This window comes from Methylobacterium sp. TK31, assembly GCF_055361545.1.
This window is the reverse complement of sequence record NZ_CM143964.1, coordinates 2,998,755-3,109,824: the sequence shown is the minus strand read 5'-3', so window position 1 is coordinate 3,109,824 and position 111,070 is coordinate 2,998,755. Positions and strand designations below refer to the sequence as shown.

The 111,070-nt window shown below is 68.7% G+C and carries 107 protein-coding genes (1 of these 107 running past the window's edge); 67 read left to right on the top strand and 40 right to left on the bottom strand.

Features of this window, described 5'->3' with window-relative positions:
- Window positions 1-524 carry the 3' portion of a type I methionyl aminopeptidase gene (gene map, locus ACXJY8_RS14420; protein ID WP_463769996.1) on the top strand. Its footprint begins 226 nt before the window's first position, so 524 of the gene's 750 nt are visible here — the last part of the coding sequence; the start codon falls outside the window, past its left edge; the stop codon is at window positions 522-524.
- Window positions 525-560: 36 nt separating this feature from the next.
- Here the strand turns inward: map and ACXJY8_RS14415 are convergent, their stop codons facing one another.
- The gene (locus ACXJY8_RS14415; protein ID WP_463769994.1) at window positions 561-1,442 is read right to left on the bottom strand and encodes a heparin lyase I family protein; all 882 of its coding nucleotides are present in this window, start codon (window positions 1,440-1,442) and stop codon (window positions 561-563) included.
- 353 nt (window positions 1,443-1,795) lie between these two features.
- On the opposite strand from ACXJY8_RS14415, the gene ACXJY8_RS14410 reads away from it, so the two are divergent.
- Entirely contained in the window at window positions 1,796-1,972 is a 177-nt protein-coding gene (locus ACXJY8_RS14410) for a hypothetical protein (RefSeq protein ID WP_463769992.1), read from the top strand.
- A 198-nt stretch (window positions 1,973-2,170) separates the two neighbouring features.
- Here ACXJY8_RS14410 and ACXJY8_RS14405 read toward each other — a convergent pair whose 3' ends face one another.
- From ACXJY8_RS14405 to ACXJY8_RS14370, 8 genes are all read right to left on the bottom strand, one after another.
- Window positions 2,171-3,736, bottom strand: a complete 1,566-nt coding sequence (locus ACXJY8_RS14405) for a c-type cytochrome (protein WP_463769990.1) — start codon at window positions 3,734-3,736, stop codon at window positions 2,171-2,173.
- 55 nt (window positions 3,737-3,791) lie between these two features.
- Window positions 3,792-4,112, bottom strand: coding sequence for a hypothetical protein (locus ACXJY8_RS14400; protein ID WP_463769988.1), 321 nt, complete (start codon window positions 4,110-4,112; stop codon window positions 3,792-3,794).
- A gap of 3 nt (window positions 4,113-4,115) precedes the next feature.
- Window positions 4,116-4,613, bottom strand: coding sequence for a TspO/MBR family protein (locus ACXJY8_RS14395; protein ID WP_463769986.1), 498 nt, complete (start codon window positions 4,611-4,613; stop codon window positions 4,116-4,118).
- 8 nt (window positions 4,614-4,621) lie between these two features.
- Entirely contained in the window at window positions 4,622-5,818 is a 1,197-nt protein-coding gene (locus tag ACXJY8_RS14390) for a geranylgeranyl diphosphate reductase (protein ID WP_463769984.1), read from the bottom strand.
- 4 nt (window positions 5,819-5,822) lie between these two features.
- A complete protein-coding gene (locus ACXJY8_RS14385; protein ID WP_463769982.1) occupies window positions 5,823-7,166 on the bottom strand; it encodes a BCD family MFS transporter in 1,344 nt (447 codons plus the stop codon).
- Complete coding sequence (gene chlG / locus ACXJY8_RS14380) at window positions 7,166-8,050, bottom strand: chlorophyll synthase ChlG (RefSeq protein ID WP_463769980.1); 885 nt, start codon at window positions 8,048-8,050, stop codon at window positions 7,166-7,168. Before chlG ends, ACXJY8_RS14385 begins: the two co-directional genes overlap by 1 nt.
- Before the next feature lie 129 nt (window positions 8,051-8,179).
- Complete coding sequence (ppsR, locus tag ACXJY8_RS14375) at window positions 8,180-9,625, bottom strand: transcriptional regulator PpsR (RefSeq protein WP_463769978.1); 1,446 nt, start codon at window positions 9,623-9,625, stop codon at window positions 8,180-8,182.
- A gap of 85 nt (window positions 9,626-9,710) precedes the next feature.
- The gene (locus ACXJY8_RS14370) at window positions 9,711-10,595 is read right to left on the bottom strand and encodes a cobalamin B12-binding domain-containing protein (protein WP_463769976.1); all 885 of its coding nucleotides are present in this window, start codon (window positions 10,593-10,595) and stop codon (window positions 9,711-9,713) included.
- A 310-nt stretch (window positions 10,596-10,905) separates the two neighbouring features.
- Between ACXJY8_RS14370 and bchF the strand changes: the two genes are divergently transcribed.
- From bchF to ACXJY8_RS14280, 18 genes are all read left to right on the top strand, one after another.
- Window positions 10,906-11,409, top strand: a complete 504-nt coding sequence (bchF, locus tag ACXJY8_RS14365) for a 2-vinyl bacteriochlorophyllide hydratase (protein ID WP_463769974.1) — start codon at window positions 10,906-10,908, stop codon at window positions 11,407-11,409.
- Window positions 11,406-12,683, top strand: coding sequence for a ferredoxin:protochlorophyllide reductase (ATP-dependent) subunit N (locus tag ACXJY8_RS14360; RefSeq protein WP_463769972.1), 1,278 nt, complete (start codon window positions 11,406-11,408; stop codon window positions 12,681-12,683). The genes bchF and ACXJY8_RS14360 overlap by 4 nt, the downstream gene beginning before the upstream one ends.
- Before the next feature lie 4 nt (window positions 12,684-12,687).
- Entirely contained in the window at window positions 12,688-14,352 is a 1,665-nt protein-coding gene (bchB, locus tag ACXJY8_RS14355; RefSeq protein WP_463769970.1) for a ferredoxin:protochlorophyllide reductase (ATP-dependent) subunit B, read from the top strand.
- On the top strand, window positions 14,327-18,037 hold the full coding sequence (locus ACXJY8_RS14350; RefSeq protein WP_463769968.1) for a magnesium chelatase subunit H: 3,711 nt from the start codon (window positions 14,327-14,329) through the stop codon (window positions 18,035-18,037). The genes bchB and ACXJY8_RS14350 overlap by 26 nt, the downstream gene beginning before the upstream one ends.
- A complete protein-coding gene (gene bchL / locus ACXJY8_RS14345; RefSeq protein WP_463769966.1) occupies window positions 18,034-18,927 on the top strand; it encodes a ferredoxin:protochlorophyllide reductase (ATP-dependent) iron-sulfur ATP-binding protein in 894 nt (297 codons plus the stop codon). The genes ACXJY8_RS14350 and bchL overlap by 4 nt, the downstream gene beginning before the upstream one ends.
- A 13-nt stretch (window positions 18,928-18,940) precedes the next feature.
- Window positions 18,941-19,837, top strand: coding sequence for a magnesium protoporphyrin IX methyltransferase (gene bchM, locus ACXJY8_RS14340; RefSeq protein WP_463769964.1), 897 nt, complete (start codon window positions 18,941-18,943; stop codon window positions 19,835-19,837).
- Window positions 19,834-21,258, top strand: a complete 1,425-nt coding sequence (locus tag ACXJY8_RS14335; RefSeq protein ID WP_463769962.1) for an MFS transporter — start codon at window positions 19,834-19,836, stop codon at window positions 21,256-21,258. The genes bchM and ACXJY8_RS14335 overlap by 4 nt, the downstream gene beginning before the upstream one ends.
- 12 nt (window positions 21,259-21,270) lie before the next feature.
- Window positions 21,271-22,047 (top strand): photosynthetic reaction center subunit H, encoded by a 777-nt coding sequence (gene puhA / locus ACXJY8_RS14330; RefSeq protein WP_463769960.1) that lies wholly within the window; start codon window positions 21,271-21,273, stop codon window positions 22,045-22,047.
- Window positions 22,048-22,130: 83 nt separating this feature from the next.
- Entirely contained in the window at window positions 22,131-22,784 is a 654-nt protein-coding gene (gene puhB / locus ACXJY8_RS14325) for a photosynthetic complex putative assembly protein PuhB (protein WP_463780643.1), read from the top strand.
- Window positions 22,785-22,795: 11 nt separating this feature from the next.
- Entirely contained in the window at window positions 22,796-23,263 is a 468-nt protein-coding gene (gene puhC, locus ACXJY8_RS14320) for a photosynthetic complex assembly protein PuhC (RefSeq protein ID WP_463769958.1), read from the top strand.
- Window positions 23,260-23,562 (top strand): O2-dependent cyclase accessory protein, encoded by a 303-nt coding sequence (locus tag ACXJY8_RS14315; RefSeq protein ID WP_463769956.1) that lies wholly within the window; start codon window positions 23,260-23,262, stop codon window positions 23,560-23,562. The genes puhC and ACXJY8_RS14315 overlap by 4 nt, the downstream gene beginning before the upstream one ends.
- Window positions 23,563-23,582: 20 nt before the next feature.
- On the top strand, window positions 23,583-24,635 hold the full coding sequence (acsF, locus tag ACXJY8_RS14310) for a magnesium-protoporphyrin IX monomethyl ester (oxidative) cyclase (protein ID WP_463780641.1): 1,053 nt from the start codon (window positions 23,583-23,585) through the stop codon (window positions 24,633-24,635).
- 1 nt (window position 24,636) lies between these two features.
- Window positions 24,637-25,488, top strand: a complete 852-nt coding sequence (gene puhE, locus ACXJY8_RS14305) for a putative photosynthetic complex assembly protein PuhE (RefSeq protein WP_463769955.1) — start codon at window positions 24,637-24,639, stop codon at window positions 25,486-25,488.
- A gap of 121 nt (window positions 25,489-25,609) precedes the next feature.
- Window positions 25,610-26,827, top strand: coding sequence for a 5-aminolevulinate synthase (hemA, locus tag ACXJY8_RS14300; protein WP_463769953.1), 1,218 nt, complete (start codon window positions 25,610-25,612; stop codon window positions 26,825-26,827).
- Between the two features lie 106 nt (window positions 26,828-26,933).
- A complete protein-coding gene (gene bchI, locus ACXJY8_RS14295) occupies window positions 26,934-28,046 on the top strand; it encodes a magnesium chelatase ATPase subunit I (protein WP_463780638.1) in 1,113 nt (370 codons plus the stop codon).
- Window positions 28,043-29,740, top strand: coding sequence for a magnesium chelatase subunit D (locus ACXJY8_RS14290; protein ID WP_463769951.1), 1,698 nt, complete (start codon window positions 28,043-28,045; stop codon window positions 29,738-29,740). Before bchI ends, ACXJY8_RS14290 begins: the two co-directional genes overlap by 4 nt.
- 10 nt (window positions 29,741-29,750) lie before the next feature.
- The gene (bchO, locus tag ACXJY8_RS14285; RefSeq protein WP_463769949.1) at window positions 29,751-30,674 is read left to right on the top strand and encodes an alpha/beta fold hydrolase BchO; all 924 of its coding nucleotides are present in this window, start codon (window positions 29,751-29,753) and stop codon (window positions 30,672-30,674) included.
- Between the two features lie 73 nt (window positions 30,675-30,747).
- Entirely contained in the window at window positions 30,748-31,338 is a 591-nt protein-coding gene (locus tag ACXJY8_RS14280) for a GNAT family N-acetyltransferase (RefSeq protein ID WP_463769948.1), read from the top strand.
- 46 nt (window positions 31,339-31,384) lie between these two features.
- Here ACXJY8_RS14280 and ACXJY8_RS14275 read toward each other — a convergent pair whose 3' ends face one another.
- Window positions 31,385-31,507 carry a hypothetical protein gene (locus tag ACXJY8_RS14275; protein ID WP_463769946.1) on the bottom strand — a complete coding sequence of 41 codons (123 nt, stop codon included), beginning with the start codon at window positions 31,505-31,507 and terminating at the stop codon, window positions 31,385-31,387.
- 212 nt (window positions 31,508-31,719) lie between these two features.
- Here ACXJY8_RS14275 and ACXJY8_RS14270 point away from each other — a divergent pair, with 212 nt between their 5' ends.
- Window positions 31,720-32,352: a LysE family translocator gene (locus ACXJY8_RS14270; RefSeq protein ID WP_463769944.1), complete on the top strand. Its 633-nt coding sequence runs from the start codon at window positions 31,720-31,722 to the stop codon at window positions 32,350-32,352.
- Window positions 32,353-32,425: 73 nt separating this feature from the next.
- Here the strand turns inward: ACXJY8_RS14270 and ACXJY8_RS14265 are convergent, their stop codons facing one another.
- Window positions 32,426-32,707 (bottom strand): hypothetical protein, encoded by a 282-nt coding sequence (locus tag ACXJY8_RS14265; protein WP_463769942.1) that lies wholly within the window; start codon window positions 32,705-32,707, stop codon window positions 32,426-32,428.
- 351 nt (window positions 32,708-33,058) lie between these two features.
- The gene (locus ACXJY8_RS14260) at window positions 33,059-33,793 is read right to left on the bottom strand and encodes a hypothetical protein (protein ID WP_463769940.1); all 735 of its coding nucleotides are present in this window, start codon (window positions 33,791-33,793) and stop codon (window positions 33,059-33,061) included.
- A 277-nt stretch (window positions 33,794-34,070) separates the two neighbouring features.
- On the opposite strand from ACXJY8_RS14260, the gene ACXJY8_RS14255 reads away from it, so the two are divergent.
- The 3 genes from ACXJY8_RS14255 to ACXJY8_RS14245 all read left to right on the top strand — a co-directional run bounded on the left by ACXJY8_RS14255 (window position 34,071) and on the right by ACXJY8_RS14245 (window position 36,917).
- Window positions 34,071-35,597, top strand: a complete 1,527-nt coding sequence (locus ACXJY8_RS14255; RefSeq protein WP_463769938.1) for a phytoene desaturase — start codon at window positions 34,071-34,073, stop codon at window positions 35,595-35,597.
- A gap of 70 nt (window positions 35,598-35,667) precedes the next feature.
- Window positions 35,668-36,759, top strand: a complete 1,092-nt coding sequence (locus tag ACXJY8_RS14250; RefSeq protein WP_463780635.1) for a phytoene/squalene synthase family protein — start codon at window positions 35,668-35,670, stop codon at window positions 36,757-36,759.
- A complete protein-coding gene (locus ACXJY8_RS14245) occupies window positions 36,756-36,917 on the top strand; it encodes a hypothetical protein (RefSeq protein WP_463769936.1) in 162 nt (53 codons plus the stop codon). The genes ACXJY8_RS14250 and ACXJY8_RS14245 overlap by 4 nt, the downstream gene beginning before the upstream one ends.
- Window positions 36,918-36,923: 6 nt before the next feature.
- On the opposite strand, the gene ACXJY8_RS14240 is transcribed toward ACXJY8_RS14245, so the two are convergent.
- Together ACXJY8_RS14240 and crtD are read right to left on the bottom strand one after the other, a co-directional pair.
- Complete coding sequence (locus ACXJY8_RS14240) at window positions 36,924-37,823, bottom strand: carotenoid 1,2-hydratase family protein (protein ID WP_463769934.1); 900 nt, start codon at window positions 37,821-37,823, stop codon at window positions 36,924-36,926.
- On the bottom strand, window positions 37,781-39,367 hold the full coding sequence (crtD, locus tag ACXJY8_RS14235) for a 1-hydroxycarotenoid 3,4-desaturase CrtD (protein ID WP_463769932.1): 1,587 nt from the start codon (window positions 39,365-39,367) through the stop codon (window positions 37,781-37,783). Before crtD ends, ACXJY8_RS14240 begins: the two co-directional genes overlap by 43 nt.
- Window positions 39,368-39,396: 29 nt before the next feature.
- Here crtD and ACXJY8_RS14230 point away from each other — a divergent pair, with 29 nt between their 5' ends.
- The 12 genes from ACXJY8_RS14230 to pufC all read left to right on the top strand — a co-directional run bounded on the left by ACXJY8_RS14230 (window position 39,397) and on the right by pufC (window position 50,516).
- On the top strand, window positions 39,397-40,266 hold the full coding sequence (locus tag ACXJY8_RS14230) for a polyprenyl synthetase family protein (RefSeq protein WP_463769930.1): 870 nt from the start codon (window positions 39,397-39,399) through the stop codon (window positions 40,264-40,266).
- 1 nt (window position 40,267) lies between these two features.
- Complete coding sequence (locus tag ACXJY8_RS14225) at window positions 40,268-41,419, top strand: methyltransferase (RefSeq protein WP_463769928.1); 1,152 nt, start codon at window positions 40,268-40,270, stop codon at window positions 41,417-41,419.
- Between the two features lie 111 nt (window positions 41,420-41,530).
- Window positions 41,531-42,466 (top strand): chlorophyll synthesis pathway protein BchC, encoded by a 936-nt coding sequence (bchC, locus tag ACXJY8_RS14220; RefSeq protein WP_463769926.1) that lies wholly within the window; start codon window positions 41,531-41,533, stop codon window positions 42,464-42,466.
- A complete protein-coding gene (locus tag ACXJY8_RS14215; protein ID WP_463769924.1) occupies window positions 42,463-43,479 on the top strand; it encodes a chlorophyllide a reductase iron protein subunit X in 1,017 nt (338 codons plus the stop codon). The genes bchC and ACXJY8_RS14215 overlap by 4 nt, the downstream gene beginning before the upstream one ends.
- 6 nt (window positions 43,480-43,485) lie before the next feature.
- On the top strand, window positions 43,486-45,066 hold the full coding sequence (gene bchY, locus ACXJY8_RS14210; RefSeq protein ID WP_463769922.1) for a chlorophyllide a reductase subunit Y: 1,581 nt from the start codon (window positions 43,486-43,488) through the stop codon (window positions 45,064-45,066).
- A complete protein-coding gene (gene bchZ / locus ACXJY8_RS14205) occupies window positions 45,066-46,532 on the top strand; it encodes a chlorophyllide a reductase subunit Z (RefSeq protein WP_463769920.1) in 1,467 nt (488 codons plus the stop codon). Before bchY ends, bchZ begins: the two co-directional genes overlap by 1 nt.
- Before the next feature lie 134 nt (window positions 46,533-46,666).
- Entirely contained in the window at window positions 46,667-46,882 is a 216-nt protein-coding gene (locus ACXJY8_RS14200; RefSeq protein ID WP_463769918.1) for a hypothetical protein, read from the top strand.
- Window positions 46,883-47,034: 152 nt separating this feature from the next.
- The gene (gene pufB / locus ACXJY8_RS14195; RefSeq protein WP_055956020.1) at window positions 47,035-47,256 is read left to right on the top strand and encodes a light-harvesting antenna LH1, beta subunit; all 222 of its coding nucleotides are present in this window, start codon (window positions 47,035-47,037) and stop codon (window positions 47,254-47,256) included.
- Between the two features lie 14 nt (window positions 47,257-47,270).
- Window positions 47,271-47,459 (top strand): light-harvesting antenna LH1, alpha subunit, encoded by a 189-nt coding sequence (gene pufA, locus ACXJY8_RS14190; protein ID WP_238278141.1) that lies wholly within the window; start codon window positions 47,271-47,273, stop codon window positions 47,457-47,459.
- 112 nt (window positions 47,460-47,571) lie between these two features.
- Window positions 47,572-48,396 carry a photosynthetic reaction center subunit L gene (gene pufL / locus ACXJY8_RS14185; RefSeq protein ID WP_463769915.1) on the top strand — a complete coding sequence of 275 codons (825 nt, stop codon included), beginning with the start codon at window positions 47,572-47,574 and terminating at the stop codon, window positions 48,394-48,396.
- Window positions 48,397-48,423: 27 nt separating this feature from the next.
- Complete coding sequence (pufM, locus tag ACXJY8_RS14180) at window positions 48,424-49,416, top strand: photosynthetic reaction center subunit M (RefSeq protein WP_463769913.1); 993 nt, start codon at window positions 48,424-48,426, stop codon at window positions 49,414-49,416.
- Window positions 49,413-50,516, top strand: a complete 1,104-nt coding sequence (gene pufC, locus ACXJY8_RS14175) for a photosynthetic reaction center cytochrome PufC (protein WP_463769911.1) — start codon at window positions 49,413-49,415, stop codon at window positions 50,514-50,516. The genes pufM and pufC overlap by 4 nt, the downstream gene beginning before the upstream one ends.
- A gap of 100 nt (window positions 50,517-50,616) precedes the next feature.
- On the opposite strand, the gene ACXJY8_RS14170 is transcribed toward pufC, so the two are convergent.
- Window positions 50,617-50,979: a c-type cytochrome gene (locus ACXJY8_RS14170; RefSeq protein WP_463769909.1), complete on the bottom strand. Its 363-nt coding sequence runs from the start codon at window positions 50,977-50,979 to the stop codon at window positions 50,617-50,619.
- A gap of 195 nt (window positions 50,980-51,174) precedes the next feature.
- Here ACXJY8_RS14170 and ACXJY8_RS14165 point away from each other — a divergent pair, with 195 nt between their 5' ends.
- From ACXJY8_RS14165 to ACXJY8_RS14140, 6 genes are all read left to right on the top strand, one after another.
- Entirely contained in the window at window positions 51,175-51,426 is a 252-nt protein-coding gene (locus ACXJY8_RS14165) for a helix-turn-helix domain-containing protein (protein WP_463769907.1), read from the top strand.
- A gap of 182 nt (window positions 51,427-51,608) precedes the next feature.
- Window positions 51,609-52,931, top strand: a complete 1,323-nt coding sequence (locus tag ACXJY8_RS14160) for an MFS transporter (protein ID WP_463769905.1) — start codon at window positions 51,609-51,611, stop codon at window positions 52,929-52,931.
- 76 nt (window positions 52,932-53,007) lie between these two features.
- A complete protein-coding gene (locus tag ACXJY8_RS14155; RefSeq protein WP_463769903.1) occupies window positions 53,008-53,892 on the top strand; it encodes a LysR family transcriptional regulator in 885 nt (294 codons plus the stop codon).
- A 136-nt stretch (window positions 53,893-54,028) separates the two neighbouring features.
- Window positions 54,029-55,390, top strand: a complete 1,362-nt coding sequence (gene gudD, locus ACXJY8_RS14150) for a glucarate dehydratase (protein WP_463769901.1) — start codon at window positions 54,029-54,031, stop codon at window positions 55,388-55,390.
- 43 nt (window positions 55,391-55,433) lie between these two features.
- Entirely contained in the window at window positions 55,434-56,198 is a 765-nt protein-coding gene (locus ACXJY8_RS14145; protein WP_463769899.1) for an HpcH/HpaI aldolase family protein, read from the top strand.
- Window positions 56,199-56,220: 22 nt separating this feature from the next.
- On the top strand, window positions 56,221-57,105 hold the full coding sequence (locus ACXJY8_RS14140) for a 2-hydroxy-3-oxopropionate reductase (RefSeq protein ID WP_463769897.1): 885 nt from the start codon (window positions 56,221-56,223) through the stop codon (window positions 57,103-57,105).
- Between the two features lie 20 nt (window positions 57,106-57,125).
- On the opposite strand, the gene ACXJY8_RS14135 is transcribed toward ACXJY8_RS14140, so the two are convergent.
- The 13 genes from ACXJY8_RS14135 to ACXJY8_RS14075 all read right to left on the bottom strand — a co-directional run bounded on the left by ACXJY8_RS14135 (window position 57,126) and on the right by ACXJY8_RS14075 (window position 68,255).
- A complete protein-coding gene (locus ACXJY8_RS14135) occupies window positions 57,126-57,980 on the bottom strand; it encodes a shikimate 5-dehydrogenase (protein WP_463769895.1) in 855 nt (284 codons plus the stop codon).
- A 2-nt stretch (window positions 57,981-57,982) separates the two neighbouring features.
- Complete coding sequence (locus ACXJY8_RS14130) at window positions 57,983-58,561, bottom strand: hypothetical protein (RefSeq protein ID WP_463769893.1); 579 nt, start codon at window positions 58,559-58,561, stop codon at window positions 57,983-57,985.
- Between the two features lie 47 nt (window positions 58,562-58,608).
- The gene (locus tag ACXJY8_RS14125; protein ID WP_463769891.1) at window positions 58,609-58,848 is read right to left on the bottom strand and encodes a hypothetical protein; all 240 of its coding nucleotides are present in this window, start codon (window positions 58,846-58,848) and stop codon (window positions 58,609-58,611) included.
- Between the two features lie 48 nt (window positions 58,849-58,896).
- Window positions 58,897-59,937, bottom strand: a complete 1,041-nt coding sequence (locus ACXJY8_RS14120) for a formate dehydrogenase subunit gamma (RefSeq protein ID WP_463769889.1) — start codon at window positions 59,935-59,937, stop codon at window positions 58,897-58,899.
- 74 nt (window positions 59,938-60,011) lie between these two features.
- The gene (gene fdh3B, locus ACXJY8_RS14115) at window positions 60,012-60,608 is read right to left on the bottom strand and encodes a formate dehydrogenase FDH3 subunit beta (RefSeq protein ID WP_056467736.1); all 597 of its coding nucleotides are present in this window, start codon (window positions 60,606-60,608) and stop codon (window positions 60,012-60,014) included.
- Between the two features lie 16 nt (window positions 60,609-60,624).
- Window positions 60,625-63,567: a formate dehydrogenase subunit alpha gene (locus ACXJY8_RS14110; RefSeq protein WP_463769887.1), complete on the bottom strand. Its 2,943-nt coding sequence runs from the start codon at window positions 63,565-63,567 to the stop codon at window positions 60,625-60,627.
- A gap of 7 nt (window positions 63,568-63,574) precedes the next feature.
- Window positions 63,575-63,814 (bottom strand): formate dehydrogenase, encoded by a 240-nt coding sequence (locus ACXJY8_RS14105; RefSeq protein WP_055955978.1) that lies wholly within the window; start codon window positions 63,812-63,814, stop codon window positions 63,575-63,577.
- A gap of 67 nt (window positions 63,815-63,881) precedes the next feature.
- Window positions 63,882-64,538, bottom strand: a complete 657-nt coding sequence (locus ACXJY8_RS14100; protein ID WP_463769885.1) for a TorD/DmsD family molecular chaperone — start codon at window positions 64,536-64,538, stop codon at window positions 63,882-63,884.
- Between the two features lie 106 nt (window positions 64,539-64,644).
- Window positions 64,645-65,322 (bottom strand): DUF3306 domain-containing protein, encoded by a 678-nt coding sequence (locus tag ACXJY8_RS14095; RefSeq protein ID WP_463769883.1) that lies wholly within the window; start codon window positions 65,320-65,322, stop codon window positions 64,645-64,647.
- On the bottom strand, window positions 65,319-65,819 hold the full coding sequence (locus ACXJY8_RS14090) for a DUF3305 domain-containing protein (protein ID WP_463780633.1): 501 nt from the start codon (window positions 65,817-65,819) through the stop codon (window positions 65,319-65,321). Before ACXJY8_RS14090 ends, ACXJY8_RS14095 begins: the two co-directional genes overlap by 4 nt.
- 74 nt (window positions 65,820-65,893) lie before the next feature.
- The gene (locus ACXJY8_RS14085) at window positions 65,894-66,904 is read right to left on the bottom strand and encodes a DUF6352 family protein (protein ID WP_463769881.1); all 1,011 of its coding nucleotides are present in this window, start codon (window positions 66,902-66,904) and stop codon (window positions 65,894-65,896) included.
- A 35-nt stretch (window positions 66,905-66,939) separates the two neighbouring features.
- Window positions 66,940-67,515 carry a DUF6505 family protein gene (locus ACXJY8_RS14080; RefSeq protein ID WP_463769879.1) on the bottom strand — a complete coding sequence of 192 codons (576 nt, stop codon included), beginning with the start codon at window positions 67,513-67,515 and terminating at the stop codon, window positions 66,940-66,942.
- On the bottom strand, window positions 67,512-68,255 hold the full coding sequence (locus tag ACXJY8_RS14075) for a biotin/lipoate--protein ligase family protein (protein ID WP_463769877.1): 744 nt from the start codon (window positions 68,253-68,255) through the stop codon (window positions 67,512-67,514). The genes ACXJY8_RS14080 and ACXJY8_RS14075 overlap by 4 nt, the downstream gene beginning before the upstream one ends.
- A gap of 286 nt (window positions 68,256-68,541) precedes the next feature.
- Here ACXJY8_RS14075 and ACXJY8_RS14070 point away from each other — a divergent pair, with 286 nt between their 5' ends.
- Both ACXJY8_RS14070 and ACXJY8_RS14065 read left to right on the top strand, forming a co-directional pair.
- Window positions 68,542-70,539 carry a 4Fe-4S binding protein gene (locus ACXJY8_RS14070; protein ID WP_463769875.1) on the top strand — a complete coding sequence of 666 codons (1,998 nt, stop codon included), beginning with the start codon at window positions 68,542-68,544 and terminating at the stop codon, window positions 70,537-70,539.
- 41 nt (window positions 70,540-70,580) lie between these two features.
- Window positions 70,581-71,060 carry a GNAT family N-acetyltransferase gene (locus ACXJY8_RS14065; RefSeq protein WP_463769873.1) on the top strand — a complete coding sequence of 160 codons (480 nt, stop codon included), beginning with the start codon at window positions 70,581-70,583 and terminating at the stop codon, window positions 71,058-71,060.
- 7 nt (window positions 71,061-71,067) lie between these two features.
- On the opposite strand, the gene ACXJY8_RS14060 is transcribed toward ACXJY8_RS14065, so the two are convergent.
- Window positions 71,068-72,354 carry a c-type cytochrome gene (locus ACXJY8_RS14060; RefSeq protein ID WP_463780629.1) on the bottom strand — a complete coding sequence of 429 codons (1,287 nt, stop codon included), beginning with the start codon at window positions 72,352-72,354 and terminating at the stop codon, window positions 71,068-71,070.
- Between the two features lie 196 nt (window positions 72,355-72,550).
- On the opposite strand from ACXJY8_RS14060, the gene ACXJY8_RS14055 reads away from it, so the two are divergent.
- Genes ACXJY8_RS14055 through ACXJY8_RS14040 form a run of 4 tightly spaced genes read left to right on the top strand, consistent with a single transcriptional unit; the run spans window position 72,551 to window position 77,482 of the window.
- On the top strand, window positions 72,551-73,708 hold the full coding sequence (locus ACXJY8_RS14055; RefSeq protein ID WP_463769871.1) for a molybdopterin-binding protein: 1,158 nt from the start codon (window positions 72,551-72,553) through the stop codon (window positions 73,706-73,708).
- A gap of 8 nt (window positions 73,709-73,716) precedes the next feature.
- The gene (locus ACXJY8_RS14050; RefSeq protein ID WP_463769869.1) at window positions 73,717-75,699 is read left to right on the top strand and encodes a molybdopterin biosynthesis protein; all 1,983 of its coding nucleotides are present in this window, start codon (window positions 73,717-73,719) and stop codon (window positions 75,697-75,699) included.
- Complete coding sequence (gene mobB, locus ACXJY8_RS14045) at window positions 75,696-76,241, top strand: molybdopterin-guanine dinucleotide biosynthesis protein B (protein ID WP_463769867.1); 546 nt, start codon at window positions 75,696-75,698, stop codon at window positions 76,239-76,241. The genes ACXJY8_RS14050 and mobB overlap by 4 nt, the downstream gene beginning before the upstream one ends.
- Entirely contained in the window at window positions 76,229-77,482 is a 1,254-nt protein-coding gene (locus ACXJY8_RS14040; RefSeq protein ID WP_463769865.1) for a molybdopterin molybdotransferase MoeA, read from the top strand. Before mobB ends, ACXJY8_RS14040 begins: the two co-directional genes overlap by 13 nt.
- Here the strand turns inward: ACXJY8_RS14040 and ACXJY8_RS14035 are convergent.
- Complete coding sequence (locus ACXJY8_RS14035) at window positions 77,458-78,450, bottom strand: substrate-binding domain-containing protein (RefSeq protein ID WP_463769863.1); 993 nt, start codon at window positions 78,448-78,450, stop codon at window positions 77,458-77,460. The genes ACXJY8_RS14040 and ACXJY8_RS14035 overlap by 25 nt on opposite strands.
- Window positions 78,451-78,523: 73 nt before the next feature.
- On the opposite strand from ACXJY8_RS14035, the gene ACXJY8_RS14030 reads away from it, so the two are divergent.
- Genes ACXJY8_RS14030 through ACXJY8_RS14020 form a run of 3 tightly spaced genes read left to right on the top strand, consistent with a single transcriptional unit; the run spans window position 78,524 to window position 80,737 of the window.
- On the top strand, window positions 78,524-79,219 hold the full coding sequence (locus ACXJY8_RS14030) for an ABC transporter permease (protein WP_463769861.1): 696 nt from the start codon (window positions 78,524-78,526) through the stop codon (window positions 79,217-79,219).
- 4 nt (window positions 79,220-79,223) lie between these two features.
- Window positions 79,224-79,940 carry an ATP-binding cassette domain-containing protein gene (locus ACXJY8_RS14025; RefSeq protein WP_463769858.1) on the top strand — a complete coding sequence of 239 codons (717 nt, stop codon included), beginning with the start codon at window positions 79,224-79,226 and terminating at the stop codon, window positions 79,938-79,940.
- Window positions 79,913-80,737 carry an ABC transporter substrate-binding protein gene (locus ACXJY8_RS14020; RefSeq protein WP_463769856.1) on the top strand — a complete coding sequence of 275 codons (825 nt, stop codon included), beginning with the start codon at window positions 79,913-79,915 and terminating at the stop codon, window positions 80,735-80,737. The genes ACXJY8_RS14025 and ACXJY8_RS14020 overlap by 28 nt, the downstream gene beginning before the upstream one ends.
- Window positions 80,738-80,798: 61 nt before the next feature.
- On the opposite strand, the gene ACXJY8_RS14015 is transcribed toward ACXJY8_RS14020, so the two are convergent.
- Window positions 80,799-81,047, bottom strand: coding sequence for a hypothetical protein (locus ACXJY8_RS14015; RefSeq protein ID WP_463769854.1), 249 nt, complete (start codon window positions 81,045-81,047; stop codon window positions 80,799-80,801).
- Window positions 81,048-81,058: 11 nt separating this feature from the next.
- The gene (locus tag ACXJY8_RS14010; protein ID WP_463769852.1) at window positions 81,059-81,706 is read right to left on the bottom strand and encodes a PRC-barrel domain-containing protein; all 648 of its coding nucleotides are present in this window, start codon (window positions 81,704-81,706) and stop codon (window positions 81,059-81,061) included.
- A 149-nt stretch (window positions 81,707-81,855) separates the two neighbouring features.
- Here ACXJY8_RS14010 and ACXJY8_RS14005 point away from each other — a divergent pair, with 149 nt between their 5' ends.
- The 4 genes from ACXJY8_RS14005 (at window position 81,856) to ACXJY8_RS13990 (ending at window position 88,086) form a co-directional block, all read left to right on the top strand.
- A complete protein-coding gene (locus ACXJY8_RS14005) occupies window positions 81,856-83,244 on the top strand; it encodes a Wadjet anti-phage system protein JetA family protein (RefSeq protein ID WP_463769850.1) in 1,389 nt (462 codons plus the stop codon).
- A 191-nt stretch (window positions 83,245-83,435) separates the two neighbouring features.
- Complete coding sequence (locus ACXJY8_RS14000; protein ID WP_463769848.1) at window positions 83,436-83,705, top strand: hypothetical protein; 270 nt, start codon at window positions 83,436-83,438, stop codon at window positions 83,703-83,705.
- Between the two features lie 101 nt (window positions 83,706-83,806).
- Window positions 83,807-84,442 carry a DUF4194 domain-containing protein gene (locus tag ACXJY8_RS13995; RefSeq protein ID WP_463769846.1) on the top strand — a complete coding sequence of 212 codons (636 nt, stop codon included), beginning with the start codon at window positions 83,807-83,809 and terminating at the stop codon, window positions 84,440-84,442.
- A gap of 188 nt (window positions 84,443-84,630) precedes the next feature.
- On the top strand, window positions 84,631-88,086 hold the full coding sequence (locus ACXJY8_RS13990) for an SbcC/MukB-like Walker B domain-containing protein (protein ID WP_463769844.1): 3,456 nt from the start codon (window positions 84,631-84,633) through the stop codon (window positions 88,084-88,086).
- Window positions 88,087-88,099: 13 nt separating this feature from the next.
- Here the strand turns inward: ACXJY8_RS13990 and ACXJY8_RS13985 are convergent, their stop codons facing one another.
- The gene (locus ACXJY8_RS13985; RefSeq protein ID WP_463769842.1) at window positions 88,100-88,606 is read right to left on the bottom strand and encodes a cupin domain-containing protein; all 507 of its coding nucleotides are present in this window, start codon (window positions 88,604-88,606) and stop codon (window positions 88,100-88,102) included.
- Between the two features lie 748 nt (window positions 88,607-89,354).
- Here ACXJY8_RS13985 and ACXJY8_RS13980 point away from each other — a divergent pair.
- The gene (locus tag ACXJY8_RS13980) at window positions 89,355-90,143 is read left to right on the top strand and encodes a Crp/Fnr family transcriptional regulator (protein ID WP_463769840.1); all 789 of its coding nucleotides are present in this window, start codon (window positions 89,355-89,357) and stop codon (window positions 90,141-90,143) included.
- Window positions 90,144-90,187: 44 nt separating this feature from the next.
- Here the strand turns inward: ACXJY8_RS13980 and ACXJY8_RS13975 are convergent, their stop codons facing one another.
- The gene (locus ACXJY8_RS13975) at window positions 90,188-90,391 is read right to left on the bottom strand and encodes a ribosome modulation factor (RefSeq protein WP_463769838.1); all 204 of its coding nucleotides are present in this window, start codon (window positions 90,389-90,391) and stop codon (window positions 90,188-90,190) included.
- A 137-nt stretch (window positions 90,392-90,528) separates the two neighbouring features.
- Window positions 90,529-92,952, bottom strand: a complete 2,424-nt coding sequence (locus ACXJY8_RS13970; protein ID WP_463769836.1) for a PAS domain S-box protein — start codon at window positions 92,950-92,952, stop codon at window positions 90,529-90,531.
- Window positions 92,953-93,265: 313 nt separating this feature from the next.
- Here ACXJY8_RS13970 and ACXJY8_RS13965 point away from each other — a divergent pair, with 313 nt between their 5' ends.
- The 6 genes from ACXJY8_RS13965 (at window position 93,266) to ACXJY8_RS13940 (ending at window position 98,894) form a co-directional block, all read left to right on the top strand.
- Window positions 93,266-94,357, top strand: coding sequence for a sensor histidine kinase (locus tag ACXJY8_RS13965; protein WP_463769834.1), 1,092 nt, complete (start codon window positions 93,266-93,268; stop codon window positions 94,355-94,357).
- Window positions 94,354-94,806, top strand: a complete 453-nt coding sequence (locus tag ACXJY8_RS13960; protein WP_463769832.1) for a response regulator — start codon at window positions 94,354-94,356, stop codon at window positions 94,804-94,806. The genes ACXJY8_RS13965 and ACXJY8_RS13960 overlap by 4 nt, the downstream gene beginning before the upstream one ends.
- A gap of 110 nt (window positions 94,807-94,916) precedes the next feature.
- A complete protein-coding gene (gene larC / locus ACXJY8_RS13955) occupies window positions 94,917-96,212 on the top strand; it encodes a nickel pincer cofactor biosynthesis protein LarC (protein ID WP_463769830.1) in 1,296 nt (431 codons plus the stop codon).
- Entirely contained in the window at window positions 96,209-97,036 is an 828-nt protein-coding gene (larE, locus tag ACXJY8_RS13950; protein ID WP_463769828.1) for an ATP-dependent sacrificial sulfur transferase LarE, read from the top strand. The genes larC and larE overlap by 4 nt, the downstream gene beginning before the upstream one ends.
- A complete protein-coding gene (larB, locus tag ACXJY8_RS13945) occupies window positions 97,033-97,734 on the top strand; it encodes a nickel pincer cofactor biosynthesis protein LarB (protein ID WP_463769826.1) in 702 nt (233 codons plus the stop codon). The genes larE and larB overlap by 4 nt, the downstream gene beginning before the upstream one ends.
- 50 nt (window positions 97,735-97,784) lie before the next feature.
- A complete protein-coding gene (locus ACXJY8_RS13940) occupies window positions 97,785-98,894 on the top strand; it encodes an aldo/keto reductase (protein ID WP_463769824.1) in 1,110 nt (369 codons plus the stop codon).
- Window positions 98,895-99,208: 314 nt separating this feature from the next.
- Here the strand turns inward: ACXJY8_RS13940 and cynS are convergent, their stop codons facing one another.
- The 4 genes from cynS to ACXJY8_RS13920 are packed head-to-tail and all read right to left on the bottom strand — an operon-like array spanning window position 99,209 to window position 102,937.
- The gene (cynS, locus tag ACXJY8_RS13935; RefSeq protein WP_463769822.1) at window positions 99,209-99,697 is read right to left on the bottom strand and encodes a cyanase; all 489 of its coding nucleotides are present in this window, start codon (window positions 99,695-99,697) and stop codon (window positions 99,209-99,211) included.
- A 49-nt stretch (window positions 99,698-99,746) separates the two neighbouring features.
- Window positions 99,747-100,727, bottom strand: a complete 981-nt coding sequence (locus ACXJY8_RS13930; protein WP_463769820.1) for an ABC transporter ATP-binding protein — start codon at window positions 100,725-100,727, stop codon at window positions 99,747-99,749.
- A 5-nt stretch (window positions 100,728-100,732) separates the two neighbouring features.
- Window positions 100,733-101,572 (bottom strand): nitrate ABC transporter permease, encoded by an 840-nt coding sequence (ntrB, locus tag ACXJY8_RS13925; RefSeq protein WP_463769818.1) that lies wholly within the window; start codon window positions 101,570-101,572, stop codon window positions 100,733-100,735.
- 3 nt (window positions 101,573-101,575) lie between these two features.
- Window positions 101,576-102,937, bottom strand: a complete 1,362-nt coding sequence (locus ACXJY8_RS13920; protein WP_463769816.1) for a CmpA/NrtA family ABC transporter substrate-binding protein — start codon at window positions 102,935-102,937, stop codon at window positions 101,576-101,578.
- 171 nt (window positions 102,938-103,108) lie between these two features.
- Here ACXJY8_RS13920 and ACXJY8_RS13915 point away from each other — a divergent pair, with 171 nt between their 5' ends.
- Window positions 103,109-105,013, top strand: a complete 1,905-nt coding sequence (locus ACXJY8_RS13915) for a sigma 54-interacting transcriptional regulator (protein WP_463769813.1) — start codon at window positions 103,109-103,111, stop codon at window positions 105,011-105,013.
- A gap of 38 nt (window positions 105,014-105,051) precedes the next feature.
- Here ACXJY8_RS13915 and ACXJY8_RS13910 read toward each other — a convergent pair whose 3' ends face one another.
- Entirely contained in the window at window positions 105,052-106,785 is a 1,734-nt protein-coding gene (locus ACXJY8_RS13910; protein WP_463769811.1) for a right-handed parallel beta-helix repeat-containing protein, read from the bottom strand.
- Between the two features lie 468 nt (window positions 106,786-107,253).
- Here ACXJY8_RS13910 and ACXJY8_RS13905 point away from each other — a divergent pair, with 468 nt between their 5' ends.
- The 4 genes from ACXJY8_RS13905 to ACXJY8_RS13890 all read left to right on the top strand — a co-directional run bounded on the left by ACXJY8_RS13905 (window position 107,254) and on the right by ACXJY8_RS13890 (window position 111,068).
- Window positions 107,254-108,183 carry an aldo/keto reductase gene (locus tag ACXJY8_RS13905; RefSeq protein ID WP_463769809.1) on the top strand — a complete coding sequence of 310 codons (930 nt, stop codon included), beginning with the start codon at window positions 107,254-107,256 and terminating at the stop codon, window positions 108,181-108,183.
- A complete protein-coding gene (locus tag ACXJY8_RS13900; RefSeq protein ID WP_463780625.1) occupies window positions 108,173-108,907 on the top strand; it encodes an NADPH-dependent F420 reductase in 735 nt (244 codons plus the stop codon). The genes ACXJY8_RS13905 and ACXJY8_RS13900 overlap by 11 nt, the downstream gene beginning before the upstream one ends.
- 8 nt (window positions 108,908-108,915) lie before the next feature.
- On the top strand, window positions 108,916-110,268 hold the full coding sequence (locus ACXJY8_RS13895) for an NTP/NDP exchange transporter (protein WP_463780622.1): 1,353 nt from the start codon (window positions 108,916-108,918) through the stop codon (window positions 110,266-110,268).
- A gap of 326 nt (window positions 110,269-110,594) precedes the next feature.
- Window positions 110,595-111,068, top strand: coding sequence for a Ros/MucR family transcriptional regulator (locus ACXJY8_RS13890; protein ID WP_463769807.1), 474 nt, complete (start codon window positions 110,595-110,597; stop codon window positions 111,066-111,068).
- Window positions 111,069-111,070: the final 2 nt, after the last annotated feature.

Below are 111,070 nucleotides of genomic sequence, written 5' to 3'. Positions count from 1 at the left end.
ACGGCATTCCGGGTCCCCGCCGGGTCAACCCGGGCGACCTCGTCAACATCGACGTCTCCGCGGAGAAGGACGGCTACTTCGCCGATACCGGCGCCTCCTTCGCGGTGCCGCCCGTGACCCGGGCGGTGGAGCGGCTCTGCAAGGACGGGCGGCGGGCGATGTGGACCGGCCTGCGCCAGGTCGGCACCGGCAAGCCGATCGCCGCCATCGGTCAGGCGGTCGGGGCCTTCGCCCGCCGCAACGGCTACACCCTGGTGCGCAACCTCGCGAGCCACGGCGTCGGCCATTCCCTCCACGAGGAGCCGACCGAGATCGCCACCTGGCCCGACGCCTCCGAGCGGCGGATCGCGACGGAGGGTCTGGTCTTCACCGTGGAGCCCTTCCTCTCCCTCGGCGCGGAGTTCGCCGAGGACGGCGACGATCCCTGGACCCTCTACAGCCGGCCGAAGGCGCTCACGGTCCAGTACGAGCACACGGTGGTCGCCACCCGCAACGGGCCGCTCGTCGTCACGGTGGCGAGCTGAGACCGGCCGGCCGAGACCGGCCCCAATTCGTCCTGATCACCCGGTCCTCAGGTCCCGGAACGTACAGGCCACGAAGACGCCCGGCGGCGGTTTGGTGCCGGCGCCCTTGCCGGCGTAGACGCCCATCTTGAGGTAGGATCCGGTCTGCTGGCGGCGTCCGGGGAGCGCGTCCGCGAGGAGATCGACGTATTCGTAGCCGGTCGGCCCGGCGAGGTCGCAGACCGCCCGTCCGTCGAGCAGGAACCGGAGCCGCCCCGCGCCGCCGTGCCCGTCGGTCGCCTCCAGCGCGAAGTCGTGCTCGACCCCGAAGGCGAAGGGCGCCGTTCCGAGGACCCGCTGGGGCGCGAACGTCCATTGCCGGCCCGTCCCTGTCTCGCCCCGCGCACGCAGGATCGGCCGGCCCGCCCGGTCCAGGGTCAGGTCGACGGCGAACAGGGGCGAGGCCATGACCGGCCGGCCATCGGCCCGGAACGGATCCGCCTGGTGAATCTGGATCAGGGAGCACCAGTCCGTCCCGCGAATCGTGCTGGCCCGGTCGACCGTCACCGCGCCGGAGAACCGGATCGGTTCGCCCTTCTCGTAGCGCTGCTGACCGCAGAGTTCCGCGCGGATCTTCCGGGGCGGGTCGAAGCTCGCCCGCTCCCCGGTCCGGGCGACGAAGCGCACCCGGCCGGCCGCGTTCACCGATACGCCGTCCGGCGTGCCGGTCTGTGCCTGCCAGTCCTGACCGCCGAGCGTCACGACCGCGCCGTTCGCAATGGTCCGGTCGCCGGTCGCGGACAGCCCCTGCGCCGCCTGCGGGCGGGCGGCGGGATCGGCCCCGTCCGGAGCGCGGGCCCGCCCCTTTGTCGCTCCGGCCTCCGTGATGCCGATCAGCGTCGCGGCTGCGGCGAGGATGTCCCTCCTGTTCAAGGTCATGCGCCGACATCCCTGTGAGAATGAGCGACCGCAACGGCAAAGAGCGAATCCCCCCGCGGGCCGAGGCATCCTGTTGCCGGACAGCGGCCTGATTTTGCAAATCGACCGGAGGCCGGGACGGCCTTTCGGCGACCCGCCGGGACGGATGGCGACGGGACGCGATCGCTCCAGACGGGGCTCTCCCGACCATTGCCTGGATCGCCGGCGGCAGGGTCGCCATTGCCGGATCGCCGCGACGCACCGTGATCGCCGACTGCAACACGGCGATCACGGAATTCAATAAACCTTATGGCCAAGTTGGAACTGTCAAAACCTGTTTTCGATTGACCGTCAGCAGTAACTCAGAGGGCGACATGCAGGATCAATACCTGATCTTCGGACTGGCGCTGGCGACGTTCGCTCTGGCCATCGGCGCCCTGCTGGTGATGCGCGCCCGCGTCGCGGCGCGCAAGAAGTCGCCGGAGCGCTCGGCCTTCGTCGAGACGCATGGCGGCCCGCCGCGGCCGAACCGGCCCGGCACGGAGCACTGAACGTCCCTTGAATCGCGCCTGACGAGCGGGCGCCCGAGGGGCCGCGTGCCTCCGACGACGTCCGGTCCGGCCGTCGCCGCATTTTCGGTGTCGGCGCGCGCACAAAACGCGCGGCGACGCGAACCCGGAGACGTCGAAACCAGGAATGCGTCACCGGTGCAGGGGCCGCGGCGTGCCGGACGCCGCGGCTCGTCTCCGTCAGGGGATCGGCCGCGTCCCGGTATTGGCGGCCTTGAGCTCGGGGTTTCGCAGCTGGGCGTAGGTGACGCTGGCGAAGCTGCCGATCACCGTGTGCCAGCCGGCCTTGTCGTAGCGCGTATCGTTCCGGCCGGCCTTGCAGAAGGCCGTCGTCAGCCCGTTGACAATGTCGTCGCCCTTGGCGTCCGGGACGGCCGCCTTGATCTTCGGCAACAGGGCATTGATCGTCGGAATGAAGTTCTCCGGCTCGAGCCCGGCGAGGCTCTGCGCGGCGCCCGACTCGTCCACCGCCTTGGCGATGTCCGGCTGGGCGATCTCCGCACAGGGCGCGGTACCGGCCAGCATGGTCTCGGTGGCCTTGCGCGCGGTGGCGACGACGCCGCGCTCGCGGATCACCGGCGCGGCGTTGCCCCAGGCGTTGCGGACGTAGTCGGTGACGTCGGCCACCTCCTGGTCGGTCATGCCCGCGCCGATGGCCGGCATCGGCGCGTAGCCGTTCTGGGCCGACAGCCCGCCGAGGATGACCCGGATCACCGTCTCGGGTCCCTGCGCCTGGACCGAGGTGTTGCCGGCGAGCGCCGGGATCGCGCCCTCGACGCCCTTGCCGTCCGGCTTGTGGCAGGAGGAGCAGTAGCTGAGATAGGTCGCGGCGCCGGGGGCGTCGGCCTGATTGAAGGCCTGGAGGTCCTTGACCTTGTAGCTTTCCTTGGCTTTCTGCGTGCGCAGGTAGGCCACCATCGCCTTCAGGTCCGCGTCGGTCATCTTCGACAGCGATTCCTGGATGGTCTGGCGCATCGGCCCGGCCGCGACGCCGGGCTGGTTCCCGGGGGCGGCGCCGGTCTTCAGGTAGGTCACCACCTGTTCGTCGCTCCAGCCGCCGATCCCGGTATGGTCGTCGGGCGTGATGTTGGGCGCGTACCAGCCGTCGATGACGCCGCCGCCGAGCTTGCCGGCCAGGCCGCTGTTGCCGACGATCTTGTTGGCGTTGTGACACATGCCGCAATGGCCGAGCCCCTCGACGAGGTAGCCGCCGCGGTTGACCTCGGCGCTCGCCTGCGGGTCGGGCTGGAACTCGCCGGCCGTGAAGAAGGCGGTGCGCCAGGTGATGAGTGCGGTGCGGATGTTGAAGGGGAACGGGATCTCGGAGGGCTTGCGCGGCTCGTGCACCGCCGGCAGCGACTTCAGATAGGCGAAGATCGCGTCGGAATCGGCGCGGGTGACCTTGGTGTACCAAGCGAAGGGAAAGGCCGGGTAGAGGTAGGAGCCGTCCTTGGTGATGCCCTCGTGGAAGGCCCGGTAGAAGTCGTCCGCGCTCCAGTTGCCGAGTCCGGTCTCGGGGTCGGGCGTCAGGTTCGGCGTGCGGATCTTCCCGATCGGTGTGTTGAGCACGTAGTTGCCCGCGAAGGGCTTGCCGTCCGGCGCGGTGTGGCAGGCGACGCAGTCGCCCGCGGTGGTGAGGTACTCGCCCCGCTTGATCAGGTCGGCGTCCTGGGCCGAGGCGCCGTGCGCGCCGAATCCCAGAGCGAGGCCGGTCCCCAGGCGGAGAGCGGTGCGGCGGTAGTCCATGACGTCTCTCCGGGTCTGTGGTGTCGGGGGCGGTCGGGCGTGGGGTTCCGCGCCCCTAGCTCGGGTGCGCGTCTCTCGGGATCCTGGGGGGCGGACGGACGGGGTCGGCGGGGCTGAGGCCGAGGCGCAACGCCATCTCGGTGAGATGGGCGAGCCCGGCCAGGGCGAGGCATCCGGTGATCGCGGCCCAGCCGGCACCGGTCAGGGCTCCGCGCAGCGCCAGCATCAGGGCCGCGCCGGAGGTGAGGTTGCACAGGAGGGCGAGCGGCCAGACGCCCCGCGCCCGGCGGCTCCACAGGATCAGGCCCAGCGCCTCGAGTGCGACGAGGAGCAGGATCGCGTCGATCAGGTGACCGCTGGCAAGGAGGGACTCCATCGCTCACGCGCTCCGGAACGGGCCGTTCAGGCGGACGATCGCCCGGTTGAGGCAGGCGGCGATTCCGACCCAGAGGAGGTAGGGCAGCAGCAACAGGGCAGCCATCCCGTGCACGCGTGCTGTGACAATGATGAGCACCCCGATCGAGAGCCAGAGGAACAGCACCTCGACGAAGGCCCAGTCCGGACGGCGCAGGCGGAAGAACAGGCCGCTCCAGGCGATGTTGAGCACGGCGTTCACGGCGTAGGCGGCCACCAGGGCGGTGCGTGAGGAAGCGCTCGCGTCGGCGTTCCAGGCGAGCACGGCCGAGACCGCCGTCAGGGTGAAGATCGTGGTCCAGACGGGGCCGAAGGCCCAGTCCGGCGGCTTCCAGGCGGGACGCCTGAGGGCTTGGTACCAGGGCCCGGTCGTGGTCAGGAGCCCGCCCGCCAGGGCGACGAGGATCGCCGCGGCGGCGGCGACGCCGGCCGGTCCCCAGCCGTCCGCCGCATCTAAACCCACGGCAGGACTCACGGCGAGACCCAGCGGAACAGGTGCGCGAGGTCCTTGAAGAAGATCCGGGCATGAGCGGCGGGCTTGGCCCGGACCAGCTCCTTTTTCATGTAGGAATCCCAGGTGAGCTGCTGCACGTCGCGATCCCGGCAGATCGCGACGAAGCGCTCGCGCAGGCCGTCGTTGCGGTACCAGACGGTCTGCATGATCCGCAGGATCAGGAAGACCCGCCCGTGCAGGCGCATGAAGTTGCGCCGGGCTGCGGCCAGTGACCGCGCCTGCCCGGTGGCGAGGAAGGTCTGGGCGGCCTCGGCGGCGAGGCGTCCGCCCAGCATGGCGTAGTAGATGCCCTCGCCCGAGGCCGGTGCGACGATGCCGGCGGCATCCCCGGTCAGGAGGACGTCGCGGCCGTTGTCCCAGCGGCGCAGGGGCTTCAGGGGGAGGGGGGCGCCCTCGCGCCGGACCGTCTCGCCGCCCTCGAGGCCGGTGGAGGCGCGCAGGGTCCGGATGGCGCCGCGCAGGGAGAAGCCCTTGCGGGCGCTGCCGGTGCCGATGCTGACCGTGTCGCCGTGCGGGAAGACCCAGGCGTAGAAGTCCGGCGAGAGCTTGCCCTGGTAGTAGACATCGCAGCGGGTGGCCTCGACATCGTGGGTTCCGGCCTTCGGCACCCGGACGATCTCGTGATAGGCGAAGACCTGCCGCATGGCGGCGTGGCCGGGGATCTCGGCGCGCCCGACCGCGGAACTCGCCCCGTCGGCGCCGATGACGAGCCGGGCCCGGGCGGCGCGGGGGAAACCGTCCTGGAGGTAGTGCACGGAGGTGCCCTCCGCGTCGCGCTCGATGTGGCGGAAGGTGGCCGGACGGAGCACCGCGCCCGCCTCGGCGGCACGCTCCCGCAGCCAGGGATCGAAATCCGCCCGGTCGACCATGCCGACGAAGCCGTCGCCGATCGGCATGTCCACCCGCTTGTCCTTGGGCGAGACCATCCGCGCCGAGCGGATGCGGGCGACGAGGAGGTGGTCGGGAATCGCGAAGTCGCGGATCAGGCGGGGCGGGATCGCGCCGCCGCAGGGCTTGATCCGCCCCGGCTTGTCGAGGAGCAGGACGCGCCGCCCGCTGCGCGCGAGGTCGGTGGCCGCGGTCGCGCCCGCCGGGCCGCCGCCCACCACCACCACATCGTAGGTCTCGAGGTCGGTGTCCCGGACGGCAGCCATGATCTCACCTCGTGGAAAGCGATGCCTCGAACGACGATCGGTGACGCAGGGCCCGCGGCACCTCGGTCGCCGGCGCATGGGCGATGCGCAGGGCGAGGGCGGCGGCGAAGACGAAGAGTAGCGCCTCGGCGGCGAACACGCTGGCATAGGCGTCGACGACCCGCGGCGTGACGAGGCGGGCGAAGTCCACCGCCACGGTGCCGAGGAAGCCGCCGGCCCCGAAGGCGACGCCCTGGGCCGCGCCCCAGACGCCCATCCGGGTGCCGCGCTCGGCCTCGCCGCCGGCCCCGGCCAGCGCCATCATCGAACCGATGGCCGCCACCGCGAAGATGCCGTTGAACAGACCGAGGGCGAAGACCGGGACCCGCAAGGGGAAGTCGGCGCCCGCGAGGCCGCCTGCCGCGATGGCGAGGAGCGCCAGGGCCGAGCCGATGCAGCCCAGGGTGGTCCAGACCTTCAGCGAGCCGAGCACCGGGCCGCCGATGCCCATGGTGAGGCCCGCCACCGTCAGCATGCCGGCGAGCACGCCGCCGTGCTGCAGACCCGCGAGCTTGGTGGTGACCCCGGGAGTCATCGCGAAGACGAGGCCGGCGAAGGGCTCGAGGATCAATTCCTGCGCGCTGTAGGCCAGCATCGCCACGAAGATGAAGATCGTGAAGCGCCGGGATTCCAGCTCGGCCCAGACCCGCGCCAGGACCTCGCGGAACGGGCGCTTCCGGGCCGCTTCCGCGCCGATCGACGGGCGCGCCGCCGGCTCGACGCCGCGCAAGGCCGCGGCGGCCAGCGTGAAGGCCAGGAGGGAGACCGCGCCGGACACGGCGACCAGCCGCGCGCCCGAGAACGGATCGAGGAAGTGCCCGGCCAGCGGCGCGGTGATGGCGAAGCCCGCGATCATCATGACCCAGACCACGGTGGCGGCGGCGCCGCGGCGGCGCGCATCGACGCCGGTGGCGAGGAGCACGAGGAGCGAGGTCCCGGCCGCCCCCGCGCCCATGCCGACGGTGAGGAACGACAGCACCGCCAGGGCGAGGCCGGCGGCCTGGTGCGTCTCGGCGAGGGCGGTGGCCACGGCCGCGCCGAAGCCGCCCAGCGCCAGGGCCGCCATGCCGCCGACGATCCAGGGCGTGCGCCGGCCGGTGCGGTCGGAACCGTAGCCCCAGCGCGGGCGCAGCACCTGGACGGCGTAGTGCAGGGCGATCAGCCCGCCCGGCACGATCGCCGGGAGGGCGAGTTCCACCACCATCACGCGGTTGATGGTCGAGGTCATCAGGACCACCACCGAGCCGAGGGCCGTCTGGACGAGGCCGAGCCGGACGATGGCGAGCCAGCCGAAGGATGGGTTCGGCATCACGGACCTCCCTGGACGAGGGGCCGCAGGGCGAAGGCCGCCACCAGCATGCCGAGCACGTAGAGGGTGGTGCCGGTGCCGTTGTACCAGGCGGCCCGCTCCCGGGGCGCGGCGAGGAGCCGGCGCATCAGGACGAACTGGCCGAGCAGCAGGGCGGCGATCACCGTCGCGTGCCAGGGGCGGTTCCAGGCGAAGAGCAGCAGGATCACCGCGACCTGCGGCGCGGCCATGACCAGGCAGGCGAGGCGGGCGGCCCCCAGGGTGCCGAGCTGGACCGGGAGGGAGCGGATGCCGGTGCGGCCGTCGCCCTCCACCGACTTGAAGTCGTTCAGGGTCATGATGCCGTGGGCGCCGATGGAATAGAGCAGCGCCACCAGCAGCACCCGCCCGTCCGGCACGGCCGCCGCCATCACGGCGGCCCCGGTGAACCAGGGCAGGCCCTCGTAGCAGAGGGCGACCGCCGAATTGCCCCACCAGCCGTTGCGCTTCAGGCGCAGGGGCGGCGCGCTGTAGATCCAGGCCAGTACAAGGCCGAACAGGGCCGCGCCGAGGATCCAGGGGCCGAGGGCCGCGGCGACGAGGAGCGACAGGATTGTCCAGCCGGCGGCGACGTAGAGGCCCCAGCGCCCAGGCATCCGCCCCGAGGGAATCGGCCGGTGCGGTTCGTTGATGGCGTCGACGTGGCGATCGTACCAGTCGTTGACGGCCTGGGAGGTGGCGCAGACCAGGGGGCCGGCCAGGATCACCCCGGCGGCGATCACCGGCCACTGCCCGGAGGGCGAGGCGCCCGAGGACACCACCCCGCAGGTGAAGGCCCACATCGGAGCGAACCATGTGATCGGCTTCAGGAGCTCGACGAGGGCGCTGGGTGCAGGCGTTGCCATGGCACGACGCTAGATTTTTACGTCCACCAGTGTCAAGTTTGATTTACAACATCTTCGTGAAGCCGGCCGTCGCGGGAAATATAATACAATATTTTGGTGGAGATTTCGCGGTGACACCCGTCGGAGGCGTCAGGCCTCGTCGGCGGCGTCGCGTCCGTCGAGGTCGCCGATGCCGTAGCGGTGCATCTTGGCGTAGAGGCCCTGACGGCTCAGACCGAGCATCTCGGCGGCCGAGGCCCGGTTGTCGCGGGTGATGCGCAGGGCGGCCTCGATGCACAGGCGCTCGATCAGGTCGGTCGATTCGCGCACGAGGTTCTTCATCGAGACGCGCCCGACGAGTTCGGTCATCTGCTCGACGGAGCGCGGCAGCTCGCGACCGCCGGAGACCGCCGCCGCGCGCCGCGGCGTGGCGCGCAAGGTGAAGCCGATGCAGGGCTGGCTCCCGCCCGTGACCGTGACCGCGGCGACCTCCACATCCTCGAGGCTGCCATAGGCGCCGCGGATATGGGTGGGGAAGTGGCGCACGGAGCCGTGCTGGGCCAGCGTGGAGAACAGGGCTGCGGCCTCGGATTCCTCGCGCCCGATCCAGGTGTCGAGGGGCTGGCCGCGGACCTGCTCCTCGGTGGCGAGCTGGACCAGGTCGAGGAAGGCCGGGTTCGCCGTCAGCACCCTGCGGGACGGATCGGTGACGACGAAGCCCTCCGGCAGGTTCCGAAGCACGTCGAGGGCGCCGGCACCGGTGCGGGCCGCACCCGTCTCCACCGGCTCCGGCGCGGCGAGGCGCACGAGGATGCTGGTGGCGTTCTCCTGGCGGAACAGCGAGGCGGCGACCCGGACCGCGCCGCGCCCATGCGCGAGCCTGGCCTCGAGGTCGGCGGCCTGCCCGGTCACCCGGAGCCCGGCGAACAGCGATTCGAGGTCGCGGGCGCCGCCGGCGTCGAACAGGTCGACGGCGTCCTGCCCGACGATCCGCTTCTCGGCACGGCCGATCAGGCGCGAGGCGGCCGGATTGACCTCGGTCACCCGGCGCGTGGCTGCGTCGACCACGAGGACCGGCTCGGACCCGAGCTGGAACAGCAGGCGGTAGCGGGTCTCGGCCCCGCGCATGCGCAGGTAGTCGCGCTCCAGGGCCTGCTGCGTCTCGGCCAGGGTCCGCTGCAGCGAGGCCATGGCGCGCAGGTTTCGCCCGAGCACGAGGATCTGTCCGTCCTTCGCCAGCCGCATCGCGGCGTAGCGCACGGGCAGGTCGGTGCCGGTGGGCGAGAGGTGGTTCACCTGGCGCCAGCGGGTGACCGCGTTGGGCGCAGCATCCTTGAGGAGGGCGGCGATCTTCGGGCGGCTCTCCACCGTCACGGTGTCGACCCAGGGGCGCCCGAGCCAGGTGTCGCAGCCCTCGTCCGCGAGGTCGGCGCTGCCGAAGGTCGCTTCCCGGATGACGCCGTCGCCGTCGATTACCAGGGACAGGTCCGTCGCGGCAGCCACCAGCAATCCCGCCGCCTGCGCGTCGAGGGGTCCGAGTGACTTTTGAAGCGCCGCGAGCGCATGGCTCGCGGCAGGAAGCGCCAGGCTGGTCACGGATCACCACGTCGGGCTGTGATCGGGCAGATCGGTTCGGGCAGGTCGGATCAGGGCGGGAGGCTGTTTCGATCTGGTGTGTCTTTCAGCAGGGTCTGACCGGCAGATCAAGCAAGCATTCGGCAACGGACAGGGCGGTGCGGGCGTCGCCGGCGCTCGCATCGGCCCCGACCCGCCGAAAGCTGTCGGGATCGTCCATGAAGGCGGGGCCGCCGACGACGACCCGGAGCGCCGCGTTTCGCGAGGCGCGGCGCAGGGCCGTCACGGTCTCGGTCATCGTCGGCAGCAGCGTCTCGCAGGCGAGGGAGAGGCCGACGATGTCGAACCATTCCTCCCGGATGTACCGCAAGGCGTCCTCGTCCGGCTGAGTGAGGGTGCAGGTCACGGACCAGCCTGCCTCGCGAAAAAACTGTTCGACCACGGTCAGGCCAAACCTGTGGGAATCTCCCGGACAGGACAGCAGCAGGATCTTCCGGTTGACGGCGGGCGCCTCGGCCTCGCTGCGAAATCGGCTCGTGACCTCCCGCATGATCCGCTGCAGCCGGCCCATGGCGCGCGTCACCTCGACGAAGTCGCAGAGATCCTCCTCCCACAGGGTGCCGAGGTGGCGCGCCGTCGGCGCCATGAGATCGAGGAGGAGGCTGTCGGTCCCGAGGCCGCTCGCCAGGAGCTCGGCGAGCCGGCCCTCCACGTCGTCGCCGGCCGGATCGAGCATCAGGGTCGTGAAGGCCGCGATCTGCTCCGCGCTCGGCAGCACCTCCGTCGGCTCGGGGGCCGGCTCGATCCGGTGGGCCAGCATCAGGCGGGGAATGATCTCGGCTTCGACGACGCGCGCGAGGTCCCGCTGCAGGCGGATCGCCTCCCCGAACACCGCGAGCTGCGCCGTGACCCCGGCCTCGCACAGGTCCGCGACATCCCGGCTGGATGGTTCGTAGCGCAGACGATCCGCGAACTGCCTCACATCATCCATTGGTCCCTCCCAATGTGGCTGACGGCTTGATTCTGTCGGTTCGATCTTGCGCGTCGAATTCCGGGACTTCTGAGTTCGCGCCTCAGTACCCCGGCGCCGGGGAGGGCCGGCCGTGCCGACACCTGCAATGAAGCTGCACGATACGCTCGAAACGCGCTTTATCAATAGAAGCTCTATAACTATTTTGCATTCAATCTGTCATCAGCTTTTGACGTAAAGCTGGCTTGACACCTTTGGACCGCCTTCCTAACCTCCCTTCAACGAAGCCCGGCGACCCGCTCGCAGGGGCTTCCCAAAGGGGGCGGACAGCATGATCCGGAGAGCGGACAGGCCCAGGCGACCTCTCTACGACGCCGAGCAGCGCGCCCGCCGCGACGCCACCCGCTGGACCCTGGTCCAGGGCGTCCTGGCCCCCCTTCAATTCCTCGTGTTCGCCGTGAGCCTCGGGCTCGTCCTGCGCACCCTGTGGACGGGGGAGGGCGCGGGTGCCGCCAACGCCTCCGTGGTGGTCAAGACCCTCGTCCTCTACGCCATCATGGTCACGGGCTCGATCTGGGAGAAGGCCGTCTTCGGCCGCTACCTGTTCGCCCCGGCCTTCTACTGGGAGGACATGGTCAGCATGCTGGTGCTGGCCCTGCACAGCGCCTACCTCGTGGCCTTGGCCGCGGGCGCCCTCGACACCGGCGGCCTGATGCTCCTGGCGCTCGCCGCCTACGCGTCCTACGCCGTCAACGCCGCGCAGTTCCTGCTGAAGCTCCGGGCCGCCCGACTCGAGGCGATGCCGTCCGGCCTCGTCGCGGAGGGCGCGCGATGAACGCCCACGCGCCGATTCCCACCCTCGATGCGGGCTGCGACATCCGCCAGGAGCGGGGCCAGCGGGCGGTGTTCTGCGGGCTCACCGGCATCGTCTGGCTCCACCGCAAGATCCAGGACGCCTTCTTCCTCGTGGTCGGCTCGCGCACCTGCGCCCATCTCATCCAGTCCGCCGCCGGGGTGATGATCTTCGCCGAGCCGCGCTTCGCCACCGCCATCATCGACGAGCGCGATCTGGCCGGCCTCGCCGACGCCAACGAGGAGCTCGACCGTGTCGTGCGCCGCCTGATCGAGCGCCGCCCCGACATCCGCCTCCTGTTCCTCGTCGGCTCCTGCCCCTCGGAAGTGATCAAGCTCGATCTCTCGCGGGCGGCCCAGCGCCTCTCCCGCACGTTCCATCCCGACGTGCGGGTGCTGAGCTACTCGGGCAGCGGCATCGAGACCACCTTCACGCAAGGGGAGGATGCCTGCCTCGCCGCCCTGGTGCCCGAGATGCCCCGCGCCGCCGAGGCCGACGCGCCGGCGCTGCTCGTGGTCGGAGCCCTGGCCGACGTGGTCGAGGACCAGTTCGCCCGGCTGTTCGCGGATCTCGGCATCGCCGCGGTCGCGTTCCTGCCGGCCCGGCGCGCCGGGGCGCTGCCGCAGGTCGGGCCGAACACCCGCTTCCTCCTCGCCCAGCCCTTCCTCGCCGACACGGCCCGCGCGCTGGAGGCACGGGGCGCCGGGCGGATCGCCGCGCCGTTCCCCCTCGGGGCCGAAGGCACCACCGGCTGGCTCGCCGCCGCCGCCGAAACCTTCGACGTGCCGGCGGAGCGCTTCGCCCGCGTCACCGCCCCCGGGCGCGCCCGCGCCGCCATCGCCCTCGACCTCTACCGGGCCCGGCTCGCCGGCCGGCGGGTGTTCTTCTTCCCCGATTCGCAGCTCGAACTGCCGCTCGCCCGCTTCCTGTCCCGCGAGATGGGGGCGGAGCTGATCGAGGTCGGCACGCCCTACCTGCACCGCCAGCATCTCGCTCCGGAACTCGCCCTCCTGCCCGCCGGCACCCGGGTGGTCGAGGGCCAGAGCCTCGACGCGCAGATGGACCGCTGCCGTGCGGCCCAGCCCGACCTCACGGTCTGCGGCCTCGGCCTCGCCAACCCGCTCGAAGCCGAGGGCCTGGCGACCAAGTGGTCGATCGAGCTGCTGTTCACCCCGATCCAGGGCTACGACCAGGCCGGGGACCTCGCCGAACTCTTCTCGCGGCCGCTGAAGCGGCGCGACCGGCTGGAGGTCTGAGGCCATGCAGCTCACGCTCTGGACCTACGAGGGGCCGCCCCATATCGGCGCCATGCGGATCGCCACCGCCATGAAGGGCCTGCACTACGTGCTGCATGCCCCCCAGGGCGACACCTACGCCGACCTGCTCTTCACCATGATCGAGCGGCGCGACGCCCGCCCGCCGGTGACCTACACCACCTTCCAGGCCCGGGACCTCGGCGCCGACACCGCCGCGATCTTCCAGGACGCCGTGGCGCAGGCCTACGCGCGCTTCCGTCCGCAGGCGATGATCGTCGGCGCCTCCTGCACCGCCGAACTGATTCAGGACGATCCGGGCGGCCTCGCCCGCGCCCTCGACCTGCCGATCCCGGTCATCCCGCTCGAACTCCCGGCCTACCAGAAGAAGGAGAACTGGGGCGCCTCGGAGACCTTCTACCGCCTCGTCCGGGCGCTCGCCGCCGGCGCGCCGACGCCCCGCGCCGGGCGCCGCCCGCTCTGCAACGTCCTCGGTCCGACCGCCCTCGGCTTCCGCCACCGCGACGACCTCGTCGAGATCACCAGGATCCTCGGGGCGCTCGGCATCGACGTGAACGTGGTCGCGCCGCTCGGCGCGAGCCCCGCCGATCTCGGGCGCCTCGGCGCGGCGGACTTCAACGTGGTGCTCTATCCCGAGATCGCCCGCGCCGCCGGCCTGCACCTGCAGAAGACCTTCGGCCAGCCCATGGTCGAGATCGTGCCGATCGGCGTCCAGGCCACCATCCGCTTCGTCGAGGCCGTGGCCGCCGCCGCCGGGGTCGATCCCGCCCCCGTCCTCGCCGGCGCGCCCTCGCGCCTGCCCTGGTACTCGCGCTCGGTCGACTCGACCTACCTCACCGACAAGCGGGTCTTCATCTTCGGCGACGCCACCCACGCGCTCGCTGCCGCCCGGGTCGCCGCCACCGAACTCGGCTTCAAGGTGGTGGGCCTCGGCACCTACACCCGCGAATTCGCCCGCGAGGTCCGCGCCGAGGCCGCGCTCCACGGCATCGAGGCCACGATCACCGACGACTACCTCGACGTCGAGGCGGCGATCCAGGCCGCCGGGCCCGAACTCGTGCTCGGCACCCAGATGGAGCGCCACATCGCCAAGCGCCTGGGGCTGCCCTGCGCGGTGATCTCGGCCCCGATCCACGTCCAGGATTTCCCCGCGCGCCACTCGCCGCAGATGGGGTTCGAGGGCGCCAACGTCCTGTTCGACACCTGGGTCCACCCCCTGATGATGGGCCTGGAGGAGCACCTGCTCGGCATGTTCCGCGAGGATGCCGAGTTCCACGGGGAGGCGACGCCGTCGCATCTCGGGCCGGGCCACGCAACAGTCCCTCCCCCCTCCGCGGGGGAGGGTACCCGGCGGAGCCGGGGGGGAGAGGGGAGCCCGGGTCCCGGAGACGACACGACCCGCGCGCTGTCTTCGACCGTCGCACCCCTCTCCAGACCCCTGCCGTCGCAGGAGCCACCCTCCCCCGCAGAGGGGGGAGGGCAGAGCGTTTCGGCCACCTGGGCGAGCGATGCCGAGAGGGAACTGAAGAAGATCCCGTTCTTCGTGCGGGGCAAGGCCCGCGCGAACACCGAGCGCTTCGCGCGGGAACGCGCCCTGCCGCTCATCACCGTCGAGACCCTGTACGATGCCAAAGCGCATTTCGGACGCTGAGCGCCCGGCGCTCCGGGTCGTCCTCGTGACGATGGACAACCACGTGGCAAGCGCCCTGGAGCGCGCCCGCCAGCGGCTCGCCCGCGACCTGCCGGGCCTCGTCCTCGACTTCCACGCGGCCGCCGCCTGGGACACCGACCCGGCCGCCCTGGAGGCCTGCCGGGCCGACATCGCGCGGGGCGACATCGTCATCTCCACCATGCTGTTCATGGACGAGCACGTCCGCGCCATCCTGCCGGCGCTGCTGGCGCGGCGGCCGCATTGCGACGCGATGATCGGCTGCCTCTCGGCCGGCGAGGTGGTGAAGACCACCCGCCTCGCCCGCTTCGACATGGACGGCAGTAAGCGCGGTGCGCTCGACTTCCTGAAGAAGCTGCGCGGCAAGCCCGGTGCCCAGGGCAACGGCGCCCGCCAGATGGCGATGATCCGGAAGCTGCCCAAGATCCTGCGCTTCATCCCGGGCTCGGCCCAGGACGTGCGGGCCTACTTCCTCACCCTACAATACTGGCTCTCGGGCTCGGACGAGAACATCGCCAACCTGGTGCGCTTCCTGGCCGGGCGCTACGCCGCTGGTCCGCGCGAGGGCTGGCGCCGGATCGCGGCCGCGCCGGCGCCCTTGAGCTATCCCGAGACCGGCCTCTACCATCCGCGCATGGCCGGCCGGATCGGCGAGGACGTGACGAAGGTGCCGGCGCCCGCCGGCCCGGTGAAGGGCCGCGTCGGCCTCCTCGTCATGCGCTCCTACGTGCTGGCCGGGAACACCGCCCATTACGACGGCGTCGTCGCCGCCCTGGAGGCGCGGGGGTTGGCCGTCGTGCCGGCCTTCGCCAGCGGCCTCGACAACCGCCCCGCAGTGGACGCCTTCTTCCGTCGCGACGGGCGCCCGACCATCGACGCCCTGGTTTCGCTCACCGGCTTCTCCCTGGTGGGCGGGCCCGCCTACAACGATGCGGCCGGGGCCCAGGCGCTGCTCGCCGAACTCGACGTGCCCTACCTCGCCGCCCACGCCCTGGAGTTCCAGACCCTGGAGCAGTGGGAGGGCTCGGACCGCGGCCTCTCACCGGTCGAGGCCACCATGATGGTGGCGATCCCCGAGCTCGACGGCGCCACTGCCCCGATGGTGTTCGGCGGACGCTCCAGCCGCTCGCTGGGCTCATCCGCCCGCGACATGGTCGTGCATCCCGAGCGCGCCGACATGCTCGCCGCCCGCATCGAGCGCCTCGTCGCCCTGCGCCGCAAGGCGCGGGCCGAGCGCCGGGTCGCCATCGTGCTGTTCGGCTTCCCGCCCAATGCCGGCAGCATCGGCACCGCCGCCTTCCTGTCGGTCTACCACTCGCTCCACAACACCCTCACGGCCATGAAGGCGGAGGGCTACGCCGTCGAGGTGCCCGAGAGCGTCGACGCCCTGCGCGAGGCGGTGCTCGCCGGCAACGCCGCCCGGTTCGGCACGCCCGCCAACGTCCATCACCGCATCCCGGCCGACGAGCATGTCCGGCGCGAGCGGCACCTCGCCGAGATCGAGGCCCAGTGGGGCCCGGCGCCCGGGCGCCAGAACAGCAACGGCGCCCAGATCTTCGTGCTCGGCGCCCAATTCGGCAACGTCTTCGTCGGCGTGCAGCCGGGCTTCGGCTACGAGGGCGACCCGATGCGCCTCCTGTTCGAGCGCGGCTTCGCCCCGACCCACGCCTTCTCGGCCTTCTACCGCTACCTGCGCGAGGATTTCCGCGCCGATGCCGTGCTGCATTTCGGCACCCACGGGGCGCTCGAATTCATGCCCGGCAAGCAGACCGGCCTCTCGGGCGCCTGCTGGCCGGAGCGCCTGATCGGCGCCCTGCCGCACGTCTATCTCTACGCCGCCAACAATCCCTCCGAGGGCCTGCTGGCCAAGCGCCGCTCCGCCGCGACCCTGGTGAGCTACCTGACCCCGAGCCTCGCCCAGGCCGGGCTCTATCGCGGCCTCATCGACCTCAAGGCCTCGATCGAGCGCTGGCGCGGCCTGGAGCCGGGCGCGGTGGCCGAGCGCCGCGACCTCGCCGAACTGATCCAGGCCCAGGGTGCGGGCCTCGACCTCGTGGCCGCCGAGCCGCCCTGGGACACGGACCTCGCCGGCCACGTCCATCGCCTGGGCGTGGCGCTCCACGAGCTGGAGCACACCCTGATCCCGCACGGGCTGCACGTGACGGGCGCGGCCACGCCGCCGGAGGAGCGGGCCGAGATCCTCCTCGCACTGGCGGAAGCCAGCCACGGCCTCGTGCCGACCCGCGCCGGCCTCGACGCATTGGTCTCCGGCGCGACCATCGATGCCGCGCTGGCCCAGGGCGGGCTCGCCCTCACCGAGGCGAACCGCGCCGCCTTCGCGTCCCTGCGCGGGACCGATCTCCTGTTGTCACAGGATCACGAGATCCGGGGCCTGCTCGCGGCCCTCGACGGGCGCTTCATCGCCCCCGTGGCCGGCGGCGACCTCCTGCGCAACCCGGACATCCTGCCGACGGGACGCAACCTGCACGGCTTCGACCCCTATCGGCTGCCCTCCACCTTCGCGCTCGCCGACGGCGCCCGCCAGGCGGCCCGCCTCCTGGCCCGCTACCGCGACGAGGGTGCGGCGCTGCCCGAGAGCATCGCCCTGGTGCTCTGGGGCACCGACAACCTAAAGAGCGAGGGCGGCCCCATCGCGCAGGCCCTGGCGCTGATCGGCGCCGCCCCGCGCTTCGACGGCTACGGCCGCCTCTGCGGCGCCACCCTGATTCCGCTGGAGACCCTCGGGCGCCCCCGCATCGACGTGGTCGTGACGCTGTCGGGGATCTTCCGCGATCTCCTGCCGCTGCAGACCAAGCTCCTGGCGGAGGCCTCCTACCTCGCCGCCACCGCCGACGAGCCGGTGGAGCGCAACTTCGTGCGCAAGCACGCCCTGGCGCTCCAGGCCGCGCACGGGATCGACCTCGAGACCGCGGCGCTCCGGGTCTTCTCCAACGCGGAGGGCACCTACGGCGCCAACGTCAACGCGCTGGTGGAATCCGGCCGCTGGGAGGACGGCGACGAGATCTCCGAGACCTTCGCCCGGCGCAAGTCCTTCGCCTATGGCCGGACCGGCGTTCCCACCGCCCAGCGGGCCCTGATGGGCGCCGTGCTCGCCACCGTCGACCTCGCCTACCAGAACCTCGATTCCGTCGAGGTCGGCGTGACCTCGGTGGACCACTACTTCGACGGTCTCGGCGGCATGGGCCGCGCCGTCGCTGAGGCCCGCGGCGAGGCGGTGCCGATCTTCATCAGCGACCAGACCCGCGGCGAAGGCGTGGTCCGGACCCTGACCGAGCAGGTCTCGCTCGAGACCCGCACCCGCATGCTCAACCCGAAATGGACCGAGGGCATGCTCGGCCATGGCTACGAGGGCGTGCGCCAGATCGAGGCGCATCTCACCAACACCCTGGGCTGGTCCGCCACCACCAACGGCGTCGCCCCCTGGGTCTACCAGCGCATCACCGAGACCTACGTCCTCGACCCCGCCATGCGCGCGCGCATGGCGGCCCTCAACCCGACCGCTTCGGCCAAGGTGGCTCACCGGCTGATCGAGGCGCACCAGCGCGGCTTCTGGACCCCCGACGCGGAGACGCGCGACGCGCTCGACCGCGCCGAGGAGGAACTGGAAGACCGCGTCGAAGGCATCACCGCAGGGGTCGCCGCATGAACATCGCCATCCGCAATCCCGTCGCCGCGCGCCAGCCCGAGGGCAGCGTCCAGGTCGAACTCGACCCGAACCTCAAGATCGGCACCGCCAAGGTGTTCGCCGTCTACGGCAAGGGCGGCATCGGCAAGTCGACCACCTCGTCGAACCTGTCGGTGGCCTTCTCCAAGCTCGGCAAGCGCGTGCTGCAGATCGGCTGCGACCCCAAGCACGATTCGACCTTCACGCTGACGAAGCGCCTGGCGCCGACGGTGATCGATGCCTTGGAGGCCGTGCAGTTCCACTCTGAGGAGCTGCGCATCGAGGACTTCGTCGCCGAGGGCTACAACGGCGTGATGTGCGTGGAGGCCGGCGGCCCTCCGGCCGGGACCGGCTGCGGCGGCTACGTCGTCGGCCAGACCGTGAAGCTCCTCAAGGAGCACCACCTCCTCGAGGACACCGATGTGGTGATCTTCGACGTGCTCGGCGACGTGGTCTGCGGCGGCTTCGCCTCGCCGCTCCAGCACGCCGACCAGGCGCTCATCGTCACCGCCAACGACTTCGACTCGATCTTCGCCATGAACCGGATCGTGGCGGCGATCCACGCCAAGGCGAAGAACTACAACGTCCGCCTCGGCGGGGTCATCGCCAACCGCTCGGCCAAGACCGATGAGATCGACCGCTTCAACGCGGCCGTCGGCCTCGAACGCATCGCCCACTTCCCCGACCTCGACGTGGTCCGCCGCTCGCGCTTGAAGAAGTCGACCCTCTTCGAGATGGAGCCGACGCCGGAGCTCGAAGCCGTCACCACCGAGTACATGCGCCTGGCCGCCCATCTCTGGGCCGGCGGCAAGCCGCTCGACGCGATGCCCATGAAGGACCGCGACCTGTTCGAATTCCTCGGCTTCGATTGAGGGGGAGCGCGCCATGACCTCGCCCGGCTACGCCGCCCGCCGCTCGCAGCTCACCACCTACTTCGACCGCACCGCCGTCGAGGCCTGGGCCCGTCTGACCTCGGACGCGCCGGTCTCGAAGATCCGCGCCACGGTGCGGGCCGGGCGCGACGCCATGCGGGCCAACCTGCTGTCCTGGCTGCCCGCCGACCTCACCGGCCGGCGCCTCCTCGACGCCGGCTGCGGCACCGGCGCCCTCAGCCTGGAGGCCGCCCGCCGCGGCGCCGAGGTGGTCGCCATCGACGTCTCGCCGACCCTGATCGGGCTGGCGCGCGAGCGCACGGGCCTGCCGGGCCCGGGGCGCATCGACTTCCAAGTCGGCGACATGCTGGACCCCGCGCTCGGCCGGTTCGACTTCGTGGTCGCGATGGATTCGCTGATCCACTACGCTACGCCCGACATCGTCCGGGCGCTCGCCGCCCTGGCGGGGCGGACCGACGCCGCGATCCTGTTCACGGTGGCGCCGCGCACGCCGCTCCTGACCCTGATGCACATGGCCGGCCGGGCCTTCCCGCGCGGCGACCGGGCGCCGGCCATCGTCCCCGTAGGCGAGGCGGACCTGCGCCGGCGTGTGGCGGCGGAGCCGGCCCTGGCCGGCGTCGGGATCGCGCGCGCGCACCGGGTGAACAGCGGGTTCTACCTGTCCCAGGCCTTCGAACTCACGCGCCGAAACCCTCTCTCTGCAGCGGGCGACGATATGCCGGCATCTCGCGTGCGACGGGACTCCCTCTCCTTCCAGGAGAGGGAGTCCCGTCGCGCCTCTTGCGCCTCGGCGAACGACTCTCGTACCGCCCGTCCGGAAGGTGATCGGCCGACATTCGATCGTGGGAATCCACGCGCTGGTAGATGGGAGCAGGGGAGCGCCCCATGAAACCCGCCGGCTTCACCATCCGCGCCCTGATGCGCCTCGGTCCCGGCATCACGCCGTTTCTGCCCTTCGCCGACGCGGCGACGGCGGAGCTGCCGATGGGGCGCCTGCTCCGGCTCGCCCTGTTCCAGGTCACGGTCGGCATGGCCGCCGTGCTGCTCATCGGCACGCTGAACCGGGTGATGATCGTCGAGCTGGCGGTGCCGGCCTGGATCGTCGCCGTGATGCTGTCCCTGCCGCTGATCTTCGCGCCGTTCCGGGCGCTCGTCGGGTTCCGCTCGGACACGCACCGCTCGGTCCTGGGCTGGCGCCGGGTGCCCTACATCTGGTTCGGCACGCTGCTGCAGTTCGGCGGGCTCGCCATCATGCCCTTCGCCCTGCTGATCCTGTCGGGCGACACCACCGGGCCGGCCTGGCCCGGCCACGTCGCCGCCGCGCTCGCCTTCGTCATGGTGGGGGCGGGCCTGCACACCACCCAGACGGTCGGCCTGGCGCTGGCCACCGACCTCGCGCCGGCCCATGCCCGCCCCCGGGTCGTCGCGCTCCTCTGCGTCATGCTGCTCGCCGGCATGGTGGTGAGCGCCGTCGCCTTCGGGCTCCTGCTGGCCGATTTCTCGGCCCTGCGCCTGATCAAGGTGATCCAGGGCGCCGCCCTCCTGACCATCGTGCTGAACGGCATCGCCCTCTGGAAGCAGGAGCCCCGCGCCCCCGGCCGCACGGCGCGCGCATTGCCCCGGCCGGCCTTCTCGGAATCCTGGGCGCTCTATGCCGGCAAGGGCCGGGCGCGCCGCCGCCTCGTCGCCACCGGGCTCGGCACCGCCGCCTTCTCGATGCAGGACATCCTGCTGGAACCCTATGGCGGGCAGATCCTGCACCTGCCGGTCGCCGCCACCACGGCGCTCACCGCGCTGCTGGCCGCCGGCGGCGGACTCGGGCTCCTCGTCGCCGCGCGCTGGCTCGACCGGGGCGGCGACGTCTTCCGGGTCGCGGCCTCCGGCGCGGTGGTGGGCATCGCGGCCTTCTCGGCGGTGGTCTTCGCCGCGCCCCTCGAATCCGCCCGGCTCTTCGCCGTGGGCGTCTTCCTGATCGGCCTCGGCGGCGGCCTCTTCGCGCACGGCACGCTCACCGCCTCCATGGCCAAGGCCGGCCCCGAGGATACCGGCCTCGCCCTCGGCGCCTGGGGCGCCGTCCAGGCGAGCGCCGCCGGCCTCGCCATCGCGGCCAGCGGCATCCTGCGGGATCTGGGCGCGCATCTCGCCGAATCCGGCCGGCTCGGCGAGGCGCTGAACCTGCCCTCCACCGGATACCTCATCGTCTACCATCTCGAGATCGCGCTGCTGTTCGCGACGCTGCTGGCCATCGGCCCGCTCGTCCGCGCCGAGAGCCGCACGCCGCTCCCGCGATCCCTGCCCCGCTCAGCCTGAAGGAGACCGGCCATGCCGAGAGGTGAAATCACGGGCTACGTCGACGTCGCGCAGGTGGTCCTCTACGCGTTCTGGATCTTCTTCGCCGGCCTCGTCTTCTACCTGCGCCGCGAGGATCGCCGCGAGGGCTACCCGCTCGAATCCGAGGCCGCACGCGGCCGGGCGATGCCGCCCGACCCGTTCCTGATCCCGTCGCCGAAGGCGTTTTTCCTCTCCAACGGCCACGTGAAGTATGCGCCCCAGACCGGGGAGCGCACCCCCTGGAACTACCGCGGCCACAAGCACGAGGTCTGGCCGGGCGCGCCCCTGGAGCCGGAGACGGACGGCCTGCACGACGCCATCGGCCCAGGCTCCTACGCGAACCGCGAGGACAGCCACGACGAGACCTGGGACCGCGAGAAGCGGATCGTGCCCCTGCGGGTGGCCGACCACTTCGTGGTCCACGAGCTCGGCCCGAATCCCATCGGCATGTCGGTCTTCGGCGCCGACCGGCAGGTGGCCGGCACGGTGAGCGACCTCTGGGTCGACCGGGGTGAATCCATGGTGCGGTACTACGAGGTCGAGCTCGGCGCCGGCGGCCGGCGGGTGCTGATGCCCGCCACCTTCTGCCGGACCGGACGGTTCTCGCAGACGGTGACGTGCGAAGCCCTGCTGGCGCACCAGTTCGCCGACGTTCCCACCACCAAGGACCCGGATTCGGTCACCCTCAACGAGGAGGAGCGGATCATGGCGTTCTACGGCGGCGGCACCCTCTACGCGACGCCCACCCGGCAGGAGGCCATCCTGTGAGCCGGTCCATCGAGCGGCCGACGCCGCAGCGCTCCAACCAGCGGCCCACGCCGCACCTCGCCGAGAAGCGGCCCGGGCCGCACCTGCCCGCCAACGCCTTCGACGCGCCCCCCGGCCTGCCGGCGCCGCTGCCGGCCGGCGAGCACATCCTCTGGCAGGGCCGCCCCTGCGGCTTCGGCATCGCCTTCCGGGCGCTGCATCTGCGCCTCGTCGGCCTCTGGTTCGCCGGGCTGGCGCTCTGGGCGGCGCTGCCCGCGGCCCTGTCCGGACGTGTCCTGGAGGCGGCCTCGCTCGCGCTGCCGACCCTGGCGATCGGCACCGGCGCCGTGCTGCTCCTCGGGCTTCTCGGCTGGCTCTCGGCCCGCACCACCACCTACACCGTCACCAACCGCCGGGTGGTCATGCGGGTGGGCATCGCCCTGCCCATGACGCTGAACCTGCCCTTCGCCCTGGTGGAAGCGGCCGGCTGCCGGCTCTACCGCGACGGCAGCGCAGACCTTCCCTTGCGCCTGCGCCCGGGCAACCGCGTCGCCTACCTCCACCTCTGGCCCCATGCCCGGCCCTGGCACGTCAACCGGCCCGAGCCGATGCTGCGCACGGTGGCCCAGGGCGCCGAGGTGGCCGAGATCCTGGCCGGGGCGCTGGCCGCCCATCGCGCGGCGCCGGAGGAGGCGGCCGGCCCTGTCATCCTGCGGCCGCGGGTGGCGCCCGGCCCGCGCCTCGCCACCGCAAGCTGACGGAGACGACCATGAACCCCCATCCGCTCGCCAGAACCGCCGGCCGGACCTCCCGAGCCCTCGTGGCCGGCGTCGGCCTCCTCGTCGCCTTCGTGGTCGCCGCCGTCACCGTCGGCCGGGTCGAGAGCATCGGCCTGACCCGGATGGAGCCGGCCCGCCCCGTCCAGAGCCTCGCCCTGCGCGTCGACGACGCGGCGGACGGCTCGATCACCCTGCGGGACGCCGAGCACGGCGACCTCGTCGCCACGGTCCGCCCGGGCGAGGACAACTTCATCCGCGCCACCCTGCGGGGCTTCGCGCAGGGGCGGCTCCGGGCCGGCCTGCCGCGCGACGTCCCCTTCCGGCTGACGCGGTTCGACGACGGCGCCCTCCGGCTCGACGACGCGCTCACCGGGCGCAGCGTCGATTTCGGCGCCTTCGGGCCCTCGAACTTCGCCGCCTTCGCCCGCCTGATGCCCCAAGACGGAGCCGCACGATGATGGCCTGGCTGAACGGACGCCGCAGCGTCGACGTCCCCTGCACCGTCGAGATCGAGCAGACGCCCGAGAGCCTGCACGCCCACGTGGTCCTCGACGCGGCCTTCGAGATCGAGCCCGGCGACGCCGTGCAGGTGCACGACGCCCCGACCTCGGTGCCCTACGGCGAACGCCTCGTGGTGCGCCGGACCGCCACCGTGACCCGCGCCGGCCGCCTCGAGCGGCTCTGGACCAAGCTCGCGGGCCACCTCGAACTCACCGAACTCTACGAAGTCAGCTTTTCCGAGAGGAGGCGCCTGTGACCGCAGCGATCCAGCAGCCCATCCCGAAGCTTCCCCTGAACGAGGCGACCCGGGCCGCGCAGGAGACGACCTTCCTGTCGCCGCGCTTCTACACCACGGATTTCGAGGAACTCGACCGAACCGACGTCGAGCCGGTCCGGGCGGAGTGGAACAAGCTCATCGCGGAATTGCGCGCCGACCCGAACAAGCGCCACTTCACCCGCAACGCGGATTTCGACTGCGACATGTCCGGGCTCGACCCGGCCCTGCGCAAGGAATTCATGGACTTCCTGGTCTCGTCGATCACCGCCGAGTTCTCGGGCTGCGTGCTCTATGCCGAGATGCGCAAGCGGGCGAAGAACCCCGACATCCGCGAGCTGTTCGGCTTCATGAGCCGCGACGAGGCGCGGCACGCCGGGTTCATCAACGACGTGCTGAAGGATTTCGGCATCGGCGTGGATCTCGGTTTCCTGACGAAGTCGAAGAAGTACACCTTCTTCCGGCCGAAGTTCATCTTCTACGCCACCTACCTCTCCGAGAAGATCGGCTACGCCCGCTACATCACCATCTTCCGCGAGCTGGAGCGCAAGCCCGAGCGCCGCTTTCACCCGATCTTCAAGTGGTTCGAGAAGTGGTGCAACGACGAGTTCCGTCACGGCGAGGCCTTCGCCCTGCTGATGCGCGCCAACCCGAAGCTGACCTCGGGCCTGAACCGCTACTGGATCAAGTTCTTCCTGCTGGCGGTCTTCGCCACGATGTATGTCCGCGACCATTGCCGGCCGGCCTTCCACGAGGCGCTCGGGGTCGATCCGACCGACTACGACTTCCAGGTCTTCCGGATCACCTCGGAGATCTCCAAGCAGACCTTCCCGCTGACGCTGGACCTCGACAATCCGCGCTTCAAGCGGGCCCTCGACCGCCTGCTGGTCTGCTCGGAGAGGATCGCCGACGCCAAGGCGCAGGGCGGCCTGCTCGGCAAGCTCAAGCAGGGCGCCTGGGTCGCCGCCTCGGCGGTGAACTTCGCCCGGCTCTACGCCCTGCCGACCCTCGACAACCCGATGCCGGCGGAGATCCGCCTCGAGCCGGTCTGGTAGGATGGCGGCCTACGCGCTTCCCGCCCTCTACGCGGTCCTGGTCTGGTGGTTCTCCACCGGCCTGATCCTGCTCCTCGACCACCGCCCGCGCGCCACGCACGGGGTCAGCATGGCGGCGGGTACGGGCGTGCTCGCCCTGGCCCTCTGGGCCATCGGCGCCTCGGCCGGGGATGCCAGCGCGGGAAGCGCCTACGTCGCCTTCACGGCGGCCCTGGTGGTCTGGGGCTGGCAGGAGATGAGCTACTACATGGGCTTCGTCTCCGGGCCGCGGGCGCGGGGCTGCCCGCCGGGCGCCAGTGGATTCCGGCGCTTCCGCGCGGCGGCGGCCACCAGCCTGTGGCACGAGGCGGCCATCGTCGCCGGCGGCCTCGCGATCCTCGCCCTGACCTGGCGCCAGCCGAACCTGTTCGCCCTGTGGACCTACCTCGTCCTGTGGGGGATGAACCTCTCCGCCCGGCTGAACCTCTTCCTCGGGGTGCGCAACCTCAACGCCGAGTTCCTGCCCGAGCACCTCGCCTATCTCGGCAGCTACCTGCGGGTCCGCGCCATGAACCCGCTGTTCCCGGTCTCGGTGACGGCGGCCGGCCTGGCCACCGCCGCCCTGGCGCTGGCGGCTTTGGCCGAGGGCATCACGGCCCACGAAGTCGCGGGGTTCAGCATCCTGGCGACCCTGATGGCGCTCGCCACCCTGGAGCACGGCTTCCTGATGCTGCCGCTGCCCTCGGCCGCGCTCTGGCAATGGAGCCTGCCGAAGGCGGCGCGCGGCGGCCCGGTGCCGTCGCCGCTCCCGGCCGCGCGCGGGGAGGGGGGCCGCGTCGGCGAGCCCTGCCTTGCCGAGGCCGAGGGGCGCTGAATTTCCCGGTCCGCTCCGGCGGGCCGGCGCAACCGATGCCGCCATGGCGGCGAGAGAGGCGAGCGGGCCGAAGGCCGCCGTACACGGGAAGCCCGCCGTTCAACGAGGGAAGGGGACAGGCATGAACTACGAAGAGATCTTCGGCTCTGCTTTGGCCGGCCTGCATCGCGAGGGGCGCTACCGCGTCTTCACCGACCTCGAGAGGCAGGCGGGCCGCTTCCCGCACGCCACCCACCACACCCCGGCCGGCACGCGGCCGGTCACCGTCTGGTGCTCCAACGACTATCTCGGTATGGGCCAGAACCCGGCCGTGCTCGGGGCCATGCACGAGGCCCTGGACCGCTGCGGCGCCGGGGCCGGCGGCACCCGCAACATCTCGGGCACCAACCACTACCACGTGCTGCTGGAGCGCGAGCTCGCCGACCTCCACGCCAAGGAAGCCGCGCTGCTGTTCACCTCCGGCTACGTCTCGAACTGGGCGGCGCTCGGTACCCTCGGCAGCCAGCTCCCCGGCTGTGCGATCTTCTCCGATGCCGGGAACCACGCCTCGATGATCGAGGGGATCAAGGCGAGCCGCGCCGAGCGCCACATCTTCCGCCACAACGACCCCGAGGACCTCGACCGCAAGCTGCGCCTCGTCGACCCGGCCCGGCCGAAGATCGTGGCCTTCGAGTCCGTGTATTCCATGGACGGCGACATCGCCCCGATCGCCGAGATCTGCGACGTGGCCGAGGCGCACGGCGCGCTCACCTATCTCGACGAGGTCCACGCGGTCGGCCTCTACGGCCCGCGCGGCGGCGGCATCTCGGAGCGCGACGGCCTCGCCCACCGCCTCGACGTCATCGAGGGCACGCTCGGCAAGGCCTTCGCGGTGCATGGCGGCTACATCACCGGTTCGGCCAGGCTCTGCGACTTCGTGCGCAGCTTCGCCTCCGGCTTCATCTTCACCACCTCCCTGCCGCCGGCCGTGGCGGCGGGCGCCGCGGCCAGCATCCGCCACCTCAAGGCGAGCGGGGCCGAACGGGCCCGGCACCAGGAGCGGGTCGCCGCGGTGCGCGCCCGCCTCGACGCCGCCGGCATCCCCTACCTGCCGAACGACAGCCACATCGTGCCGGTGATGGTCTGCGACCCCGTGCTGTGCAAGGCGATCAGCGACACGCTGCTCGACGAGTTCGGCATCTACGTGCAGCCGATCAACTACCCCACCGTGCCGCGCGGCACCGAGCGCCTGCGCATCACGCCCTCGCCGCTGCATTCGGACGAGGACATCGATCACCTCGTCGGCGCCCTGACCACGATCTGGGGCCGGATGGGCGTCCAGCGCGCGGCGGCCGAGTAGGGCGCGCATCGTCCCTTCCCTCGCTGCAGGGAAGGGAGCCCGCACCAGGCGGTTGAGACGAAGGCGGGAAACCAGACCCATGATCGTGAACGGATCGATCCGAGCGATGCCCCCGAAACCGGTCTCCGCGGCCGCCGCCGGCGAGGCGCCGATCCTCCGGGCCGCGGGGCCGGCCAAGGCGGCGCGTCCCGAAGCGGTCGCGTCCCCGCCGACCTTCCCGTTCTCCGCCATCGTCGGCCAGGACGAGATGCGCCGGGCGCTCCTGATCGCGGCCGTCGATCCGTCGGTCGGCGGCGTGCTGGTGTTCGGCGACCGCGGCACCGGCAAGTCGACGGCGATCCGCGGCCTCGCCGCCCTGCTGCCGCCGATGGCGGCGGTGGTCGGCTGCCCCTATGCCTGCGATCCCGGCCGGCCCGCCGAGCACTGCCATCGCTGCCGCGAGCAGGCGGTGCTGCGGGCCGAATCCGTTCCCGTGCCGGTGGTGGACCTGCCGCTCGGGGCCACCGAGGACCGGGTGGTCGGCGCCCTCGACCTCGAGCGGGCCCTGACCCGCGGCGAGAAGGCCTTCGAGCCGGGCCTGCTGGCCCGGGCCAATCGCGGCTTCCTCTACATCGACGAGGTCAACCTGCTGGAGGACCATCTCGTCGACCTCCTCCTCGACGTCGCCGCCTCGGGCGTGAACACCGTGGAACGCGAGGGCTTGAGCATCCGCCATCCCGCCCGGTTCGTGCTCGTGGGCAGCGGCAACCCGGAGGAGGGCGAATTGCGGCCCCAGCTCCTCGACCGCTTCGGCCTCGCCGTCGAGGTGACGACGCCGACCGACCTGCCGACCCGCATCGACGTGGTCCGCCGCCGCGACGCCTACGAGCGCGACCCGGCGGGGTTCTGCGCCGGCTACGCCAAGGCCGACCGCGCCATCCGCAAGGCGCTGACCGCCGCCCGCGCCCGGCTCCCCGCCCTCGCCGTGCCCGATGCCACCCTGGAGGCCGCGGCGCGGCTCTGCCTGGCGCTCGGCACCGACGGCCTGCGCGGCGAGCTCACGCTGATGCGCACCGCCCGGGCGCTCGCCGCCTACGAGGGCGCCGAGACGGTCGGCCTCGACCACCTCGCCCGGATCGCCCCCTCGGCCCTGCGCCACCGGCTGCGCCGCAACCCCCTCGACGAATCCGGCTCCACCGCGCGGGTCGCCCGCGCCGTGGAGGATATCCTGGCCCGATGAGCTCGGCCTGGGCCCGCGCCCTGCGCGTGGCGCGCCTCGCCGCCGCCGATCCGCGGGGCTGCGGCGGCGTCCTCGTCCGGGCCGGGGCCGGCCCGGTGCGGGACCTCTGGCTCGACCGCCTCGCGGGGGAACTCGCTCCGGGCCGGCCCATGCGCCGGATGCCGGCGGGCATCGCCGACGACCGCCTGCTCGGCGGCCTCGACCTCGCCGCGACCCTGGCGGCCGGGCGGCCCGTCGCCCAGTCGGGCCTCCTCGCCGAGGCCGATGGCGGCTTCGTGGTCGTGCCGATGGCCGAGCGCCTCTCGCCCGGCACCGCCGCCCGCCTCGCCGCCGCCCTGGATGCCGGCGAGGTCCGCGCCGAGCGCGACGGCCTGGCGGCACGGGCCCCCGCCCGGATCGGCCTGATCCTCCTCGACGAGGGCGAGGGCGACGACGCCCGGGTCCCCGAGGCCCTGGCCGACCGGCTCGCCTTCCGCCTCGACCTCACCGGCCTCGCCTGGGGCGACACCCGCGGAGACGAACCGGCCGATCCGCCGGACCCGGCCGTGGCGGGCTTCGACCCCGACGCCGCGGTCGCCGATCTCTGCGCGGTCGCGGCCGAACTCGGCATCCCGTCCCTGCGCGCGCCGCTGCTGGCGCTGCGGGTGAGCCGCCTGCTCGCGGGCGGCGGCGCACTCCGCGCCGAGGACGTCCGCGAGGCCGCCTGCCTCGTGCTCGCACCGCGCGCGACCCGCCTGCCGCCGAGCACCGAGGAGGCCGAGGCGCCCCCGCCGGACCGGGCCGAGCCGCCCGCGCCGGACGAGGCCGCGCCCTCCGACGCGGCCCTCGAACCGGGCGCGGAGAGCCTCGTCGAGGCGGCCCGCGCGGCGATCCCGCCCGATCTCCTCGCCCGGCTGGCCCAGGCCGGATCGGCGCCCCCATCCCCGAAGGCGGGGCGCGTCGGTGCCGTGATGCAGGCGCCGCGCAGCGGGCGCCCGGCCGGCACCCGGCCCGGCTCGCCCCGCACCGGCCGCCTCGCGCTGCTGCCGACCCTGCGGGGCGCCGCCCCCTGGCAGCGCCTGCGCGCCGACGCCGACGCCTCCCCCCGCCTGATCCGGGTCCGCAGCGAGGATTTCCGGATCACCCGGTTCCGCCAGCGCAGCGAGACCACCACGATCTTCGCCGTGGACGCCTCCGGCTCGGCCGCCCTGGAGCGCCTGGCCGAGGCCAAGGGCGCCGTCGAGCTGCTCCTGGCCGAGGCCTATGTCCGGCGCGACCGGGTCGCCCTCGTGGCCTTCCGGGGCGCCGGGGCCGAGATCCTGCTGCCTCCAACCCGCGCGCTGGCGCGGGCCCGGCGCGGCCTCGCGGCCCTGCCGGGGGGCGGGGGCACGCCGCTCGCGTCCGGCCTCGACGCGGCGGGCGATCTCGCCCGCGCCGTCCGGCGCGGCGGCGGAACGCCCGTGGTCGTGCTGCTCACCGACGGGCGCGCCAACGTCGCCCGCTCCGGGGCGCCCGGCCGGGCGGCAGCCGGCGCCGAGGCCCTGAACGCCGCCGGCCTGCTGCGCGCCGCCGATATCCGCGCGATCCTGATCGACACCGCGGCGCGCCCGCAGGAGGCCGCCCGGCGGCTCGCCGAAGCGATGGGCGCGCGCTATGTCCCGCTTCCCTACGCCGATGCCGCGGCCATGAGCTCCGCGATCCGCTCGGCCCGCTGAAGGATCCGCGATGCCTGCGCCGAGCGACCGGCCCCAGTGGGAGCGCGACGGCGCGGATTGGCCCAACCGGGCCGCGAGCCGGTTCGTCCGCGCCGCCGACCTGACCTGGCACGTGCAGGAATTCGGCGCGGCCGACGCCCCGGTCGTCCTGCTCCTGCACGGGACCGGCGCCGCGACCCATTCCTGGGCCGGCCTCGCGCCGCGCCTCGCCGAGCACTTCCGGGTCGTCGCCCCGGACCTGCCGGGCCACGGCTTCACCGATCCGCTGCCCGCCGGCCGCCTGTCCCTGCCGGGCATGGCGGCGGCGATCCGCGACCTCCTCCGGACCCTCGACCTGACCCCGGACCTCGTGGTCGGGCATTCCGCCGGGGCGGCGATCCTGGTGCGGCTCTGCCTCGACGGCCTGAACCCCCGCCTGCTCGTCGCCCTCAACGGCGCCCTGACGCCGTTCCCCGGCCTCGCCTCCGTCCTGTTCCCCGGCCTCGCCCGGATGCTGTTCCTCAACCCCGTCACCCCGCGGATCTTCGCCTGGACCGCCGACCGCCCGGCGGTGGAGCGCCTGATCCGCGGCACCGGCTCGCGCCTCGACGCCCGCGGCCTCGATCTCTACCGACGCCTGTTCCGCCGCCCGGGCCACGTGGCCGGCGCGCTCGGCATGATGGCGAACTGGGATCTGGCCGCCCTCGACCGGGACATCGCCCGGCTCGCCGTGCCGACCGTTCTCCTCGTCGGCGGGGACGACAAGGCGATTTCGCCCGAAACCGCCTTCGCGCTGAAGGACCGGCTGCCCGACTTCCGGGTCCGCCTCATCCGCAACCTCGGACACCTCGCCCACGAGGAGGCGCCGGATCGCATCGCCGAGGAGATCGTGGCGGCCTATCGCGACCGGGCCCCCGGCGGCCCGCCGCCGGGGCTTGACGCCGGCTCGGCCTGACCGCACCGACGGGCCCACGATGTCCGATGACGATTCCGGCCCGGTCCGGGATACGTCCGCGAGGTTTCCGCCCATGGTCCTGACGCCCGTCACCCTCACCGGCCGGCACGTCGAACTCGTGCCGCTGGCGCACGACCATGCCGGGGCGCTCGCCGAGGCGGTGCGGGACGGCGAACTCTGGCGCCTGTGGTACACCGCGATTCCCGCCCCGGAGCGGATGGCGGACGAGATTCAGCGCCGGCTCGGCCTGCGGGCGGCGGGCACCATGCTGCCCTTCACGGTCCTCGACGGACCCGGCGGGCGCCCGGTCGGCATGACCACCTACATGAACATCGACGCCGCCGGCCCGCGGGTGGAGATCGGCTCGACCTGGTACGCCGCGCGCGTCCAGCGCGGCCCCCTCAACACCGAAGCCAAGCGCCTGCTGCTCGCCCATGCCTTCGACGGGCTCGGCTGCCTCGCCGTCGAGTTCCGCACTCACGTGATGAACCAGGCGAGCCGGCGCGCCATCGAGCGTCTCGGCGCGCGCCTCGACGGCATCCTGCGCCATCACCAGCGCCTCGCGGACGGCTCCCTGCGCGACACCTGCGTCTACAGCATCGTCGCGCCGGACTGGCCGACCGTGCGCGCCCACCTCACCTGGCAGCTCGAGAAGCCGCGCTAGGGACTGTTCGAGCGAGGTGGATGCCGGCTCGCGTGACGAGAATGCTCTAACGCGGCCCGGCCTGCCGCCCCGCCGGCGGCGTGGAGCGATGCCGATACCAGTCCCAGACGAGATAGGCCGGCAGGGGCAGGACGATCGCGAAGAAGATCCAATCGAACATCTGCGGCATGGGAGGGCCCTTTCGTTCGGCGGTTTCATGACGTCGACCGGTCGCCGCGCGCGAATGTTCCCCGATGATCCGCACCGCCGGTGCGCGATTTGCGATCTGCCCCGAGGCCGATCCCCGATCACCGGGGGCATCGACCCGCCGGGCGACCCGGCCCGACCGGCGGATACCACCGCCGGCCGGCGCCTCGACCGTCCACGAAGAAGGAACCGCCAATGCCCGGAACCACGAGCCTCTTCGCCTTCGCGGCGATCGCCCTCGGCATGGCCCTGACGCCTGGGCCGAACATGGTCTACCTGATCTCGCGCTCGATCTGTCAGGGGCCGCGGGCGGGTCTGATCTCGCTGGGCGGCGTCGCCCTCGGCTTCGTGGTCTACATGCTGTGCGCCGCCTTCGGCATCACGGCCCTCGTCCTGGCCGTGCCCTATGCCTACGACGCGATCCGCATCGTCGGGGCGTTCTACCTGCTCTGGCTCGCGTGGCAGGCCGTGCGGCCCGGCGGGCGCTCGCCCTTCGCGGTGAAGACCCTGCCGCCGGACAGTCCTCGGAAGCTGTTCCTGATGGGCTTTCTGACGAACCTGCTCAACCCGAAGATCGCGGTGATGTACCTGTCGCTGCTGCCGCAGTTCATCGACCCGGCGCAGGGCAGCGTCTTCGTCCAGGCGCTCGGCCTCGGGGCGATCCAGATCGTCCTCAGCGTCGCGGTCAACGCCGCGATCGCGGTCTCGGCGGGGTCGATCGCCCTGTTCCTGACCCAGCGGCCGTCCTTCGCCCTGGTCCAGCGCTGGATCATGGGAACGGTCCTGGCCGGCCTCGCCGTCCGGATGATGACCGAGGCCCGGCGCTGACGCCGTGCCTTGTCCTCGACAATGGTTTCGAGGGGCTCTTACGGTCTGACGTCCTCCGACGCAGGAGGCATGATCATCTCGATGATGCCGGCACAGGGAAAGGATATGAAAGCTCCGAACACGGCCGCCTACGCGATCGAATGATCGAACAAACCCACGAAATATTCGTGGAATCGGTGATCAAGGTGAGCGTTGCGGCTGCGCCGATGGGTGCCGACGCAATCAGCCTCGGGAATCGGCTGCTCATCAGATGAATTGGGACCTGATGGAGAAGTCCGCTGATCAGAGCTGGGACGATACCGATCCCATAGGTGAAGATCATCAGCAGCATGACGTCGATGTCGAGGATCTTCATGTTCTCGGTCGAAACGTATCGGGCCGAGACAAAGACGAGTCATACGGTTTCCGGATGATGGCTTCGGTCAGCCGGTGCGCGACGCGCTCCCTCTCTTGGAAGGAGAGGGTGGGGGTGTGGTGTGGTCCATCTCCGGAAAGGTCACACACCTCACCCTGTCCCTCTCCTTCCAGGAGAGGGGACCCGCGCCAGAACCCGAACGATTCAGCCGGAAACTGTATAAGCCGATGATCGGACCCAGAACGGCGTTGACGGTCAGCGATCGGATGAACCGGTCCATTCGGTCTGTTCCAGGGCGCAGTTCTGGACAAATCTCGTCGATGCGGTGGGCCGCGCGGTCGCCCTCGCCTTCTAGATCCGCTGATCGAACCCCGTGCGAGGTCCGGGCGCGGTGGTCGGGCGAGCCGTCTCACGGGGCGCGACCGTCGGCGTCTCACCGGTCGATCGAGCCATGAATTCAAGGCTCCACGACCGAAGCTTTCCGTCTTCGAGTGTCATCGTCCCTGAGAGATCTTGAGCCGTCGCCGATCGCGCCACGTAGAGCCCATAGGTGGCGTCCTGCTCGGCCTCGTTGCGCGCAGCCTTCCGGTCCGTGTTGAACGCTTCCAAGGCTTTCTGGGCCGCCCTCATCGCGTTGAGCCCGGCCACCTCCTTGAATTCTTTTGCGAGTTCGGGATCGTCTTCGAAGAGTTTCTCGATCTTCGCCTTGTAGGGGCTGTCGGTCCTGACCTTCCCGAACGTGTCGAGCTTCAGATCGATCGGTTCGTCGATGGGCACCCCGACGGCTTTCAACGCGGTGCTCAGGGCGCTGGCCAGCTTGCCGGTGCGTTCCGCGACGATCTCGTCGAAGGACCGGACGGTGAAGGTCCGCGAGACGGATTCGTTCGGCGCGGCAGGCCCGGTGGCGGTGCGGGCCGGACGGCTTCCGAGCGCCGCCTTCGCGGATGCGCTGAGATCGAGAACGACGGCGGGCATCGCCGTCTTGGCCGTCTTGGCCGCCGGGGGTGCCGCTGTCGACCCGGTCCGCGGATCGGGAGCAAGCCCGCTTGGCGTCGCGCGGCTCGCTGCCGCCGGTATCGTCGTCATGTTCCCGCTCGCCATCTCCGGTACGGCTCCATCATGGACAACGAAGTCTAAGCCACCATTAAACCCTCGGTTGTGTCGGTGTGCGGATGGCGGCCGACGGAAGTTCCGAGACGTCGCACGGGTCTTCAAGAAGAAGCCGCCTTGGCGGGACGTCGGCGTGCCCATCGTCGGCACGGCACCGGTCTCGCGGCGCGAGACATGCCCCACCCCCGGACCGAAGACCGAAGACCGAACTCGGCACTTGCACCGGAAGTCTCATCGCGAATAGTGTCAGGTTATGTTGACACTCGCCGACTCGCCGAGCCTCGCGACGACCCGGTCTCCCCGCCCGCACGCGGTGGTGATCGGGAGCGGCTTCGGGGGGCTGGCGGCGGCGGTGCGTCTCGGCGCGCGGGGCTACCGGGTGACGGTGCTGGAGCGGCTCGACCAGCCCGGCGGCCGGGCCCGCGTGCACCGCCAGGACGGCTTCACCTTCGATGCCGGGCCGACCATCGTGACGGCGCCGTTCCTGTTCGAGGAGCTCTGGAGCCTGTGCGGGCGGCGCATGGCCGACGACGTCACCCTGGCGCCGATGCTGCCCTTCTACCGCATCCGCTTCCCGGACGGCGCCACCTTCGACTACAGCGGCGACCCGGAGGCGATGCGGGCCGAGGTGGCGCGGTTCTCGCCCGGGGACGTTCCCGGCTACGAGCGCTTCATGGAGCGCAGCGCCGCGATCTGCCGGGTCGGGTTCGAGGAGCTCGGGCACGTCGCCTTCTCCTCGGTCCGCGACATGCTGCGGATCACCCCGTCCCTGCTGCGCCTCGGCGGCCACCGCTCGGTCTACGACCTCGTGGCGCGCCACATCCGCGACGAGCGGCTGCGCACCATCTTCAGCTTCCACCCCCTGCTGATCGGCGGCTCGCCCTTCCGGGCCAGCGCCATCTACTGCCTGATCGCCCATCTGGAGCGCCGCTGGGGCGTGCACTTCGCCATGGGCGGCACCGGCCGGCTGGTCGACGGCCTGGTCGGCCTGATCGAGGGGCAGGGCGGCGCGATGCGCTACCGCGCGGAGGTCGCCCGCATCGACGTGGCGGCCGGACGCGCCACCGGGGTGACTCTCGCCGACGGCACCCGCATCGCCGCCGACATCGTCGTCTCCAACGCCGATTCCGCCGAGACCTACCTGTCCCTGCTCGGCGGGGAGGGCCGGGCCTGGCACCGGGCGAAGCTCAAGGCCTCGTCCTCCTCGATGGGCCTGTTCGTCTGGTACTTCGGCACGAGCCGGCAGTTTCCCGACATCGCCCACCACACCATCCTGATGGGGCCGCGCTATCGCGAGCTGATCGAGGACATCTTCGTCCGGAAGGTGCTGGCGCCGGATTTCAGCCTCTACCTGCACCGCCCCACCGCCACCGACCCGCTGCTGGCGCCGCCGGGCTGCGATGCGTTCTACGTGCTGGCGCCGGTGCCCAACCTCGCCGGGGGACAGGACTGGTCGGTGCTCGCGGAGCCCTACCGGCAGGCCATCGCCGACAGTCTGGAGGCCTCGGTGATGCCGGGCCTGAAGGACGCCATCGTGACCTCCCGCGTCACCACGCCGTCGGATTTCGCCGGCGACTTCCTGAGCTATCGCGGCTCCGGCTTCGGGCTGGAGCCGGTGCTGACGCAATCGGCCTGGTTCCGGCCCCACAACGCGTCGTCGGCCTTCCGGAACCTCTACCTCGTCGGCGCCGGCACCCATCCGGGTGCCGGGCTTCCCGGCGTCCTGTCCTCGGCCAAGGTTCTCGATACGGTGGTGCCGGATGCGCGTCTCTTCGCCTGAAAGCGTTCGGCCCGAACGCCCCTTCTTCGAGGCCGTCCGGCGCGGGCCGGAGCGGCCGCCGCTCTGGGCCATGCCCCATGCGGATGCGGCCGACCACGCCGCCTGCCGGGCCGCGATCCGCGACGGCTCGCGCAGCTTCTTCGCCGCCTCCGCCCTGTTGCCGGCCCGCGTCCGGCGCCCGGCCTACGGGCTCTACGCCTTCTGCCGCCTCTCCGACGACGCGGTGGACGACGCGCTGGCCCGGGACAGGCCGGCGGCCCTGGCCCGCCTCGCCGTGCGCCTCGCCCGCATCTACGACGACGCCCCCGCCGACGCTCCCGCCGACCGGGCCATGGCCGACCTCGTCTCCGCCCACCGGCTGCCCCAGGCCCTGCCCGCCGCCCTCATCGAGGGGCTGGCCTGGGACGCGCAGGGGCGCCGCTACGAGACCCTGTCCGACCTCACCGCCTACGCGGCCCGGGTCGCCGGCAGCGTCGGCGCGATGATGACCGTGCTGATGGGCGTGCGCGACGGCGCCGTGCTCGCCCGGGCCTGCGACCTCGGCGTCGCCATGCAGTTCACCAACATCGCCCGCGACGTCGGCGAGGACGCCAGGGCCGGGCGGCTCTACCTGCCGCTCGCCTGGATGCGGGAGGCCGGGCTCGACCCCGATGCCTTCCTGGCCGATCCGGTCGCGGGCCCCGGGCTGCGGGCGATCGTCGGCCGTCTCCTCGCCGTCGCCGACGGGCTCTATGCCCGCGCCGAGGCCGGCATCCCCGGGCTGCCCCGCGATTGCCGCCCCGCCATCCGCGCCGCCCGGCTGATCTATGCCGAGATCGGCCGCGACCTCGAGCGCGGCGGGCTCGACCCGGTCGCCACCCGCGCCCGCGTTCCCGGCCGCCGCAAGGCCGTGCTGATGGCCCGCGCCCTGCTGCCGCTGGCCGCCTCGTCGGCCCGGACCGGATCTGCGCATGCCGGATCTCCGCATGCCGGATCTCACCTTGGCGGAGTTGCGCCCGGCGAGTTGGCCCTGGCCGAGACCGCCTTCCTGGTGGAGGCCGTCGCCGCGCAGCCCGTGCCGGTGCCGCCGGCCTGGTGGAACGTTCCCGCCCAGGCCACCCGGGTCCTCGACCTCATCGAGACCCTGCGCGAGCGCGAGGGCATCCTGCCGGTCGGGCCGTGACCGATCCGCTCTTCGCCGCCTTCGATATCGGCCTGGTCTTCGCCCTCGCCTTCGGGCTGGCGATCTGGCAGCTCGTCGTCCTGAAGCGCGGCATCCGGCGCGACCGGGCGGAGGCCGAACGCGCCGCGGCCGAGCGGGCGAAGGGCCCGCCGGCCTGACCGGACTTACCGCGTCCGGCGCGGCATCCGGAACGGCAGCATCAGCCGCACCAGCGGATGACTGTAACGCGAGAGTGACAGACTCTCGTGCATCGGGGTCACCGCTTCGCCGCGCAAGGTCGACCGTATACACGAGCGCGCGTAGAACGGCGTATTCTCCAAAGTACGCGCGACCTCGACACGTCCATCGTCGCTGCGCGTGTCACGCCGCATGCGCCAGAACCGCGTCGGCGGCAGCGCGGCGGGCCGCGGCGGATCGATGTCCCGGGGCGTCCCGTCGGCGGCAAAGCACAGGGTCAGCTCCTGCCGGCTGCCGTCCGTTCGGTTCACGTCGTAGAGGATCGCCGCCCCGTCGCGCAGGTCGGCCCGGCACCAGGTCCAGTCGCGGAACGCCGCCTCGAGCGACGTGTCGCCATGGTTGGTGTCGAAGTAGGCGGTCCCGCGCCAGGCGATCCCCGGCTCCTCCAGCGCCACCTCCACCGGGGAGGAGGGCGCCATCGGCCACCAGCGATGCTGGCCCCGGGCGTCGAGGTGGTGCGGTCCGGGCGTGAAGCCGCCCGGGCGCAGGCGCACCGTTCCCCGGACCCGCGAGGGGATCGGCGCCGTCACCTCGTCGATGCGGATCGTCAGCGTGGTCCCGTCCCAGGACAGGCCGCTCGGTCCGATCCGGATCTGGTCGGCGTCGCGGTGGAGGCTCGCGCGGCCCCGTTCGGTCATGCAGAAGCGATTGGCCCGCTCCCCGTAGAGCACGACGTTGACGGCGCAGTGATCGAAGGGGTCGCGGGTCGGGTCCCAGGCGTAGTAGGGCGAGAACACGCTGCCGATGAAGGCGATGATCGTCAGGCCCTGCCGCCCGTCCGCGCTCAGGGCGTCGACGTACCACCAGACGTAGCCGTCGCGATCCACCCGCGTATCGAAGCGCGGGCGCCATTCCGGTCCCGCAGCAGGCTGTCCGCCGCGATCCGCCCGGACTGCGCCGCCATCGGCACGCCCGGCCCCGGATGCACGCTCCCCCCCGCGAGGTAGAGGCCCGGAATCCGCGTGCGGGCACCCGGCCGCTTGAACGAGGCCATCCAGCCGTGGGACGCCCGTCCGTAGAGCGCTCCCGCCGATCCCGGGAACAGGCGCGCGAACTCCGCCGGCCCCGTCGTCACCGGCTCCGCCGTCTCCGAGAGGGTCAATCCGCTCGCGCTCAGGCGCCGCCGCATCGTGGTCACGCATGTCTCGATCTCCGAGGGTGTGAAGGTCCGGGCCGGGGCGTTGACGAGGCAGAGCAGGCGCTCGGGCCGGGCCGAGGGAAACGGCGTGTCGCTCCGGTCCTGCGCGCAGACGTAGACGGTGGGGTCGTCCGGCAGATGCCCGGCACGGATACGGGCGAACTCGGCCGCGTAGTCACCGGAGAAGAACACCGTGTGCCGCGAGAGCGGAAAGCCCTCGGCGCGCGCCTGCAGGCAGAGGGTGACCGCCGAGAGCGAGCGGTCGGGGGCCGGGACGGGGTCGGCCGCCCGGGCGGCGTCCCGTCCGAGGAGGCCGTCGGCCAGGGCCGCCACGTCGGCGTTGCAGACCACCGCATCGGCCGGCAGGCGCTCGCCGTCGGCGAGGTCGACGCCGACGACGCGGCCGCCCTGCACGGCGATGCCGCGGGCCGGCGTCCCGTAGCGGAATCCCGCGCCGCGCTCGGCCGCGAGTTCGGCGACGGCGCCGGCGAGACGGCTGAGGCCGCCGGCGACGTGCCAGACGCCCTGGCTCTCCACATGCGCCACCAGCATCAGGGTGGCGGGCGCCGCGAAGGGCGACGAGCCGCAATAGGTCGCGTAGCGTCCGAAGAGTTGGCGCAGGCGCGGATCGGCGAAGTAGGCGCCGAGTGCGCGCCACAGGGTGGTGAAGGGCTGGATCCGCCAGAGGTCGCCCATCCCCGAGAGCCCGGCCCGGCGCGTCAGGTCGATCGGGCTGGGGCGCTCGCCGCGGATGAACGGCCCTTCCAGGGTGGCGTAGACCTCGGCGGCCCGGGCGCGGAACCGGCGGTATCCGTCGCGCTCGCGCGGCCCGGCGAAGTCGCCGATCGCCGCCTCGGACGCTTCCGGATCGGCGTGGAGATCGAGCGCCTCGCCGAGACCCCAGGCATGCCGGGCCAGGACCGCGGCTGGCTCCAGCGCGACATGCGCGGCGAGATCGGCGCCGCACTCGGCGAAGATCTCCTCGAACACCCAGCGCATGGTGAACACGGTCGGGCCGGCATCGACCGCGGTGCCGCCCACCGGAACGCGGCGCATCTTGCCCCCCGGCCGCTGGTGCTGCTCCAGCACCGTCACGTCGATCCCGGCCGCGGCGAGCCGCAAGGCCGCCACGAGACCTCCGATCCCGGCGCCGATGATGACGACCTTCACGCAGGTTCCTCCGTCAATCGGTTCTGTCTTGACGACTGTCAATAAATACTGACACTTTGCCATAGCAAGAACAAGTGACAGGAAGGACGGCCATGGACGCCAACCGTCGCATCGAGCAGGCCTTGGATGCCGCCGTCTCTCACCTCGAAGCCCCCGGAGCGCCACCTCGCCTCGCCGAGGCGATCCGCTATGCTGTCTTCCCCGGTGGACACCGGATCCGGCCGCGCCTCTGCCTCTCCGTCGCCCGGGCCTGCGGTGACGATGATCCGGCGGCCTCGGACGCCGCAGCTGCGGCGATCGAACTTCTGCACTGCGCCTCTCTCGTTCACGATGACTTGCCGTGCTTCGATGACGCGCCGCTCCGGCGTGGTCAGCCTTCGGTCCATGCGGCCTTCGGCGAACCTCTGGCCGTGCTGACGGGCGACGCCCTCATCGTGTCGGCATTCGAGACTCTCGCCCGCGGCGCGGCGCGCAGCCCGAAGCGCCTCGCCGCTCTGGTCGGTCTGGTCGCCCGGGCCGCCGGCTCGCCCTCCGGAATCGCCGCCGGACAGGCCTGGGAATCCGAGCCGACCGTGGCACTCACCGAATACCAGCAGGCCAAGACCGGGGCTCTGTTCGCCGCCGCGACGGTCACGGGTGCCGCCGCCGCCGGCGCGCCGTCGCTGCCTTGGCGCCTCCTGGGAGAGTGTCTCGGCGAAGCCTACCAGGTGGCCGACGACTTGCGCGACGTCGCCTGTCGTCAAGAGGAGGTCGGCAAGCCCGTCGGTCGGGACTCGACCCTCGGCCGGCCGAACGCGGCCGCGCTTCTCGGCATGGGAGGCGCGCTGGCGCGGCTGAAAGGGCTCGTGCGAGAAGCGGTCGAGGTCATACCGGACTGTCCCGGCGCAGAGACCCTGCGCGCCGAGATCGTGGCGCAGACGCGCCTGTTCCTGCCGGCGAGCCTCGCGCAGGAGCTGGCCTGAGGTGGCGCGCGGCGCCACGCTCGATCCGCAGGTTCCGCTCGGCGCCGGTGGACTCCGTGCCCGTTGGTACGCCCTCCGGGCCCGCATCGTGGCCGACCCGCGCTTCCAGCGCTGGGCTGCCGGCTTCCCACTGACCCGGCGCATCGCACAGTCGAATACCCGGGCGCTCTTCGATCTCTGCGCCGGGTTCACCTATTCGCAGACCTTGTTCGCCTGCGTCCGCCTGGATCTCTTCGACATCCTGTCGGATGGGCCGGTCCCGGAAGCGACCTTGGGTGCGCGCATGGGCCTGCCCGCCGAAGCTGCGGCACGCCTTCTCAGGGCGGCGGCCGCCTTGCGCCTGATCCGGCGCCTGCCGGACGGGGGCTATCTCTTGGCGGATCTCGGTGCCGCCCTGGTCGGCAACCCGTCGGTTGCCCGGATGATCGAGCATCACGCCCTGCTCTACGACGACCTGCGCGATCCCGTCGCGCTCCTGCGCGGCGAGGCGGGGCGGACCCGTCTCGCAGGCTACTGGCCCTATGCGGGCGAGGATGGGGTCGGTCTGCAGGCGGAATCAGTGGCGCCCTATAGCGGCCTGATGTCGGCCTCACAGGCCTTGATCGCCGAAGATATTCTCGACGCCTACTCGATGCGGCGCCACGCCTGCCTGATGGATGTCGGCGGTGGCGAAGGCGCCTTTCTCGCGGCGGCGGGCCGAACGGCGCCTGCGCTCCGGCTCCGATTGTTCGACCTGCCGGCGGTTGCCCGGCGTGCGGAGGATCAGCTTGCGCGGTCCGGGTTCGGAGACCGTGTCGAGGCGTTCGGCGGCAGCTTCCTCTTCGATCCGCTCCCGCATGGCGCCGATGTGATCACCCTGGTGCGGGTCGTCCACGATCACGACGATGCGGCCGTCCGCATCCTGCTCAAGGCCGCCCGGGAGGCGCTGCCCCCGGGCGGGCGTCTGGTCCTGGCCGAGCCGATGAGCGGCACGCCCGGCGCAGGGCCGATCACCGACGCCTATTTCGGTCTCTACCTGCTGGCGATGGGGAGCGGGCGCTGCCGCACGGTCGAAGAACTGACGGTGCTGCTCGCCGAAGCTGGGTTTGTGCAAACCCGCGAACTCGTCACCCGGCGCCCGCTCCTGACGCGCCTTCTCGTGTCCACGCGATAAGACAGCGATACGCGTAAGTTTAGCTTGACGTTCAAAAGTGTCTATCTAGGATGACATAACGAGTCTAAAGCGAAACGGACCGAGTCGGTGGATCAGGGGAGGGCAGGCTCGATGCAAGCGAACGCCGTCGTCCTTCGCGCTCCAGGCAAGCTCGGCATCGAGCGCCTGAACATCGACGCTCCCACCCCCACCGATGCGGTCGTCGCCGTGCGTTGGAGCGGAATCAGCACCGGGACCGAACGCCTCCTCTGGACGGGCCGGATGCCTGCCTTTCCCGGAATGGGTTATCCGCTGGTGCCCGGCTACGAGTCCGTCGGCGAGGTGGTGGAGGCCGGTGCCGACAGTGGCGTCCGGGTCGGACAGACCGTCTTCGTGCCCGGTGCCCGGTGTTTCGGACCCGTGCGTGGGCTCTTCGGCGGGGCTGCCTCTCATCTCGTCAGTGCCGGGGATCGGCTGGTGCCCATCGACGAGGCCTGGGGGGAGCGCGGGGCCCTGATCGCGCTGGCGGCCACCGCACGCCATGCCCTCGCGGGCATCGACCTGCAGCGTCCGCTCCTCATCGTCGGCCACGGCGTGCTCGGGCGTCTGGTCGCGCGGATCGCCCAGGCGCTCGGCGGAAGTCCTCAGGTCTGGGAAACCAATTCCATTCGCCGCTCGAACGACGAAGCATATCCCGTTCTCGCTCCGGATGGGGACGACCGGCAGGACTACGCCACGATCCTCGATGTCAGCGGCGACTCCGCGATCCTCGATACGGCCATCGCACGTCTCACCCAGGGTGGTGAGATCGTCCTCGCCGGCTTCTACGAAGACCGTCTCGGGTTCGACTTCGCGCCGGCCTTCCTTCGCGAAGCCCGTATCCGCGTGGCTGCGCAATGGAGGCCGGAAGATCTCGCCGCGACCCTCGCGATGATCACTACCGACCGCTTCTCTCTCGACGGCCTCGTCACCCATCGGCGCCCGGCCGCGGATGCTCCCGATGCCTACCGCACGGCCTTCGGCGAGCCCGAATGCCTGAAGATGATCCTGGATTGGAGAGCCGCATGAACATCCAGCTGAAGAACACGCAGCTGAACGGCGGCGCCCTGAAGGCCTCCGATGCTCTGCGTACCGAGGCCGGCATCGAGCCCGACCCCGTGCCGGTGGTCGCCACTAAGGCCACGCAGATCATCGCGATCTACGGCAAGGGCGGCATCGGCAAGTCTTTCACCCTGGCCAATCTCAGCTACATGATGGCCCAGCAGGGCAAGAAGGTCCTGCTCATCGGCTGCGATCCGAAGAGCGACACCACCTCGCTCCTGTTCGGCGGACGCGCCTGCCCGACGATCATCGAGACCTCGACCAAGAAGAAGCTCGCCGGCGAGCAGGTCGCGATCGGCGACGTCTGCTTCAAGCGCGACGGCGTCTACGCGATGGAACTGGGTGGACCGGAGGTCGGGCGCGGCTGCGGCGGCCGCGGCATCATCCACGGTTTCGAGCTCCTGGAGAAGCTCGGCTTCCACGAGTGGGGCTTCGACTACGTCCTCCTCGACTTTCTGGGAGACGTGGTCTGCGGCGGCTTCGGCCTGCCGATCGCCCGCGACATGTGCCAGAAGGTCATCGTCGTCGGTTCGAACGACTTGCAGTCGCTCTACGTGGCCAACAACGTCTGCTCGGCGGTGGAGTACTTTCGCAAGCTCGGCGGCAACGTGGGCGTGGGCGGCCTCGTCATCAACAAGGACGATGGCACCGGCGAGGCCCAGGCCTTTGCGGCAGCCGTCGGCATCCCGGTCCTCGCATCGATCCCGGCCGACGACGACATCCGGAAGAAGAGCGCGAACTACGAGATCATCGGCCGGCCCGAGAGTCCCTGGGGATCCCTGTTCGCCGACCTCGCGCAGAACGTCCACGAGGCGGCGCCGAACCACCCGACGCCCCTCAGCCAGGACGGGCTGCTCGGCCTGTTCAAGGGCGAGGCCGTCGGCCGGGGCGTCACCCTGGTGCCCGCCACCTTCGAGGACATGTGCGGCACGACGCAGGTCGTGAAGCCGTCCCTCGAAGTCGTCTACGACGAGGTCTGACGTATCATGGCCGTCACCCTCGACATCGCCGATCTCCGCGCCCGTAAGGAGCGCCCGGCCTCGAGCCTGGCACCGGTGCCGTCAACTTCCGCCGAGCCGGTGAACCTCGCGGCCACGAAGCAGGATGGTCTGGGTTGCCACTCCGGCAAGGACACGATGCGGGCGGCCGCCGAGGCCGCCGGCATGTCCGACACCCTGGAACAGTTCCGGCAGGACTATCCGACCGGCCCGCACGATCAGCCTCAGAGCATGTGCCCGGCCTTCGGCTCGCTCCGGGTCGGCCTGCGGATGCGCCGTACGGCGACGATTTTGTCCGGCTCGGCCTGCTGCGTCTACGGACTGACCTTCACCTCGCATTTCTATGGGGCGAAGCGGAGCGTCGGCTACGTGCCCTTCAACTCCGAGACCCTGGTCACCGGCAAACTGTTCGAGGATATCCGCGAGGCGGTGTTCCAGGTGGCCAAGCCGGCCGACTACGACGCCGTCGTGGTCATCAACCTCTGCGTGCCCACCGCTTCCGGCGTGCCTCTCCGCCTCCTGCCCAAGGAGATCGACGGGGTCCGCATCATCGGCATCGACGTTCCCGGTTTCGGCGTTCCCACCCATGCCGAGGCCAAGGACGTTCTGGCCGGTGCGATGCTGAAATTCGCCCGCACGGAGGCCGAGCAGGGTCCCGTCCAGGCCCCCCGTACCGGCCGGGCCGAGCGTCCCACCGTGGCTCTTCTCGGCGAGATGTTCCCTGCCGATCCGGTGGTGATCGGTGGCCTCCTGGAGCCCCTCGGTCTCAGCGCCGGTCCAGTCGTTCCCACGCGGGAATGGCGCGAACTCTACGCAGCGCTCGACTGCACGGCTGTGGCGGCGATCCACCCGTTCTACACCGCGTCCCTCCGCGAATTCGCGTCGGCCGGGCGACCGATCGTCGGCTCTGCGCCTGTGGGGCACGACGGCACCGCCGATTGGCTCGACCGCATCGGCGAAGCCTGCGCCGTGCCGCGCGCCACGGTCGAGGCGGCGAAGAACCGCGTTCTTCCCATGATCAAGGGTGCGCTCGGGGCCAATCCGATCCGGGGCCGGATCACCCTGTCGGGCTACGAGGGCTCCGAGTTGCTGGTCGGCCGTCTCCTTGTGGAGAGCGGCGCGGACCTCGCCTACGTGGGCACCGCCTGCCCCCGCACGCCGCATTCCGAGGCCGACCGGGACTGGCTCGAGGCCCGGGGCGTCACGGTGCGCTACCGGGCGTCCCTCGAGGACGACCTCGCGGCCCTGATGGATGTCCGGCCGGACCTCGCCATCGGAACCACGCCCGTGGTGCAGAAGGCCAAGGCGCTCGGTATTCCCGCTCTCTACTTCACCAATCTGATCTCGGCCCGTCCCCTCATGGGCGTGGCCGGCGCCGGGTCGCTTGCCAAGGTCATCAACGCGGCCCTCGGCAACCGCGCGCGCTTCGACGCCATGCGGGACTTCTTCGACGGCGTCGGCGAGGGCCACGCCGCGGGCATCTGGGAAGACGTGCCGAAGCTCCGGCGGAACGTCGCTTCGGCGGTACGGGCGAAACCCGCCCATGATCCGATCGGGGAGATGGCCTGATGCTCATCCTGGATCACGACCGGGCCGGCGGCTACTGGGGCGCCGTCTACGTCTTCACCGCCATCAAGGGCCTGCAGGTCGTCATCGATGGGCCTGTCGGCTGCGAGAACCTACCGGTGACCTCGGTGCTGCACTACACCGATGCTCTGCCGCCGCACGAGCTGCCGATTGTCGTCACGGGCCTGGCCGAGGAGGAACTCGGCCGCCACGGCACCGAGGCGGCAATGAAGCGGGCGCACGCCACCCTCGACCCGGCCCAGCCGAGCGTGGTCGTCACCGGCTCGATCGCCGAGATGATCGGCGGCGGTGTGACGCCGGAGGGCACTAATCTCCAGCGCTTCCTACCGCGCACCATCGACGAGGACCAGTGGCAAGCTGCCGACCGCGCCATGGCCTGGCTCTGGAACGAGTACGGCGCCCGGCGCTTCGCCAAGAAGGGCATCCCGGCCCGGCCGCCACGCCGGGAGGGCGTCAAGCCGCGGGTGAACCTGATCGGGCCCGCCTACGGCACTTTCAACATGCCCTCGGACCTCGCCGAGATCCGCCGCCTGGTGGAGGGGATCGGAGCCGAGGTGAACCTCATCTTTCCCCTCGGCTCGCACCTCGCCGACGTACCCGCCCTGGTGAATGCCGACGCCAATATCTGCCTCTACCGCGAGTTCGGCCGCCTGCTCTGCGAGGCCCTGGAGCGCCCCTACTTCCAGGCCCCCATCGGCATCCATTCGACCACGCGGTTCCTACGGGCACTGGGCGAGGCGCTGGGCCTCGACCCCGAGCCGTTCATCGAGCGGGAAAAGCACACCACGATCAAGCCGATTTGGGACCTCTGGCGCTCGGTGACGCAGGATTTCTTCGGCACAGCGAGCTTCGGGATCGTGGCTTCAGAGACCTACGCACGGGGTGTCCGGCACTTTCTCGAGGACGAAATGGGGCTGCCCTGCCATTTCGCGGAGTCGCGTAAGGCTGGCACCAAGACCGACAACGCCGCCATTCGCGAGATGATCGCGAGGAACCCGCCGCTGGTACTGTTCGGGTCCTTCAATGAGCGGATGTACGCGGCCGAAGCTGGCGCGCGCGCGGTGTTCGTGCCGGCCTCGTTCCCGGGCGCCATCATCCGGCGGCACACGGGCACCCCCTTCATGGGCTTCGCAGGTGCGACCTACCTGGTCCAAGAGGTCTGCAACGCGCTGTTCGACATGCTCTTCCATATCCTGCCGCTGGCCCGCGACATGGACAAGGTCGAGGCGACACCGGCGCGCCTCCACCGCGAGCTGCCCTGGAACGAGGCGGCCCGCGCCCGGCTCGACGAACTGGTCGAGGCCCATCCGGTGCTGGTACGCATCTCGGCGGCCAAGCGCCTGCGTGACGCCGCCGAGCGCGTCGCACGCGTGGAGGGCAGCTCCCGCATCTCCCTCGACCATGTCGAGCGTGCCCGCGCCGAGGCCAGCCTGGGAGCCGCCGCATGATCGCGCATCCAGGCCTCAGCCCCCATTCCCTTCCCGGACGGAGCGGCGCGGCGCCGTCCGACCGGCCGATGCAGATTCCGCGCGTCCCGAACCGGATGCGTCCCGCCGCGGAACGCCAGGAGGAGATCCATCCCATGCAACGTTCGCTGAATTCGGTGTCGCGCCTGCATCAGGACGAGGTCCAGTTCCGGATCATCCTGGCCACGACCTATCCCTTCTTCCTCGTCGCGGCTCTCGTGCAGCGCGTGATCCCGCAGGCCAAGACCACGCTGCCGCAGAGCCGGCGCTCGGTTTTCGCCGAAGCCCGGGCCATGGCCGTCTCGGCCATTCCCTTCGTGTTCATGGGCTGAGTTCGCCCTCGGGTCGAGGCCTTCCGCCCGCCCCCGATCGACCTCCCGTCCGAACAGGCGGGAAGGACCGCCGAGGCCGCTCCGCGCGGTCCGGTGACACCCGCCGTACCCGGAAATGCGGGCGCGGCCAGTCAAAGCGGAGGTTTGAACCGATGGCCAATGGCATTGTCGAGAAACCGAGCAGCCTGTCCGGGCTGACGGAACCGGAAGCCAAGGAGTTCCACGCGATCTTCTTGACGAGCTTCATCATCTTCACGGCGATCGCCGTGGTCGCCCACATCCTGGTCTGGTTGTGGCGCCCGTGGCTGCCCGGTCCGAAGGGCTACGCCGCTCTCGAGACGGCGGCCCAGGGCGTCGTCTCCCTGCTGTCCTGAGGAGGATCCCCATCATGCACAAGGTCTGGCTTCTCTTCGATCCGCGCCGCACCCTGGTGGCGCTCTTCACCTTCCTGTTCGTTCTGGCGCTGCTGATCCACTTCATCCTGCTCAGCACCGACCGGTTCAACTGGCTGGAAGGCCCCAAGGCACCGCGCGCTGCCAACGCGCAGACGCTGGTTCTGCCGACGATGCCCGCCTGACCGGCGCCGCACCCGACGCAAAGTACCCCAAAACACGGATGATCGGCGGGCGGGCGCCAGGCCCCCCGTCGACCATCGCCGAGACACGTGACGGTGGGCCTGGGAGGTCGCGATGGCGATGCTGAGTTTCGAACGAAAATACCGCATCCGCGGCGGCACCCTGGTCGGCGGCGACCTGTTCGATTTCTGGGTCGGTCCCTTATATGTCGGCTTCTTCGGCGTCACGACGCTGTTCTTCTCGGTGCTGGGGACGGCGCTGATCATCTACGGCGCGGCCCTCGGACCGACCTGGAACATCTGGCAGATCAACATCGCACCGCCCGACCTGAAATACGGGCTCGCCCTGGCGCCCCTCCAGGAGGGCGGCCTCTGGCAGATCATCACATTCTGCGCCGTCGGCGCCTTCTCCTCCTGGGCTCTGCGCGAGGTCGAGATCTGCCGAAAGCTCGGCATCGGCTACCACGTGCCTTTCGCCTTCGCGGTGGCGATCTTCGCCTACGTGACCCTGGTGGTGATCCGGCCGCTGCTGATGGGCGCCTGGGGACACGGATTCCCCTACGGCATCCTCAGCCACCTCGATTGGGTCTCGAACACCGGCTACCAGTATCTGCATTTCCACTACAATCCGGCGCACATGCTGGCGGTGACGTTCTTCTTCACCACAACGCTGGCGCTCTCGCTCCACGGCTCGCTAATCCTGTCCTCCACCAATCCCGGCAAGGGTGAGGTGGTGAAGACGCCCGAGCACGAGGACACGTTCTTCCGCGACACCATCGGCTACTCGATCGGGACGCTCGGCATCCACCGTCTCGGCCTGTTCCTGGCGCTGTCCGCCGGCTTCTGGAGCGCGGTCTGCATCGTCATTAGCGGCCCATTCTGGACCCGCGGCTGGCCCGAATGGTGGGGCTGGTGGCTCAATCTCCCGGTCTGGCGCTGAATTCGGAATAGGGAGGCTTGTGACACCATGGCCTACTACCAGAACATCTTCTCCGAAGTGCAGGTCCGCCCGATCGAGCCAGAGCATGGCATCCCGGTGGATGTCGACAAGCGCTGGGGCACGCCCTTCAACTCCTACCTCTTCGGCCTCATCGGCAACGCCCAGGTCGGACCGATCTATATCGGGTATCTCGGAGCTCTCTCCTTCGCCTGCGGTCTGATCGCCTTCGAGATCATCGGTCTCAACATGTGGGCGAGCGTGAACTGGGATCCGGTTCAGTTCGTCCGGCAATTGCCCTGGCTCGCCCTCGAGCCGCCGCGCCCGCAATACGGTCTCCGGATCCTGCCTCCGTTGGCCGAGGGCGGCTGGTGGCTGATCGCCGGCTTCTTTCTCACCGCCTCGATCCTGCTCTGGTGGTTGCGGCTCTTCCGTCGGGCCAAGGCGCTGGGGCTCGGCTACCACGTGCCCTGGGCCTTCGCCTCGGCGATCTGGCTGTTCCTGGTCCTCGGATTCATCCGCCCGGTGCTGATGGGGTCCTGGAGCGAGGCTGTGCCCTTCGGCATCTTCCCGCACCTCGACTGGACCGCCGCATTCTCGCTCCGCTACGGCAACCTCTTCTACAATCCCTTCCACATGCTATCGATCGTCTTCCTCTACGGGTCGACGCTGCTCTTCGCGATGCATGGCGGCACCATCCTGGCGGTCAGCCGCTTCGGCGGCGAACGCGAGATCGATCAGATCGTCGATCGCGGAACCGCCACCGAGCGCGCCGCCCTGTTCTGGCGCTGGACCATGGGCTTCAATGCCACCATGGAGTCGGTCCACCGCTGGGCCTGGTGGTTCGCGGTGCTGACGACGCTCACCGGCGGCATCGGCATCCTGCTCACCGGCACGGTCGTCGACAATTGGTACCTGTGGGCGGTCAAGCACGGCGTCGCTCCCTCCTACCCGCAGGTCTACCCGCCGGTCATCGATCCCTTGAGCGTGTCGCCCACCACCATACCCGGGGGAGCTCCATGAAGACCTTCGTCACCGTTCTTGGAGCTTCCATCGCCTTCTTTCTCACGGTGGCGATGGTCGGTCTGACAGATTGGGACCGGCCACCGCTGGCGGTCCACCAGAACGGCTTTCGCGGGACCGCGATGGCGCAGGTCCATACCCGCGAAGCCGTCGAGGACATCAGGCAGGCCAACCTCGCGCCGGCACCCGCCGATCCGGCCGAGCCCGGCGAGGAACTCGCCGGTACGACGTACGAGAACGTTCAGGTCCTCAAGAACGTCAGCGTCAACGAGTTCAATCGGCTGATGGCTTCGATGACGGAATGGGTCAGCCCCGAGCAAGGCTGTACCTACTGTCATAACACCGAGAACATGGCCGACGACAGTCTCTATCAAAAGAAGGTCGCTCGCCGGATGCTGCAGATGACGCAGCACATCAACAGTTCCTGGAAGGAAAACCATGTCGGGGGCGCAGGCGTCACCTGCTATACCTGTCATCGTGGTCAGCCGGTGCCGGCCAACATCTGGTTCACCGATCCGGGTCCGAACCGCCCGGGCGGGTTCATCGCCCGCAACAACGGGCAGAACATGGCGGCGCCGTCGGTTGGTCTTGCATCGTTGCCCTACGATACGCTCACCGAGTATCTCGCCGACAAGGACATCGACAACAACGCGATTCGGGTCAACGCGACGACGGCGCTGCCGACTACCAAGGGCAAGCCGATACAGGACGCTGAGAAGACCTACGGCTTGATGATCCACATGTCGGAAGGCCTGGGCGTCAATTGCACCTTCTGCCACAACACACGGGCCATCTCGAACTGGTCTCAGAGCACCCCACAGCGGACCACCGCCTGGCATGGTATCCGGATGGTACGGGACATCAACGGCAACTATCTCGAGCCGCTGCTGTCCACCTTCCCGCGTAACCGCCTCGGTGCTCTGGGCGACGTACCGAAGGTCAACTGCACGACCTGCCACAACGGAGTCAGCAAGCCGTTGAACGGGGCACACGTGGTCGAGGCTTATCCGGAACTTGCGAAGTCCACCGAAACCGCCAGTGCCGCCGATCCCAAGGCACCGGAGACCACTGCCCCGATGCAGCCGGCCGCTCCGCAGTAATCTCGCTGAAGTCTGAGATCGAAGAAAACGCCGCCGAGGTCTCCCCCGGCGGCGTTTTCCTATGCAATCGGATCTGATCCCGATCAGGACGATCTCGGTTTCACTGCTTCTTGGTGGCCAGATAGGCGATCACGTCGTCGATCTTCTTGTCGTCGGGGTAACCGGCGAAAACCATCTTGGTCCCCGGCACCTTCGCCTTCGGGTTCTTCAGCCACTCGTGCAGGTTCGCCTCGTCCCAGGTGATCCCGGAACCCTTCAGGGCAGCGGAGTAATTGTAGCCTTCCTCCGAAGCGGCCTTGCGCCCGACGACACCGGTGAGGTTCGGCCCGACGCCATTCTTGCCGAAGGCATGGCACGCCTTGCAGGGTGCGAAGGCTTTCTCGCCCGCCGCGGCATCGCCCTCCGCCTGGGCTGCCATGGGCAGCAGAGCGGCAAACAGGGCACCGAAGATCGTATACCGCATGAAGTTTCCTCTCAGATCGCTTTGGGTGACCCGACATACGTAAAGCGCAGTTGCTGAAAGTAACGCGAACGACGCGGGGTTTCACGATAACGTGATGAAATGTCCGCGGATTAAAATTGCATCTTCTATGGCCGCTACCCGGGGTACTGCCTATCCTCAACCGTCCGTGCGCATTTGGTCGCCTTGGATGAAGCGATGCCGGTCCAGCCGTCCGACGTTCGTCAGTTCCTCGATCGCTCCGGGTGGAGCCAGGCGCGCCTAGCCTGGGAACTTGGGATCAATCAGCCCCGGATCTCACGCTTCGTCACCGGCATGAAGAAACCGAACCGGGAACTTCAGGGTCTGCTCGAAGCCTTTTTCGCGAAGGATCCTCGGGCTCGCCTAACCCTGCAAGGGAATGCGATGTCTGCGCTGAGCACGGGCATCATGGGCTCGGCCCCCGCCTGAAGCAGCAGCCATTCATGCCGTTGAGGTATCGATCCATCCAATCTTTGAGTTGGACGGCTGGACGAGACGCGCCGTAGCGTCGATCCCGCAAACGGTCGCCGAGGTCCCGTCGGGGCGCTTTCGAGAATGACCGATGTCCGCCGAGGCGAAGGCCGGGTGGTCCGTTCTCAGGGAGAGACGCCATGGGCGCCGGTCTGGTCATGACCGCGGCGAAGCGGAGCCGTGTACGGCTTCTCATCGTCACGATGCTGTTTGTCGCCACCACCATCAACTACGCGGATCGTGCGACGCTCTCGATCGCCGGTCCCTCGCTCGCCAAGGACCTCGGCCTCGACGCCGTCTCCATGGGATACGTCTTCTCGGCCTTCGCCTGGTCCTACGTTCTCGCCCAGTTGCCCGGCGGATGGCTGCTCGACCGCTATGGGGCCAAGTGGGTCTATGCCGGCGCGATCTTCCTCTGGTCGACTTTCACCCTGATGCAGGGGGCGGTCGGCTTCTTCACCGGCTTCGCCGCCGTGGCGGTGCTGTTCAGTCTGCGCCTTCTCGTCGGTCTGGCCGAGGCCCCGGTATTCCCGGCCAATGCGCGTATCACCGCGGCTTGGTTTCCCACCTCCGAGCGCGGCACGGCATCGGCGTTCTTTAACTCGTCGCAGTACTTCGCCACCGTGCTGTTCACGCCCCTGATGGGCTGGGTGGTGCACCATTACGGCTGGCACCACGTCTTCACCCTGATGGGGGCCCTCGGCATCGCCTTCGCGCTGCTCTGGATCCAGGTGATCCACGGACCCAAGGAACACCCGGGGATCAACCAGGCCGAGCGCGATTACATCGAGGAGGGTGGGGCCCTGCTCGACATGGATGGGCGCAGCGCCAGCGCGCCGGTCGATGCGGGCAAGACGATCAAGCAACTGCTCTCCAATCGCATGCTGCTCGGCATCTATATTGGTCAGTACTGTATAACTACCCTGACTTACTTCTTCCTCACTTGGTTCCCAGTTTACCTGGTGAAGGAGCGCGGCCTGTCGATTCTGCAGGCGGGCTTCGCCGCAGTGCTGCCGGCGCTGTGCGGCTTCGTCGGCGGTATTCTGGGAGGCTGGCTCTCGGATCTGCTGCTCAAGCGCGGCTACTCGCTGACCGCCGCGCGGAAGATCCCGATCGTCGGCGGCATGCTGCTGTCGATGAGCATCATCGGTTGCAACTACGTCCAAGCGGATGCGGTCGTGATCGCCCTGATGGCGCTGGCCTTCTTCGGCAAGGGGATCGGTGCCCTCGGCTGGGCTGTGGTTTCCGATACCTCGCCGCGCTCGACCGGCGGCCTGAACGGCGGCCTGTTCAACACCTTCGGCAACACCGCCGGCATCACCACGCCGATCGCCATCGGCTACATCGTCCAACAGAGCGGTTCGTTCAACGGCGCCCTCGTCTTCGTCGGCCTGAACGCGCTCGTCGCCGTGTTCTGCTATCTCGTCATCGTCGGAGAGATCAAACGGGTGGAGTTGCGCTGACCGGCACTCTCCGTTCGAACCGTCACGGAACCGCGGCTGTGGGAAACCCGCGGCCGCATCGTCGTCGCGAGGCGTGATGCTCGATTTCGGCCAACTCCGTTGCTTTGCCGCCGTCGCGGAGGAACTGCATTTCGGTCGAGCGGCCGCGCGTCTGAACATGACTCAGCCGCCGCTGTCGCGGCAGATCCAGGTCTTGGAGCGGGTTCTCGATGTGCAGCTTCTCGATCGAACGAGCCGTTCGGTCCGCCTCACCGCTGCCGGGCGCAGCTTTCTTCCGGAAGCGCTGCGGATCCTGAGGCTGGCCGAAACGGCGACCTACGTGACGCGGCAGGTCGCCGCCGGGCGGGCAGGCGTTCTCAAGCTCGGATTCACCGCGGCTTCCGCCTATGATTTCCTGCCGCGCCTCGTCATCGCCTGCCGGGGCGCGATGCCGGACGTCACCCTGTCGCTGCGTGAAATGGTGACCAAGGATCAGATCGAGGCGATTCTCTCCGGCCAGATCGATGCCGGGTTCATCCGCCCGCCGGTCAACCATCCTGAACTCGAAGCCGAGCAGGCGCTGGCCGAGCCGCTGGTCGTCGCCCTGCCGGCGGACCATGCTCTCGCCGACCGGACGACCCTTAGCCTCGAAGATCTCCATGGGGAGGCCTTCGTGGGCTACGCACCCCATGAAGCGAGTTACTTCCACGACCTGCTAGTCGGGTTGTTCGCCGGGGCCGGACTTCATCCGCGCATCGTCCAGCAATTGACCCAGATCCACTCGATCCTGGGCCTTGTGCGTGCCGGTATCGGGATCGCTCTCGTGCCGACGGCGGCCGAGCGCCTCCGCTTCGAAGGCATCGCATTCCGGCCGCTCGCCCTCGTGGCACCGAGACCGGCCGAGCTTCATCTGGCTTGGAAGCGGGACAGCGATGTGCCGCTCCTGGCCCAACTGCGAAGGCTCCTCCGCGACCTCGCCTGACATCACGTCGGCGATCGATGCGATCCCTGCATTGATCGATCCATCCTTTGGTTTGGACCGGCATCGCCGGGGTTCCTAGAACGGAGAACGCAAGACGGCGCGCAGACGCTGCGGCAGCAAATTCGGGAGAACGTCCATGCACCTCGATTCGAAGGCCTCTTCACCGCGCGGCGCTTCCCGCACGCCGGTCGTGACCGCCATGAAAGTGGTGCCGGTCGCTGGCCGCGACAGCATGCTGCTCAATCTCAGCGGAGCCCACGGCCCGTTCTTCACGCGCAATCTCGTTATTCTCACCGATTCCACGGGCGCCACAGGCCTGGGCGAAGTCCCGGGTGGTGAGCGCATCCGGCAGACCCTCGACGATGCTGGCGACCTCGTCATCGGCCGCCCGATCGGCGAATGGCAAGCGGTGTTGAACGCGATGCGCACGCGCTTCGCCGACCGCGATGCCGGTGGCCGTGGTCTCCAGACCTTCGACCTGCGCGTGACCATCCATGCCGTCACGGCCGTCGAGTCCGCCTTTCTCGACCTGCTCGGTCAGTTCCTCGACGTGCCTGTGGCGGCCCTCCTCGGTGAGGGCCAGCAGCGCGACGCCGTCGAGATGCTTGGCTATCTGTTCTATGTCGGCGACCGCCGGGGCACCGATCTTCCCTACCGGGAGCCGGAGGCCCGCGACGGCTGGTTTCGGCTGCGCGACGAGGAGGCGCTGAGCCCCGACGCGGTGGTACGCCTCGCCGAGGCCGCCTACGAGACCTACGGCTTCAACGACTTCAAGCTGAAGGGGGGCGTGCTCTCGGGCGAGGAGGAGATCGCGGCGGTGACCGCAATCCACGAGCGCTTCCCCAAGGCACGCGTCACCCTGGACCCGAACGGCGCTTGGTCGCTTGAGGAGGCCATCGCGTTGTGCAAGGGCCGCGGAGACGTCCTCGCCTACGCCGAGGATCCCTGCGGAGCGGAGGACGGTTTCTCCGGTCGAGAGATCATGGCCGAGTTTCGGCGTGCCACCGGTCTTCCCACCGCGACCAACATGATCGCCACCGACTGGCGCCAGATGAATCACGCCATCCAGCTCGGTTCGGTCGATATCCCGCTGGCCGACCCCCATTTCTGGACACTCGCCGGTTCCGTCCGCGTCGCTCAGCTCTGTCGGGACCATGGCCTGACCTGGGGCTCGCATTCGAACAACCACTTCGACGTGTCGCTCGCCATGTTCACCCACGTGGCCGCCGCCGCTCCCGGTCGGGTCACCGCCATCGATACCCATTGGATCTGGCAGGACGGCCAGCGCCTGACCAAGGAGCCCCTGCAGATCAAGGGCGGCCTTGTGAGGGTGCCCGAGCGTCCCGGCCTCGGGATCGAAATCGACTGGGCCGAGGTCGAGTCTGCGAACGCACTTTACCGGCGCCACGGCCTCGGTGCTCGCGACGATGCGATCGCGATGCAGTTTCTGATCCCCGACTGGACCTTCGACAACAAGCGCCCCTGCCTCGTCCGATAATCCCGCCTCGCGCGCTGAACACATAAGTCCCGGAGACGCGACGATGACCGACATCCTCACCAATCACTTCAAGGCAGCCCTGAACGCCGGACAGCAGCAGATCGGCCTCTGGTGCAGCCTCGCCAGCCCGATTTCGACTGAGGTCGTCGCCGGTTCGGGCTTCGACTGGCTGCTCCTCGACATGGAACACTCCGCCAACGACCTGCGCGACGTCTACGCCCAGGTTCAGTCGATGATGGAGAGTCGAGCCCACGCGATGGTGCGGGTGCCGAGCGATGAACCCATCACCATCAAGCGTATCCTCGATACCGGCGTGCAGTCGCTGATGATCCCCAACATCGACGATGCCGATCAGGCACGCCGCGCCGTCGCCGCGACGCGCTATGCCCCAAGCGGCGTGCGTGGTTTCTCGCAGGCACCCCGCGCCGCCCGCTTCGGCCGCATCCCCGACTATCATGCCCGCTGCGAGGCGGAGATCTTCGTCGCGGTCCAGATCGAGTCGCGGCGCGCCCTGGATAACCTGGAGGAGATCGCCGCCGTGGAGGGCGTCGACGGCGTCTTCATCGGACCCGGCGATCTCTCGACCAGCCTCGGCTATCTCGGTCAGCAGAACCATGCAGACGTGGTCAAGGTGGTGCAGGACACGATCGCCCGCATCCGCAGCACCGGCAAGCATTCCGGCATCCTCACCGCCAACGAAGACCTGGCTCACCGCTACATCGAGGCCGGCACCCGCTTCACCGCGGTCGGCTCGGATATGGGCCTTCTCGCCCGCACCTCCGAAGCGCTCGCCGCGCGCTTCCGCTGACGCCAGCACCTGGGAGACGGACATGAACGTCGGATTCATCGGTCTCGGAATCATGGGCGCGCCCATGGCCGGCCACCTGATTGCGGGCGGACACAGCCTCGCCCTCAAGACCCGTCGGCAGGTGCCCGAGGTTCTGGTCTTGGCCGGCGGCAAGGCCTGCGCGACCGCCGCCGACGTCGCCGAACACTCGGACGTCGTGATCCTGATGCTGCCCGACACGCCCGACGTCGAAGCCGTCTTGTTCGGTGCCGACGGCGTCGTCACGGGCGTCAAGCGCGGGGCCGTGGTGGTCGACATGAGTTCGATCTCGCCCATTGCGACCCGCGACTTCGCGGCGCGCCTCGCCGACCGGGGCGTCGAGTACCTCGATGCTCCCGTGTCGGGCGGCGAGGTCGGTGCCAAGAACGCGGCGCTCTCGATCATGGTCGGCGGCAAGCTCGAAGTCTTCGAACGGGTGAAGCCGCTCTTCGACCTGATGGGCAAGGCAGTGACGCATGTGGGCGACACGGGGGCCGGGCAGGTGGCGAAGGTCGCGAATCAGATCATCGTGGCGCTGACCATCGAGGCGGTGGCCGAGGGGCTGATCTTCGCCTCCAAGGCGGGGGCCGATCCGGCCAAGGTTCGACAGGCGATCACCGGTGGCCTTGCCACCTCGCGCATCCTCGAACTGCACGGGGAGCGCATGATCAAGCGGACCTTCGATCCGGGCTTCCGTATCGCTCTGCACCAGAAGGACTTGAATCTCGCCCTGGAAGGCGCCAAGTCGCTCGGCCTCGCCCTACCCGGCACGGCGCTGACGCAGCAGCTGTTCTCGATCTGCGCTGCCAACGGCGTGGGTGACAAGGACCACTCGGCCCTCGTTCGCGCCCTGGAAATCATGGGAAACCACCCGGTGGCCGAAGGCTAGCGCCCCGAGCCTTCGGCTGGTCAGGTCCGGGCGAAAGCCGCCGCGTCCGCGACCTGCGCAGCCGTCGGCGTCACGCCGGTGTAGCGGATGAATTGCTCCAGTCCCTGCAGCACCAGGATCGAATGGCCCTCGATGCAAGGCTTGCCCAGACGTTCGGCCGCGATCAGGAACGGCGTCCGCGACGGCAGAGCCACGACATCGAAGGCGACCGTAGCGGCAGCGATGGTTATTTCGGGAAACGCGAGAGCGGCAGCCTCCGCGCCTTCCATTCCAAGCGGCGTCGCGTTGATGAGAAGCGGCGCGGTGCGATCGCCGAGTTCGATTGCGTGGGCGAACCCGTAGCGTGCTGCCAAGGCGCCGCCCGCTGAACCATTGCGGGCGATGATCGTCCCTTCCCGGAATCCGCCATCGCGCAAAGCCGCCACGACAGCTTTGGACATGCCGCCGGAGCCGCGGAGCAGGAAGGGCATCGCCGGATCGATGGATTGTTGCGTCAGCAGGCGACGTACGGCGACGTAGTCACTGTTCGATCCTGTGAGACGGCCATCGTCGTTGACAATGGTGTTGACGCTCTCGATCGCCCGCGCGGATGGATCGAGGGCATCGAGAAGCGGGATCACGCTTTCCTTGAACGGCATCGAGACGGCGCAGCCGCGAATGCCGAGGGCCCGGATACCGGCGATCGCTCCCGGCAGGTCGCTGGTCGCGAACGCCTTGTAGACGTAATCCAGCCCCAGAAGCGCGTAGAGCCGGTTATGGAAGCGTGAGCCGAAATGGCCCGGTCGCGCCGAGAGCGACATGCACAGCGTCGTATCCCGTCCGATCGGTGGACGTCGGGGGAGATCGTGCTCCTCGAGCTCCCTATCTTCGGACACTCTCAGGGCTGGGAAGCGGTGAAGAACTTCGGGTTCAGGGCCGCGAGGGCGAGGAGGGGCGGGGGCATGATGACCCCGGCCACCCGCATGGCGCGAGCGGCCGCACGGCACGACGCCTGATCGTTCGCTCCGACGGCTGCCTCGATCTGAGCCACGACCGCTGGATCGGGCTTTGGACTCGGCGCGGGGGCACCGGGCGCGGGCGGAGCTTTCGCCGCGGCATTGGCCTGCGCCAGGACGGTCTTACCATCGCTGACGGGCGCCCTCGTGTCGCTGCTCGGTGCCTTTGCGTCGGTGTTCGTCGGCCCGCTGAGACCGGATTTCTGCTGCGGATCGCCCCCGGCCGTCGAGGGTTGTCCGTCGCTCTTGCCCGACGAATTTGAGACGGCGGTGGCCTGTGCCGGTGGCGTTGCGGCCTCCTGCTTCTTCTCCTCGGGCTTCTTCACGAAGGCCGACAGCTCCTGGCAGAGGTTCGCCGGACCCTTTGCCGCCGGCCCGGCTGCGGGTTCCTGCGCGAAGGCTGCGGGTTCTGCGAGGCAACTCGACAGCAGCAAGACGGCGATAGGCAGGTGGCGATTCATCTGCATTCCCCTGAAGTCCAGGCTCTTCGGTCGGTTCGGTTGCGCGCTCAGGAACGCTTCGGGTGTGAGGGCTCGCCGGTCGCCTTGCCGTGTGCCGACTCACCGGCATCGTTGGTTCGCGGATCGCCGTTCCACTTCTCACCCACGAGGTTGGTGCCCGGCTCCGATACGCGGGCGCCGGACGTCGCGAAAGCCTGATAGGCGAACTTCTGGTTGCTCGTCAGGGCGTACATGGCAGCGACACCGAGCCCGATGGCCGCGATGATGGCGAGGATGAAGGCTTTCATGATCGATTTCCTCGTCGCCGCGCGGGCGTCTTCGGGCAGGTAGGAGGATTACTCGGCAGCGGCGGGATGACGCCCGGAGAGTTGCGGACCGCTCGCGGTCTTCGCCTGCTCCTGCTCCACCCACAGATCGTGGTGCGCCCGGGCCCAGGCCAGATCGACCTTGCCGCTTCCCATGGCGTCGTAGGCGCCCTTCATGCCGAGCGTACCGATGTAGATGTGCGCCAGGATGCCGGCGATGAAGGCGATGCCGATCAGCGAGTGGATCACCTGCATGACCTGCATGCCGTTGATGTCCACCAGGGCGAACGGGAACAGCATCATCAGTCCGGTGACGCTCATGGCGACGCCGAAGCCGGCGACCATCCAGAACACGCCCTTCTGGCCGGCGTTGAAGCGGGCCGCGTGGGGGTGCTTGTTCCCGATGAAGCCGCCGCCGGCCTTGATCCACGCCCAGTCCAGCCGGTTGGGGATGTTGTCCTTGATCCAGACCACGAACATCATCGCCACACCGAACATAAAGGGCCAGGCGAGGTAGACGTGGCTGTACTTTGCCCATTGCGCCAGGGCGCCGAAGGCCTCGGGGCCGATCAGCGGCATCAGCAGGCGCTTGCCGAAGATGTAGTTCAGGCCTGAGAGTGAGAGGATGATGAAGCACACGGCCGTCATCCAGTGGGTGAAGCGCTCGAACGTGTTGAAGCGCAGGATCTTCCGGCCGGATTCCTGGCTGTGCTCCGTGAGGATGCGCCCGCGCCAAAGGAAGAACGCGCCCAGCGCGGCAATCATGCCGAGGATGAAGGCGGCGCCGATCCACGGCAGGTAATGCTCGCGGAACGACTGGTACTCGCGACCCTGGGGCTGGATCAGGTTCGCAGCCTTCCGGTCGGGGATGCTGATCCGGCCGGTGATCTTGTCGGCGTTCTTGAAGAGGAATTCCTCGTTGACCGAATCCGCCGTGGGCTTGGCGCCCATCGGATTCTGCCCATCCTGGGTGATCGGGTTCTGCGCCTGGGCGGGCGCAAAGGCCGCCGGTGCGGCCAGGAGCGTCGTAGCGACGACGAGGGTGCTGAGAAGCGTGACTGCCCGCCGCATCGGCGTTCCTTTCGATGGGGTATCGTCGCGAGATCGCCAGAGGTCCGGCGATCTCAGGGGCGAAGGTGCAGCGTTCAGAGCGCCACGGTCTCGCGGTAGGCCGTCTTCCAGCCCCAGGCGCCCGAGCCGTAGCCGCGCTTGATCACGCGCTGCTTGTAGATCTCGGCGATCATTTCACCGTCGCCGGCGAGCAGGGCCTTCGTCGAACACATCTCGGCGCAGAGCGGCAGCTTGCCCTCGGCGAGACGGTTCGAGCCGTACTTCTCGTACTCGGCCACCGACAGGTCCGGCTCCGGGCCGCCCGAGCAGTAGGTGCACTTGTCCATCTTGCCGCGCGAGCCGAAGTTTCCGACGCGCGGATATTGCGGTGCGCCGAACGGGCAGGCGTAGAAGCAGTAGCCGCAGCCGATGCAGATGTCCTTGGAGTGCAGCACTACGGCGTCGGCGGTGGTGTAGAAGCAGTTCACCGGACAAACAGCCGCGCAGGGCGCGTCGGTGCAGTGCATGCACGCCATCGAGACCGAGCGCTCGCCGGGCTTGCCGTCGTTCAGCGTTACGACGCGACGGCGGTTGATGCCCCAGGGCACCTCGTGCTCGTTCTTGCATGCGGTCACGCAGGCGTTGCACTCGATGCAACGGTCGGCGTCACAGAGGAACTTCATACGGGCCATGGTCGATGTGCTCCTCTCACGCGGCCTTGATCTGGCATAGGGTGCACTTCGTTTCCTGCATGCCCGTCACAGGATCGAAGCCGTAGGTGGTGACCGAGTTCACGCTCTCGCCGAGCACCACCGGGTCGGTGCCCTTCGGGTAGTAGTCGCGCATGTCCTTGCCCTCGTACCAACCCGAGAAGTGGAAGGGCATGAACGCGACGCCCTTGCCGACACGGTCGGTGACGAGCGCCTTGACCTTGGCCTTCGAGCTGTTCTCGGCGCCGGTGACCCAGACCCAGGACCCGTCCTTGATCCCACGCTCTGCGGCGTCGCCGGTGTTGATCTCGACGAACATGTCCTGCTGCAGTTCGGCGAGCCACGGGTTCGATCGGGTCTCCTCGCCGCCGCCCTCGTATTCCACGAGGCGGCCCGAGGTGAGGATGATGGGGAAGTCGCGCGCCACGTTGCGCTCGACCGCTGCCTTCTGCACCGAGAGGCCGATGTTCGGCATGCGGAACTGCCGCTCGTCCGGTCGGGTCGGATACTTCGCCACGAGGTCAGGACGGGGGGAGTAGACAGGCTCGCGGTGCACCGGCACGGGGTCGGGCAGGTTCCAGGCATTCGCCCGGGCCTTGCCGTTGCCGAACGGGATCACGCCGTGGTCGAGGCAGACACGCTGGATGCCTCCCGAGAGGTCGGTTGCCCAGCTCACGGTATCCGGCTTGTCGCCACCGATCTTGAGGATGGTCGCGAGCTCGTCGGCTGTCAGGTCCTTGTCCCAGCCGAGCTTCTTGAACACCCCGAACGTGAATTCCGGGTAGCCGTCGGTGAGGTCGGAATCCTTGGTGAAGCTGTCCTCAGCCAGCAGCGTTTGGCCGTTGCGCTCAGTGCCGAAGCGGGCCCGGAAGGTGCTGCCGCCGTCCTTCACGTGAAGCGACGTGTTGTAGAGGATCGCCGATCCCGGATGCCGAAGCTCGGGCTTGCCCCAGCACGGCCAGGGCAGGCCGTAATAGTCGCCGCCCACCTCCGGATCGTCCTTGGGCGCCCGCAGGGTGATGAGGTCGAACTTGTGTTGGTTGCGCATGTGCGCCTTCAGCCGCTCGGGGCTCTGGCCGGTATAGCCGGTCGACCAGCCGCCGCGGTTGATCTCCCGCAGCAGGTCCTCGGCCGACGGGATGTTGTTCTCGACCCTGATGTTCTTGAACAGCGTCTCGGCGAAGCCGAGCTTCTTGGCCAGGAGGTAGAGCACCTCGTAGTCGTTCTTCGACTCGAAGGCCGGCTTCACGATCTGCTCGCCCCACTGGATCGAGCGGTTCGAGGCCGTGCGGGACCCGTCCATCTCGAGGGAGGTGCAGATCGGCAGCAGGTAGGTGTTGTCCTGCCGGGCATCGAGGGCCGCGAAGGTGGTCGGGTGCGGATCGGCGACCACCAGCAACTCGAGCTTGTTCATGCCCTCGATCGCCTCGGGCAGGCGGGTCACGGTGTTGCCGCCGTGGCCGAAGACCATGAAGGCCTTGATCGGGCTGCGCTGGTCGATCTGCTCCGGCGGCAGGTTCACGGCGTCGAACCAGCGCGTGGAGGTGATGCCCGGCGCTTCCATGTTCTCCTTGCGCGAGCGGGCCTTGCGGCCGGCCGCGGCGGGGACCTCGTCGAAGCGGGACTGCAGCCACTCGTAGGGCACGTCCCAAACGCGGGCCCAATGGCGCCAGCCGCCCTCGACGAGACCGTAGTAGAGCGGCAGCGAGGTGACATCGAGGCCGAGATCGGTGGCGCCCTGCACGTTGGTGTGGCCGCGGAAGATGTTCGCGCCGGTGCCAGGCTTGCCGACGTTGCCGGTGGCGAGACACAGGATGCAGAGCGCGCGCACGTTGGCGGTGCCGACCGTGTGCTGGGTCGCGCCCATGCACCAGATCAGGGTCGCGGGCTTCTCCTTGGCGAACTTCTCCGCCACCCGGCGCAGCTGCTCGCCGGGCACGCCGGAGACGCGCTCGACCTCCTCAGGCGTCCACTTGGCGACTTCCTTGCGGACGTCGTCCATGGCGTAGACGCGCTGGCTGATGAACTCCTTGTCCTCCCAGCCGTTCTGGAAGACGTGCCAGAGGATGCCCCAGACCACCGGGATGTCGGTGCCCGAGCGGATGCGCACGTACTCGGTGGCGTGGGCGGCCGTGCGGGTGAAGCGCGGATCGATGACGATCATGTTCGCGCGGTTGATCTCCTTGCCCGACAGCACGTGCTGCATGGAGATCGGGTGCGCCTCGGCGGGGTTGCCGCCCAGGATGATCATCGTCTTGGCGTTGCGGATGTCGTTGTAGGAATTGGTCTGGGCGCCGTAGCCCCAGGTGTTGGCGACGCCCGCCACCGTGGTCGAGTGACAGATGCGCGCTTGGTGATCGACGGAGTTGGTGCCCCAGAAGGCGCCGAACTTGCGCATCAGGTAGGCGGCCTCGTTGGTGAACTTGGCCGAGCCGAGCCAGTAAACCGAATCCGCGCCGTTCTTCTCGCGGATGACACCGAGCTTGTCGCCGATCTCCTCGATCGCCTGCTCCCAGGAGACGCGCTGCCACTGCCCGCCGACGAGCTTCATCGGGTATTTCAGGCGACGGTCGGACGAGACCAGCTCACGGATCGCCGCGCCCTTGGCACAGTGCGTGCCGCGGTTGATTGGGCTCGCGTAGGAGGGCTCCTGGCCGACCCAGACGCCGTTCACCACTTCGGCGGTGACCGTGCAGCCGACCGAGCAGTGCGTGCAGACGTTCTTCTTGATCTGCACGTCGGGCGATGTCGCGGAGGACCCGGCTGCGCGCGCCTGCCGCACGGAGCCGAGCTGGATGGTGCCGGCGGCAGCCAGGGCACCGGCGGTCAGGCCGGACTTCTTGAGGAAGCCGCGGCGGTCGAGCACACCGGCCGCGAGGCCCGCGGCGACGGCCTGATGCTTGGTGCGGCTCGCCTCGCCGCTCTTGCGCTTGGTCAGCATCGCTGGCTCACTTCTTTCCGGCGTTCGTGCTGTTCTGGAGAGTTTCATAGCCGTTCGTCCGGTAGAACGCCTTCACCTCGTCCGTGAGGCGGTAGCGCGACCGGGTCTCGTCCGTGCCGGGGTCATAGGCCTGCGCCTCGGTCACCGAGATCGGCGATGCCATGCCGGCCGCGGCCGCCACCGTGCCGCCGCCGAGGGCGCGGAAGAATTGGCGACGGCCGAGCTGGTCCTTCTGATCCTGTCCCATCGCCCACACTCCCCATGCGGCGTCTGCCCACTCGGGCATCACGCCATGATCCCAATGGATGGATGCCTCAGGCATCCATCGTGAAAGCTGCCGCCTCGATTTCGAGGAAGGCGCGTCCCAGAGCGCCGACCGGACGGTAGAGGCGTGCCGCCTTGGCCCGCTCAAGGTCGGCAAAGAAGCGCTCGCCCCACGGCGCGATGTGCCGGAGGAAGAATGCGCGGGCCGCTCCCGGCTCCGCTTCGAATCGTCCGGCCGTGAGCCCCGCCATCACGTCGAAGAGAATCGCGAGATGATCTTCAGGTTCGGTGGTCCCGGGGTCGCGCTCGATCCCGAGTCCCGCAAGATCCTCACGAACCCGGGCGAGGGGCCGTTCGTTGAGGAACCCCGTGAGGTAGTAGGAGGCGTAGGGCAGAAGTTCTCCGCGACCGACCCCGACGAAGAGCGCGAAGTATTCCCGTTCCGCGGCGTCTGCCGCAGTTTCCCTCGCGAGGGACGCCAGAGCCGCCACCTCTCGTCCCAACACACTGTCGCCGCCCTTCAGCTCAGCCAGTGCGGCGAGAAGCTCCGGTGTCGGCGGTCGGCCGAGGAGCACAGCAAGAAGATCATATTGCTGTGCACGCAGGTAATCGACCTCATCCACGGCCGTCCCGGTCGGGTCAATCCGATCCGACACGCCGAGACCCACTTCCCCTCGATGCTCTGACAACAGCGTACCGGAACGCATACGACTCCTCGACCCTTCCGGCCCCGCGCCGCTCCACCTCGGGTGCAGCCTAGTTTGTATTGATAATAAAAAGCGTTTCGCGGAACGGCAATCGCGTTTCTGCGGATTAGCTCGGTAGCGCGCCGCCATGGCGTCGCAGGGGCGAAACAATTGCCGGCGATTGAAACGTGCGCACGGCGTTTTCTGGTGGATGAAGGGTCGCCTCCTCGACGTGCACCACGGCAGTCTCCTGCGCCACGACGACTTGCGGTTCAGCCTCCATTACCTCTGCAGCCGGCGGCTCGACCGTGGGCTCCTCGGCTTCTCGAGGATCATCAGGAGAGGGGGCTTCGGAGGGTCCAGGCGCGTGCCCGGTCATGATGCGCTCGACCATTGCCTTGATGTCGTCGGTGGGCAGCATCGGGCCCATCCCTGGAACGCCACCGGGCGTATTCCAATCGTAGGCATAGTCGCGAGCTTCGCTGACGAAGTCGCGGATTGCGGGATCGACGGACCACATCCGGCGGAGAGCGGCCTTGCGCAGGGCTGCCGGGATCCCGGCACGCAGGAACGGCGCGAGTTCGGTCTCGGCCGTCAGATCCTCGATCTTCGGCAATCGGGCGATCGCGTCCGCGAGACCTTCGTCTTCGAGCGCCGGATCCGCCGCGAGGTTGGCTTCACCCTCCGGCTGCGATTCCACCGGCGGGGCGTCGGGTTTTCCCGGCGCCGGCGAGGCCGGTACGCGTTCCCGCAGGCGGACCTCTTGCTTGCGCCGCGCCCAGCGCGAGAGGATGCCCTCGCTCATTCGCTACGTCCTCGGCCCTGGCCGCCACGCGCCAACGCCTCCGGATCTGCGCGGTCGCGCTTGCGCTTTTCGAACTTCCGCTCGACGTGGAAAGCCTCGAAGAAGGCGAGCAGGATGCCTTGGCATTCGGCCGGCATCGGCACGGCTTCCACGATCTCGCCGATGCCCTCCGCCATCGCCTCTCCTTCATAGGGATCGGCCGTCACCGTCGCGATCTCGTAGGCGTCCTCGTCGAGCTTCCGAAGGGCGACCCATAGGGACGGACGACCCGACACGAGGTTGTCCCGGTAATGCGAGGTTTCCGCGGGATGCAGCAGCACATCGTAGGACCCAGCGTAGAAGATTGTTTCCTCCTCCGTTTCCGAGAGGCGTGTCCAGTCGGCTACCGGAGGCGCTGCCGGAAGCGCGGAGACAGGCATCCAGGCATGAGTCGCCCAGGGGCCGCGCAGGCGCCGGCGCGCTACGAGAATCCCGACCTCGAAATGGTTCTGAGGCATGGCCTGATCCTGCAATGGCTCGTGGCGATCCCGCTCACCGACCATTGCATCAACGTGCGATGGGTCGTTCGGCATCAGCAGGGCGCCAAAGCTGTCTTGAGGGGAAGACCTGCGACTAGGTTCTGCGGCTTCATCGTGACGAGGTTCGCGCCATTCGCCGCGAGCAGAAGGTAGACCGGCCGGTCTGCGACCGAGTCTTCGAGGCGAGTTCGATCCACGAAGGTCATGCTGAAGATCGCGATCACGCGTTCCTCGTCGGTGTTCGATACGGGTTCGCCACGCCATAGGGCATTGCCGATCCGCGTGGCCTCGGCGTCGAGGCCGACGAACCAGCGCCAGTCCGAATCCTCGAGCCGATCGAGGGGCGCAACCCGGACCTCCTCGCTCAGGAGGTGTCCGATGAATATCTCGATCACCCGGGCGAGACCCTCGCGGCTGCGTGCGCTCGAGCCGAGGTTCAACGCCATCGAGAAGGCATCGGACCGACTCCAGTAGCTCCAGGCATTCTCCTCGTTTAGGATGTCGAGTTCGTTCGCCGCATCCTTGCCGAGCATCGCCACCAGGGGCGAAAGCGGCGCGCTGCCCTCTCGCGCCTCGATCACCTCGGCATCGGCCAGGAGCACCGCGCCGTCGAGGCGACTGACCCGCTGTGGCCGGAACATCAGTTCGGCCGCACGCAGAACGAACGGGTCTTCGCAGCCGTCGAGGGCATTGCGCAGGATCAGATGCACCAGCTGGTTGAGGAACAGGGAGGGAATCCCCTGCAGTCCCTCGCGGACCATTCCGAGATAGGCCGCCTCGATGGAGCGTGCGGTGAGCAGGCGGTCGCGGAAGGCGAGGAGAACCTGCCAGTTCTCCCGCGCGTCCGGATCGACGATGGAGGTGACGGCCTCGGACGAGACGTTGCGGCGCGGTTGAGCAAGAAGGTCGGCATAGAGGCGGCGCTCCGCAACACAGGCATCTTCCGGCGGCACGAGCTCCGGGCGAGCGAGATAAGCGAGGATCAGCTCATCGGTGACGGCCAGCCCGCCACCCTCCGTACGCTGTGTCAGATGATGGCCGCTGGAGACCCAGAACTCCGTCATGGCAGGGTCTGTCCGGCAGAGAAATGTGACATCGATCAGGTTCCTGAAGCGGTCGAAGCCCGCGCGAGACCAATGAGGTCAGCCCGTTCCTCGGGTTCCTCGTCATCGGTCTCCACGAAGCGGAAGGCGCGGGCATGAGCATGCAGGCGGTCGGCACCCAGCGTCCCGGCATCCCGTTGGTGAAGTGTCCGGAAGGCTTCCAAGATCTCGCCGTTCGTCTGCGTCCGGTGCATCGCCACGACGCTTCCGACCGGGACACCGCAAAGCGATGCCGAGAAGTCGATCTCTTCGCGGGCCGCCGCCCGCGCGGTCTCTCGATCCGGTGCACCAAGATGCTCGTGGATGTGCTGGGCGAGGGTCTCCACCGCTGCGTCGCGCTCGGCTTCGGTGGCCTCGCTCACGACCACGAGGGTCGAGAATCCCAACGAGGTGACTCCGACGAAACCGGATCGGAAGGCGGCGCGGGCCTTGCCCTCAAGCGCCGTCAGATCCTGGTCCCAGAACAGAAACGATCCCGTCACTGCCCATTCGCCGGGCTCGGCTGGATGCGCGAAAACGAAGGTATCGGACGGGTCGAGCCGCAAGGTGCGCGGCAGCCTGAGCGCCGTCATAGTCGGACCGTCCCGGTGTGCGGATCGAGCCACGCTGGCTCCAGTAGCAGGGGCGCCAGGGGCCAGCGCTCGGCATCGCCGAGGATGATGTCGCCGACCGGATCGATACGCACCTTCAGGCCCGCCGGTGTCGGTAGGTGCGCGAGGTAACGGGCCGCAATTCCTGAGAAACCATCCTCCGACCAGACGGAGAACGTGTGGACGAGGTTCCTGGCGAAGCTCTCCACCAGGGGATCGCGGATCTCGGCCGGGAAGCCTTCTTCGTCGAGGGCGGTGGAGTTTGGGGTGAGGCCTGGATCACCCGCCTCGGTCTTGGAGAGGATCAGCATGGCGGAAAAAACCAGCCAATCCGGAACGGCGTCCTCAGCGCACCCCTCGGGCCAGCCCAAGCGCCCGCCTCCGAGGCGGGCACCATCGAAGACCAGCGTGTCGGGCCAAGCGAAGGTCAGGGGCATCTCGGGTGGCCCATGGGAACCGACCGCGTCGGCCAGCGCTGTCATCGCCGCGAGGAAGACGCGGCGGGCGGAAGCCAGGGGCTCGTCCGGTGCCAAAATCACCGCGACATCGAGGATGCCCGCGCGCCCGACCAGCAGGAGGGTCCCAGCCGCATCAGAACCCTCACGATCCGCAAGGGTCAGCGCCTCCCGGAATGCATCGGCTCCGGGCGGTGCCACACGTGCGGTGAAGGCCGGTGGGAGGGCGAGGGCTATCGGGTCGATTGCGGGGGGCAGCGTTGGCATCGCGGGGTGGAGGGAACTCGACGTTGGATTCAGGGTGACGACACTTCCGGACGACATGTCTTGCCGATGACCGCACCACAAGCCGCAAGATTCGCGCGGGACGCGACGTCGCTGCGCGCTGGTGTCGGATCGTAGTTTTGAACCGTTTGAGTATATGGGATACGAGCGACGACGCGAAGGGGCCATCTCCGCGCCTGTTCGTCCACCGTCGCAATCCTTCTGTCGCTCGATTCAGGGTCCATCCGTGTCAGACCGTATCGTATTCGCCTGCTCCTGCGAAAAGACGATGCCGCTCGATGCCGATGCGATCGGACGCGGATGCGCAGGAACCGTGAAGCTCGCAGATCAGCTCTGTGGCCGAGAACTGGACCGGTTCCGCTCCGCCCTGCAGGCTGGCGGGCCCGTGACGGTCTCCTGCACGCTGCAGTCGCCGCTCTTCGACGAGGTCGCCTCCGAGGTCGGCGCAGAGGATCGCGTCGCCTACGCCAAGATCCGAGAGACGGCGGGCTGGTCGGCGCAGGCACGCGAGGCCGGTCCGAAGATGGCAGCGCTGCTCGCAGCCTGCGCCGAGCCCGTGCCGGATGCCGCGACCGTGGCGATCGAGAGCCAGGGTGTCGCGCTGATCTACGGTCGCGATTCCGACGCCATTGAGGTCGGCCGCCGACTCGCCGAACACCTCGACGTGACGGTGCTCCTGACTCGGCCCGAGGCCGTCGAGCCGCCCATCCGCAATGACTTTCCGATCGTGCAGGGCACCGTCGCCGGCGCCACGGGCCGGCTCGGCGCCTTCGAGTTGCGCATCGATGATTATGCGCTTCCGGCACCTTCATCCCGGTCGCAGCTTCTGTTCGGACCGGGCCGCAACGGGGCGAACTCGACCTGTGACATCGTCATCGATGTCACCGGCGGCACGCCCCTGTTCCCGGCGCACGAGGTTCGGCTCGGCTACCTCCGAGCCGATCCGCGCGACCCGGCTTCGGTCGAGCGCCTGATCGCGGAGGCGTCTCACCTCGTCGGCACCTTCGACAAGACGCGCTTCGTCGATTTTCACGCCGAGCTCTGCGCCCATTCGCGCTCGCGCATCACCGGCTGCACGCGCTGCCTCGAGGTTTGTCCCACCGGGGCGATCACGTCGGCCGGTGATACGGTCGCGATCGACCCCTACATCTGCGCTGGCTGTGGAAACTGCGCCTCGGTCTGTCCGACCGGCGCCGCGGCCTACGCATTGCCACCGGCCGATGCGCTGATGCGGCGTCTGCGCGCCCTTATGCTGGCCTACGGAGCAGCCGGGGGCCGCGACGCCGTGGTGCTGTTCCATGATGGAGCCCACGGCGAACCTCTAATCGATGCGCTGGCCCGCCACGGCGACGGTCTGCCGGCTCGGGTCCTGCCGGTACGAGTGAACGAGATCACCCAGCTCGGACCGGAAGCCTTCGCGGCGCTCTTCGCCTACGGCGCCACCGGCGTCCGTATCCTCGCCCGAGACCGGCCGAAGCACGACTTGGATAGCCTGCGCCGCGCGGCCGTCCTCGGCGATACCCTGGCACGCGGCCTCGGCTATGGCGGTGCCGGTCCGGACTCCGTCGTCTCGCTGATCGAGACCGACGACCCCGATACCCTGGGGGCGGCGCTGGCGACTGCCTCCATCGGCACGCCGGCGCGAGCTCCGTCCCGGTTCATGCCGGTCGGCGGTAAGCGCGAGGTGCTGCGCTTCGCATTCAGCGAGTTGCATGCCGCGGCGCCGAAACCGGTGGCGCAGGTGGCCCTCGCTGCGGGGGCGCCGTTCGGCGGGTTGGATTTTCGGACCGAGGATTGCACGCTCTGCCTCGCCTGCGTCGGTGCCTGCCCGACCCATGCGCTGTCGGACAGCACAGACCGTCCGTTCCTCGCCTTCGAGGAGAGCCTCTGTGTCCAGTGCGGTCTCTGCGCCAACACTTGCCCGGAGAGCGTCATTACGCTGGAGCCCGGCGTCGATTTCGAGGCCTGGGCTGCACCGCGCCGAATCGTGAAGGAAGAAGAGCCGTTCGCCTGCATCGCATGCGCCAAGCCGTTCGGCACGCGCAGCACCATCGAGCGGGTGGTGGAGAAGCTGCGCGATCGACACTGGATGTTCCGGGGCGAGGCCGGCGAGGCCCGTGTCCAGGCACTCATGATGTGCGAAGACTGTCGCGTCGAGGTCGCGGTGAATCAGGGCTTCGACCCCCATGCAGGCCCTGAGCGCGACCGTCCGCGGACCACCGAGGATTATCTGCGCGAGCGCGCTGCCCGTGGCGAAGCGATCTAGCCCGATCGGCGATCTCGATGGGCGCCTGGATGTGGCGGAGCATGCAGGCGCGCGACCTCGGGCAGGTCGTCGCCCTCGCCGACCGCCTGTTTCCGGACCATCCGGAGGCGGTGTCGTGTTTCGCCGAGCGGCTGGCGCTGGGAGCCGACCTATGCCTCAGCCTGAGCGATGAGGAACACAACATCGTGGGTTACGCGATGGCGTATCCGTGGCCGCTGGGGTGTATCCCGCCCTTGAACGAGCCGCTGGCGCCGGTGCCAGTGGCGGAGGGCAGCGCCTACCTGCACGATCTGGGAATCGACCCGGAATTTTCTGGGTGCGGGTATGCGCGTGCCGGTCTGGCGACGCTGGTCGCACGGGCTTGCCGGGCGGGCGTGCACTGCCTCGCCCTAGTCGCCGTCAACCGGTCGGCCGCGTTCTGGCAGCGTCAGGGATTCCGAATTCACGAGCTTGATCCTGTAATGGCAACGAAGCTCGCGACCTATGGCGCAGAGGCGCATTACATGATCTGGTCCCTGTAAGATCCGATCAGCGCGTGGCCGTGGCGCTCTCCAGGAACTTCACGAGCGCCTCGCGGTCTTCGGCCTGGGTGATCATCTGTTCCGGCATCCGCGTCCCGGGGGTGTAGCGGGCGGGGCCGATTTCGAAGAGCTGGGCGATGGTTCGCGCGTCCCAGACGATGTCCATGGCCTTCAGGGCGTCGGAGTATCGATAGCCGGGCGCGGTGGCGATCCGCCGGCCCATGATGCCGGCGAGGGTCGGGCCCGCGCGTGGTCCGTCCTCGGGGGTCAGGGCGTGGCAGGCGACGCAGGCGCGGAACACCTCGGCACCGCGATCCCCATGATAGGCGGCGAGCGTATCGGCGGGACGGGGCATCGCCAGGGCTCCTATCGGCTCGCCGGTCAGCGCATTCCAGCGGCGGACCAGGCGGTCGCTGCCGCCGGTGAGAAGCTCGCGTCCATCCGGCCGCCAGGCGATGGACCAGACCGGAAGGCCCGGGCCGACGAGCCGGTGAAGGACCGTCGCCGACTCCCGGTCGATGAGCGCGACCGCACCCCCCGCGGTTGCGGCCGCGATTCGGGTGCCGTCGGGGGAGGGGGCCAGGGCGATCACCGGATTGGGTCCGACTTCGATGGACGCGCGGACGGTGCCGTCCGGGCGGAGGAGGCGCACGACCGCGTCTCCGCCCCCGACCGCGACCTCGCCATCCGGGGTCACCGCCAGTGCATTGAGAATGGTCGGCAACGTGAGGACGACCGGAACGCCCTTCGGATCGTCGGCGGAGGGCCAGATTCGCAGCGTCGCGTCGTAACCGGCGGTGACGGGCCGCCCGTCCGGCAGGAAGCCGACGGCGTTGACGTTGCCCTGATGGCCCTCGAGCACCCGGGCCGGCCCACCGGCGATGGGCCGGATGCGGGCCGTCCCGTCCCACGAGGCCGAGGCCAGCAAGGTCTCGTCGGGGGAGACGGCCAGCCCCGCCACCGGTCCGGTGTGTTCGGCGAACACCCGCTCGGGCTCGGATTGGCCGGCCTGCCAGAGGGCGACACGGGCATCCTCCGAAGCCGTGACGAAACCGCCGTCGGCCAGGGCCGCGACGGCGTTCACCGCACCGTCATGAAAACGCAGGACGGTCAGTGCGGTCCCGGTATCGATCGCCCAGAGGATCGCAGCCTGGTCGAAGCCGCCGGATATCGCCAGCCCACCCCCCGGCGCGACGGCCAGGGCCCGCACCGGGCCGCCATGTCCGCGCAACTGTGCATCGGCGGGTGACGCGGACAGGCATACGGCGAGGAAGCAGACGGCAAGTGCTTGCAGCAACGTTGCGTGCTTGACCAAGGCTTCGTCGAATCCCCGCAACGCATCCCCCGGGATGAAGCGCCGGAACGTCGGCGCGCCATCCAGATCTAGACGATCCACCGCCGGAATGTCGCTGCTCGAGGACGGGACCCGGTGACGCGGTATGTCCGGGAGCCGCTTGATCATCGCTCGGCGATGGCGCATCGCTCAGGGCATGATCGCTCCCGCCCGCAGCGCCATCGAGACGGAGGCCGGTTCGTCCGCATCGGGACCCGCACCGCGCCGGACCGCGTCCTCGGCCCTGATGCCCCTGGCACAGGCCGTCGGCGCGCTGACGGAACGCTTGGCGCCGGTCGCCCCCGAAGCCATGCCCCTCGGCGAGGCCTTGGGCGGGATCTGCGCGAACGACTGTCACGCGACGCGAGCCATCCCGGATCGTCAGACCGCCCTGCGGGACGGCTGGGCCGTTCGGGGCGCGGACGTCATCGGCGCTTCGGCCTATGCGCCGATCCTCGCTCCGCGCGGACTTCTGTGGATCGAGGCCGGTGACGAGCTGACGGACGGCACCGACACGATCCTGCCGCCCGAAGCGATCGAGGGGACGTTCATCGTCGCCGATGCCCCCATCGGGGAGGGCATTCGTGCCATCGGGGCGGAAGCCGCGCCCGGCGCCCTGCTGGCGGCCACGGGTCAGCGGATCACGGCTCTGCACCGCCTCGCTCTCCAGGCGGCCGGGATCGAGAGTATCGCCCTGCGCCGGCCGCGCCTGACCCTGGTCGTCGCCGGGGCGCCCGAACGCGATACCCTGTCGCCGCTCCTGGCACACCTCATGGCCGAGGAAGGTGCGACGGTCGCCGAGGTCGTGATCGCTGGGACACCGGAGGCGATCGCGGACGTGCTCCGGACGCAGGATGGCGATGCCGTGCTGGTGATCGGCGGCACGGGGTTCGGTCGGAACGATCATGCCGCTGCCGGGCTGGCCGCGGCAGGAACGCTGAAGGCGCACGGCATCGCCCTCAGGCCCGGCGAAACCGCAGGCTTCGGCGAGGTCGGAGGACGCGCCGTGCTGTTGCTGCCGGGGCGTCTCGATGCGGCTCTGAGCGTCTTCCTCACCCTCGGTCGCCCGCTGATCGCGAAGCTGTCCGGAGCCGTTCCCCTCGCGGAGATCTCCGCGCCCCTCCTGCGGAAGATCGCCTCCACCATCGGCCTCAGCGAACTCGTCTACGCCCGCCGGACGCGCGACGGCCTCCTGCCGCTGGGCAGCAGCGATTTGCCTCTCGCCAAACTGATCCAGGCCGATGCGGCGATCCTCGTCAGTCCGGAATCGGAAGGCTGCGCCGCCGGCAGCGTAGTTTCGGGCCTATCCCTGTGAGCGCCGAAGTGCCGAGCGACATCGATTCCGACGAAGCCGACTTTCTCGTTCGGCTGGCACAGGCCGCCCGCCAGGAACAGTTCCTTACCGTCGTCAGTCGCGAAGAAGCCATCGAACGCTTCCGGGCGGCCGTGCCGCACGTAGCCCTGCCGTCCGAGACCGTCGCGCTCTCCGACGCCCTCGGACGGGTGCTGGCCCACGACGTCGCCTCGCCCATCGACGTACCCCCCTTCGACCGCGCCCTCGTCGACGGCTTCGCGCTCCGTGCCGCCGACACGGAGGGTGCTGGGGAGGCCGAGCCTCGCCGCCTGACGCTCAACCGTGAGATCCTCGCCTGCGGCGTTGCGCCGGCCCTGGCCGTGGCCCCCGACACCGCGACGCCGATCGCCACGGGCGGGGTCGTGCCGCGTGGTGCCGATGCCGTTGTCATGGTGGAGCAGACCGAGTTCCGGCCGGACGGCTTCGCGATCGACCTCGCGCAGCCGGCGCGGCCGGGCCAGTTCATCGGCTATGCCGGGGCCGACATGGCCTCGGGCGAGACCGTCCTGCGCAGGGGGATGCTGGTCACCGCGCGGGAGATCGGCATGCTGGCCGCCTGCGGAATTGCCGCCGTCGAGGTGGTTCGCCGCCCCCGTGTGGCGGTCCTGTCCACCGGAGACGAACTGGTCGCTCCGGGTGAAAGGCTCGTGGCGGGGTCGATCTACGATTCCAACGGACCGATCGTGGCTGCCACCGTGGTCGAGAACGGTGGCACGGTATGGCCGCTCGGCATCGTTCGCGACGACGAAGCGGCCCTGGAAGCGGCCCTGCGCGCTGCCGTCGCTGAGAGCGACATCGTCGTACTGTCGGGCGGGACCTCGAAAGGCGCCGGCGATGTCTCGCACCGCATCCTCCAGCGTCTGGGCGAGCCCGGCATCCTCGTGCACGGCGTCGCCCTGAAGCCCGGTAAGCCCCTCTGCCTCGCGGTGGCCGGTGGGACGTCCATCGTCGTGCTGCCGGGCTTTCCGACCTCGGCGATGTTTACCTTCCACGATGTCGTGGTGCCTCTCGTACGGGCAATGGCGGCCCTGCCGCCGCGGAAGGAAACCAGCGTCACCGCGATCCTGCCCCAGCGGGTCCCCTCCGAACGCGGCCGAACGGAATTCGTGATGACCGCCCTGGCGGAGACGGAGGACGGCCTGCGTGCGCTTCCCCTGGCGAAGGGCTCCGGTTCGGTGACAGCCTTCTCGCAGGCCGACGGCTTCTTCGCGATCCCCGCCGCCCGAGCCGGCATGGAAGCCGGCGAGACTGTGTCCGTCACCCGCCTCGGGGCCGGCGTTCGGCCGCCGGACCTGACGATCATCGGAAGCCACTGCGTCGGCCTCGACCGGGTGATCGGCCGCCTCGCCGAGCGTCGGCTCCGTGTACGGCCCATCTGGGTCGGCTCGGCCGGCGGACTCGCCGCCCTTGCCCGGGGCGAATGCGATCTCGCCGCGATGCATCTCCTCGACGGCGAGACGGGAATCTACAACCGGCCGTTCCTCTCGCCCGGCATGGTGCTGGCCGAGGGTTGGGGGCGCCTGCAGGGTATCGTCTTCCGGCCGGGCGATCCGCTGTTCGAGGGCCGTTCGGCGGCGGAGGCCGTGGCGGCGGCCCTCGCCGAACCGGAGACCGCGATGGTCAACCGCAACACAGGTTCTGGAACCCGGGCCCTGATCGACGGCCTCCTGAAGGGCGTGCGCCCGCCGGGCTTCTGGAACCAGCCGCGCTCGCACAACGCGGTGGCGGCGGCAGTGGCGCAGGGCCGGGCCGATTGGGGCGTCGCCATCGCCACGGTGGCGCGCGCCTACGGCCTCGGTTTCCTGCCGCTCGCCGACGAGCGCTACGATTTCGCTTTCCGGGGCGACCAGCGTGACCGGCCGGCGCTGGCCGCGTTCCTGGCTTGCCTGCGCGAACCCGAGACCCGCGCCCTCCTGGACGAAGCCGGGTTCTCGCCCGTGGACGCATCGTGAACCGCGCGCGTGTCATCGGCCTCGCCGGCTGGAGCGGCGCTGGCAAGACCACCCTCCTGTCCCGTCTGATCCCGCTGCTCGTCACCCGCGGCATGAAGGTGGCGACGATCAAGCATGCGCACCACGCCTTCGACGTCGATCGGCCCGGCAAGGATTCCTACGTTCACCGCGAGGCCGGAGCTTCTGAGGTCATCGTGTCCTCGTCGCGGCGCTGGGTTCAGATCCACGAGATCGGCGATGAGCGGGAGGCGGGGCTCGGCGACCTCCTGCGCCGTCTCTCGCCTTGCGACCTCGTCATCGTCGAGGGCTTCAAGCGCGAGGGCCACGCCAAGCTCGAGGTGCATCGCACCGCCATCGGCAAGCCTCCGATCCATCCCGACGATCCCCGCATCGTCGCCGTCGCGAGTGACCGGACCTTCCCGGAGGCCGTGATACCGGTGATCGATCTCGACGCCATCGCGGTGATCGCCGATCTGATCCTCGCGTTGGCGGAACCGCTGGAGACGGCGCTGGCGCATGTGGAGGGATCATGGCCCAGCTGACCGATGATTGCTTCGCCTTCGGCGGCGCGCTGATGCGCATCGAGGACGCCGTGGCGCTGATCGGCGAGCGCCTCCCGGTGCTCGCCGGCGCCGAGTGGCTGGCCCTCGGGCAGGCCGACGGGCGGATCGCGGCCGAGGACGTGCCGGCGCTGCACGATGTCCCCCCATTCGCGAACTCGGCCGTCGACGGGTACGCGGTCCGGCATCGCGACCTCAGCCCGGATGGCGAGACGCGGCTCGCAGTGCGTGGCCGGCTGCCGGCGGGTGCGGCCGTCGAGGCCGTGACGGCCGATGGCGGAGCGATCCGGATCTTCACCGGTGCTCCGATGCCGCCGGGTGCCGACACGGTCTTCATGCAGGAGGACGTGCGGCGCGAGGGCGATGCGGTCGTGCTGCCGCCCGGGCTGAAGCGGGGCGCCAACGCCCGCGACGCCGGCGAGGACATCGCGCGCGGCGCCTGCGCGATTCCGGCCGGACGGCGCCTGCGCCCGCAGGACCTCGCCCTCGCGGCGGCCTCGGGGCACGACCGGATCGCAGTGCGCACCCGCCTGCGAGTGGCCCTGTTCTCCACCGGCGACGAACTCACGGAGCCCGGAGCGCCGCTGCCTTCCGGTGCGATCCACGATTCGAACCGGGTGATGCTCGCGACCCTGCTGACGCGTCTCGGCGCCGCCGTCGTGGATCTCGGCATCCTGCGCGACGAGCCCGACGCTCTCTCCGTGCGCCTGCGGCAGGCGGCACGCGACCACGACCTGATCCTGACCTCGGGCGGCGTGTCCACGGGCGAGGAGGATCACGTCAAGGCGGCGGTCGAGGCGGTGGGTTCCCTCATGTTCTGGCGTCTGGCGATCAAGCCTGGCCGTCCGGTGGCGATGGGCGTCGTCGACGGCACGCCGTTCGTCGGGCTCCCGGGCAATCCCGGCGCCGTCTATGTCACGCTCCTTTTCGTGGTGCGCCCGCTCCTCACCCGCCTCGGCGGCGCCCTCGACGTCGCGCCCCTCGGCCAACCCGTCCGGGCGGCCTTCGCCTATCGCAAGAAGGCGGGTCGGCGCGAGTTCGTCCGGGTCAGCGTCGCCCTCGGTGGCGATGCCGTCCTGGAAGCGGTGAAGTACCCTCGGGAGGGCGCCGGCGTTCTCTCATCGCTGACGGAAAGTGACGGGCTCGTCGAACTTGGCGATGCCGTGACGGCCGTGGCACCGGGGGACATCCTCACCTTCTACCCGCACGCCGTACTCTGGTAGCCGAGGGTGGCGCCAGCCGCACGGGTGGCGGCCTCTACCAGCCCGGCCAGCACCGCTTCATCGACGCTGGTCCGCGCCGCCAGGAAGTAGGTTTCCCAGCCGAACGGGTGGAAGGCGAGGCCGAAGCGCTCGGCAACCGCGGGCGTCCCCATCCCGACATCCGCCGCGCCGGTAGCGATCAGTGCGGCGACGGCCTGGTGCGTGAATTCCTCGGTCTGGGCGCCCCGGATCGCCCCCATGTCGAGGCTGGCTTCGGCGCAGAGGCGCTCGAACCAGATGCGGGTGCCGGCCCCGCGCTGACGGTTCACGAAGCGCAGCCCGAGGCGGGCGATGTCTTCCACGCACGTCACGCCCCCTGGATTGCTCGGGGGCAGCATCAGACCCTGCTGGCGGCGGAACAGCGGCCTCACGGTGAGGTCCGGGTCGCGGAACAGGACGTCGAAGGGCGACGGTGCCGCGCCTTCCGAGCCGTAATGGAAACCAGCTGCCTCCGCCGAGCCTGCACGGAGGTGAGCCAGTGCATCGAGGCTCCCGGCCACGGCCAACTCAATGCCTGGAATGTCATCGAGGATACCCAGGAGCAGGGGATCGTGGCTCGCGGCGAGCCGCAGCGTGGCAGGCGCACGAATCTCCAGCGACCGCAACGCCACGGCGGTCCGGTCCGCCTCGGCGGCGAGGATCGGGCCGAGCCGGTCGTACATCTCCGCCAGCGCGGCGTGCAGCGCGCGGCCATAGGGTGTGAGGGCGGTGCCGTGGCCTTTGGTCTTGATCGTCACCGGCTGTCCAAGCGCCGTCTCGAGGCTGGAGACCCGGCTCCAGGCCGAGCGATAGGAAATCCCGAGCTTCCGTGCCGCCGCGAGGAGCGAGGTCGAGCCGGCGAGTGCATCGAGCAAGGCAAAGGTCTGGCGCAGTGCGAGACCGTTCCAGTCGCCATCGGCCTGCAGTGCCAGGACCGTCGACGTCGGCATCAGCAAGGTCTTTCCTATTGATCTTTCCGTTCACCCCGTATCATCCCGTGAGGCTTCGTACAGCCCGGGACCGATGCTTCAGACCTTCCAGGAGACGATTTCACGTCTGGCCACCCTCGACCGCGACGTCCTCGCGATCGCTTGGTTGTCCCTGCGCGTCAGCCTGACGGCCGTGGGGATAGGGCTCTGCATCGGGATTCCGGTCGGTGCATTCCTGGCGGTGGCGAATTTTCCGGGTCGGCCGGTGCTGGTCGGGCTTCTCAACGCCTTCATGGGTCTGCCCCCGGTCATCGTCGGGCTGATGCTCTACCTCGTGCTGTCACGTTCGGGGCCACTTGGGTCCCTCGGAATCCTGTTCACCCCCGCCGCGATGGTGGCGGCCCAGGCGGTGCTGGCGACGCCGCTCATCGCCGCGCTCACGCAGCAGGTGGTGGCCGATGCGGAGGCGCATCTCGGCGAGCAGCTGCGCTCGCTCGGCCTGTCGGCGCTGCGCCGGGCGCGGGCGCTGATTCACGACACCCGCTTCTCCCTGGTGACGACGGCGCTCGCCGCCTTCGGACGGGCGATCTCGGAGATCGGCGCCGTACTCGTCGTGGGCGGCAACATCGACGGTCACACCCGCACGATGACCACGGCGATCTCGTTGGAGACCCAGAAAGGCGACCTCAGCCTCGCCCTGGCCCTCGGGCTGGTGCTGATCGGCCTCGTCGTGCTGGTCAACGCGGTGGCGGCGATCCTGCGCGCCCACGCCGTGCGCGCCTACGGCTGACCCGATGCCCGCGATCGAACTCGACAGACTCACGCTGGCTCGAAACGGCACCACCATTCTCGATGGCCTGAGCGCCCGCATCGCCGCCACCGGCATCACGGCGCTGATTGGGCCGAACGGCGCTGGCAAGAGCGCCACGCTCCGGGTCATCGACGGCCTGCTCAAGCCCGATACCGGCGCGGTACGGATCATCGGCGAGGGCCTCGTCCGCCGTGCCTTCGTCTTCCAGCGGCCCGCCTTGCTGCGGACGAGTGCCATCGCCAACGTCGCCCTCGCGCTGGAGCCCCTCGGCCTGTCGCGGAGCGAGCGGACGAGCCGCGCCCGCGCCGCGCTGGTCCGCGTCGGCCTCGGCGACCGGGCGGAGGCACCGGCGACGCGCCTTTCCGGCGGCGAGCAGCAGCGTCTGGCCCTGGCGCGCGCCTGGGCGGCCGAGCCGGACCTCCTGCTTGCCGACGAGCCAACGGCCAACCTCGATCCGGGCGCCACCGAACTGGTGGAAGGCCTCATCGCCGACATTGCCCGGCGGGGCGCCAAGGTCGTGCTCGTCTCCCACAATCTCGGACAGGTCACGCGGCTCGCCGCCGACGTCGTGGTGCTCGCCCGCGGGCGCGCCGTCGAAGAGGGACCGACCCGAGCGCTCCTCACTTCGCCCCAGGCCCCCGAGACGCGGGCCTACATCACCGGAGAACTCCCTTGGACATCCTTCGCCGCGGCCTCCTGACCTTCGGCCTCCTGTTCGCCCTCGACGCCGCTTCCGGCCTGCGGGCCGAACCGGCCTCCATCGTCGTGGCCTCCACCACCTCCACCGAGCAGTCGGGCCTGTTCAAGCATCTGCTGCCGCTGTTCGAGGCGAAGTCCGGCATCGCCGTGAAGGTCGTCGCCCTCGGGACCGGCCAGGCTCTCGATGCGGCCCGTCGCGGCGACGCCGACGTGGTGCTGGTGCACGACCGCCCGGCCGAGGAGAAGTTCCTGGCCGAGGGTTTCGCCACGAAGCGTTGGGACGTGATGTACAACGACTTCGTCCTGATCGGCCCGAAGACCGATCCGGCGGGCGTACGCGGCGGTGACGTCGTCGCCGCCTTCGACAAGCTCGCGGCAGCCAGGGCCCCCTTCGTTTCGCGCGGCGACCGGTCCGGTACGCACAGTGCCGAGTTGCGGACCTGGAAGGAGGCGGGCGTCGACCTCGCGGCGGTCAAGGGAGATTGGTACCGCGACATCGGCCAAGGCATGGGCCCGGCGCTCAACACGGCCTCGGCCCTGAACGCCTACCTGCTGGCCGATCGCGGAACTTGGCTCTCCTTCAAGAACCACGGCGATCTCACGATCCTCGTGGAGGGCGACAAGCGCCTGTTCAATCCCTACGGGGTGATGCTCGTCGATCCGGCCCGGCACCCGGGCGTGAAGGCCAAGGAGGGACAGGCCTTCATCGATTGGTTGGTCTCGCAGGATGGTCAAGCCGCCATCGCGAGCTACAAGATCGATGGCAAGCAGCTGTTCTTCCCCAGCGCCGGCCAGTAGCCGTAAGGTCCGCGAATCGACGGCCGCGCGCGATTCGGACCGCGCGACCGTTGCAGGAAACTCAGCGGATGTTGCCCGATTGCCGCCGCCGCGCGACGTACCAGACGCCGAGCGCGATCACCGCGATCACGAGGCTGAGCCAGATCCAATTGAAATCCGTGGCCGCCGCATTGGCGGCCGAGGAGTTCGAGCCGGCCGGTCCGGTCTCCGGGATCGGCGGGGCCGGATTGGTCGCTTGGGCGAGGGCTGTGCCGAGGGTCGCGGTCCAGAAGAGGACGGTGATCGCCAGGGTGCGGGGCATCGGCATCATGTCCTGGGTTCCTACTTCTCGGCCTTGCGGGCCGCGCCGTACTGGAAGGCCGGAGCTGCAGTGAGCTGCGCCTTCGTCATCCGGATCTCGGCTTCCACGGGCACGCCGCCGGCCAGGGCCGTGGCGCGACCCGCCGTCGGCTTCTTGGTTTCGTCGACGGTGCCCGTAGCCGATGTGACCTGATCGGTGTGCTTGTTCTGGACGGCGCCGAGCACCTCGCGGCTGGTGTCGGCTCCCGGCATCGTTTCGGGCGTCACCCGAGCGGCGGCCTCGGCGCTGGGTTTTGTCTCCGGCGTCGTCACCGAGGTCGGCCCGCTCGTAAGGGGGACATCCTTCATGTTCCAAGCGACCGTGTCGTAGGCGACCGCCACCAGCTTCTCACCGATGCCGAGGAAGCCGCCGACGCCGATCACCACGGCTTCGACCTTGCCGGCGTCGCCGATGAGCACGTCCTCGATCGATCCGACGCGCACGTGATCCATTCCGACCACCGGCAGGCCGATGATCTTCGAGCCGCGGATGGTGCCCGGCAACGCTAGCGCAAATCCGCTGCCGCTGTCCTGCGCGGCCGGCTGCGCAACGGCGCGGCCCTCGGTCAGGGCCGGAACGGCGAGGAGGGACACGGCGAGGAGCAGGGCACTCCGGCGGGGGGTCGACATGGCAGACTCCACGAAATCGGCTGGCTTCGCGGAACGCGAACAACCGCCGGACAACGCACCGGCAGCGCTGAGAGTTCAGGTCGGCCCTCCGGTCAGCCGCGTGCGATTTGACTCTCAGCCCCGGTCGGGGCTGATCTCTCCGCTTCGCCATGCTGTTCACGCATCTCTCCGACGACCTGTTCAAGCCCCTCGCCTCGTCGAGCCGGGCCTTCAATGCGGCCTTGCTGCTGCACCTGCACGGCCGCGTCTTCGGGGACACAGCCGAACCGCTGCGCAAGAGCGAACTCCTGATCGCGATCGGGGACTTCGCCGCCGATTTCGTTGACCGGGAGATCGACGACGAGAGCGCGGTACCCGTCGAGCCAAGCGAGCGTCGTTCGGTGGTCTATCGCCGTCTCCTCGATGCCGGCTGGCTGGTCGAGCGGCGAGAGCGCTACGTCCCGGTGGTCGAATTCGACCCGGAGGCCCGAATGGTCATCGAGGAACTGGCGCGCCTCGACCGGGGGGAGCGACGCTCCTACGGGGGCGCCGTCCTCGATGTGCTGGGCAGCCTCGAGAGCGCCATCGCCAACCCGGCCGAACGCTCCGAGGCCCTGGTGAACGCGGCCAAGTCCGCGCGCACCTTCCTGAGCCATCTGCGCAGCCTCGCCGGATCGATGCGCAAGAGCGAGGAACGCATCCTGCGCGAGGCGAACCAGGGCGTCGCCCTGCGGCTGTATTTCGAGGAGTTCGTGGCCCGTCACCTCGTCAGCGACTACCGGACGCTGCACACACGCTTCAATCCGTTCCGCTTCCGGTCCGGTATCGTGCGCGAGGCCGGCCGGGCCCTGCGCGATCCCCTGACCCTGCGGGCACTGACCGATGCGGGCCTCCGGGAAGGGCGAGCTCCGGACCGTGACAGCGCCGAGCGGGCGGTCCGCAGCGACCTCGCCGAGATCCTGGCGATCTTCGAGGGGCTCGACCGCCACCTCGATGCCGTCGCGGACATCGTCGCCCGGCTCGAGCGCCGGATCGCCGCCACCCTGCGCTACCTCGACCATCGAGACTCCGACAGGATCGAACGGACCGCCGCCGCCTTGCGCGCGGTGGCGGGTGCCGACGACGATCTCGCCGGCCTGCCCGATCCCCAGGTCTCGCATTTCCGGCCGCCGATCGGGGAGCCGCACTGCTATGCGCCGCGTCTGCGCCGTGCGGCGATCGAGTCGGAGCCGTTGCCGGAGATCGAGATCGACCCCGTGATCGAGGCCTTCATCGCGGCCAAGGACGCGTTCCGCGAGCGGGTCGCGGTGACGCCCGAGCGCGTCGTGGCCTTCGTCGAGGCTCGCATGGGGCCCAAGCGCAGCATCCGCGGATCGCAGATTCGAATCGCCGACGTCGACGACTTCGTCGTCTTCCAGCGCCTGCGCGAGATCGACGTCCTGTTCGACGGCTCACTTCGTGCCCGCTACCGGCTCTCGCGCGTTGAGGGCCGCGTGGCGAACGGTTGGCTGGACTGTCCGGATTTCCTACTCGAGCGGGCGCCCACGCTACGCCGGTGAGCGTGGCTGTTCCGGTCTCCGGCCAGGTCTATGCTTGGCTCTGCAAATCATCACTCGCCGAACTCGGGTATCGATGAATCATCGTGTCGACTCCCGGCTCTTGGCAAAAGTCCAGGGCGGGTTCATGCTCGTCTCGATCTCGCGCGCAAGACGCGAGACGAAGAAACAGAAGTTTGCGGGAGCGTTCGCCCATGACCGCCGCCAAATGCCTGATCAAGAACGCCTGGATCGCCGCCGAGGTCGGTCGCGAGCGCTGCGAGCGGGTTCTCGTCGTGGAGACCTACATCGCCGTGAGTCCCCTGGAACCGAACTACGATCCGGTCCGCTACGAGACCATCGTGGCCGAGGTTCAGCGCGTCCTCGCGGCCAATCCCTCTCTCGATCGAGCCTCGATCCTCAGCATGCACCGCGACACGGCCTGCCTCTCCCTGTTTCGCGCGACGCCGGCCGTGGCCGCCTGATCACGGGTCGCGGGCGGGCCAGCAAGCCCTTGGCGCGACGTGCGGGGAGGGGCTAGAGACACCCACCGGCGCGGGCGCATTCCGCGTCCCCGGGGTCCGACATGCTCGAAGCCTTTCGCGCCATCCTCGACGGCGAGGAGCCGCCGCCGCCCGGCGCGCGCGCACCTTCGGAGGAAGAACTCACGCGTGCGCTCCAAGTGATGCTGAAAAGCCAGTGCGTCTATGCCGGAACGCCTGGCATCGGGCGCTCCTACGAGCTGGCCCGGCACTACGCCCCGTTCTTCCAGGCCTACTTCGCCTGCCTCGGCTACGGTTTCGAGGTGATGCATCGCGACCAGATGGTGTGCCTCCGGGTCCCGCCGGACGGCGTCCGCCACGATGCCCAGGCCGAGCGCCTTCGTAAGGACGAGACCCTGGTGCTGCTCGCCCTGCGCCTTGCCTACGAGGAGGGCCTGCGGGCCCACCGGGTCACTACCGACGGCGTCGTCGAATGCACAACCGACGACATCGTCGAATCGATTCGTACCGCCACGCGCAGCGATCCGCCGGAGGAGGCGCGCCTTACCGAGATCCTGCGCCTCTTTGCCCGTAAGGGCGGCCTGCGCCTCGGCGAACGTGACAAAGTCGAGAAGATCACGCCCCTGATGATCCTTCCGGGGATCGCGGTGCTGTCGCCGGATGCCTGGATGGACCAGATCCGGGCCTGGGGCGCCGCGCGTGGGGCCGAGGAGGCCTGACGGATCGGGCTGCGATCCAAGCTCCGCGAGAGCCCTCCTCACCCGCTGGTCTCGGCGCGACGACCGGAGACCGCTCGCCGCGATAGAGCCCCACGTCCCCAACCCGGCATCGGCCGCGGCTTGCATCGGCGACGCTCAGCGTCCATTCCGAGGCGGTCTTTTCCGCTTCGGGACCCCCAGCGCCGGCCGTGTACCGCCTCACCGACATCGTTCTCTCCAACTGGTACCTGATCCGCCGCGAGCAGATCCGGATCCGGGGCGCGGCTGCGCTGGTGGGACCGACGGGTGCAGGCAAGTCGACGATCTTCGACGCGGTCGGCACCGTGCTCGCGGGCAACAACGCCAGCCGCCTCGCCCTCAACGCCTCGGCCTCCGGGCGCAGCGCTCGGACCGTGCGAGACTACTGCCTTGGCTGGATCAGCGACCCGGCCGAGGGCGGACGCCCGACGCGCGAAGCTTGCGAGACGCTGATCGTCCTCGTGTTCGAGAACGAGACGACGGGCCGGGTCGTTTCGGCCGGCCTCGCCCTGGCGGCGCGGGCCGAGGACAGCCGCGAGACCACCCTCTCGCGCTTCGTCCATGTCGGGCACCGCTTCGAGGTCGCCGACTACGTTCGCGAGGCGGCGGGCGGCAGCTTCGTCGCGCCTTGGGCCGAGATCGCCAAGGACCTCCGGACTCGCGGCGAGACCTTCGACGAGTACCGCGCTTCCGGCGAACGCTTCACCGCCGAACTGCTGGGTATGCTGCGCGAGGGTGCGGCGGTCCCGGAGCCGCGCCATTTCCTGCGCACCTTCTCCAACGCCGTGGCGTTCAAGCCGATCTTCGATTCCTCGGCCTTCGTACGGTCCTTCGTACTCGAGCCCGAGCCTCTCGATGTCGCCCGGATCCGCCAGTCTGTGGAGACCTGGCGGCGCCTTCTCGAGACCATCGAGGAACTGGAGCGGCGCCTCTCCCACCTCGCTCGCATCCTCGGACGCTATGAGACCTGGGCGGAAGCGAGCCTCGCCTCGGCGCTCGGCGACCTGCGTGCCGCCGATGCCGATCTGCGCCGGCGCATCCTCGACAACGTCACCGCGCGTCAGGCGCTTCGTGACGTCGCCGAGCGCCTGCGCATCGCCCGGGAGAGCGTCGCCACGAGCCAGGGCTTCGTCCGCGAGATCGACGGCGAGATCGCCGGCAAGAAGGCGCTGCTGGCCGGCAGTGCCGCCGAGGGCCGCCTCGCCGCTTCCAATGCCGGCCTCGCCATGCTGGCGCGTGACCGGCGCGACCTGGCTGCCGGTGTCGGCGAATTGGTTGGAATCGTCCTCGATGCCGGCAAGCTCGCGGTGATCGTCAGCGAGATCCGCAGGATCTCGCCTGAGGCCGCCCGCCTCGTCGAGGCCTGTGCCCGTTCCGGCCTGCGCCGGGAGGCCAATCCTGAGGAAACGCTACGTTCCGACGGGCCTCTCGCGGCCCTGATCGGTGGGCTCGCCGGGATGCCGCAGATCGCGACGCCCCTCGAACGGGCGGCGGAGGACGCGGCCCTGCGCGCCCGCGCTCTGGAGAATGAGGCTCAAGCCCGTGCGCCGGCCCCGAATCCGGGCCGGGCGTCGGCTCCGCGCCTGTCCTCCGATGTCGGAGCCTTTCGCGAGGAACTGGCGCGCCTCGGCATCGTCGCGACACCGATCTGCGAGTTGGCCGAGATCACCGATCCGAAATGGGGGCAGGCGCTGGAGGGACTCCTCGGCGGCGCCCGCGAGGCGCTGGTGGTGCAGCCCGACCGCCTCAACGAGGCCTTCGCACTTCTCGAAGCGCGCAAGAGCCAGTTCTATCGCTGCCTCCTGGTGAAGACGACCGACACGGCCCGGCGCCGCGGCGGGCGGGACGACGAGGGTCCGCTCGCGCTGATCGAGACCGCGGACCCCCATGCGCAGGCTTTTCTCGGCGCGCGACTCGGCGGCTACGACCTCGCCCCGAACGACGCCGCCCTCGCGCACATGAGCCGCGCCGTGGCGCCGAGCGGGCGCTCCACCTCGGGCATGGCCTATTCCGTGGTCCGCCCGGTGCAGTTGATGATGACGCGCGGTCATCGCGGGCCGACCGCCGAGAGCCGCCAGGATTGGGAACAGGCGGTGGCTGAGGCGCGCCGGGCGCGTGCGGAAGCGGATGTCCTGCGCGAGGCCGGCCGGATCGCCGCCGCCCTAGCCCGTCGCCTGTCCGAAACCAGCCTCGACCTTGCCGAGCTGCGGGCCGAGGCGGATGCGATCGAGGGCCGCCGCCGCAGCCTAACCACCGAGCGGGAGACCGTGGAGCGCGCAGGGACCGGCGTTCTGGAGGGCGAAATCGCCGAGCTCGCGAAGGAGCGTTCAGCCTACCTCACCGAACTCGTCCAGGTGCTGGAGCCGAAGCGCGACCTGCTCCTCGGCGAGGAGGCCGGCCTGAAGGCCAAGGTGGCGTCGAGCCGCGAGGCGGCCCGGGCCGCGCTGCAAGCGCGCCGGACCGCCTACCAGCGCTGGAGCGGCGGCGACAGCATGCGCATCCGCCTCGTCCGCCCGGACGCTTTCGACCCGCAGGGGCTGGCCAAGCTGCGAGCCGAGCGTGCGGACTTCGATGCCAAGGCATTGGCGAGCCTTGCCAACACCGCCCGCGCCCGTGCCCGGGAGGCGGCCGAGACGGCCCGGACGCAGGGGAGGGCGGCCGAACGGGACCTCGCCGAGTACTGCGTACAGTGGCGCGTCGAGAATCCGCTGGGTGCCGGCGATGCGCCGGCCTCGTTCGGCTATGGCTGGGCGAAGCGGGCCTACGACGAGGTGGCGGGTCATGAGCTGCGGCGCTATCGCGACCAGGCGAAGCGGGCGGAGAGCGAGATGCGCCGCCTGATGATCGAGGACCTGCTGACCCGGCTCGCCGACAAGTTCGAGCGCGTCCGAGCCCGCCTCGATGCTCTGAACGAGCGCCTTTCGAGCCAGACCTTCACCGGTCAGACCTATGCGTTCGAGGCGGAGGTCGACCGGCGCTATGCCGCCGTCCACGCCCTGGCCACCGAGGTCGCGCGCTCCCCCGACGCCGCTCAGGCGATCCTGCCGGACGAGGGCGGTGCGATCCCGGACGGCCCGCTCTCCGCGGCCATCGACGAGATCACGGCCCTGATCGCAGGCGAAGAGAGTGCGGCGCGGCTCGCCGACTACCGGAACTACTTCGTCTACGAGATCGGCATGCGAGACCGGGCGGGCAACCGCACGACCATGTCGAATCGGGCTTTGCGCGGGTCCGGCGGGGAGGCGCAGGCGCCGTTCTACGTGGCCATCGCCGCCTCGCTCGCGTCGGCCTACTATCCAGGCGACCGGCCGGGCGACGAGAATCCGGGGCTCGGCCTCTGTCTCCTCGACGAGGCGTTCTCGAAGCTCGACGTGCGCAACAGCCAGGCCCTCGTCGACCTCTACCAGGCCTGGGGCCTGCAACTCCTCATCGCAGCGCCGGAGGACAAGCGCACCACGTTGACGGAGGTGATGGACACCATCGTCACCGTCTACAAGAGCCCCGACCTCACTTCCGTCCGGATTGAGGCGGAGCATCCGCTGGAAGCCGCCAAGCGTGCGCTCGCGGCGATCAAACCCGAGCGCCAGGGCATAGAGGGCTTCCGGATCATCGACGCCGCCGAGTAGGGCGGCTGCGCTATCAGACCGGTTCCGGGCCGTACCAGGTGAAGTGCTTCTTGACCGGCTCGATCACCTCCCAGGTGCCGGAAAATCCGGCGGGCGTCACGAAAGCGTCGCCAGCCCGGTAGGTCTTCGCTACGCCCTCCGCGTCCGTGACCGTCACGACACCCTCGATCAACTGGATGAATTCCGCCCGGCCGAAATCGATGCGGAACTTTCCAGTCTGGCAGGTCCAGATTCCAGCCGCGAAGAGGTCGTCGGGGCTCCTGTAGATGTAGGTCGCCGTCTGCTCCGGTTTGCCCGACAGGATATGCGAGCGCTCCGGCCAATAGGCGGTTTCCTTCGGCTGAACCGCCGGGAAATCGTGGGTCCTGCGCACCGGCCCCTCGCGCAGCGGGGGAGGGCCGGAAACCTGGCGCCAGGACGGCATGGTCCCGACGAGAGCCATCAGCGGCCCCGCGAACGTGTGAAGCAAACGTGCGATTTCCATCCGGCACCTTGAGCAGATCTTCCGGATCAGATTCACGGAAACGCATCGGATCCGCAAGTTTTTCAAAGTTACTCAGCATTCCTTCGGCCGAGTTTCGTTAATAAACTCTCAAATAGGATTTTCGTAAACACGATCAACAATATTCGGTGCCGTCACGGGATTATTCCACGATCGATCACTGGCCGGCTGGCCGGCCGGTCATTCAGAAATTGCGCTCCTCGTCACGACCTCGGCAATCGATGAATCATGCTCTGCCATCACCCTGGCGACGCGAACCCGGAGAATGTCCAGAGAAGTGAGTTGACTGTGCGTTGTGATCATACTCTCGCATCCAACTTACGGATCGGGCCTATCGGCGTCGCTAGGGACCTATCAGGTCCCACATCATCGCTTGCGCCGGATGGGCGAATTCTCAGAAGGGAGAACCCAACCGCAGCGACGACCTGCCGGACGGTGAAGTACACCGAGCGACCCCTCGCGACACACGGTCGTTCGAGACGGAATCGAAAAGTCATCATCCAAACCACGATGGCACGACAGTATAACATTTGTTTGTTGGGTATCGAACATACAGTCGAGTGATGGCATCATACAGATCGGACTCGAGAACTGCACTTGCGTCGATTGTATTTTGCGGGCTTACTTGCACGACGGATTTGAGGGAATCGCACGACGTCTAACAACGGGATCGATTTGATGCAAACGAGGAGACCACGACCTAGAGTGGTTACGGGCGCTGGCGGGATCGTTGCCATCGAAGACATCGCAATCGGGAGTTCGTGAGATGGTGCAGGCCCTCAGCAGCTCGGCGGTCGTCGACCGGCCCATCTTCTCGGCGACGGAATCGTCGGCGTCTCCGTTCCTGCAGAAGCTCGACGCGTTTCACGACCTGTCATCCGAGGATCGGAATGCTCTGTCGCGACTCGTGACGACAACGAGAGATTATCCGGCCCATACCGACATTCTGCGCGAAGGAGAGCCGGTCGATGGCGTGCTGATCGTTCTTCGGGGCTTCGCTTGTCGCAACCAGTTCCGTCAGAACGGTGCGCGCCAGATCACCGCCTATCTCGTACCGGGCGACCATTGCCATCTCGAAGCCGGCCTCATCAACCGAATGGATCATACGGTCAGTACGCTCTCACCCTGCCGCGTCGCACGGGTCACGTCGGAAGCACTGCAAGCCGTCGCCCGTCAGCACCCGGCTATACGCCAAGCCCTCCGGATGAGCATTCTCGTCAACGAGGCGACCTTGCGCGAGTGGATCGTCAATATTGGCTGCCGCACCGCAGTGGAGCGCATCGCGCACCTGTTCTGCGAACTCCGAGTGCGCCTGAGCAGCGTCGGGCTCGCACGGGGCATGACCTATGATTTGCCGCTGACCCAGAGCGACATCGCCGTCACGGTCGGATTGTCGAACGTACACGTCAATCGTTCACTCCAGGCCTTGCGGCGACAGCGTCTCATCGCGCTCTCCGGGCGGCGGCTGACCATCCTCGACTGGCCGCGTCTCAGCGAACTGGCGGAATTCAATCCGAGCTACCTGCAGCTCGGGCAGCGGAGCCTGGATGGCTGAGGCGAGCCGGAGCGGCAGCCGCTGCCCCAACTCGCTGCTGTTGCTCAGGATTTTACGGTAGACTGGGGATCGACGGTGCCGGCTTCGGTCGCCGACTGGTCGTCCGATGCCTCCTCGAATGCTTGCATCCAGGCCGCACGGTCCTCGCTTCCCTCGGCGTAGGGGCAGCTCTCGCGCTGCTTGCCATAGAGGCGGGCATTCCGGCCCTTGATGAAGGGGCTGTCGCTCGCGGTTGCGCCGTCACTCATGTGTGCTGTCCCGATGATTGCGCGGCGTGGAATGATCCGGACTGGGTCAGTTTCGTCGCCGTGTCGCGGGTCAACCCAAAGCGCTCCGGTCTGGTTCATCCTGTTGGGAGCGCACTGACGCGATCGTGCGGGCGCTCTCACGCGCCGCGCGGGTGGCCTAGCGCGACGGCGCGGCGCAGGATGCGGGACAGGTCCTCCACCGAGTAGGGCTTGCGCAGCAATTCGAACCCGTGCGTGCCCTGCTCGGCGATGACGTGGCTGTATCCTGAAGCCAGGACGACCGGCAGCCCGGGGTGACGGGTCCGGATCGCCTGTCCCAGGTCGATCCCGTTCATGCCCGGCATCACCACGTCGGAGAAAATCACGTCGAAGGCTCGCTCCGCCGCTTCAAGTACTTGAAGGGCCTGCTCCGCATCAGTGACCCAGCGGGTGACGTAGCCGAGTTCCTGGAGCGCCTGGGTGGCGAAGGCGCCGACCTCGAGATTGTCCTCGACTACCAGCACGCGTGTTCCGTGGCCGTCGGCCAGGATGGCCGGTTCCGACAGATCCGCCTGAGGCGCCACCGCGCCGCGGTTTCGCGGTAGGAACAGGGTGAAGGTGGTGCCGCGCCCGACGGCACTGTCCACTACGACCTCGCCCCCGGACTGCTTGGCGAAGCCGAAGACCTGGGACAGGCCGAGGCCGGTACCTTGACCAACCCCCTTCGTGGTGAAGAACGGCTCGAAGATTCGGTCCAGTACCTCCGCTGGAATGCCCGAGCCCGTGTCCGAGACCGACACCGCAACGAAGTCGCCCCGGACCCGAGGATGCGCTCGGACAGCTGGGATCGCGAGTGTCCGGGTCACCCGAATTCGAAGGCGGCCCTCGCCATCCATGGCATCGCGGGCATTCACGACCATGTTGACGAGGGCGGTGTCGAACTGGCTCGGGTCCGCGTCGACAAGGTAGGTCAGCGGCGTTCCATCTGCGGCGAGACCCGGATCGATCTCGGTCTCCACCCGGATACGGGCGCCCGTGAGGGTGCCCACCATGTCGGCCACCGAGGCGACGCTCCGTGCCACGTCGAAGACTTCGGGGCTGAGGGCTTGGCGGCGCGCGAAGGCGAGGAGCTGACCGGTCAGCTTGGCGGCCCGCGAGACCGTATCGGAAATCGCCCCGATGTAGCGCTGGCGGCGCTCCTCCGGCAGGTCTGGCCGCTTCAGGAGATCGGTCGAGGATTTGATGACCGTCAGGAGGTTGTTGAAGTCGTGGGCGACGCCGCCGGTGAGCTGGCCCACCGCCTCGAGCTTCTGCGACTGGCGCAACTGCTCCTCCAGCACCTTCCGCTCGGTGACGTCGCGGCCGGCGGCGTAGAAATGGTCGCCTTGAGGGATCGCGTTCCACGAGATCCAGCGCACGCCGCCGTCGGCCGTCCGCATACGGACATCGATGTTGTCGAGGACGTTGCCCTCGGTCAGGCGCGTGAAGGCGTCGGTCGCTGCCGGGATGTCGTCCGGATGCAGGTGGGCATCGAACCGCGAACCGGTGAGGACGTTCGCCGGCCAGCCCAGCATCTCCGACCAAGCCGGATTCACCGCCCGATAGACGCCGTCGAAACCGCAGATCACGAGGAGGTCGCGACTGGCGCGCCAGACGAGGTCGCGCTCGGTCGTCCGGTCCCGCGCCGTGGTGCGCAGCAGGGTCTCGGCCTCGCGCCGCTCGGTGATGTCGTTGAAAAGAATTGCGACGCGGTGCTGGACCGGCTCGCCCACGCGCAGGGCATGGACGTCGAACCAGCGTCCGAGGGCGACCGCACCGCTCTCGAACCGCACAGGCCTGCCCGTTAGGGCGACTTCGCCGTAGATCTCGAGCCAGCGCGGTTCGAGATTCGGGATCACCTGGCTGACCCAGCAGCCGACCACGTCACCGAGACCGGCCTGGCGTTCGAAGGCCGGGTTGACCTCGAGGAAACGATAGTCGACGGGACGGCTGCCGGAATCGAACCGCATCTCGACGATGCAGAACCCGGCATCGATGGCATCGAACAATGTCCGGTAGCGCGCCTCGCTCTCGGCGAGCTTACCCTCCTCCGTGCGGAAGCGGGTGACGTCGAGCTGGCTGCCGAAGAAGTAGATCAGCCGTCCGTCAGGGGCGAAGACGGGGCTGACGTAGAGTTCGTTGCGAAACGCGCTGCCGTCGCGATGATAATTGACGATCTCCACGACGACGTCGCGCCGGGCCGAGATAGCGTCGCGGACCCGCGCGACTTCGGCGGGGTCGGTCCCGCTTCCCTGGAGGAAACGGCAATTGCGCCCCAGCAACTCTTCCGCCCCGTAGCCGCAGAGATCCTGAAAGGCACGGTTGGCGAAGACGATGGGGTTATCCGGCAGGTTCGGGTCGGTGATGATCATCGGCATGCGGGTCTTCTCCGCTGCCGTGAAGAGGAGGTCCGCGCTCGCGGCCGAGGTCCGCTGGCCCGGATTGGGCGCATGGATCATGGCATCGCGCTGCGCTCGCAGCGCTAATATCTCCGCCTGGAGTGCCAACTCTTTCAGACGATGCTGTTCGCGTGCGTCGTCCATGACCCCCCGTGTCGTCTCGAACGGAACGCTTCGCAGCGGGAGCCACCGGGCCCGCGTCGCGATTCGTGCTGCGTGACGCCTCCCTAACCGACGTCCGTCGGCCCGTCGATGATGCGCTGTCCCGATGTACCGATCCACGCCGGAACCAACACGCAGACCGTGGATTGCGATAGACGCAAAACGGAGACCTATGCCTGCAGGCCACTGGACCCTGCCGGCGGTATGGGACATGCACGGCCTTCGAGATGCTCACCGGCCGGCCTCTCCGCCGTCCAATCCCAGGAAGCGATCGTTCGTGCCGAATTCAGGACCGATGCAGACGTTCGATACGACCACCACCACCCTGCCGACCCTACGGCGCGGCTCGCAATTGCACGAGACCGAGAGGCGGCTGAACGCAGTCCTGAACAATGCTTCGGTCGCGATTTTCCTGATGGATGACCGCCAGCACTGCGTCTACATGAACCGGGCGGCGGAACTTGTCACCGGCTTCACCCTGGCGGAGGTGCTCGCCCGCGACTGCCCGTTGCACGACATCGTGCATCACACCTATCCGGACGGGCGACCCTTTCCGCTCGCCGAATGCGCCATCGATCGGGCTTTCCCGGAGAACAACCAGGAGCGCGGCGAGGAGGTCTTCGTGCACAAGGACGGGCACTTCTACCCCGTCGGCTTCACGGCGAGCCCGATTCGCGACGACGACGCGCGGATCATCGGTACGATCATCGAGGTTCGCGACATCACCGAGGAAAAAGCTGCGGCCGAGCGCCAGCGCCTGCTCACCAACGAGTTGAACCACCGGGTCAAGAACACACTGGCCACGGTCCAGTCGATCGCCGCGCAGACATTCAGGGGCAGGACCGACACGGTGGCGCGTCAGACGTTCGACGCTCGCATGGTCGCCCTTTCAAATACCCACAACGTGCTGACTGCGGAGAACTGGGAGAGTGCTAGCCTGCGCAGCGTCGTCGAGGGTGCGCTCGCTCCGCATGCCCTCGCGGAGGTGGAAACCGGTCGGTTCGATCTCGTCGGCCCCGACACCCGCCTGCACCCCAAGGTCGCCGTAACCCTGGCGATGGCGCTTCACGAACTTATGACCAATGCCGCGAAGTATGGTGCGCTCTCGGTTCCCGAGGGGCGGGTCGGCGTTCGCTGGACCCTGGAGCCGGCGGGCGAAGGCGAACGCCTCGACCTCGTTTGGACGGAAGCCGGTGGGCCGACCGTCACCGAACCCGCCCGCAAGGGCTTCGGCAGCCGGTTGATCGAGCGGCAACTCCCGATGGAGTTCGACGGCACCGCAATGCTGGCTTTCGCGCCGGCCGGTGTGACGTGCCGCCTGCAGATTCCGCTGACAGCGCTGGGCTGGCACGGCCAGGACCTCGTGTCGGGACGGGCCGGCCGATGAGTGCCCTTGAGGGACGACGCGTCCTGCTGGTCGAGGATGAAAGCCTTGTCGCCATGCTCGGCGAAGACATGCTGCTTGACCTCGGCTGCGAGGTCGAGATCGCCATGCGGCTCGACAAGGCGGTGGCCCTGGCCCGTGGAACGGACCTGGACCTGGCGATCCTCGACGTGAACCTCGGGGAGACCTGTAGCTACCCCGTCGCCGACGTTCTGTTCGAGCGCGGTATTCCGTTCATCTTCGCCACCGGCTACGGCGTCTCCGGTATCGAGCCTGCCTATGGCTCCGTGCCTGTGATGCAGAAGCCCTATCAGATCGCCCAGATGGAGCGGCTGCTGCGCCACCTGCTGACCTGCGAAAGCCCGCCCGCCAAGAACGGCACGCAACCGCTCGGGTGCGGTTGCTCGTTCTGGACGAAGGTCGTCGGTCCACATCAGGTCCGGGCGGACTGAACGCACCCGCTGCGGCCTTCGGTCCCCATGCGTTGGCGCTTGTCGGCGGACCTTTCCGACCGATGTTGGGTTCGCCCTTTGCGGTGACGGGACAACGAACGCCAGAGCGCATGCAGATCCACCTCGACGCCCTCGGCGGCATCGCCGGCGACATGTTCGCCGCTGCCCTCCTCGATGCTTTTCCGGAACAGGAATCCGGGGTGCTGGCCAGCATTCGCGCCGCGCTGCCGGAGGTGTCGTGCGAACTTGTCCGACATAACGACGGCATTCTGTCCGGCCGGCGCTTCCTTGTAGCGCACCGCGAGAGAGAGGGGGACCGGGCCGAGGTGGGCCACACCCACCGGCATCACGACCACGACCACCAGCATGCGCACGGCCATGAGTTGGGGCATCACCATGCCCCGACCGCGCACGGCCATCGCCACTGGTCGCGCATCCGTGCGGACCTTGAGGCCTCCCCGCTCGAACCGGTCGTGCGAAGCCATGCCATCGGTATCTTCAGCCGTCTCGCCGAGGCCGAGGCACGGGTCCACGGCATCGCCGTCGAGGCCGTCGCCTTCCACGAGGTCGGCGCCTGGGATTCGATTGCCGACATCGTGGCGGCCGCGCACCTGATCGCGGCTCTCGATGCCGAGGCCTGGAGCGTTTCGGCGCTGCCCCTCGGGTCTGGGCGGGTCCGCACGCAGCACGGGCCGCTGCCGGTGCCGGCGCCCGCCACGAGCCTCCTCATCGAGGGGTTCGAGACCCTGGACGACGGCGTACCGGGCGAGCGCGTGACTCCGACGGGGGCAGCGATTCTCCGCCATCTTCGGGATGTCGCGCCGCCTCTGGCGGCAGCGCCGAGAGTTCTGAAGGGATCGGGCATCGGCTTCGGTACGAAAGTTCTGCCCGGCTTGAGCAATTGCTTGCGCGCCGTCGTCTACGAGGCGGCTGCACGGGGGAGCGGCGAGCACCGCGACCTAGGCGTGATCGAATTCGAGGTGGACGACCAGTCGGCGGAGGATCTTGGCATGGGCCTCGACCGCCTGCGCGCGCATCCCGACATCTTCGACGTCGTCCAGATGCCGGTCTTCGGCAAAAAGGGACGGATGATGACCCATGTCCGGGCGCTCGCCCGCGCCAGCGCGATCGACTTGGCGCTGGCCGCCTGCTTTCGTGAGACCACGACGATTGGCCTGCGGCATCGCGTCGTCTCCGGTGCTGCCCTGCCGCGTCGGATGCATACCGTCACTGTCGAGGGGCAACCCGTCCGCGTGAAGGTGGTCGATCGGCCGGGCGGGCGTACAGCCAAGGCGGAGGCGGACGACGCGGTCGCTCAGGATGGCCACGCCACCCGCGCCGGCCTGCGCCGCGCCGCCGAAGCCCTGGCGCTCCAGGCCGATTCCGAGGAGGGAGGCGCGGCATGAGCAGCGAATTCCTGCCGCGCCTGAACGAAGCCCTCCAAGGGATCGGGCCGCTCGCGGTCGCGGTCAGCGGCGGCGTCGACAGCCTCACGCTGGCCGAGACCGCCCATCGCCTCCTCGGCGCCGAGGGGGCACTGATGGTGCATGCCGCTTCGCCCGCCGTACCGACTGAGGCGACACAGCGGGTCCGGGACGAAGCGGCTCGGGCGGGCTGGTCCCTCCGCGTGGTCGAGGCTGGCGAGTTTGCCGACCCGAACTACCGTGCCAACCCGGTCAACCGCTGCTTCTTCTGCAAGACCAACCTCTACGGAACGATCCGCCAGGTGACTGACCGGACCATGGTGTCGGGCGCCAATCTCGATGATCTCGGCGAGTACCGGCCGGGGCTCGACGCAGCACGCGAGCACGGCGTGCGCCATCCCTACGTGGAGGCTGGATTGGATAAGGCCATGGTGCGGGCACTGGCCCGCGACCTCGGTCTTGGGGCTGTGGCGGAACTCCCGGCGGCGCCGTGCCTGTCGAGCCGGGTCGAGACCGGAATTCGAATCGAGCCAGAGACCCTTGCCTTCATTCATGCCGTCGAGGGCTTGGTGAGCCGCAGCTTGGAGGCTGAGAGCGGGCCGCGCCGTGCCGTGCGCTGCCGCGTCCGGGCGGCCGGGATCGTCGTGGAACTCGACCCCGAAAGCCTCGCCGCCCTGGACGTCCCGCGCCGGACCGCCCTGGCGGCGGAAATTCGCGCCAGCTCGCCGGTAAACCTACCGGAGGCTCCCGTGCGCTTCATGGCCTATCGCACCGGCAGCGCCTTTCTGACGGGAGCGGCCCGATGAGCGTTGCCGACGAGTTCGTCCTCGACTTCGCCCGCCCCGAGCGGATCGGCCTGGAGGAGGCGATCTACGCCGCCGGCAAGTCACCCGTTCAGATCGACGCGATCCTGGAGGCCGCCACGGCACGCGGCGCATCGCTCCTGCTGACGCGGCTCGATCCCGACAAGCACGCGGCCCTCGCAGCGTCTCATCGCGCACGGATCGATTACTGCGCGGTGTCGCGCACGGCCATCTTCGGTCAGGCCAGGCCGCTGACCGGGACGGCGCGGATCGGCATCGTCGCAGCCGGCACCTCCGACGTTCCGGTCGCGCGCGAGGCCGAGCGGACCCTGGCCTATCAGGGCCACGCCACGACCCTGTTCGCGGATGTCGGCGTCGCCGGGCTCTGGCGCCTGACCCGACGGCTTGACGAAATCCGCGCCCATCCGATCCTCATTGTGGCCGCCGGCATGGATGCGGCCCTGCCGAGCGTCGTCGGTGGCCTCGTCGCCAGCGCCTTGATCGCGGTGCCGACCTCCGTCGGCTACGGTGTCGCCGAGGGCGGTCGCACTGCTCTCGATGCGATCCTCGCGAGCTGCGCCCCCGGGATCACCGTCGTCAATATCGACAACGGTTACGGCGCCGCTTGCGCGGCGATGCGCCTTCTGCAGGCCGCCCGTGCCCTCTCGGATTTCACGGCCGATGACGGGATGCGCGCCTGACATGCCGTACAAGGCCCGTATCACCCCCCCTTTTAGACCGGAGAGCAGACATGGAACGCCGCAGCTTCCTACAGGGCGCCGCCGCCGGCGCCGGACTCGCCGCCACCAGCAGCGCCGGCGCGACCGTAACCACCCCCGGCCTGCCCAATACCCGTCCGAAGGACCCGGCCGACCTGCCCTTCGTCACAGATCCCGGTGAGCGCCGGGGCGAGATGCTCTATCGACCCTTCGGTCGCCACGACGAGAAGATCTCGGCGATTGGCATGGGCGGTTTCCACCTGGGCAAAAACGCGGTCTCCGATGATGAGGCGACCCGCCTTATCCATGCCGGCATCGATCGCGGCATCACATTCATGGACAATTGCTGGGACTACAACGGCGGCCGCTCGGAGTTGCGCATGGGCGTCGCCCTCTCTCAGGGCGGCTACCGTGACAGGGTATTCCTGATGTCCAAGATGGACGGCCGTACCAAGCAGGAGGCGATGCGTCAGATCGACGAATCCCTCAAGCGTCTGCGCACCGACCGTATCGACCTCGTGCAGCACCACGAGATTCTGCGCTTCGACGACCCGGACCGGGTCTTCACCGAGGGCGGCGCGATGGAGGCTTTCGTCGAGGCCAAGAAGGCCGGCAAGCTGCGCTACATCGGCTTTACGGGCCACAAAGACCCACGCATCCACCTGCAGATGCTCGAGGTCGCCGAGGAGCGCGGCTTCCAGTTCGACTCCGTGCAGATGCCGCTCAACGTCATGGACGCGCATTTTCGCTCGTTCGGGCACCTCGTATTGCCCTATCTCGTGCAGCACGGTATCGCGGCGCTGGGCATGAAGACCTTCGGCGACGGGGTCATCCTGAAGAGCGATGCGCCGATCAAGCCACTCGAATACCTGCACTTCTGTTTGAACCTGCCGACCAGTGTCGTGATCACCGGCATCGAAAGCCAGCGCGACCTCGATCAGGCGTTCGAAGCGGTCAAGACTTTCAAGCCGATGGACAAGGCGAAGGTCGCCGAGCTGCTGGATCGCAGCAAGCCCTACGCGCTGCAGGGCAAGTACGAGCTGTTCAAGACCTCCGCCACTTTCGACGGAACGGCCAAGAATGCGGCCTGGCTCGGCGAGGATGTCGAGAGCGTGAAAAAGCTCGCGCCGACGATGGAGTAAGACCATACGGCCTTCTCGCGCCGGTTGTCTTTCTTTCCACCGAAGACTTTCTCGCAGGATGTCCGTTATCACCACGTCATCCCGGGGCCGCGCAGCGGAGCCCAGGGATCCAGACCCGAAGAGGGTGCCGAAACTGACGCCGTCGGCGGTTCCGGATTCCGGGCTCGCCTACGGCGACCCGGAATGACGCGGGGTTCTCTACGTTCTCTTCCCTAGGCTAGAAATTGGCTTGCCGTCGAAGCACATAGCAACCCGGCACAGCCGGCGAATGCCGGCGGCGAGCGATGCCAACAGGACTCTCTCCGGCGGACCGATCAGCCTTCCTTGAATCCGTAATCCGGCACGCCTTCCTCGTTGCCATAGTACTTGTACGGCAGGAACTTGCCGGAAAGGTTCATCTTCACCCGGTCGCCCTTGTTGTTGGGCTCGCGCTCCATGGTCATGTTGAAGTCGATGGCCGACATGATGCCGTCGCCGAATTCCTCTTGGATCAGCTCCTTCCAGGTGGTGCCGTAGACCATGACCAGCTCGTAGAAGCGGTAGATCAGCGGGTCCGTCGGCGGCATCTGCGCGATCGAGCCGCGATAGGGTGCCTCATTCAGCATCCGCTCCTCGGATTGGGAGAGACCGAAGAGAGCGGCGGCCTTTGCGGCCTGGGCCTTCGGCAGCTTCATCTGGCCCATGCAGGCGGCGGTGATCAGGATCGGAGAAATACCGCCGATCTCGTCTTGGATGTACTTCCAGGTCCAGCCTTTCTCGCGCTTGATGTCGAGCAGCTTCTCGGTGAGGTCTTCGCGCTTCATGCTTTGCACTCCGTGATAGGTTGAAAGAGGTAGGTCAAAAGAGGGAAGGTCAGGCGCGCCGGGCGGGAGCAGCGTCCGCCGAGAGGGCGGCGGCATCGGCTTCGCTGAGGCTCGGGCGAATCACCGGCGGGTGGCGCGGGTCGTAGCCGGCCGGCATCGCGTCCCGCAGCGTTTTCGAGCGACTGACCAGGAAGTCCATCAGGTGGTTGCGCAGGGCGTAGTAGCCCGGTGCGTGGTGCAGCTGCGTGCGGTCCCGGACCTTGGGCAACGGATTCTCGACGATCTCCGCGACCTTGGCTTGCGGTCCATTGGTCATCAGTACGATGCGGTCCGCGAGGTAGATCGCCTCGTCGACGTCGTGGGTGATCATGAAGACGGTCTGGCCGGTCTCGACGCAGATGCGCCGTACCTCGTCCTGAAGCGTCCCCCGCGTCAGGGCGTCGAGCGCCGAGAACGGCTCGTCCATCAGCAGGATCTTGGGATCGATGGCGAGCGCACGCGCGATGCCGACCCGCTGCTTCATGCCGCCCGACAGTTCGGACGGGCGCTTGTGCTCGGAGCCCGCGAGTCCGACCGTCGCGATGGCTTTCTCGGCACGGGCGTTCACGTCGACACGTGAAGCCTTCCGCCACCGCGAGGAGACCGCGTAGGCGACGTTGCCCAGCACCGTGCGCCAGGGCAGAAGGGCATGCCCCTGGAAGATCACCGCCCGATCGAGGCTGGTGCCCTCGATCGCCTGCCCATCGACGATGACGACGCCCTCGCTCGGAGCCTCGAGCCCGGCCAGAATGTTGAGGACCGTGGTCTTGCCGCACCCGGAATGGCCGATCATGCAGACGAACTCGCCCCGCCGCATGGGCAACCACAGGTTCTCGAATACCGTCGTGCTCTTGCCCCCCGGGGCCGGATAGCGCCGGGCGATGCCTTCGATGGAGATGAATTTTTCCGGCGACGGCATGCTCTGGGCCGACATGCGGGCGTCTCCGGTCGAGTCTGAGGGTCGGGTACGGAAGGGAACCAGGATGGCCATGGCGCTCACTCCGGAAAGGTGACGAGCGCCTGCGCGCGGGCCAGTAACTGGTCGAGGATCATGCCAACGAGGCCGATGACCAGGATCGAGGTGATCACATTGGTGATCGAGAGGTTGTTCCACTCGTTCCAAACGAAGTAGCCGATACCGGTGCCGCCCACGAGCATCTCCGCCGCTACGATGACGAGCCAGGCGATACCAATGGAGATGCGCATGCCGGTAAGGATGGTTGGCGCGGCGGCCGGCAGGATCACCGTGACGGCCCGGCGGAACGGGCCGACCTCCAGGGTGCGGGCGACGTTGAGCCACTCGCGCCGAGTGCCGGCGACCCCGAAGGCGGTGTTGATCAGCATCGGCCAGAGCGAGCAGATGAAGATCACGAAGATCGCCGAGAGACCGGAATCCTTGATGGTGTAGAGGGCGAGCGGCATCCAGGCGAGTGGCGAGACCGGCTTCAGGAGCTGAATGAAGGGATCGAGCGCCCGACTCATCAGGGGCGACATCCCGATGAGGAAGCCGATCGGGATCGCCACCAGCACGGCGAGGCCGTAGCCGAGCGCCACGCGGCCGATGGAATAGGCGAGCTGGATACCGAGGCCCTTGTCGTTGGGACCACGGTCATAGAACGGGTCCTTAAGGTGTTTCCACAGGGTAGCGCCGACATCGAGGGGGCCGGGCATGGCCGACTTGCCGGTGGTGGCGCTCTGCCCCATCAGGGCGGCGTATTCAGGGTCCATCGTTTCGGTCTTGGACGTACCCCCGACTGCAATCTGCCATGTGAGCAGGAAGGCGAGGAGCAGGGCCAGAGAGACGAGGCCGGCGCGGATGGAGAGGCTGGCGGCCATGGCTCAGCCCGCCCGCCGGATCTTGAAGGAGTCGAGATATTCCTTCGGCTTGGCCGGGTCGAAGGTCTTGCCCATGACCACGAAGGTCTTCGTTGTGGTCTCGGGTGGGGTGAGGCCGTTCTGCTTCATCAGCTTGGCGGCATCGGTGGCGAGGTAGACCTTGGCCGCGACGGCCGCATAATCGACGTCGCCCTTGATCTGACCCCAGCGCTGCATCTGGGTCATGATCCAGACCGCGAACGACTGCCACGGGAAGGCGTCGAAATCGACGCGATCCGGCACCTTGCGCACGGTGCCGAGCCCGTCCGCGAAGGTCCCGGTCAGGACCTGCTCCACCACCGTCACGGGCTGGTTGAGGTAGTTGGCCGGTGCGATCTGCACGGCGATCTCCTTCCGGTTCTCGGGCTTCGACGCGTAGGTCGTGGCCTCGATGATTGCCCGCAGCAGCGCCGCGTAGGTGTTCGGGGTCTGGGTGACGAAGTCCTGCGACGCGGCGAAGGCGCAGCAGGGATGCCGGTCCCAGATCTCCTTCGACAGGAGGTGGATAAAGCCGACGCCGTCATAGACCGCGCGCTGATTCACCGGATCGGGGGCGAGGAAGCCGTCGATGTTGTCGGCCCGAAGGTTCGCGACCATCTCGGGCGGCGGCACGGCGCGGATCTGTACATCGGTGTCGGGGTCGATCCCGGCCTCGGCCAAGTAGTAACGCAGCAGATAATTGTGCATCGAGTAGTCGAACGGCACCGCGAGTTTGAAGCCTTTCCAATCTTTCGGGTCGCGCCGGTCCTTGTGCTTCATGGCCAGGGTGATGGCCTGGCCGTTGACGTTCTCCACCGCCGGCATCGTGTACGGCTGCGGGTTCGAGCCGACGCCGAGGGAGATCGCGATCGGCATCGGCGCCAGCATGTGCGCGGCGTCGTATTCGCGGTTCAGGGTCTTGTCGCGGATCACCGCCCAGCCGGCGGTCTTCACCACATCGACGTTGAGACCCTGCTTTTCGTAGAAGCCCATGGGCTTGGCCATGATGATCGGCGTGGCGCAGGTGATCGGGATGAAACCGATCTTCAGGTCGGTCTTCTCCGGCTTGGCGCCCTCGGCGAAGGCCTCGGTGATGAGGCGGGTCGGCAGGAACTGGCCGATGGCGGCGAGCGCCGTTGCGGCGCCGACGCTGCGCAGGAAAGCGCGCCGCTCCGCATCGTGCGGGAACAGCGCCCGCATCACCGTGCCTTCGACGACGCGTTCGATCGTGGCATCCGCGCCCGGTACGGCTGCGTCGTGTTCACCCTGCGATCTGTGCGAGCCGCACGAGCAGCCGCCTCGACTCAGGCGATGGGACGCGTCGAAGGGATTGTCGAACAGGGCCATGGCTGCCTCACCGTCTCGAAGTGTTTCCAGCTTCGCAAGCGGTGTGCCAATCTAGAAATAAAATTAGGTGATGAAACGCAATGACTTAGCAAGGACGTCGACATTCACGAGATATCGTGATCTACGGTATATCGTAGCTATTACAACGAGATTTCGTGATCGAGGGGTGGCATGGGTGCTGATCTGCGTCAAAGCCCCGAATTCGGTATCGCTTTCGAAGAAAGCCGCGAGGCGATGTTGGTCCTGGACCCGCTGGCGGACCGAATCGTCGAGGCCAACACCGCCGCCGCGGATTTGCTCGGCTATCCCCGTTCATCCCTCAGGGGCATGCTCGCGAGCGCCCTGCACCCGGGGCAGCGTCCCACCCTGATCGTGTTCACCCAGGGCGTCGAGGCGAAGGGCCAGTGGTGGACGCATGCGCTCAACCCGCGCCACGGGGCAGGGAAGTCTCTGCGACTCGAATATGCCGGTTCGCCGCTGACGAGTGCCCCGCCGCTGATGCTGGTGACCCTGACCGACCTAGACGCGCGCCGTCAGCGCCACGTCGACGCCGAGGCGGACGCTCACATGCGGGCTGGCCTGTCCGAGTGGCAGCGGATGGAGCGGATCTTTCGCGATATCGAGCGCGAGAACCAATTGATCCTCCGTGCGGCGGGGGAGGGCATCTACGGGGTCAACGCCGAGGGGGTAACCACCTTCGTCAACCCGGCCGCCGAACGGATGCTCGGCTGGTCCGCCGCCGAGCTGGTCGGCCGGGACATGCATGCCGCTGTCCACCACACCCATTCGGACGGGGCGCATTACCAACATTGCGACTGCCCGATCTACGCCGCGTTTCGCGACGGCGTGGTCCATCAGGTCGACACAGAGGTGTTCTGGAGGCGCGACGGCACCGCCTTTCCCGTGGAATACACCTCGACCCCGATCCGCGACCGAGGCCAACTCCTCGGGGCCGTCATCGTCTTTCGCGATATCGGTCCCCGACGTGAGGCCGACGAACGTCTTCGCCAAGCGCTCGCGGAGGTCGATTCGCTGCGAGAGCGCCTGGAACTCGAGAATGCCTACCTCAAGGAAGAAATCCGGCTTGAGAGCCACCACCAGGGCATCATCGGCCGCTCACCGGCCATCGAGGCCACGCTGCGGCAGATCGACGTCGTGGCCGGCACTGAGGCCACCGTCCTCGTCATCGGAGAATCCGGGACCGGCAAGGAGTTGATCGCTCGTGCGATCCACGAGGCGAGTCGCCGCTGCAACCGCCCGCTCATTCGTGTGAACTGTGCCGCCGTGCCCCGCGAACTCTTCGAGAGCGAGTTTTTCGGCCACGCGAAAGGTGCCTTCACGGGTGCCGTCCGCGACCGGGTCGGACGTTTCGAGCTCGCCGATGGTGGCACGCTGTTCCTCGACGAGGTCGGCGAAATCCCCCTCGACCTCCAGGGTAAGCTGCTGCGGGTGCTGCAGGAGCGTTCGTTCGAACGGGTAGGCGAGGAGCGTACCCGCGCGGTCGACGTTCGGCTGATCGCAGCGACGAACCGCGACCTACGAGAAGAGGTGCGGCGCGGTCGCTTCCGCGAGGACTTGTATTTCCGCCTGAACGTCTTCCCGATCGCCGCCAGCCCTCTGCGTGAGCGGCCCGAGGACATTCCGCTGATCGCGCACCACTTCCTGAAGGGGGCGGCTCGGCGCCTGAACATCGCCGAGCCGCGTCTCACGGAAGGCGATGTCCGTCGCCTCACCCGCTATCCCTGGCCGGGCAACGTTCGGGAACTGGAGAACGTGATCGAGCGTGGAGCGATCCTCGCGGTGCGCGGGCGGCTCCATCTCGATCTGCCGGACGTCGATCCGTCGCCTCGGAGCCGGGAGGCCATTGCCCCGGCCTCGCCGATGCCGATGCCCCTGACAGAGCTCGAGCGACGTGCCCGGGAACGAGCCGAGATCGAGGCGGCTCTGGCCCAGGCCGGAGGCAAAGTCTTCGGACCGGGCGGCGCGGCCGAGATGCTCGGCCTCAAGCCGACGACCCTGGCGTCGCGAATGAAAGCGCTCGATGTCGAAAGAGGAACCTTCCGTGCACGGCGTTGAACCTAAATCTGACGACTGGCGGTTGCGTCGCCTGCCTATCAGGCGAACAGCAAGGTGTCGGACGGGACGTGGACGGTGAAGGCCTTGCCTTCGTCGACCCAGCCGGCGCCCGCCGCGCCGTTATTGATGCCGGCAGCTTCCTCGGCGTTTCCTGCGAAGTGATGCAGGCCGGAGATCTTGTTGTAGAATCGCTCTAGGGTGATGTGCCCGGCGCCGCTCGCATTGTCGTAAGCCTGGAATGCGACGCCTTCGTAGTGATAGCTCGATCCCGACGTGATCAGCTGGTCGCGTTCCGACACGCTGTCGGTAAGGAAGTGGGTTCCTGTCTTTGTCTCGAGAAACCGGAAGACGTCGTGCGTGCCGGCGCCCTTGTCTGGCGTGCTCCACGGACTTCCCTCATAATTGAAAGTTGGCATCGTGCTCTGGATCTGCTGCTTCTCAATTTGGCTCGTCGTGTAAAAATGATCGCCCGTCTTCGTGTCGAAGAAGCGAAAGATCGAATGTGTGTCCTCGATCGTCGGCCCCGTGGCGGGAATCGTGGTTTGTGCATTCGCGCCAGGAGCCAGAGACACGACCGGCGTCGGGGACGTGGTCGCGGTCAAGCCGACCTGACTCGCTGTCACCAGCGCCGCCCCTGCACCTCCGGACTGCGATGACAACGACTGAATGATCGACTCACCGTCGGTCAGTTTGAGCGTCGAAAACTTTTCTCCAGTATTCAGATTCATGTTCCAATTGTTGTAAAGATGGGTCGCCGAAGAAGGCATGTAAAAAACGTTGTTGTAATGATAGTCGCCGGTCTGCTTGAAGAACGAGTCGCCGGTATTGAGATACATGGCATTGTCGTGGAATGAGATTTGGCCGGGCTGGTAAGCCGAGTCCAAAAAGACACTCGCCATCTGCTTGGTGCTGTTGTTCTGCTCGGCGATGGAGTTGTGGCTCACATCCACGTTGGCGAAAGTGCTCGCGAACCCTCCGCCGCCGTTATGGAACACGAGAAAGCCATTGTTGTTCAGGCTTACGTTGTTGGTGATCGAAATATTCGTCAGCGCACTTTTGAAGCCGCCGGCTTCAATGAAACCAACACTGTTTTCGACCCAGTTGTAGTGGATTTTGACGTTGTCCATAGTGCCGAACAACTCGATGCCACCGCCGTCGTATTTATAATCGTAGCTTGGAGCCTTTCCATTGACGACCCGATTGTAAGAAACTTCGTTGTTGCTGTTTCCGATCAGAACGCCGACCGCACCGTAGTCGTCGTCTTTAACGTCGGGCGTATTCTTCACCATTTTCAGATCATGAAAATAGCTCTGCGTCACAAGATTGTTCGTGCCGTTGAGCATGACGCCTTGGCCGACGTTGCTAGCCTCTACATTCCGGATCGTTACGTTGCTTGATGTCTTCATGACATTGATGCCGCCTTGTCCGGCCGCACCGATGTTCAAGCTATCGATCACGATATATTTCGAGTTGGCGATGTTGATGCCGTCCGAATACCCCGTGGCGGTATTGCTGATGACCGCGGCCGGACCCACACCATAGGTGGTGAAGGTGATGGGTTTGTCTGCGGTGCCGGATGCACCGATTGTCAATGCGCCGGTGCCCGGCATCGACACCGTGTAGGCGGTGCCCGCCTTGAACGCGACCGTGTCGCCGGCCTGGAGCTTCAGCTTGTTGACCGCATCGAGACTGGCGAATGGAGTATCAACCGACCGACCGCTATTCTTGTCGCTCGCTGCTGATGAAGATGCGTCCACGAAGTAGATCGTCATCGGACTATCCCGGAGAACGGTAAAATTGGCTATTATTCATTCGTAGGTCCGGGTTGCTTACCGAGCGTTAAGCCGCATGCTTAAGCGATTATTGTCGAGCTAAATTCAGTTGTCGGATCGCTCATCGCGCAGGCGCTTGCTCAAGTCTTGAGACGTGCGGCATCGCACGGCATGTGAATCGAACGGTGCCTGATCCCGATTCTAAGTCGATGCGTGACGCTTCTCGTGGAGACGAAGCTGGGAGGGTGTTTCCCGCTCGACGAAGCGGATCCTCGGTCGCCTCCGGCATCAGGAAGTTACCGCCAGGGGCAAATCCGCTGGAGCGATTCAGGCGAGGTTTCGGCGCATCGGAAATTTGCTCTGCGTCCTCCTCGGGAAAAATTGGAGGTCGACTGCAGCCGACATGTCGAAGTCGATGTCGCAGCCCTAGATGTCCTCAAGGCTTGCTTTCTCCGGAGTCCAGGATCGATGCCTCCCTCTCGACGCACATTCCTGGCTGGCGCCGGACTGCTACCTCTGTCGACAACGTTGCTCGGACACTCCACGATGGCCGACACGCTTCGAGCTGTCGAATTGCTGCGCCGGCCGATTCCTTCGTCCGGCGAAAGCTTGCCGGCGATCGGTATCGGCACATCGCGGCGCTATGAGGTCGAGCCGACGGCGGAGAAGATCGCGCCGCTGCGCGAGGCCGTGCAACGGTTTGTCGCCCTCGGTGGGTCGGTAATCGACACCGCACCGAGCTATGGCACGGCCGAGGACGTGCTCGGCATGATTCTCGAGCAAGATGGTCTGCGCGAGAAGGTCTTCCTCTGCAGTAAGGTCGGAACTCCGGGCCGTAAGGCCGGAGCAGCGGAGATTGCGCGTTCGTTCGAACGCATGAGGACGCCGGTGATCGATCTCATCGCCGTGCACAACCTGATCGATCCTGGCGGAAACCTTGCGACCCTGCGCGAGCTGAAAGCACAGGGGAAGATCCGCTATCTCGGTGCGACGGTCTGGCGTGACAGCCAATTCACGGATCTCGAAGCCTTAATGACGCGCGAGACCCTGGACTTCATCCAGGTGAATTACGCTCTCGACGATCGCAGCGCAGCCGCGCGCATCCTCCCGTTGGCGAAGGAGGGCGGCATGGCCGTGATGGTCAACGTGCCCTTCGGGCGTGATCGCTTGTTCAAAGCTGTGCAGGGGCGGCCACTGCCGCCCTGGGCCGCCGAGTTCGATTGCGCGAGCTGGCCGCAATTCTTTCTGAAGTACGTCCTCGGGCACGAAGCCGTCACCTGCCCGATCCCGGGCATGGCAAAGGCGACCTATGTCGAGGACAACCTCGGTGCCGCCCGGGGTCGCCTGCCCGATGCCGCGCAGCGCAGCCGCATGGAGGCCTTGGTCGATGCACTCTGAACCCCAGACACGCCGCGCGATCCTCATCCTCGCCGCTGGTGCGACCCTGGCGGTGACCCTTGCCGGACCGGCCTGGGCGCAGGCGGTGTCCGAGCCGGCGCGTATCGGCATCATCGGCGCCGGCAACATCGGGGGTACCCTCGGCAGCCTCTGGATCAAGGCCGGTCATCCGGTCATGCTCTCCTCCCGGCACCCGGAGGAACTGAAAGGCTTGGTTGAGCGACTCGGACCCAAGGCCCGCGCCGGGACTCCGGCCGAGGCGATCGCCTTCGGCGAGATCGTGCTCGTCGCCGTCCCCTATAAGGCGTATCCCCAAATCGCGCAGGAGCACGGCAACGCTCTGAAAGGCAAGATCGTCATCGATGCCGGCAACGCGACCCAGGCCCGCGACGGTGAGATCTACGCCGAAGTCCAGGCCAGCGGCATCGCCGCAGTGTCTGCCAAGTATCTGGCTGGCGCTCGCATCGTGCGGGCCTTCAACGCCGCCAATTACAAGCTGTTCGCCAACAACGCTTACCGCGAAGGCGGTCGAATGGCGATCCCTCTCGCGGGTGACGACACGCAAGCCGTCGCAGCCGTATCGAGGCTCGTCACCGATGCGGGCTTCGATCCGGTGGTGGTCGGGCCGCTCGCCAAGGCTGACACCTTCGCCATGGGCACGCCCGGCTTCGGCCTCGAACTGACGGCCCCTGATCTGCGGACTCGGCTCGGTGTCACGCCTTGAGCGATGAAATCTCCGCTGGCTCCTCGTCCGAAACGTCGGCGGGGCACCGTGCTGGGATCTGGCTCGGGCGCCTCGTCGACGTGCGATCGGGTGAGGCTCCGGCGCTCGCCTGGTCATGGGCCTACATCTTCTCGATCCTAGCGGCCTACTACGTCCTGCGCCCGATCCGCGACCAGATGGGAGTGGCCGGGGGCATCGAGAACCTGCCCTGGCTCTTCACGGGCACGCTGGTGGGGATGCTGGCTCTCAACGTGCCTTTTGCCTGGCTGGTGAAGACCCTGCCACGGGCACGCTTCGTGCCGCTGACCTATCGATTCTTCGCCGCCAACATCCTTGTCTTCGCGGCAGGCCTCTACTTGGTAGGGCCGGAGGGTGACGTCTGGATCGGCCGGGCCTTTTTCATCTGCTTGTCGATCTTCAACCTGTTCGTGGTCTCGGTGTTCTGGGCGACGATCGTCGACGTCTTCTCGACGGAGCAGGGCAAGCGCCTGTTCGGTTTCATCGCCGCTGGGGCGACCCTCGGTGCCATCGCGGGCTCAGCCACCACGGCGACCCTCGCCCGGGACGGGCCGACCTGGGCACTCCTGATCGGAGCAGCCCTGCTGCTTGAGGTGGCGGTCTTCAGCATGCGCGGCCTCGCGCGGCTGTCGGACCGGCTGCGTCAGGTGCCCGCTGCCAGCGACCCCGCGCCCGCCGAAGCCATCGGCGGCAGCGCCTTCGCGGGCATCACGCGGACCTTTCGGTCGCCCTACCTCCTCAACATCGGCCTCTTCCTGCTGCTGTTCTCCATCACCTCGACCTTCCTGTATTTCGAGCAGGCCGGCATCGCCAAGCGCAGCTTCCCCGACCGCGGAGCGCAAACGGCCTTCTTTGCCAGCGTCGACCTGCTCGTGAACGTGCTCACTCTTGGGGTGCAATTCTTCCTGACCGGACGGATCGTTCGGCGCATCGGCGTCGGGCCAAGCCTCGCCCTGCTGCCGGCAGCCAGCATCCTCGGCTTCGCGGCCCTCGCCGTCTCGCCGACGATCGCCGCCATCGTGGTGTTTCAAGTCCTACGCCGGGCGGGCAACTTCGCCATCGCGCGCCCGATCCGCGAGGTTCTTTTCACCGTCGTGCCGCGGGAGGATCGCTACAAGGCGAAGAACTTCATCGACACGGTGGTCTACCGTGTTGGCGATCAGGTCGGAGCTTGGTCCTTCGCTGGAATCGCGTCCCTTGGCCTCGGCTCGACCGCCGTTGCGATCACGGCGGTGCCGCTGTCACTGGCCTGGCTTCTGAACAGCCTCTGGCTCGGACGCCATCAGGCGGAACGTCAGACTGAGGCGGAGAATTTCGCGCCGGATCAGGGTTCAGACCGGTGAGTAGCGCCGCTCCCGCACGGAGGTGCGCTTCGACCCGTCGCGTCATATACCGCCACATGGATCGCCCGTCGCGACCTTTGGAAGGGGACTACGGACAACGCTGGGTCTATCAATCGCGCCCGGATGGTTGTGCGCGCAGGCTCGCTCGACCACAGAAGCAATAATAGGCAGTACGCTTCCGGATGAAGCGTCTCTGTTGTGGACATCTCTTATCTGTGATGCGCATGTCTGGCATGTTCTTTGGCCAAACTGCCCAATGCCGCTTGATAAATATCGACAGATGCGCGATCTGCTGCCTTGGGGGCACAGGGAAAAGAAAACTACGCATGTCCGAAAGCACCGAAATTCAAACGACCGACTTCGTCGATCTCGCGGCCGATATCGTAGCGGCCTACGTGTCGAACAACCCAGTCCGAACCACCGATCTCCCGGACCTGATCCGCAGCGTTCATGCTGCCCTCAACGGTCTGGTCGGCGGCGTTGCGCAGCCGACCGAAGAGATCGCGCCTGAGAAGCCGACTGCTGCGCAGATCCGCAAGTCGGTGATGCCGGACGGCATCGTGAGCTTCCTCGACGGCAAGAGCTACAAGACGCTGAAGCGGCACTTGAGCAGCCACGGCCTCGATCCGCACAGCTACCGCCAGCGCTATGGCCTCCCGGCCGATTATCCCATGGTCGCTCCATCCTACGCAGCGATGCGCTCGGAACTCGCGAAGTCGATTGGGCTTGGCCAGGTCGCGAACCGCAACGAGGACGAGGATGTGCAGCCGAAGGCCAAGGGCCGCAAGCAGGCTGCCTGATC

What these genes read in the sequence shown, in the direction of transcription:
- ACXJY8_RS14370 (WP_463769976.1), bottom strand. Translation starts at nt 10,595, where the DNA reads ATGGATGATGTGAGGCAGTTCGCGGATCGTCTGCGCTACGAACCATCC.
- bchF (WP_463769974.1), top strand. Translation starts at nt 10,906, where the DNA reads ATGATCCGGAGAGCGGACAGGCCCAGGCGACCTCTCTACGACGCCGAG.
- ACXJY8_RS14095 (WP_463769883.1), bottom strand. Translation starts at nt 65,322, where the DNA reads ATGAGCGAGGGCATCCTCTCGCGCTGGGCGCGGCGCAAGCAAGAGGTC.
- ACXJY8_RS14140 (WP_463769897.1), top strand. Translation starts at nt 56,221, where the DNA reads ATGAACGTCGGATTCATCGGTCTCGGAATCATGGGCGCGCCCATGGCC.
- ACXJY8_RS13970 (WP_463769836.1), bottom strand. Translation starts at nt 92,952, where the DNA reads ATGGACGACGCACGCGAACAGCATCGTCTGAAAGAGTTGGCACTCCAG.
- ACXJY8_RS14390 (WP_463769984.1), bottom strand. Translation starts at nt 5,818, where the DNA reads ATGGCTGCCGTCCGGGACACCGACCTCGAGACCTACGATGTGGTGGTG.
- ACXJY8_RS14290 (WP_463769951.1), top strand. Translation starts at nt 28,043, where the DNA reads ATGAGCTCGGCCTGGGCCCGCGCCCTGCGCGTGGCGCGCCTCGCCGCC.
- ACXJY8_RS14280 (WP_463769948.1), top strand. Translation starts at nt 30,748, where the DNA reads ATGGTCCTGACGCCCGTCACCCTCACCGGCCGGCACGTCGAACTCGTG.
- ACXJY8_RS13995 (WP_463769846.1), top strand. Translation starts at nt 83,807, where the DNA reads ATGCTCGAAGCCTTTCGCGCCATCCTCGACGGCGAGGAGCCGCCGCCG.
- ACXJY8_RS14215 (WP_463769924.1), top strand. Translation starts at nt 42,463, where the DNA reads ATGAACATCCAGCTGAAGAACACGCAGCTGAACGGCGGCGCCCTGAAG.
- ACXJY8_RS13980 (WP_463769840.1), top strand. Translation starts at nt 89,355, where the DNA reads ATGGTGCAGGCCCTCAGCAGCTCGGCGGTCGTCGACCGGCCCATCTTC.
- ACXJY8_RS14360 (WP_463769972.1), top strand. Translation starts at nt 11,406, where the DNA reads ATGAACGCCCACGCGCCGATTCCCACCCTCGATGCGGGCTGCGACATC.
- ACXJY8_RS14335 (WP_463769962.1), top strand. Translation starts at nt 19,834, where the DNA reads ATGAAACCCGCCGGCTTCACCATCCGCGCCCTGATGCGCCTCGGTCCC.
- ACXJY8_RS14080 (WP_463769879.1), bottom strand. Translation starts at nt 67,515, where the DNA reads ATGACGGCGCTCAGGCTGCCGCGCACCTTGCGGCTCGACCCGTCCGAT.
- ACXJY8_RS14130 (WP_463769893.1), bottom strand. Translation starts at nt 58,561, where the DNA reads ATGAATCGCCACCTGCCTATCGCCGTCTTGCTGCTGTCGAGTTGCCTC.
- fdh3B (WP_056467736.1), bottom strand. Translation starts at nt 60,608, where the DNA reads ATGGCCCGTATGAAGTTCCTCTGTGACGCCGACCGTTGCATCGAGTGC.
- ACXJY8_RS14160 (WP_463769905.1), top strand. Translation starts at nt 51,609, where the DNA reads ATGGGCGCCGGTCTGGTCATGACCGCGGCGAAGCGGAGCCGTGTACGG.
- ACXJY8_RS13975 (WP_463769838.1), bottom strand. Translation starts at nt 90,391, where the DNA reads ATGAGTGACGGCGCAACCGCGAGCGACAGCCCCTTCATCAAGGGCCGG.
- ACXJY8_RS14400 (WP_463769988.1), bottom strand. Translation starts at nt 4,112, where the DNA reads ATGGAGTCCCTCCTTGCCAGCGGTCACCTGATCGACGCGATCCTGCTC.
- ACXJY8_RS14125 (WP_463769891.1), bottom strand. Translation starts at nt 58,848, where the DNA reads ATGAAAGCCTTCATCCTCGCCATCATCGCGGCCATCGGGCTCGGTGTC.
- ACXJY8_RS14415 (WP_463769994.1), bottom strand. Translation starts at nt 1,442, where the DNA reads ATGACCTTGAACAGGAGGGACATCCTCGCCGCAGCCGCGACGCTGATC.
- bchM (WP_463769964.1), top strand. Translation starts at nt 18,941, where the DNA reads ATGACCTCGCCCGGCTACGCCGCCCGCCGCTCGCAGCTCACCACCTAC.
- ACXJY8_RS13900 (WP_463780625.1), top strand. Translation starts at nt 108,173, where the DNA reads ATGCACTCTGAACCCCAGACACGCCGCGCGATCCTCATCCTCGCCGCT.
- ACXJY8_RS13890 (WP_463769807.1), top strand. Translation starts at nt 110,595, where the DNA reads ATGTCCGAAAGCACCGAAATTCAAACGACCGACTTCGTCGATCTCGCG.
- ACXJY8_RS14405 (WP_463769990.1), bottom strand. Translation starts at nt 3,736, where the DNA reads ATGGACTACCGCCGCACCGCTCTCCGCCTGGGGACCGGCCTCGCTCTG.
- ACXJY8_RS14145 (WP_463769899.1), top strand. Translation starts at nt 55,434, where the DNA reads ATGACCGACATCCTCACCAATCACTTCAAGGCAGCCCTGAACGCCGGA.
- hemA (WP_463769953.1), top strand. Translation starts at nt 25,610, where the DNA reads ATGAACTACGAAGAGATCTTCGGCTCTGCTTTGGCCGGCCTGCATCGC.
- bchB (WP_463769970.1), top strand. Translation starts at nt 12,688, where the DNA reads ATGCAGCTCACGCTCTGGACCTACGAGGGGCCGCCCCATATCGGCGCC.
- ACXJY8_RS13940 (WP_463769824.1), top strand. Translation starts at nt 97,785, where the DNA reads ATGGAACGCCGCAGCTTCCTACAGGGCGCCGCCGCCGGCGCCGGACTC.
- ACXJY8_RS14030 (WP_463769861.1), top strand. Translation starts at nt 78,524, where the DNA reads ATGCTTCAGACCTTCCAGGAGACGATTTCACGTCTGGCCACCCTCGAC.
- ACXJY8_RS14070 (WP_463769875.1), top strand. Translation starts at nt 68,542, where the DNA reads ATGCCGCTCGATGCCGATGCGATCGGACGCGGATGCGCAGGAACCGTG.
- ACXJY8_RS13915 (WP_463769813.1), top strand. Translation starts at nt 103,109, where the DNA reads ATGGGTGCTGATCTGCGTCAAAGCCCCGAATTCGGTATCGCTTTCGAA.
- puhC (WP_463769958.1), top strand. Translation starts at nt 22,796, where the DNA reads ATGAACCCCCATCCGCTCGCCAGAACCGCCGGCCGGACCTCCCGAGCC.
- ACXJY8_RS13965 (WP_463769834.1), top strand. Translation starts at nt 93,266, where the DNA reads ATGCAGACGTTCGATACGACCACCACCACCCTGCCGACCCTACGGCGC.
- ACXJY8_RS14385 (WP_463769982.1), bottom strand. Translation starts at nt 7,166, where the DNA reads ATGCCGAACCCATCCTTCGGCTGGCTCGCCATCGTCCGGCTCGGCCTC.
- bchZ (WP_463769920.1), top strand. Translation starts at nt 45,066, where the DNA reads ATGCTCATCCTGGATCACGACCGGGCCGGCGGCTACTGGGGCGCCGTC.
- ACXJY8_RS14025 (WP_463769858.1), top strand. Translation starts at nt 79,224, where the DNA reads ATGCCCGCGATCGAACTCGACAGACTCACGCTGGCTCGAAACGGCACC.
- ACXJY8_RS14350 (WP_463769968.1), top strand. Translation starts at nt 14,327, where the DNA reads ATGCCAAAGCGCATTTCGGACGCTGAGCGCCCGGCGCTCCGGGTCGTC.
- larE (WP_463769828.1), top strand. Translation starts at nt 96,209, where the DNA reads ATGAGCAGCGAATTCCTGCCGCGCCTGAACGAAGCCCTCCAAGGGATC.
- ACXJY8_RS14015 (WP_463769854.1), bottom strand. Translation starts at nt 81,047, where the DNA reads ATGATGCCGATGCCCCGCACCCTGGCGATCACCGTCCTCTTCTGGACC.
- ACXJY8_RS14200 (WP_463769918.1), top strand. Translation starts at nt 46,667, where the DNA reads ATGCAACGTTCGCTGAATTCGGTGTCGCGCCTGCATCAGGACGAGGTC.
- ACXJY8_RS14085 (WP_463769881.1), bottom strand. Translation starts at nt 66,904, where the DNA reads ATGACGGAGTTCTGGGTCTCCAGCGGCCATCATCTGACACAGCGTACG.
- ACXJY8_RS14100 (WP_463769885.1), bottom strand. Translation starts at nt 64,538, where the DNA reads ATGCGTTCCGGTACGCTGTTGTCAGAGCATCGAGGGGAAGTGGGTCTC.
- cynS (WP_463769822.1), bottom strand. Translation starts at nt 99,697, where the DNA reads ATGAAGCGCGAAGACCTCACCGAGAAGCTGCTCGACATCAAGCGCGAG.
- ntrB (WP_463769818.1), bottom strand. Translation starts at nt 101,572, where the DNA reads ATGGCCGCCAGCCTCTCCATCCGCGCCGGCCTCGTCTCTCTGGCCCTG.
- ACXJY8_RS14170 (WP_463769909.1), bottom strand. Translation starts at nt 50,979, where the DNA reads ATGCGGTATACGATCTTCGGTGCCCTGTTTGCCGCTCTGCTGCCCATG.
- ACXJY8_RS14105 (WP_055955978.1), bottom strand. Translation starts at nt 63,814, where the DNA reads ATGGGACAGGATCAGAAGGACCAGCTCGGCCGTCGCCAATTCTTCCGC.
- pufA (WP_238278141.1), top strand. Translation starts at nt 47,271, where the DNA reads ATGCACAAGGTCTGGCTTCTCTTCGATCCGCGCCGCACCCTGGTGGCG.
- puhA (WP_463769960.1), top strand. Translation starts at nt 21,271, where the DNA reads ATGCCGAGAGGTGAAATCACGGGCTACGTCGACGTCGCGCAGGTGGTC.
- puhE (WP_463769955.1), top strand. Translation starts at nt 24,637, where the DNA reads ATGGCGGCCTACGCGCTTCCCGCCCTCTACGCGGTCCTGGTCTGGTGG.
- larC (WP_463769830.1), top strand. Translation starts at nt 94,917, where the DNA reads ATGCAGATCCACCTCGACGCCCTCGGCGGCATCGCCGGCGACATGTTC.
- ACXJY8_RS14155 (WP_463769903.1), top strand. Translation starts at nt 53,008, where the DNA reads ATGCTCGATTTCGGCCAACTCCGTTGCTTTGCCGCCGTCGCGGAGGAA.
- ACXJY8_RS14075 (WP_463769877.1), bottom strand. Translation starts at nt 68,255, where the DNA reads ATGCCAACGCTGCCCCCCGCAATCGACCCGATAGCCCTCGCCCTCCCA.
- ACXJY8_RS13905 (WP_463769809.1), top strand. Translation starts at nt 107,254, where the DNA reads ATGCCTCCCTCTCGACGCACATTCCTGGCTGGCGCCGGACTGCTACCT.
- ACXJY8_RS14265 (WP_463769942.1), bottom strand. Translation starts at nt 32,707, where the DNA reads ATGAAGATCCTCGACATCGACGTCATGCTGCTGATGATCTTCACCTAT.
- ACXJY8_RS13960 (WP_463769832.1), top strand. Translation starts at nt 94,354, where the DNA reads ATGAGTGCCCTTGAGGGACGACGCGTCCTGCTGGTCGAGGATGAAAGC.
- ACXJY8_RS14315 (WP_463769956.1), top strand. Translation starts at nt 23,260, where the DNA reads ATGATGGCCTGGCTGAACGGACGCCGCAGCGTCGACGTCCCCTGCACC.
- ACXJY8_RS14005 (WP_463769850.1), top strand. Translation starts at nt 81,856, where the DNA reads ATGCTGTTCACGCATCTCTCCGACGACCTGTTCAAGCCCCTCGCCTCG.
- ACXJY8_RS14040 (WP_463769865.1), top strand. Translation starts at nt 76,229, where the DNA reads ATGGCCCAGCTGACCGATGATTGCTTCGCCTTCGGCGGCGCGCTGATG.
- ACXJY8_RS14055 (WP_463769871.1), top strand. Translation starts at nt 72,551, where the DNA reads ATGATCGCTCCCGCCCGCAGCGCCATCGAGACGGAGGCCGGTTCGTCC.
- bchL (WP_463769966.1), top strand. Translation starts at nt 18,034, where the DNA reads ATGAACATCGCCATCCGCAATCCCGTCGCCGCGCGCCAGCCCGAGGGC.
- bchC (WP_463769926.1), top strand. Translation starts at nt 41,531, where the DNA reads ATGCAAGCGAACGCCGTCGTCCTTCGCGCTCCAGGCAAGCTCGGCATC.
- ACXJY8_RS14255 (WP_463769938.1), top strand. Translation starts at nt 34,071, where the DNA reads ATGTTGACACTCGCCGACTCGCCGAGCCTCGCGACGACCCGGTCTCCC.
- bchY (WP_463769922.1), top strand. Translation starts at nt 43,486, where the DNA reads ATGGCCGTCACCCTCGACATCGCCGATCTCCGCGCCCGTAAGGAGCGC.
- ACXJY8_RS14035 (WP_463769863.1), bottom strand. Translation starts at nt 78,450, where the DNA reads ATGCCGACGTCGACGGTCCTGGCACTGCAGGCCGATGGCGACTGGAAC.
- ACXJY8_RS13910 (WP_463769811.1), bottom strand. Translation starts at nt 106,785, where the DNA reads ATGACGATCTACTTCGTGGACGCATCTTCATCAGCAGCGAGCGACAAG.
- bchI (WP_463780638.1), top strand. Translation starts at nt 26,934, where the DNA reads ATGCCCCCGAAACCGGTCTCCGCGGCCGCCGCCGGCGAGGCGCCGATC.
- ACXJY8_RS14230 (WP_463769930.1), top strand. Translation starts at nt 39,397, where the DNA reads ATGGACGCCAACCGTCGCATCGAGCAGGCCTTGGATGCCGCCGTCTCT.
- crtD (WP_463769932.1), bottom strand. Translation starts at nt 39,367, where the DNA reads ATGGCAAAGTGTCAGTATTTATTGACAGTCGTCAAGACAGAACCGATT.
- larB (WP_463769826.1), top strand. Translation starts at nt 97,033, where the DNA reads ATGAGCGTTGCCGACGAGTTCGTCCTCGACTTCGCCCGCCCCGAGCGG.
- ACXJY8_RS14410 (WP_463769992.1), top strand. Translation starts at nt 1,796, where the DNA reads ATGCAGGATCAATACCTGATCTTCGGACTGGCGCTGGCGACGTTCGCT.
- ACXJY8_RS14000 (WP_463769848.1), top strand. Translation starts at nt 83,436, where the DNA reads ATGACCGCCGCCAAATGCCTGATCAAGAACGCCTGGATCGCCGCCGAG.
- ACXJY8_RS13930 (WP_463769820.1), bottom strand. Translation starts at nt 100,727, where the DNA reads ATGGCCATCCTGGTTCCCTTCCGTACCCGACCCTCAGACTCGACCGGA.
- ACXJY8_RS14165 (WP_463769907.1), top strand. Translation starts at nt 51,175, where the DNA reads ATGCCGGTCCAGCCGTCCGACGTTCGTCAGTTCCTCGATCGCTCCGGG.
- ACXJY8_RS14110 (WP_463769887.1), bottom strand. Translation starts at nt 63,567, where the DNA reads ATGCTGACCAAGCGCAAGAGCGGCGAGGCGAGCCGCACCAAGCATCAG.
- pufC (WP_463769911.1), top strand. Translation starts at nt 49,413, where the DNA reads ATGAAGACCTTCGTCACCGTTCTTGGAGCTTCCATCGCCTTCTTTCTC.
- ACXJY8_RS13920 (WP_463769816.1), bottom strand. Translation starts at nt 102,937, where the DNA reads ATGGCCCTGTTCGACAATCCCTTCGACGCGTCCCATCGCCTGAGTCGA.
- ACXJY8_RS14010 (WP_463769852.1), bottom strand. Translation starts at nt 81,706, where the DNA reads ATGTCGACCCCCCGCCGGAGTGCCCTGCTCCTCGCCGTGTCCCTCCTC.
- pufM (WP_463769913.1), top strand. Translation starts at nt 48,424, where the DNA reads ATGGCCTACTACCAGAACATCTTCTCCGAAGTGCAGGTCCGCCCGATC.
- ACXJY8_RS14090 (WP_463780633.1), bottom strand. Translation starts at nt 65,819, where the DNA reads ATGCCTCAGAACCATTTCGAGGTCGGGATTCTCGTAGCGCGCCGGCGC.
- ACXJY8_RS14270 (WP_463769944.1), top strand. Translation starts at nt 31,720, where the DNA reads ATGCCCGGAACCACGAGCCTCTTCGCCTTCGCGGCGATCGCCCTCGGC.
- ACXJY8_RS14120 (WP_463769889.1), bottom strand. Translation starts at nt 59,937, where the DNA reads ATGCGGCGGGCAGTCACGCTTCTCAGCACCCTCGTCGTCGCTACGACG.
- ACXJY8_RS14260 (WP_463769940.1), bottom strand. Translation starts at nt 33,793, where the DNA reads ATGACGACGATACCGGCGGCAGCGAGCCGCGCGACGCCAAGCGGGCTT.
- gudD (WP_463769901.1), top strand. Translation starts at nt 54,029, where the DNA reads ATGCACCTCGATTCGAAGGCCTCTTCACCGCGCGGCGCTTCCCGCACG.
- chlG (WP_463769980.1), bottom strand. Translation starts at nt 8,050, where the DNA reads ATGGCAACGCCTGCACCCAGCGCCCTCGTCGAGCTCCTGAAGCCGATC.
- bchO (WP_463769949.1), top strand. Translation starts at nt 29,751, where the DNA reads ATGCCTGCGCCGAGCGACCGGCCCCAGTGGGAGCGCGACGGCGCGGAT.
- ACXJY8_RS14065 (WP_463769873.1), top strand. Translation starts at nt 70,581, where the DNA reads ATGCAGGCGCGCGACCTCGGGCAGGTCGTCGCCCTCGCCGACCGCCTG.
- pufB (WP_055956020.1), top strand. Translation starts at nt 47,035, where the DNA reads ATGGCCAATGGCATTGTCGAGAAACCGAGCAGCCTGTCCGGGCTGACG.
- pufL (WP_463769915.1), top strand. Translation starts at nt 47,572, where the DNA reads ATGGCGATGCTGAGTTTCGAACGAAAATACCGCATCCGCGGCGGCACC.
- ACXJY8_RS14250 (WP_463780635.1), top strand. Translation starts at nt 35,668, where the DNA reads ATGCCCCATGCGGATGCGGCCGACCACGCCGCCTGCCGGGCCGCGATC.
- ACXJY8_RS14275 (WP_463769946.1), bottom strand. Translation starts at nt 31,507, where the DNA reads ATGCCGCAGATGTTCGATTGGATCTTCTTCGCGATCGTCCTGCCCCTG.